General features: G+C 70.5%; 99 protein-coding genes, 1 tRNA gene and 3 pseudogenes (2 of these 103 cut by a window edge). 48 read left to right on the top strand and 55 right to left on the bottom strand.

The features are described 5' to 3' along the window. Both OHB13_RS19695 and OHB13_RS19690 read right to left on the bottom strand, forming a co-directional pair. Window positions 1-252, bottom strand: partial view of an exopolysaccharide biosynthesis polyprenyl glycosylphosphotransferase gene (locus OHB13_RS19695; RefSeq protein WP_328377973.1) — the beginning only. Its footprint begins 1242 nt before the window's first position; 252 of the gene's 1494 nt are visible here — the first part of the coding sequence; the start codon lies at window positions 250-252; its stop codon lies beyond the left edge, outside the window. Then, on the bottom strand, window positions 249-1421 hold the full coding sequence (locus OHB13_RS19690; RefSeq protein WP_328377972.1) for a glycosyltransferase family 4 protein: 1173 nt from the start codon (window positions 1419-1421) through the stop codon (window positions 249-251). The genes OHB13_RS19695 and OHB13_RS19690 overlap by 4 nt, the downstream gene beginning before the upstream one ends. Before the next feature lie 773 nt (window positions 1422-2194). On the opposite strand from OHB13_RS19690, the gene OHB13_RS19685 reads away from it, so the two are divergent. The 3 genes from OHB13_RS19685 (at window position 2195) to OHB13_RS19675 (ending at window position 3619) form a co-directional block, all read left to right on the top strand. Continuing rightward, window positions 2195-2608, top strand: a complete 414-nt coding sequence (locus tag OHB13_RS19685; protein ID WP_266855005.1) for a rodlin — start codon at window positions 2195-2197, stop codon at window positions 2606-2608. Between the two features lie 244 nt (window positions 2609-2852). Then, window positions 2853-3086: a chaplin gene (locus OHB13_RS19680; RefSeq protein ID WP_328377971.1), complete on the top strand. Its 234-nt coding sequence runs from the start codon at window positions 2853-2855 to the stop codon at window positions 3084-3086. Between the two features lie 239 nt (window positions 3087-3325). Then, entirely contained in the window at window positions 3326-3619 is a 294-nt protein-coding gene (locus tag OHB13_RS19675) for a hypothetical protein (protein WP_266855007.1), read from the top strand. 122 nt (window positions 3620-3741) lie between these two features. Here the strand turns inward: OHB13_RS19675 and OHB13_RS19670 are convergent, their stop codons facing one another. After that, window positions 3742-3981: a chaplin gene (locus OHB13_RS19670; protein ID WP_328377970.1), complete on the bottom strand. Its 240-nt coding sequence runs from the start codon at window positions 3979-3981 to the stop codon at window positions 3742-3744. A 270-nt stretch (window positions 3982-4251) separates the two neighbouring features. On the opposite strand from OHB13_RS19670, the gene OHB13_RS19665 reads away from it, so the two are divergent. Next, a complete protein-coding gene (locus OHB13_RS19665) occupies window positions 4252-4665 on the top strand; it encodes a rodlin (protein ID WP_328377969.1) in 414 nt (137 codons plus the stop codon). Between the two features lie 135 nt (window positions 4666-4800). On the opposite strand, the gene OHB13_RS19660 is transcribed toward OHB13_RS19665, so the two are convergent. Beyond that, a complete protein-coding gene (locus OHB13_RS19660; RefSeq protein ID WP_328377968.1) occupies window positions 4801-6018 on the bottom strand; it encodes a WecB/TagA/CpsF family glycosyltransferase in 1218 nt (405 codons plus the stop codon). Between the two features lie 282 nt (window positions 6019-6300). Between OHB13_RS19660 and OHB13_RS19655 the strand changes: the two genes are divergently transcribed. From OHB13_RS19655 to OHB13_RS19645, 3 genes are all read left to right on the top strand, one after another. Then, window positions 6301-8568, top strand: coding sequence for a (Fe-S)-binding protein (locus OHB13_RS19655; RefSeq protein ID WP_266855015.1), 2268 nt, complete (start codon window positions 6301-6303; stop codon window positions 8566-8568). A 280-nt stretch (window positions 8569-8848) separates the two neighbouring features. Then, window positions 8849-10297: an FG-GAP-like repeat-containing protein gene (locus OHB13_RS19650; RefSeq protein WP_266855017.1), complete on the top strand. Its 1449-nt coding sequence runs from the start codon at window positions 8849-8851 to the stop codon at window positions 10295-10297. 138 nt (window positions 10298-10435) lie between these two features. Then, window positions 10436-11386, top strand: coding sequence for a Yip1 family protein (locus OHB13_RS19645; RefSeq protein WP_328377967.1), 951 nt, complete (start codon window positions 10436-10438; stop codon window positions 11384-11386). Window positions 11387-11522: 136 nt separating this feature from the next. Here OHB13_RS19645 and OHB13_RS19640 read toward each other — a convergent pair whose 3' ends face one another. The 12 genes from OHB13_RS19640 to OHB13_RS19585 all read right to left on the bottom strand — a co-directional run bounded on the left by OHB13_RS19640 (window position 11523) and on the right by OHB13_RS19585 (window position 25662). After that, a complete protein-coding gene (locus OHB13_RS19640) occupies window positions 11523-12956 on the bottom strand; it encodes an NADase-type glycan-binding domain-containing protein (protein WP_328377966.1) in 1434 nt (477 codons plus the stop codon). Further along, window positions 12953-13528, bottom strand: a complete 576-nt coding sequence (locus OHB13_RS19635) for a phage tail protein (protein WP_266855023.1) — start codon at window positions 13526-13528, stop codon at window positions 12953-12955. Before OHB13_RS19635 ends, OHB13_RS19640 begins: the two co-directional genes overlap by 4 nt. Further along, the gene (locus OHB13_RS19630; protein ID WP_328377965.1) at window positions 13525-15483 is read right to left on the bottom strand and encodes a putative baseplate assembly protein; all 1959 of its coding nucleotides are present in this window, start codon (window positions 15481-15483) and stop codon (window positions 13525-13527) included. Before OHB13_RS19630 ends, OHB13_RS19635 begins: the two co-directional genes overlap by 4 nt. Then, window positions 15483-15920, bottom strand: coding sequence for a GPW/gp25 family protein (locus tag OHB13_RS19625; RefSeq protein WP_266855027.1), 438 nt, complete (start codon window positions 15918-15920; stop codon window positions 15483-15485). The genes OHB13_RS19630 and OHB13_RS19625 overlap by 1 nt, the downstream gene beginning before the upstream one ends. A gap of 1 nt (window position 15921) precedes the next feature. Then, window positions 15922-17805: a VgrG-related protein gene (locus OHB13_RS19620; protein ID WP_328377964.1), complete on the bottom strand. Its 1884-nt coding sequence runs from the start codon at window positions 17803-17805 to the stop codon at window positions 15922-15924. Beyond that, window positions 17805-18542, bottom strand: coding sequence for a CIS tube protein (locus tag OHB13_RS19615; RefSeq protein WP_266855030.1), 738 nt, complete (start codon window positions 18540-18542; stop codon window positions 17805-17807). Before OHB13_RS19615 ends, OHB13_RS19620 begins: the two co-directional genes overlap by 1 nt. A 12-nt stretch (window positions 18543-18554) precedes the next feature. Further along, window positions 18555-18980, bottom strand: a complete 426-nt coding sequence (locus tag OHB13_RS19610; RefSeq protein ID WP_266855031.1) for a phage tail protein — start codon at window positions 18978-18980, stop codon at window positions 18555-18557. A gap of 147 nt (window positions 18981-19127) precedes the next feature. After that, the gene (locus OHB13_RS19605) at window positions 19128-20096 is read right to left on the bottom strand and encodes a hypothetical protein (protein WP_328377963.1); all 969 of its coding nucleotides are present in this window, start codon (window positions 20094-20096) and stop codon (window positions 19128-19130) included. A 2733-nt stretch (window positions 20097-22829) separates the two neighbouring features. Then, a complete protein-coding gene (locus tag OHB13_RS19600; RefSeq protein ID WP_266855033.1) occupies window positions 22830-22988 on the bottom strand; it encodes a DUF6760 family protein in 159 nt (52 codons plus the stop codon). Next, window positions 22985-23464 (bottom strand): hypothetical protein, encoded by a 480-nt coding sequence (locus OHB13_RS19595; RefSeq protein WP_328377962.1) that lies wholly within the window; start codon window positions 23462-23464, stop codon window positions 22985-22987. Before OHB13_RS19595 ends, OHB13_RS19600 begins: the two co-directional genes overlap by 4 nt. Next, entirely contained in the window at window positions 23464-23907 is a 444-nt protein-coding gene (locus OHB13_RS19590) for a phage tail protein (RefSeq protein ID WP_266855035.1), read from the bottom strand. The genes OHB13_RS19595 and OHB13_RS19590 overlap by 1 nt, the downstream gene beginning before the upstream one ends. Before the next feature lie 162 nt (window positions 23908-24069). Next, entirely contained in the window at window positions 24070-25662 is a 1593-nt protein-coding gene (locus tag OHB13_RS19585; RefSeq protein ID WP_266855036.1) for a phage tail sheath family protein, read from the bottom strand. Between the two features lie 451 nt (window positions 25663-26113). Between OHB13_RS19585 and OHB13_RS19580 the strand changes: the two genes are divergently transcribed. Beyond that, window positions 26114-27553 (top strand): RICIN domain-containing protein, encoded by a 1440-nt coding sequence (locus OHB13_RS19580; RefSeq protein ID WP_328377961.1) that lies wholly within the window; start codon window positions 26114-26116, stop codon window positions 27551-27553. 110 nt (window positions 27554-27663) lie between these two features. Here OHB13_RS19580 and OHB13_RS19575 read toward each other — a convergent pair whose 3' ends face one another. From OHB13_RS19575 to dcd, 5 genes are all read right to left on the bottom strand, one after another. Continuing rightward, window positions 27664-29847: an ATP-binding protein gene (locus OHB13_RS19575; protein ID WP_328380340.1), complete on the bottom strand. Its 2184-nt coding sequence runs from the start codon at window positions 29845-29847 to the stop codon at window positions 27664-27666. Window positions 29848-29906: 59 nt separating this feature from the next. Next, window positions 29907-30641, bottom strand: coding sequence for a DUF4255 domain-containing protein (locus tag OHB13_RS19570; RefSeq protein ID WP_328380339.1), 735 nt, complete (start codon window positions 30639-30641; stop codon window positions 29907-29909). A gap of 231 nt (window positions 30642-30872) precedes the next feature. Further along, a complete protein-coding gene (locus OHB13_RS19565) occupies window positions 30873-31526 on the bottom strand; it encodes a helix-turn-helix transcriptional regulator (RefSeq protein WP_266855038.1) in 654 nt (217 codons plus the stop codon). Between the two features lie 496 nt (window positions 31527-32022). Beyond that, window positions 32023-32520: a phosphoribosyltransferase gene (locus OHB13_RS19560; RefSeq protein WP_266855039.1), complete on the bottom strand. Its 498-nt coding sequence runs from the start codon at window positions 32518-32520 to the stop codon at window positions 32023-32025. 9 nt (window positions 32521-32529) lie between these two features. Continuing rightward, complete coding sequence (gene dcd, locus OHB13_RS19555; RefSeq protein ID WP_164262529.1) at window positions 32530-33105, bottom strand: dCTP deaminase; 576 nt, start codon at window positions 33103-33105, stop codon at window positions 32530-32532. Window positions 33106-33829: 724 nt separating this feature from the next. On the opposite strand from dcd, the gene OHB13_RS19550 reads away from it, so the two are divergent. Next, window positions 33830-33903: transfer RNA gene (locus tag OHB13_RS19550), tRNA-Gly, on the top strand. A 228-nt stretch (window positions 33904-34131) separates the two neighbouring features. Here the strand turns inward: OHB13_RS19550 and OHB13_RS19545 are convergent. The 3 genes from OHB13_RS19545 to OHB13_RS19535 form a co-directional block, all read right to left on the bottom strand. Continuing rightward, window positions 34132-34677 carry a class IV adenylate cyclase gene (locus OHB13_RS19545; protein WP_328377960.1) on the bottom strand — a complete coding sequence of 182 codons (546 nt, stop codon included), beginning with the start codon at window positions 34675-34677 and terminating at the stop codon, window positions 34132-34134. Between the two features lie 29 nt (window positions 34678-34706). After that, window positions 34707-35801: a radical SAM protein gene (locus OHB13_RS19540; RefSeq protein WP_328377959.1), complete on the bottom strand. Its 1095-nt coding sequence runs from the start codon at window positions 35799-35801 to the stop codon at window positions 34707-34709. A gap of 93 nt (window positions 35802-35894) precedes the next feature. Continuing rightward, complete coding sequence (locus OHB13_RS19535) at window positions 35895-36119, bottom strand: hypothetical protein (protein ID WP_328377958.1); 225 nt, start codon at window positions 36117-36119, stop codon at window positions 35895-35897. A gap of 606 nt (window positions 36120-36725) precedes the next feature. Here OHB13_RS19535 and OHB13_RS19530 point away from each other — a divergent pair. Further along, entirely contained in the window at window positions 36726-38000 is a 1275-nt protein-coding gene (locus OHB13_RS19530; RefSeq protein ID WP_328377957.1) for a transcriptional regulator, read from the top strand. Here the strand turns inward: OHB13_RS19530 and OHB13_RS19525 are convergent. Next, window positions 37981-38640, bottom strand: coding sequence for an HAD family hydrolase (locus OHB13_RS19525; protein WP_328380338.1), 660 nt, complete (start codon window positions 38638-38640; stop codon window positions 37981-37983). The genes OHB13_RS19530 and OHB13_RS19525 overlap by 20 nt on opposite strands. 157 nt (window positions 38641-38797) lie before the next feature. On the opposite strand from OHB13_RS19525, the pseudogene OHB13_RS19520 reads away from it, so the two are divergent. The 6 genes and pseudogenes from OHB13_RS19520 to OHB13_RS19495 form a co-directional block, all read left to right on the top strand. Then, window positions 38798-38923, top strand: a pseudogene (locus tag OHB13_RS19520) (serine hydrolase domain-containing protein); the annotation flags it as partial. 64 nt (window positions 38924-38987) lie between these two features. Beyond that, window positions 38988-39143 (top strand): hypothetical protein, encoded by a 156-nt coding sequence (locus tag OHB13_RS19515; RefSeq protein ID WP_328377956.1) that lies wholly within the window; start codon window positions 38988-38990, stop codon window positions 39141-39143. A gap of 436 nt (window positions 39144-39579) precedes the next feature. Continuing rightward, complete coding sequence (locus tag OHB13_RS19510) at window positions 39580-40107, top strand: hypothetical protein (RefSeq protein ID WP_328377955.1); 528 nt, start codon at window positions 39580-39582, stop codon at window positions 40105-40107. 435 nt (window positions 40108-40542) lie between these two features. Further along, entirely contained in the window at window positions 40543-42699 is a 2157-nt protein-coding gene (locus OHB13_RS19505; protein ID WP_328377954.1) for a hypothetical protein, read from the top strand. Window positions 42700-42887: 188 nt separating this feature from the next. Further along, the gene (locus tag OHB13_RS19500) at window positions 42888-43475 is read left to right on the top strand and encodes a hypothetical protein (protein ID WP_328377953.1); all 588 of its coding nucleotides are present in this window, start codon (window positions 42888-42890) and stop codon (window positions 43473-43475) included. Between the two features lie 5 nt (window positions 43476-43480). Beyond that, window positions 43481-43672 carry a hypothetical protein gene (locus tag OHB13_RS19495; RefSeq protein WP_328377952.1) on the top strand — a complete coding sequence of 64 codons (192 nt, stop codon included), beginning with the start codon at window positions 43481-43483 and terminating at the stop codon, window positions 43670-43672. 1551 nt (window positions 43673-45223) lie between these two features. Here the strand turns inward: OHB13_RS19495 and OHB13_RS19490 are convergent. Next, window positions 45224-45841, bottom strand: a pseudogene (locus OHB13_RS19490) (tyrosine-type recombinase/integrase); the annotation flags it as partial. A gap of 145 nt (window positions 45842-45986) precedes the next feature. Next, the gene (locus OHB13_RS19485; protein WP_328377951.1) at window positions 45987-46484 is read right to left on the bottom strand and encodes a hypothetical protein; all 498 of its coding nucleotides are present in this window, start codon (window positions 46482-46484) and stop codon (window positions 45987-45989) included. 1154 nt (window positions 46485-47638) lie between these two features. Here OHB13_RS19485 and OHB13_RS19480 point away from each other — a divergent pair. Then, the gene (locus OHB13_RS19480) at window positions 47639-47815 is read left to right on the top strand and encodes a winged helix-turn-helix transcriptional regulator (RefSeq protein WP_328377950.1); all 177 of its coding nucleotides are present in this window, start codon (window positions 47639-47641) and stop codon (window positions 47813-47815) included. Window positions 47816-48089: 274 nt separating this feature from the next. Here OHB13_RS19480 and OHB13_RS19475 read toward each other — a convergent pair whose 3' ends face one another. Together OHB13_RS19475 and OHB13_RS19470 are read right to left on the bottom strand one after the other, a co-directional pair. Continuing rightward, window positions 48090-48590, bottom strand: a complete 501-nt coding sequence (locus OHB13_RS19475) for a hypothetical protein (RefSeq protein ID WP_328377949.1) — start codon at window positions 48588-48590, stop codon at window positions 48090-48092. Next, a complete protein-coding gene (locus tag OHB13_RS19470; protein WP_443063003.1) occupies window positions 48587-49153 on the bottom strand; it encodes a SigE family RNA polymerase sigma factor in 567 nt (188 codons plus the stop codon). Before OHB13_RS19470 ends, OHB13_RS19475 begins: the two co-directional genes overlap by 4 nt. Before the next feature lie 107 nt (window positions 49154-49260). Between OHB13_RS19470 and OHB13_RS38790 the strand changes: the two are divergent. Continuing rightward, a pseudogene (locus tag OHB13_RS38790) lies at window positions 49261-49484 on the top strand (transposase); the annotation flags it as partial. Between the two features lie 703 nt (window positions 49485-50187). Here the strand turns inward: OHB13_RS38790 and OHB13_RS19465 are convergent. Further along, entirely contained in the window at window positions 50188-50883 is a 696-nt protein-coding gene (locus OHB13_RS19465) for a DUF4232 domain-containing protein (protein ID WP_328377947.1), read from the bottom strand. Window positions 50884-51322: 439 nt separating this feature from the next. Here OHB13_RS19465 and dacB point away from each other — a divergent pair, with 439 nt between their 5' ends. After that, the gene (gene dacB / locus OHB13_RS19460; protein WP_443062957.1) at window positions 51323-52951 is read left to right on the top strand and encodes a D-alanyl-D-alanine carboxypeptidase/D-alanyl-D-alanine endopeptidase; all 1629 of its coding nucleotides are present in this window, start codon (window positions 51323-51325) and stop codon (window positions 52949-52951) included. Between the two features lie 114 nt (window positions 52952-53065). Here the strand turns inward: dacB and OHB13_RS19455 are convergent, their stop codons facing one another. Together OHB13_RS19455 and OHB13_RS19450 are read right to left on the bottom strand one after the other, a co-directional pair. Then, complete coding sequence (locus tag OHB13_RS19455) at window positions 53066-53722, bottom strand: sigma-70 family RNA polymerase sigma factor (RefSeq protein ID WP_328377946.1); 657 nt, start codon at window positions 53720-53722, stop codon at window positions 53066-53068. A 147-nt stretch (window positions 53723-53869) separates the two neighbouring features. Continuing rightward, window positions 53870-54667 carry a hypothetical protein gene (locus OHB13_RS19450; protein ID WP_328377945.1) on the bottom strand — a complete coding sequence of 266 codons (798 nt, stop codon included), beginning with the start codon at window positions 54665-54667 and terminating at the stop codon, window positions 53870-53872. 342 nt (window positions 54668-55009) lie between these two features. On the opposite strand from OHB13_RS19450, the gene OHB13_RS19445 reads away from it, so the two are divergent. Continuing rightward, entirely contained in the window at window positions 55010-55225 is a 216-nt protein-coding gene (locus tag OHB13_RS19445; RefSeq protein ID WP_266855088.1) for a hypothetical protein, read from the top strand. 282 nt (window positions 55226-55507) lie between these two features. Next, window positions 55508-56392 carry an amidohydrolase family protein gene (locus OHB13_RS19440; RefSeq protein WP_266860853.1) on the top strand — a complete coding sequence of 295 codons (885 nt, stop codon included), beginning with the start codon at window positions 55508-55510 and terminating at the stop codon, window positions 56390-56392. A gap of 90 nt (window positions 56393-56482) precedes the next feature. Here the strand turns inward: OHB13_RS19440 and OHB13_RS19435 are convergent, their stop codons facing one another. Further along, window positions 56483-57385, bottom strand: coding sequence for a phosphotransferase family protein (locus OHB13_RS19435; protein WP_328377944.1), 903 nt, complete (start codon window positions 57383-57385; stop codon window positions 56483-56485). 201 nt (window positions 57386-57586) lie between these two features. Here OHB13_RS19435 and OHB13_RS19430 point away from each other — a divergent pair, with 201 nt between their 5' ends. After that, a complete protein-coding gene (locus OHB13_RS19430) occupies window positions 57587-58285 on the top strand; it encodes a nucleotidyltransferase domain-containing protein (protein WP_328377943.1) in 699 nt (232 codons plus the stop codon). 57 nt (window positions 58286-58342) lie between these two features. On the opposite strand, the gene OHB13_RS19425 is transcribed toward OHB13_RS19430, so the two are convergent. Then, entirely contained in the window at window positions 58343-59644 is a 1302-nt protein-coding gene (locus tag OHB13_RS19425; RefSeq protein WP_328377942.1) for an aldehyde dehydrogenase family protein, read from the bottom strand. Further along, window positions 59641-62124, bottom strand: a complete 2484-nt coding sequence (locus OHB13_RS19420; protein WP_328377941.1) for an MMPL family transporter — start codon at window positions 62122-62124, stop codon at window positions 59641-59643. The genes OHB13_RS19425 and OHB13_RS19420 overlap by 4 nt, the downstream gene beginning before the upstream one ends. Before the next feature lie 538 nt (window positions 62125-62662). On the opposite strand from OHB13_RS19420, the gene OHB13_RS19415 reads away from it, so the two are divergent. Genes OHB13_RS19415 through OHB13_RS19400 form a run of 4 tightly spaced genes read left to right on the top strand, consistent with a single transcriptional unit; the run spans window position 62663 to window position 66723 of the window. After that, window positions 62663-63859 carry an SDR family oxidoreductase gene (locus OHB13_RS19415; RefSeq protein WP_328377940.1) on the top strand — a complete coding sequence of 399 codons (1197 nt, stop codon included), beginning with the start codon at window positions 62663-62665 and terminating at the stop codon, window positions 63857-63859. Between the two features lie 25 nt (window positions 63860-63884). Next, complete coding sequence (locus OHB13_RS19410) at window positions 63885-64145, top strand: acyl carrier protein (RefSeq protein ID WP_328377939.1); 261 nt, start codon at window positions 63885-63887, stop codon at window positions 64143-64145. Continuing rightward, window positions 64142-65368 carry a beta-ketoacyl-[acyl-carrier-protein] synthase family protein gene (locus OHB13_RS19405; RefSeq protein ID WP_328377938.1) on the top strand — a complete coding sequence of 409 codons (1227 nt, stop codon included), beginning with the start codon at window positions 64142-64144 and terminating at the stop codon, window positions 65366-65368. The genes OHB13_RS19410 and OHB13_RS19405 overlap by 4 nt, the downstream gene beginning before the upstream one ends. After that, a complete protein-coding gene (locus OHB13_RS19400) occupies window positions 65365-66723 on the top strand; it encodes a cytochrome P450 (protein ID WP_328377937.1) in 1359 nt (452 codons plus the stop codon). The genes OHB13_RS19405 and OHB13_RS19400 overlap by 4 nt, the downstream gene beginning before the upstream one ends. A gap of 112 nt (window positions 66724-66835) precedes the next feature. Here the strand turns inward: OHB13_RS19400 and OHB13_RS19395 are convergent, their stop codons facing one another. Together OHB13_RS19395 and OHB13_RS19390 are read right to left on the bottom strand one after the other, a co-directional pair. Next, window positions 66836-67288 (bottom strand): DUF7144 family membrane protein, encoded by a 453-nt coding sequence (locus tag OHB13_RS19395; protein WP_328377936.1) that lies wholly within the window; start codon window positions 67286-67288, stop codon window positions 66836-66838. A gap of 153 nt (window positions 67289-67441) precedes the next feature. Next, complete coding sequence (locus tag OHB13_RS19390) at window positions 67442-68125, bottom strand: TetR/AcrR family transcriptional regulator (RefSeq protein WP_328377935.1); 684 nt, start codon at window positions 68123-68125, stop codon at window positions 67442-67444. Between the two features lie 148 nt (window positions 68126-68273). On the opposite strand from OHB13_RS19390, the gene OHB13_RS19385 reads away from it, so the two are divergent. The 3 genes from OHB13_RS19385 (at window position 68274) to OHB13_RS19375 (ending at window position 71350) form a co-directional block, all read left to right on the top strand. Further along, a complete protein-coding gene (locus OHB13_RS19385; protein WP_328377934.1) occupies window positions 68274-69638 on the top strand; it encodes an FAD-dependent oxidoreductase in 1365 nt (454 codons plus the stop codon). A gap of 177 nt (window positions 69639-69815) precedes the next feature. Continuing rightward, window positions 69816-70280 carry a MerR family transcriptional regulator gene (locus OHB13_RS19380; protein WP_266855094.1) on the top strand — a complete coding sequence of 155 codons (465 nt, stop codon included), beginning with the start codon at window positions 69816-69818 and terminating at the stop codon, window positions 70278-70280. Window positions 70281-70288: 8 nt separating this feature from the next. After that, a complete protein-coding gene (locus OHB13_RS19375; protein ID WP_266855095.1) occupies window positions 70289-71350 on the top strand; it encodes an aldo/keto reductase in 1062 nt (353 codons plus the stop codon). Here the strand turns inward: OHB13_RS19375 and OHB13_RS19370 are convergent. Continuing rightward, window positions 71325-71900, bottom strand: coding sequence for a helix-turn-helix domain-containing protein (locus tag OHB13_RS19370; RefSeq protein WP_266855096.1), 576 nt, complete (start codon window positions 71898-71900; stop codon window positions 71325-71327). The two genes, OHB13_RS19375 and OHB13_RS19370, sit on opposite strands and share 26 nt — an antisense overlap. 151 nt (window positions 71901-72051) lie before the next feature. Between OHB13_RS19370 and OHB13_RS19365 the strand changes: the two genes are divergently transcribed. The 4 genes from OHB13_RS19365 (at window position 72052) to OHB13_RS19350 (ending at window position 77238) form a co-directional block, all read left to right on the top strand. Continuing rightward, window positions 72052-73203: an aryl-sulfate sulfotransferase gene (locus tag OHB13_RS19365; protein WP_328377933.1), complete on the top strand. Its 1152-nt coding sequence runs from the start codon at window positions 72052-72054 to the stop codon at window positions 73201-73203. Beyond that, window positions 73200-74591 (top strand): uracil-xanthine permease family protein, encoded by a 1392-nt coding sequence (locus OHB13_RS19360; RefSeq protein WP_266855098.1) that lies wholly within the window; start codon window positions 73200-73202, stop codon window positions 74589-74591. The genes OHB13_RS19365 and OHB13_RS19360 overlap by 4 nt, the downstream gene beginning before the upstream one ends. A gap of 91 nt (window positions 74592-74682) precedes the next feature. Then, window positions 74683-75852, top strand: a complete 1170-nt coding sequence (locus tag OHB13_RS19355; protein ID WP_266855099.1) for a lipid II:glycine glycyltransferase FemX — start codon at window positions 74683-74685, stop codon at window positions 75850-75852. A 117-nt stretch (window positions 75853-75969) separates the two neighbouring features. Continuing rightward, window positions 75970-77238 (top strand): ATP-binding protein, encoded by a 1269-nt coding sequence (locus tag OHB13_RS19350; RefSeq protein WP_266855100.1) that lies wholly within the window; start codon window positions 75970-75972, stop codon window positions 77236-77238. 35 nt (window positions 77239-77273) lie between these two features. Here OHB13_RS19350 and OHB13_RS19345 read toward each other — a convergent pair whose 3' ends face one another. Genes OHB13_RS19345 through OHB13_RS19335 form a run of 3 tightly spaced genes read right to left on the bottom strand, consistent with a single transcriptional unit; the run spans window position 77274 to window position 80135 of the window. Continuing rightward, window positions 77274-77858, bottom strand: a complete 585-nt coding sequence (locus OHB13_RS19345; RefSeq protein WP_266855101.1) for a flavoprotein — start codon at window positions 77856-77858, stop codon at window positions 77274-77276. Window positions 77859-77871: 13 nt separating this feature from the next. Continuing rightward, a complete protein-coding gene (locus tag OHB13_RS19340) occupies window positions 77872-79353 on the bottom strand; it encodes a sensor histidine kinase (protein WP_266855102.1) in 1482 nt (493 codons plus the stop codon). Then, window positions 79350-80135 carry a response regulator transcription factor gene (locus OHB13_RS19335; RefSeq protein ID WP_323183761.1) on the bottom strand — a complete coding sequence of 262 codons (786 nt, stop codon included), beginning with the start codon at window positions 80133-80135 and terminating at the stop codon, window positions 79350-79352. Before OHB13_RS19335 ends, OHB13_RS19340 begins: the two co-directional genes overlap by 4 nt. Window positions 80136-80345: 210 nt before the next feature. On the opposite strand from OHB13_RS19335, the gene OHB13_RS19330 reads away from it, so the two are divergent. The 3 genes from OHB13_RS19330 to OHB13_RS19320 all read left to right on the top strand — a co-directional run bounded on the left by OHB13_RS19330 (window position 80346) and on the right by OHB13_RS19320 (window position 83117). Further along, window positions 80346-81740 carry a ferredoxin reductase family protein gene (locus tag OHB13_RS19330; protein WP_266855103.1) on the top strand — a complete coding sequence of 465 codons (1395 nt, stop codon included), beginning with the start codon at window positions 80346-80348 and terminating at the stop codon, window positions 81738-81740. Between the two features lie 29 nt (window positions 81741-81769). Further along, the gene (locus OHB13_RS19325; protein ID WP_328377932.1) at window positions 81770-82282 is read left to right on the top strand and encodes an FMN-binding protein; all 513 of its coding nucleotides are present in this window, start codon (window positions 81770-81772) and stop codon (window positions 82280-82282) included. Window positions 82283-82382: 100 nt separating this feature from the next. Beyond that, window positions 82383-83117 carry an FAD:protein FMN transferase gene (locus OHB13_RS19320; protein WP_328380336.1) on the top strand — a complete coding sequence of 245 codons (735 nt, stop codon included), beginning with the start codon at window positions 82383-82385 and terminating at the stop codon, window positions 83115-83117. Here OHB13_RS19320 and OHB13_RS19315 read toward each other — a convergent pair. Continuing rightward, window positions 83114-83845, bottom strand: a complete 732-nt coding sequence (locus tag OHB13_RS19315; protein ID WP_266860858.1) for a spermidine synthase — start codon at window positions 83843-83845, stop codon at window positions 83114-83116. The genes OHB13_RS19320 and OHB13_RS19315 overlap by 4 nt on opposite strands. Window positions 83846-84087: 242 nt before the next feature. Between OHB13_RS19315 and OHB13_RS19310 the strand changes: the two genes are divergently transcribed. Next, entirely contained in the window at window positions 84088-85677 is a 1590-nt protein-coding gene (locus tag OHB13_RS19310) for a peptide chain release factor 3 (protein WP_266855105.1), read from the top strand. Window positions 85678-85726: 49 nt separating this feature from the next. Here the strand turns inward: OHB13_RS19310 and OHB13_RS19305 are convergent, their stop codons facing one another. Together OHB13_RS19305 and OHB13_RS19300 are read right to left on the bottom strand one after the other, a co-directional pair. After that, a complete protein-coding gene (locus OHB13_RS19305; protein WP_328377931.1) occupies window positions 85727-87250 on the bottom strand; it encodes an alpha/beta hydrolase in 1524 nt (507 codons plus the stop codon). A 190-nt stretch (window positions 87251-87440) separates the two neighbouring features. Further along, window positions 87441-88451, bottom strand: a complete 1011-nt coding sequence (locus tag OHB13_RS19300) for a LysR family transcriptional regulator (RefSeq protein WP_328377930.1) — start codon at window positions 88449-88451, stop codon at window positions 87441-87443. Window positions 88452-88517: 66 nt separating this feature from the next. Between OHB13_RS19300 and OHB13_RS19295 the strand changes: the two genes are divergently transcribed. Further along, window positions 88518-89849: an MFS transporter gene (locus tag OHB13_RS19295; protein WP_328377929.1), complete on the top strand. Its 1332-nt coding sequence runs from the start codon at window positions 88518-88520 to the stop codon at window positions 89847-89849. Here OHB13_RS19295 and OHB13_RS19290 read toward each other — a convergent pair. From OHB13_RS19290 to OHB13_RS19275, 4 genes are all read right to left on the bottom strand, one after another. Further along, window positions 89812-90297, bottom strand: a complete 486-nt coding sequence (locus OHB13_RS19290) for a hypothetical protein (RefSeq protein WP_328377928.1) — start codon at window positions 90295-90297, stop codon at window positions 89812-89814. The two genes, OHB13_RS19295 and OHB13_RS19290, sit on opposite strands and share 38 nt — an antisense overlap. Before the next feature lie 85 nt (window positions 90298-90382). Then, entirely contained in the window at window positions 90383-90787 is a 405-nt protein-coding gene (locus OHB13_RS19285) for a cupredoxin domain-containing protein (RefSeq protein ID WP_328377927.1), read from the bottom strand. Window positions 90788-90925: 138 nt separating this feature from the next. Further along, window positions 90926-91777 (bottom strand): ferritin-like domain-containing protein, encoded by an 852-nt coding sequence (locus tag OHB13_RS19280; protein WP_266855111.1) that lies wholly within the window; start codon window positions 91775-91777, stop codon window positions 90926-90928. After that, a complete protein-coding gene (locus OHB13_RS19275; RefSeq protein ID WP_266855112.1) occupies window positions 91774-92559 on the bottom strand; it encodes a ferritin-like domain-containing protein in 786 nt (261 codons plus the stop codon). Before OHB13_RS19275 ends, OHB13_RS19280 begins: the two co-directional genes overlap by 4 nt. A gap of 187 nt (window positions 92560-92746) precedes the next feature. Between OHB13_RS19275 and OHB13_RS19270 the strand changes: the two genes are divergently transcribed. Continuing rightward, window positions 92747-94105 carry an aldehyde dehydrogenase family protein gene (locus OHB13_RS19270; RefSeq protein WP_401607005.1) on the top strand — a complete coding sequence of 453 codons (1359 nt, stop codon included), beginning with the start codon at window positions 92747-92749 and terminating at the stop codon, window positions 94103-94105. Window positions 94106-94180: 75 nt separating this feature from the next. Here OHB13_RS19270 and OHB13_RS19265 read toward each other — a convergent pair whose 3' ends face one another. Then, complete coding sequence (locus OHB13_RS19265) at window positions 94181-96286, bottom strand: translation factor GTPase family protein (protein ID WP_328377925.1); 2106 nt, start codon at window positions 96284-96286, stop codon at window positions 94181-94183. A 229-nt stretch (window positions 96287-96515) separates the two neighbouring features. On the opposite strand from OHB13_RS19265, the gene OHB13_RS19260 reads away from it, so the two are divergent. Both OHB13_RS19260 and corA read left to right on the top strand, forming a co-directional pair. Next, complete coding sequence (locus tag OHB13_RS19260; RefSeq protein ID WP_328377924.1) at window positions 96516-97373, top strand: uracil-DNA glycosylase; 858 nt, start codon at window positions 96516-96518, stop codon at window positions 97371-97373. 184 nt (window positions 97374-97557) lie between these two features. Continuing rightward, window positions 97558-98649 (top strand): magnesium/cobalt transporter CorA, encoded by a 1092-nt coding sequence (gene corA / locus OHB13_RS19255; protein ID WP_266855116.1) that lies wholly within the window; start codon window positions 97558-97560, stop codon window positions 98647-98649. Window positions 98650-98698: 49 nt separating this feature from the next. On the opposite strand, the gene OHB13_RS19250 is transcribed toward corA, so the two are convergent. Then, the gene (locus OHB13_RS19250) at window positions 98699-99298 is read right to left on the bottom strand and encodes a GNAT family N-acetyltransferase (RefSeq protein WP_266855117.1); all 600 of its coding nucleotides are present in this window, start codon (window positions 99296-99298) and stop codon (window positions 98699-98701) included. A 190-nt stretch (window positions 99299-99488) separates the two neighbouring features. Between OHB13_RS19250 and OHB13_RS19245 the strand changes: the two genes are divergently transcribed. Continuing rightward, on the top strand, window positions 99489-100757 hold the full coding sequence (locus OHB13_RS19245; protein WP_266855118.1) for a hypothetical protein: 1269 nt from the start codon (window positions 99489-99491) through the stop codon (window positions 100755-100757). Window positions 100758-100797: 40 nt separating this feature from the next. Here OHB13_RS19245 and OHB13_RS19240 read toward each other — a convergent pair whose 3' ends face one another. Then, entirely contained in the window at window positions 100798-101217 is a 420-nt protein-coding gene (locus OHB13_RS19240) for a hypothetical protein (RefSeq protein ID WP_266855119.1), read from the bottom strand. Window positions 101218-101429: 212 nt separating this feature from the next. Between OHB13_RS19240 and OHB13_RS19235 the strand changes: the two genes are divergently transcribed. After that, window positions 101430-103457: an FUSC family protein gene (locus tag OHB13_RS19235; RefSeq protein ID WP_328377923.1), complete on the top strand. Its 2028-nt coding sequence runs from the start codon at window positions 101430-101432 to the stop codon at window positions 103455-103457. Between the two features lie 241 nt (window positions 103458-103698). Here OHB13_RS19235 and snpA read toward each other — a convergent pair whose 3' ends face one another. Then, window positions 103699-104376, bottom strand: coding sequence for a snapalysin (gene snpA / locus OHB13_RS19230; RefSeq protein ID WP_266855121.1), 678 nt, complete (start codon window positions 104374-104376; stop codon window positions 103699-103701). Between the two features lie 164 nt (window positions 104377-104540). On the opposite strand from snpA, the gene OHB13_RS19225 reads away from it, so the two are divergent. The 4 genes from OHB13_RS19225 (at window position 104541) to metG (ending at window position 109530) form a co-directional block, all read left to right on the top strand. Then, a complete protein-coding gene (locus tag OHB13_RS19225; RefSeq protein ID WP_328377922.1) occupies window positions 104541-105434 on the top strand; it encodes a LysR family transcriptional regulator in 894 nt (297 codons plus the stop codon). A 127-nt stretch (window positions 105435-105561) separates the two neighbouring features. Next, window positions 105562-105864 (top strand): barstar family protein, encoded by a 303-nt coding sequence (locus tag OHB13_RS19220; protein ID WP_266855123.1) that lies wholly within the window; start codon window positions 105562-105564, stop codon window positions 105862-105864. A gap of 163 nt (window positions 105865-106027) precedes the next feature. Further along, window positions 106028-107812 (top strand): VWA domain-containing protein, encoded by a 1785-nt coding sequence (locus OHB13_RS19215; RefSeq protein ID WP_328377921.1) that lies wholly within the window; start codon window positions 106028-106030, stop codon window positions 107810-107812. A 104-nt stretch (window positions 107813-107916) separates the two neighbouring features. Next, a complete protein-coding gene (gene metG, locus OHB13_RS19210; protein ID WP_266855125.1) occupies window positions 107917-109530 on the top strand; it encodes a methionine--tRNA ligase in 1614 nt (537 codons plus the stop codon). 69 nt (window positions 109531-109599) lie between these two features. Here the strand turns inward: metG and OHB13_RS19205 are convergent, their stop codons facing one another. The 3 genes from OHB13_RS19205 to aspS all read right to left on the bottom strand — a co-directional run bounded on the left by OHB13_RS19205 (window position 109600) and on the right by aspS (window position 113342). Next, the gene (locus OHB13_RS19205; protein WP_328377920.1) at window positions 109600-110187 is read right to left on the bottom strand and encodes a Uma2 family endonuclease; all 588 of its coding nucleotides are present in this window, start codon (window positions 110185-110187) and stop codon (window positions 109600-109602) included. Between the two features lie 64 nt (window positions 110188-110251). Beyond that, window positions 110252-111064 (bottom strand): L,D-transpeptidase family protein, encoded by an 813-nt coding sequence (locus OHB13_RS19200; RefSeq protein ID WP_328377919.1) that lies wholly within the window; start codon window positions 111062-111064, stop codon window positions 110252-110254. A gap of 484 nt (window positions 111065-111548) precedes the next feature. After that, window positions 111549-113342: an aspartate--tRNA ligase gene (gene aspS, locus OHB13_RS19195; RefSeq protein ID WP_266855128.1), complete on the bottom strand. Its 1794-nt coding sequence runs from the start codon at window positions 113340-113342 to the stop codon at window positions 111549-111551. 170 nt (window positions 113343-113512) lie between these two features. Here aspS and OHB13_RS19190 point away from each other — a divergent pair, with 170 nt between their 5' ends. Further along, window positions 113513-114998: the 5' portion of an ATP-binding SpoIIE family protein phosphatase gene (locus tag OHB13_RS19190; protein ID WP_328377918.1), read on the top strand. 1001 nt of this gene lie beyond the right edge of the window; only the first 1486 of its 2487 coding nucleotides appear in the window; its start codon is at window positions 113513-113515; its stop codon lies off the right edge, out of view.

Here is a 114998-nt window from a genome sequence, read left to right as displayed (position 1 = left end):
CAGCGGTACGAGGACCAGCGGCGCCAGCCGCAGCCCCGGCACCAGCGCGCCGGTGGCGACCAGGGCGAGGGTGTCACCCGCGATGAGCGGGGCCGCGGTGCGACCCCGCCGCAGCCCCGCAGGCCGTACCGGCTCCGGCCGCGTACCGTCCGCGCTCCGCGGCGGGTGGATCGCGGGCACGGGCCGCTGCACGGCCGTGGCGGGGCCACCGCCGTGGCCCGTCCGGGAAGCAGGTGCGCTGTCCATCGTCATCGGCTGATGCGCTCCCTCGTCGTGGATTGGGGCAGACCGAGGAGCCGGCGGTACAGCTCCGAGACCGCGGTGGCCGTGTGCCGCACATCGAAGTTCGCCCGTGCGTGGGCTCCGGCCTCGCGGCCGAGCGCCTCCCGCAGCGGGGCGTCGGCCAGCAGCTTCCCGACCGCGCGCGCCAGCGCGCGCGGGTCGTCCGGCGGGACGAGCCCGTGCCGGTCGTGGCCCGGCGGCAGGCTCTCCCGGGCGCCGTTCACATCGGTGAGGACGACGGGCCGCCCGCAGGCCATCGCTTCGAGCGGGGCCAGCGCCATGCCCTCCCAGCGGGACGGCAGGACGACGAGGTCGGCGGCCCGCAGCCAGTCGCGCGGCCCGTCGACCGCTCCGGCGAACAGCACTCCGGGCGGCGCGGTCCTGGCCAGCGCCTCCCGGTCGGGACCGTCCCCGACCAGTACGAGCCGGGCCCCGGGCACCGCACAGAGAATCTCGGGCCAGGCCCGCAGGAGTACGTCCTGCCCCTTCTGCCGGCAGAGCCGGCCGACACAGACGACGACAGGGCCGGTGCCGGCTGCCAACGGCCCTGCGGCGGAGCCCGGTTCGGCGCCGGAACCGGCGTCGGCGCTGAACTCGCCGAGGTCGACGCCGTTACGGATCACTGCCCAGCGGGCGGCGATCCCGGCCGCCTCACCGGCCCGCCGTTCGGCCTCGCTGACGCACAGGACGCGCTCGGCCCACCGGGCCGCGTACCGCTCCCAGGCCAGCGCGAGCCGTGCGGTGCCGCCGCCGACCGCCTCGAACGACCAGGCGTGCGGCTGGAAGACCGTCGGCACGCGCCCGCGCACGGCGAGCCGCGCGGCCAGCCCGGCCTTGGAGCTGTGCGCGTGCACCACGTCCGGGCGGCAGGCGCGGATCAGCCGGGCGGCGGCAGCGGTCTCTGCGGCCAGCCCCGGCCCCGGCGCCCGCCCGGCCGGCCAGGGACGGACATGGGCGCCGGACCCGGCGAGCGCCCATGTCAGACCGGCGCCGGGGGGACAGGCCACAACTGTTCTGATTCCTTCGGCGATTTGCGCCCGCACCAGGTCGGTGACCACGCGGGCGACTCCGCCTTCCACCGGCTGCACGAGATGAAATACCGTCAGCCGGCGTCCGAGGGAAATGTTTTCTGGCAGCACGTGTGCGGCTCTCTTAGTACCTGACCCGGAGATCGGTTTCCCCGGGGTGCGCGGAGCGGATGGCTCAGCGGCGCGAATCCGTCTGCACGAGGAGCACGCCGGGAAAAGACCCGCTGCTTTCGGCGGAGAAGTGGAAGTCCGGACGGCCGGCGCCGCAGGGGAGAACGGGCTGCGGACCGAATGCGCCGGATCCGTTGCCCGTCGGACGGGAGACGGCGGAACGCGCCTCGTCCGGCGGTGCGCCCAAGCCGCACGGCACAGCGAGACCCGTCGTTTTTCGCATTGACTGCTCTCCCGTCTCGACAATTGCAACCAAGCAGCCCAAGCGGCCCAAGCAGGAGTGCACTTTGTCAGAAAGCGGGGTGGAAAATCAGCCAGTACTTGCACATACCGCCGTACGGCGGATCAACCGAATGCACTGAATTCCCTTGTGGCAGTGGGCAATAGACCCCGCGTGGACCCGCGAAGCTCCCCAACGGGTGACGGCGCGTACCCCGCTGAAGAAGCATTCGTTAAACGCGTGCGGGAAACGACGGGGAAATACGGGACCACGCGAATACAGAAGACGAACTGATGGATGAGCGGCCCGTTCCCCGCTGCCACCGCCGGCGGAACCCGCGCAGCACGGCGCACCCCGCGCACAGGGGGCTCGCCCCGACGGACCGCCGCACTCGTGCGCTACGGCAAACGAGTGAACGGGCGGAACCAAACTCGGCCCCTGGAGTTGATCAGGGTGCTCCACTTCCGGGCAAAAATGCAGAAAAGGGACCACAGTGATCAAGAAGATTCTGGCCACCGCAGCCGTCACCGCCTCGATCGTCGGCGCCGGCGCGACCCTGGCCCCGCAGGCCCTGGCCGTCGGTAACGACAACGGCACCACCTCCGCCAGCGGCAACGGTGCCGAGCAGGCCTTCGGCAACTCGGCCACCAAGGGCAGCCAGAGCCCGCAGCTCAGCCTGGTCCAGGGCTCGCTGAACAAGCCCTGCCTCGGTGTGCCGGTCAAGGCCAACGTGGGCTCCCTCATCGGCCTCATCCCGATCGCCGTTCAGGACATCCCGGTCCTGTCCTCGCCGCAGAACCAGCAGTGCACCGAGAACTCCACCCAGGCGAAGGGCGACGAGGCCCTGTCGCACATCCTGGACAACATCCCGGTCCTCTCGGGCAACGGTGCGGCGAACCGGGGCTGATCTCCTCGCTGCTCCCACGTGGCCGCCGCAGACAGGACGTTGCGGCGGCCACGCGTGTGTCCGCACGCCGCCCCGACCGGATCCCGGAGAGCATTCGGGTTGAGTTGACGCCTGGCACCCTGCACAGAGTTTCCCCAGGGCGCACCGATCGTTAGCAGTCCTGCAGTGGTGTTCATGAAAAGGCAACTGGACACGCGTCGCGATGGTCGTGGCTGCGGGAGACACCGCTGCAGGAAGGATCGACATGAAGTTCAAGAAGGCTGCTGTTCTCGCCGCCGGCGTCATGATGGCCCTGGGCGCCGCTGCGCCCGCCATGGCGGACGCGGGCGCGGAGGGTGCGGCCATCGGCTCGCCCGGTGTCCTCTCCGGCAACGTCATCCAGGTTCCGATTCACGTTCCGGTGAACGTCTGCGGCAACAGCATCAACGTCATCGCGCTGCTGAACCCGGCGTTCGGCAACACCTGCATCAACAAGTGACGTACGGCTCTCCCGCGAGGGCGAGTCGCTGAAGTGGCCCCGCCGGGTCTCCCAGGACCCGGCGGGGCCACTTCGCCGTACGCGGCTGAACAGTGCAGAAACGTTCGCCGTCCCGGGGTTTCCCCTGCGGGCAGGGATCGTTAGCCACGGTGAAGGCGGCGCACCGGCACCCCTCCTGGGCGGTGTCGTGGCGCGAGAGTCGCAGCTGTGAACAGCGCTGCCGGAGAAGAGTATTCGACATGAAGTACGCAAAGGCCGCCGCAGTCGTCGCCGGTTCCATGATGGCGATCGGCGCGGGCGCGGCCACCCCCGCGTTCGCCGCGGCGCCCCCGGCCATGCCCCCGATGAGCCTCAACGGCGGACTCGACCAGGCCACGCAGTCACTTCAGACGGGGGCAGCGGTCCCGGTGGCCGCGCTCGCCGACACCGCGACCAGTGTGGTTTCGGGCAAGGCCGACGCCCCCGAGAAGGTCATGGGCCTCGCCCGCCAGGCCACCCCGATGCTGGGCGGCGTGCAGCTGGGCAGCCAGTAGCAGCCCCGGTCCCGGTATCTGCCGCGACACGAAAGTGGCGGTACCCGCGTCGTCCGCGGATACCGCCACTTCTGCTGTCCGGTCCGGGGACCGGGCTTCACCGGACGAACCGGATCAGGGTGTCAGCGGTTGACGCAGGTGTTGCCGAACGCCGGGTTCAGCAGACCGATGACGTTCACGGTGTTGCCGCAGACGTTGACCGGAATGTGGACGGGGACCTGGACCAGGTTGCCCGAGAGGACACCCGGCGAGCCCACGGCCGCACCCTCGGCGCCGGCGTCGGCGAACGCGGAGCCGGCGGCGCCGCCGGCGGCGAGGCCCGCGGTGGCAAGGACGAGAGCTGCCTTCTTGGCAGTGTTCATGGGAGTTGCACCTTCTCTTCGATGTTGTGCCCTGAATCAGGACTCACTCGATTCGCAACGAATAGTTGGGGGCAGCGACACGGCCGGGCGACCCACGGAACCTGTTCGGCCCAATGGGGAAGACCCCTGGCCACCGGCTGCGTCAACCCACTTGCCGCGCGCCTGCGACATGGAAGCCATATGAGTGAAGCGCCGGAACCAATCGCCGATCCGGCAGTTGATCAGAGCGCTCCGGAAGCGGGCACTCGTGCGACAACAGAAGGACGCGATATGATCAAGAAGGCTGTGGCCACTGCGGCGGCCACCCTCACGATGGCAGGCGCGGGCGCGATGATGGCGTCGCCGGCCATGGCAGTCGGCCACGACGGCGGCACCACGTCGCTGAGTGGCAACGGAGCCCAGCAGGCGTTCGGCAACTCCGCCACGTACGGCAACATGAGCCCGCAGATCGGCCTCATCCAGGGCTCGCTGAACAAGCCCTGCATCGCCCTGCCGGCCAAGGCCAACCTCGGTTCGCTCATCGGCGTTGTCCCGATCTCCGTCCAGGACATCCCGGTCCTGTCCTCGCCGCAGACCCAGCAGTGCACCGAGAACTCCACCCAGGCCAAGGGTGACGAGGCGCTGTCGCACCTCCTGGACAACATCCCGATCCTCTCGGGCAACGGCGCCGGGAACGGCCGCTGATCACCGCCGCTCCTCCGACCTCCGGACACTGACGTCCTGGTGGAGCACTGAAGTGGCCCCGGTAGCAGCGCGAGCTGCCACCGGGGCTTCTTCATGTCCGTCCCGCCGTCCGTCCTCGCCAGGGGCGCCGGCGCCTCACCCGCGCCGGAACAGCACCACGTCGCCGGGCACCGTCGGCGGCACCGCCGTGTACCCGGGCAGCGGGTCGCCCCGCTCCCCCCGTGTCTGGAGGCCGACGCACTCCGTTGCGTACAGCCCGGCGCCGTCGAGCAGCCGCTCCTCGTGGCCGGGTGCCCGCAGCCGTACGAACAGCCGCTCGCCCGGCGCGGTCACCGCGTCCCACAGCGCGTCGAGCCGGTGGCCCCCGTCGGGTCCGTTCCCGTCGCCCAGCGCGTACGGCAGAACGGACCACCCGGGGTCGCCCGCGGCACACCGCAGCAGTTGTTCGCGTGGCCCGGGCAGCACCTCGAACGAGACCACCCGCCCGCGGTACCCGGCGCGGCGCAGCCCCGTCACATACGCGCCGGCGTCCGCGCCCGCGTCCAGGACGAGATCGATCTCGGCGTCGGCCAGCAGCTGGGCGAGTTCGCGGTACGGGCCGCGGCCCCGGTGCCGCTCCCGCGCCGCGGCCCGCAGGAAGCGTGCGTAGCTCCGCACCCCCGCCGGCCACCGCTTCCACCGCCCGCTGTCGGCGCGTTCGTGGAGGAGGGCGAAGGCCGGGCCCGCCGCGACGTACACCGCGGGGTGCAGAGCGGCGAGGCGGGCGGCCGCGCTGTGCTGCCGGGCGGCGCCGGACCCGCCGATCCAGACCAGCCGGGCGCCGCTCTCCCGGATGCGGGCCGCCAGCGCCGCCCACTCCTCGGCGGTGGCCGCCCGGCCGGGCAGCGGCTCGGCGCCCGCGACCCGCGCGTCGGGATAGCGCACCAGCAGTTCAGCGGTCGGCAGTTCGGCCACTTCGCCGGTCGGCACTTCGGCTGTCAGCAGATAGTGACTGAGCCCCGCACGCTGTGCGGCCCGGACGGTGTCGAGCAGCAGGTCGGGTCCGTACACCTGCGCCGCCGGCCGTCCGCCGGACCGCGCAGCCCGGGCCGGGCCGCGCCCGGCAGGGAGGTTGAGCGCCGCCGAGCGCAGCAGCCGCTGGAGGCCCGGGGCGCGGCCGGCGTCCGCGAGGGTGTCCGTGCCGCAGAGGTGGACATCCGCCGCCGCGCCCCGCAGCGCGAGGCGTACGAGCTCCTCAGCGGCCGGCGCGGGGGCGAGCGGGGTGAGCGGGATACCGGCGCAGCGGACCGTGCGGGGCGGGCCGCCGGCGGGCGGTTCCTGGTGGCCTTCGGTACGGGGGATCGCGTGGCTCATGCGCCGCCCATCGGTTGCGGTATCGGGGTGATGCCACCGGGGCATCCAGCTCGAACGATCCACAAGCTAGTTCGTTATGCCCCACTATGCGCTGAGTAACACGATTGGACGGAAGACATCCGATGAGGAGACCCTGAGCGACGCAGATCACCACTTGATCTGGTACATCGCAGTGGGATAAGTGGGTACTCTCAGCACGGACTGCATTAAGTTACTGCTTAGTAATCACTTGAGAATCACTGTCACCACTGGATCCCCACCTCGCAGGCCCGAGGAGCCCCCATGCAACTCGCCGCGATCATTGTGTCGCTGGTACTCACCGTGGTCGGTGTCGCACTGTTCGCCCGAGCCATCGGCCAGATCTACCGCTATGTACGGCTCGGTCAGAACGTGCCCGCGGGCACCCGCACCGCCGAGCCCGCCCAGCGGACGATCACGGTGGTCAAGGAGTTCCTCGGCCACACCCGGATGAACCGATGGGGCATCGTCGGGTTCGCGCACTGGTTCGTCGCGGTCGGCTTCTTCTCGCTGATCCTGACCCTGATCAACGCCCTCGGCCAGCTCTTCAAGGCCGACTGGGTCCTGCCGGTCATCGGCCACTGGCTGCCGTACGAGATGTTCGTCGAGTTCATCGGTGTGATGACGACGCTCGGCATCCTCGTCCTGATCGTGATCCGCCAGCTGTCGAAGCCGGACCGGCCGGGCCGCAAGTCCCGCTTCGCGGGCTCCAACTTCGGCCAGGCGTACTTCGTCGAGGCCGTCATCCTCATCATCGGCCTGGCGATCTACTCGCTGCGCGGACTTGAGGGCGCACTGGCAGGCGTGCACAGCTACGACGCCGCGTACTTCCTCTCGTACCCGCTCGTCGCGGCGTTCCGCGGGGCCGGCACCGGCACGCTGCAGAACATGATCTACCTGACCGCGATGGTCAAGATCGGGACGTCCTTCATCTGGATGATCGTGGTCGGGCTCAAGACGGACATGGGCGTCGCCTGGCACCGCTTCCTCGCCTTCCCCAACATCTGGTTCAAGCGCGACGCGCAGGGCGGTACGGCGCTCGGCGCGCTGCTGCCGATGACATCGGGCGGCAAGGAGATCGACTTCGAGGACCCGGGCGAGGACGACGTGTTCGGCGTCTCGCAGGTCGAACACTTCTCCTGGAAGGGCCTGCTGGACTTCTCCACCTGCACCGAGTGCGGCCGCTGCCAGTCGCAGTGCCCCGCCTGGAACACCGGCAAGCCCCTCTCGCCGAAGCTCCTGATCATGTCGCTGCGCGACCACGCGCACGCCAAGGCCCCGTATCTGCTCGCCGGCGGCGGCAAGAACATGGAGGGCGAGGAGCAGGCCACCGAGGAGCAGCTCAAGGACGTGCCCGCCGCGGCTCTCGCCGAGGCCGAGCGCCCGCTGATCGGCACGCTCGAAGAGAACGGCGTGATCGACCCGGACGTGCTGTGGTCCTGCACCACCTGCGGTGCGTGCGTGGAGCAGTGCCCGGTCGACATCGAGCACATCGACCACATCGTCGACATGCGCCGCTACCAGGTGATGATCGAGTCCGCGTTCCCGTCCGAGGCGGGCACGATGCTCAAGAACCTGGAGAAGAAGGGCAACCCCTGGGGGCTGGCCAAGAAGCAGCGCGTCGAGTGGACCAAGGAGGTCGACTTCGAGGTCCCGATCGTCGGCAAGGACGTCGAGGACCTCACCGAGGTCGACTACCTCTACTGGGTCGGCTGCGCGGGCGCCCTGGAGGACCGGGCGAAGAAGACCACCAAGGCCTTCGCGGAACTGCTGCACATCGCGGGCGTCAACTTCGCCATCATGGGCGGCGACGAGAAGTGCACCGGTGACTCCGCCCGCCGCCTGGGCAACGAGCCGCTCTTCCAGCAGCTCGGCCAGGAGAACGTCGCGATGCTGAACATGGCGTACGGCGAGGACGACGAGGACGAGTCGACCAAGAAGCCGAAGGCGACGAAGAAGATCGTCGCCACCTGCCCGCACTGCTTCAACACCATCGCCAACGAGTACCCCCAGCTCGGCGGCGAGTACGAAGTCATCCACCACACCCAGCTGCTCCAGCACCTCATCGACGAGGGCAAGCTCATCCCCGTCACCCCGGTCGAGGGTCTGATCACCTATCACGACCCCTGCTACCTGGGCCGCCACAACAAGGTCTACACACCGCCGCGCGAGATCATCGCCAAGGTGCCCGGCCTGCGCAGCGAGGAGATGCACCGGCACAAGGAACGCGGCTTCTGCTGCGGCGCCGGCGGCGCACGGATGTGGATGGAAGAGCGCATCGGCAAGCGCATCAACAACGAACGCGTCGACGAAGCCCTCTCCCTCAACCCCGACATCGTCTCCACCGCCTGCCCGTTCTGTCTCGTGATGCTGACCGACTCGGTCAACGGCAAGAAGAACGACGGCAAGGCCAAGGAATCGCTCCAGGTCGTCGATGTCGCGCAGCTGCTGCTCGACTCGGTGAAGCTCCCCGCCGACCCGGCGGACGACCCGGCCGACGAGGACGCACCGGAGCCCGAGCCGGTGAAGTAGCGCGAGCAGGCAGTACGCAGAGCAGTACGCAGAAAGGGCCGGGACCGCCGTTGGGCGGTCCCGGCCCTTTGCCGTGCCCCGGCTCTTCTCCTGCCGCACCCGCTCGCCCGGCATTCACCATTGGGTCACCCCGGCATCACATTTCCCTCGCATCCCGTACAACCATGCGACCCCACCGGCGGTCTCCCCTCTGCCGAACACCCGTACTCACCGCGGCCATTGCCGCATTTCCGACTCGGTGCACACCGCACCCCGTATGGCGCAGGAGAAGACGATCCGCATGCACAGACAGCTCCGTACCGCCCTTGCCACCGCCGCGGCCGCCGCCCTCACCGGCGGGCTCCTCGTGGTCACGGCGAGCACCGCCACCGCTGCCACGCCCTCGGGCACCCGGGGCGACTTCAACGGCGACGGTTACCGGGACATCGCCGTGACCGCCCCGCTCGCCACCGTGAACGGCAAGTCGGGTGCGGGCTCCGTCTCCATCCTGTACGGCTCGAAGTCCGGCGCGGGCGCCGCCAAGATCCAGACGGTCAGCCAGAACAGTGCCGGTGTCCCCGGCACGGCCGAGAAGGACGACACCTTCGGCGGGATGGTCTCCGCCGGTGACTTCAACGGCGACGGGTACGCGGACCTCGCGGTCGGCGCGCACGGCGAGGACGTGGGCTCGGACGCCGACGGCGGCTCGGTCACCATCCTCTGGGGTACGAGCAGCGGTCTCTCCGGCGGCACCAACGTCAAGGACCCGTCGGCCGGCAGCCACGACCACTTCGGGCTGCTCGTCGCTGCGGGCGACTACAACGGAGACGGCCGGGCCGACCTCGCCATCGGGTCCGACCAGAACACCGTCGACATCTACCGCGGCGGCTTCACCAAGACGGGCGGCACCGGCGGCCACTACGCCGTCACCGCGCCGGTCCAGAAGGTCCCGGGCCCGGACTTCCAGAACCTCACCCCCGGCGACGTCAACCACGACGGCCGCACGGATCTCGTCGCCAACGGCTACGAGACGGACAGCCAGGAGGGGTGGAACGCCAACTTCTACCTTCCCGGCAGCACGTCCGGGCTGACGAGCACCGGCGCCCAGAAGCTTCCGGCGGGCGTCATCTCGGACATCGGTGACGTCAACGGTGACGGCTACGGCGACATCGTGATCGGTGCCCACTGGGACAAGGACATCGCCGGTGCGCACAAGGGCGGCGTCGTCAAGGTCGTCTACGGCACACAGGCCGGCCCCGACGGCGGCCAGGACTCGGTCAACCAGGACTCCCCGGGCGTTCCCGGCTCGGGTGAGACCGCCGACGACTTCGGCTACGAACTCTCGCTCGGCGACGTCAACGGCGACGGCAAGGACGACGTCGTGGTGGGCGCCCCCGGCGAGGACCTGAACGGCATCGCCGACGCCGGCATGGTGACCGTCCTCTACGGCTCCACGGGCGGCTTCGCCTCCACCGGCGCCCAGTCCTTCGCCCAGGACAGCCCCGGCGTCCCGGGCGACAACGAGAAGGGTGACGGCTTCGGCGCGGAGGTCTACCTCGCCGACACCAACAACGACGGCAAGGCGGACCTGACGGTCGGCATCCCGCACGAGAACAACGGGGACGGCTACCTCGTGACGTTCAACTCGGACGGCTCGAAGCTGGCCGCCACCGGCAAGGGCTACGGCCTGACCGCGACCAAGGTGTCGGCGGCGGGCACCCCGCTGCTGGGCTTCGGAATGGCGGGCTGACCCCACTCGCCCGCCGGAGGCGGCCCCGCCGGGATTCCCCTGGATTCCCCTTAGGGGATGTCACAGGTCGGCCGCAAAGACCGGCCTGTTCTCCCAGGTCCGGCACCCCGCCCTCCGGAAGCAGGTACGTTCGAAAGCGTGGCTGGATTCAGGATCGGACGCGGCCGGGACAACCGCACGTCGCAACAGAACCCGCAGCAGCAGCGGGGACCGCAGCAGCAGCCGTACGGCAGGCAGGCACCGCCTCCGCCGTACGGCGGCGCAGCGGCGCCCCAGCCGTCGCCTCAGCGTGCGCAGCAGCACCAGTGGCCCCCGCAGGCCCAGCAGCAGCCCTACGGGGAGCCGGAGTACTTCGGGGACCCGTACCAGGGGCAGGGGCCGGGCGACCCGTACCAGGGCCGGCAGGCCGGGTACGGCGGGCCGCCCGCGGATCCGTATGCGAACAGCGCGGACAACCCCGGTCACACGCAGGCCTTCAGCATCGGCGAGGACCCGTACGGCGACGGCAACACCTACCGGGCCGGGCAGACCGCTGCCCCGCCCGTGGGACCGCGCCTGCACTGGAAGGAGCTGCTGCGGGGCATCGTGATGCGCCCGGGGCCGACCTTCTGGCAGATGCGCGACCACAAGGTGTGGGGCCCCGCGCTGACGGTCACGTTCATCTACGGGCTGCTCGCGCTCTTCGGGTTCGACCAGGCCCGTGACGACGCCGTCCACGCGACGCTGTCCAACGCCGTCCCGTACGTCCTGACGGCCGCTGTCGCCTTTGTCATCGGCGGTCTGATCCTCGGCGCGGTGACCCATACGCTGGCCCGTCAGCTCGGTGGCGACGGCGCATGGCAGCCGACCGTCGGCCTCTCCATGCTGATCATGTCGATCACGGACGCGCCGCGGCTGCTCTTCGCGGTCTTCCTGGGCGGCGAGAACGGTTTCGTCCAGGTGCTCGGCTGGGCGACCTGGATCGCGGCGGGCGCCCTGTTCACGTCGATGGTGAGCAAGTCGCACGACCTGCCGTGGCCGAAGGCGCTGGCCGCCTCGTCGATCCAGCTGATCGCGCTGCTGTCACTGCTGAAGCTCGGCACTCTCTGAGGGCTTCCCCCTGAGGGCTCTCCGAGTGCTCTCCCCCGTGCCCGCCGCTCAGCACTGAGGCCACCCGGTTCACTCCGGGTGGCCTCAGTGCTGTGTTGGTGATGTGTTCGTGCTGTCTGGGCAGTTGCGGGACGTTTCAGGAAGCGGAGTCGGAGGAGTTGGAGCGTCCGAAGAACTCGACCTCGGCGATCGCCACCTGCTTCTTGTTCGAGATCCCGTAGCCGGTGCGCAGGACGAAGCGGACCGAGGAGACCGTCCCGACGCGGAAGTCGAGGTGCTGCGGGCCGCTGCCCTGGTCGAGGTTGAGGTGCCGCACGACCTGCTTGCCGTTCGCCTGGGTGATGACCGCGTCCATACGGTGCGGCCGGGCGGTCTTCGCGAGGTCGGTGGCCTGGATGGAGATGCCGGGGGTGACGATGATGTCGAGCAGCCGGACCGGGTCCTGGAAGCCGGCCTGGAGCCACTCGCCCCGGCCGTCCTCCGAGACACCCGGCTCCCAGTAGGTGTTGTTGAGCTCGTCGAAGGCCTTGCCCGCGCCGTGGTCGGGGAATGCCTTGGACGCGCTCCAGGTGTCGGGGGTGATGGGAGCGCGCTTCGCGAAGTGGTCGCCGATCGCCTGGATCGCCGTACCGGTGTTGAGCGCGCCCCAGATGATCAGCCCGAGGGCGGCGGCGCCCGCCACCCAGCGCACGATCCAGCCGAACCCGCTGCGCAGCCGGGGCCGGTCACCGGCCCACGGCACCTCGCCGTTCCGCGAGAACAGCCTGCGCCACCAGGGAAGCCTGGCCGGGCCCTCGGGGCGCTCCGCCATGCTCATGCCGCAGCGGCGGCAGAAGTGCCGGTCGGGCCGGTTGCCGGTGGCGCACCACGGGCAGGCGTAGCCGCCGTCGCCGTCGGGCGCGGCGGCCGGGCCCTGGACGAGCGGGCGCGCGGTCTCCGGGCGGCCCGGCAGCACGGGCGAGACGGAGGGTGCGGCCGGTGTACGCCGTTCCGGGTCGGCGACCGGGATCAGCAGGGCGCGGGCGCGTTCGTTCGCGGCCGCCTCCGCGGCGGCACGGGCCGCCTCGTCCTGCGCGGCGTGCGGGTCCCAGACGGGGGCCTGCGCGTCGGGTCCGGGCGCCGATCCACCCTGGCCCGCGTTGGCCGGACCCGAGTTGGCGGGACCCGCGTAGTCCGGGGTTCCCCGGGACGGGGTTCCCTGGGCCGGGGCGCCCTGGGACGGGATCCCGCCGGCCGGGGCCGCGTAGTCCGGGCCCGGGGCTGCCGGGCCGCTGCCGCCCTGTCCCGGGGCGCCGGCGTCGCCCGCGGACCCGGCCGCCGCGTCCTGCCGCGCACTGCCGCCGTCCCGTACGACCGGGGTCGGCAGGGTGCTCGGCTCGTCGTCATCGTCGGCCGGGGCCGGGGGCGGCTCCGCAGCGGCGGCGGCCCGTTCGCCCGGGGACCAGCTGAGGACGGCGCCACAGCCCTCGCAGAAGGAGTGGCCGGGCGTCGAAGGCGTACCGCACTCTGCGCAGGTACGGGTCCGCTCCCGCATCTGTCCAGGGTCGGCTCCTGGGGGCTGAGTGGTCATTTGCCGGGGGTCCTTTCGGCCGCGGTCACCTGGACCGTGAAGGGCATGTGGGCGGGGCGTGCGGCTTCTACGAGGCTCTCCAGCCGGTGCTGGTCGCCGGGGGCCGGGTCGGGGAGCACCAACGACACGTGCAGGCTCGGCCGCCGTCCGCCGGGGACGGGCCCGAGCGGGCGGGCGTCCCAGTCGGCCGCGCCGCTCTCGGCGATCACCGGCTCGACGCCGAACGTCAGCCGGACCGCCTCGGCGAGACCACGCCGGGTGCCGCGGATGCGGTGCAGATGGGCGGCGGCGGCCACGGCGGCCCGGAGTACGGCTTCGCCCTCCGGTCCGCCGACGCGGTCGGCGCCGTCCGTCTCGGCGCCGACCCACTCCGCGAGCCAGTGGGTGAAGTCGACGGGCGCCAGCGACGGGGTGAAGTAGGAGTCGAGGCAGTCGAGCACGTTGTGGATCGGGGCGAGCACCTCGTCGAGACCGGCGACGAAGCGCTGCGCGAGGTCGTCGTCGGCGAAGACCGCGGGGAGCATCAGGCCCAGCGGCGACGATGAGCCCAGGCCGTCGACGGAGCCCCTCATGATCCGTCCCCGATGACCCGGACCCGGTGGTCGAACGAGAAGACCAGCGCGGGGGCTTCGAGGTCGATCCGCTCGGTCGCGTCGCCGCGCTTGCCGGTCAGCGGGTCGGCCGGGTGCAGCAGCACCTGGTCCACCAGCTCCACGCCCGGCACCCGCTGGAGGACCGCGAAGATCTCGCCGGACTGCACCGGGCGCCCGAACGGCCACCCCGTGCCGTGGGCACCGCCGGTCAGCGGGTCGAGGTGCCGGTAGAGCGCCTCGTGCGCCTGCCGCCTGACCTTGTCGGTGTCGGCGCCGCGGAACGCGTGCACGGTCGCGACCACGGTGATGCCCTGGTAGTAGGGCGGACCCACGGCCAGCCGGGTGCCCAGCAGCCGGCGCTCGTCCAGGTAGCGGGTGATCCGCTCCAGCAGCGCGTCACCGGGCACGAGCTGCTCGAAGCGCAGCCAGCCGCCGGGGTCCGGCACCGCCTGCGGAACGACCAGGACGCGTACGGCATGGGCGCCGTGCTCGTCGGAGTCGCCTTCGAGGCAGGTGATACGGGCGGTCTCCGGGGCCGCGCGCCGGGCCAGCTCCTCGTAGTCCCGCAGGGTCACCGCGCGGTCCTGGGCGCGCAGCGTGATCGGGGCGCGGGCCTTGGCCTCCTCGACGGTCTCCCCGTCGACGCCACCCCTGGCGGCCTCGCGGTTGATGACCTCGGAGACGTACGGGACGGAGTTGCGCAGCACCTGCACGGCGCCGCGTGCGACGTTGCCGGCCCGTCCGCCGCCGGTGCGGTAGGCGCGGGCGCGGATCACGGCACCCTTCGGCGGCACCGCACCGTACTGGCGCAGGGTGCCGTCGGCCTCGCGTACGGAGGGGCCGAAGGCGATCTCGCCGGTGGCCGCGTCGAGGGTCAGGTGCCGGTCGTCCGCGCCGGACGCGGCGAAGTGCGGGACGACGTCCCAGTCGGTCCAGCCGTCGCGCTCGGCGATCTGCAGGTTCAGCGGCGGTATGTCACCGACGACCGGGGCTGCGGCGAGCCGCAGCCGCTGGCCGGGCAGTCCGGTGGACTCCCCCAGCGCCTCGTCACGCACGGTCTCCGCGTGCACGGTGCCGGTGGTGCCGCCCATGGTGAACGCCTCGGCCGACCGCACGGTGGGCGACGTCGTGTAGAAGGGCTGCCCGGTGGCGGGTTCGGTGACCCGGCAGCGCAGCCAGCCGGCCTCGCGGCGCCCGCTGCGGGACCTGGTGTGGCCGCCGGGGATGTGCAGGACGACCTCGCCGGGGCGGTTGAGACCGCCGGTGCCGTCCCGGTCCACCTCGCAGGCGGTCCAGCCGTCCTCGGTCCACGCCTCCCAGACCAGCGGGGGCTGCCGGGGGTCGACACCGACACCGTCGACGCGGCTGTCGAGGGTCAGCGCCACGGCGCAGTGCGGCACGGCCGCGGTGAGCCCGAACATCAGGCAGTCGCCGGGCTGCGGCGACTCGGAGAAGCAGAGCAGGTCCTTGCCCTCGGCCAGCTCGGCCGTACGGTCGGCGGCGGTCTCACCACTGCGCTGGATCACCAGGTACGCCAACTCGCACGAGAATATGGTGAGTTCGCGCTCGGTGGCGAAGACGACCGCCTCCTCGCTCTCCGTACGGGCGGTGGCGACCTCGGTGCCCACGGGCAGCCGCACCGCCTCGTCCAGCGGCGCCGACAGCCAGAAGGTGACGTCGGTGCGCGCCGCCGACGGCGGGAAGAGGGTGATCCCGATCAGGTCAAGGAAGGCGAGGTGGTTCTTCTCGGGGACGCGGTTGAGCCGGTACACGATCTGGTCGGCCATGTGGGCGACCGTCTCGACGAGCGTCACCCCCGGGTCGGACACGTTGTGGTCCGTCCACTCCGGGGCGCGCTGCTGGATGTAGCGCTTGGCGTCGTCGACGAACTGCTGGAAGCGGCGGTCGTCGAGGTGGGGAGAGGGCAGTGCCATCAGCGTTCGCTTTCGGTGGCCGGTCCCGCATCCGAGGACGGCTCGTCGTGGGAGGGAATCGTGTAGAACGGGAAGACCAGGCTGCGCGGGTTGTTGGTACCGCGGATCGAGTACCGGACGTCGATGAAGAGCACGCCCTGCTGGTCCCCGGCGCTGACCTCGACGTCCTCCACCTCGATGCGCGGCTCCCAGCGGTCGAGGCTCACATACACCTCGTGCTGGATCCGGCCGGCCGTCGCCTCGTTGACCGGGGCGAAGACCATGTCGTGGATGGCGCAGCCGAAGTCGGGGCGCATCGGCCGTTCGCCGGGTGCGGTGGCGAGGACGAGCCGGATGGCCTCCTCGACCTCGCGCTCCCCGCTGACCATGGCGATGCCACCGGTGGGGCCGATGCGGAGCGGGAACGCCCAGCCGGTGCCGACGAATTGCTCTGCCATGTCAGACCACCGGAATGTCGTTGGCGAAGACGAGGCCCAGCAGGTCCACCCTGACGGCCTTGATGCCGATGTCCGCGATCGCGTTGATCTGGACGGTGCCCTCGCCGGAGATGGTGGTCAGACCGACGGCGTTCAGGCCCAGTTCGCCACCGGCCTCGACGTTGTACGCACCGATGGCCTTGGTGTTGATGATCGACCCCTGCATGTCGAGGATCCCGCCGCTCCTGATCGAGATCTTGCCGCCCGCCTTCAACGAGAGGTCCTTGCCCGCCTCGATGGACACCGACCGGGTGCCCTTGATGGTGACGGAGCCCTTGCTGTCGACGGTGATCTCGGTCTTGGTGCGGTCCAGGTTGATGGTCAGCCGGTCGTCGCCGCTGCTGATGCGGACACCGCGCTTGCCGCCCACCCGTTCGTCGAGCAGGTCGACCCGGTTGCGGTTGCGGTCGCCCAGCGTGTGGCGGGTGGCCCGGCCGCTGGTGCGGTCGTACGGCTGGACGTCGTTGCTGCTGGGCTTGTCCTTGCCGTTGTAGAGGCCGCCGATCACGAACGGGTGGTCGAGGGCGCCGCGGTCGAAGCCCACCAGCACCTCGTCCCCGGCGTCGGGCGCGATGATGCCGCCGCCCTTGAACCCGCCGAACTGCACGGTACGGGTCCAGTCGCTGGTGTACATGTCGTCGAGCCACGGGAAGCGCAGCTTGACCCGGCCCTGCTTCAACGGGTCCTTGATGTCGGTGACCAGCGCGTTGGCGACGCTGGGCATCCGGGCCGACGGGCTCTGCCCGCCCGATGTGAGCCCGTACAGCGAACGCCACTGGCGGCCGCTGACCGTCAGGAACGTCTCGTAGTGCCGGCCGTCACCGAACGAGTGGCGGGCGGCGGTCACCGTGTACTTGCCCTCGAACGGGTCGCCCACATCGGCGAGCGCGACCGGGACGCCGGGCCGCAGCTTGGGGTTGCCGCGGACCGTCACCTCCAGCTCGGCGAAGGCCGCGGTGACGTCGTCGGCGAGGGCCGAAGCGGCGTTCTTCACCTCGCTCTGCTTGTCGTACGGGGTGTCCGTCTCGACGATCGTCGCGGGCCCGAACTTGCTGCTGGCTTTCGCGGGCGTGGTGCCGATGGATATCCCCGGGTTGGACGTGGCGGGCGACTTGCCGACGATGTCGCGCTTGGCCGTCACGTCCCAGCCGCGCGCCTCGGCGGTGGCCACCTGGTCGGCGGAGGTGACCGCGGCGCGGCAGCGAAGGATGTCGACCCCGGCCTCCAGGACGTACGGGCTCTTCTCGCTCGGCGTGCTGACCGGCGGGGCGCCGGACGCCTTGTCGGCCTTGGCGAACTGGAACTCGCCCTCGGAGTCGACGGACAGCACCCGCTCGTTCTCGTCGGCGAGCCGGCACAGGAAGTCCCAGTCGGTGACGTTGGCCTGGGTGATGTACTCGTAGATGCTCTTGGTGGCGTCGATCTTGCCGATCTTCAGCTTGTCCTGCCCCGCGAGCTTGCGGGCGATGTCGGACGCCGTCATGTTCCGGTACCCGACCACCCGCCGCTGCCGCAGCATCCGGTGGCCGCCGTCGTAGCCGCGGATGACCGTCATGGTGCCGGTGCCGTCGTAGTCGATCTCCAGGCCGGTGATCTCACCGGTGATCAGCGGGGACTGGGCCCCCTGGCCGTCGGCGACCGGCGCGATGACGATCTTCTTGCCAATGTCGGCGCCGGAGTCGGAGAGCACCTTCTTCTTGGGGTCGCGGAAGGTGAGCTGGAAGGAACCGGGCACACCCGCGCCGAAATCGATCCACCCGGCGACGAGCAGCGATGCGAGCTCCTTCGTCAACGGCGCCCCGCCGATGGTGACATGGAGGACATTGGAGTAGCCGATCTTGGTCATCAGTGGCCGACCTCTTCGGCGGCAGGGAGCATGAGTTCGGTGCCCGGGCTCAACTGCCCCGGGTTGTCGATGCCGTTGGCCTCGGCGATGGTGCGCCAGACCGTGGCATCACCGTACTCGCGCCAGGCGAGGAACTGGAGCGAGTCACCCGCGACGACCCGGTGCACCCGGCGTGCGGTGAGCGCGCCCGACGTGGGGTTCTGCCCGGCGGTCTTGCTCGGGATCTCGTGCAGATGCACCTGGCAGGTGGCGCGGATCGGGACGCCCGTGGTGCTGAAGAGGCTGTACGTGGCGTCGACCGAGCTGACGTACGCGGTGAAGCGCGCGGTGGAGAACGCACCCCACTGGAAGACCACCCACGGTGTCGACGGCTGCTTCGCCGCGATGCTGGCCGAGGTCACCTCACAGCAGGAGAAGAGCGCTTCGACGTTCTTCCGCACGTCGTTGCTGTCCGGCTCGTCGGAGGTGTCCAGGAACACCTCGACCGTCATCTCGCGGGGTTCGGGCCCCATGAACTCCGGCACCGCGCCGTCGCGTACCGCCGCCGTGGGCGTCGTCTTCCACTGGGCGCGGCGGCTCAGCGCCAGCTGGGACGGGTTGAAGTCGAAGTTGAACGTGCGGATCAGCCCGCCGGGCGTCGTGCTGTAGCCGACGGGCGGCTGGTGGATCGCGAGCGTCGCACGCACCAGGCTCTTGCCCGCGCCGCCCTTACCGCCCTTGCCTCCGGTGCTCGCCATCTGCGCTGCCCCCTAGTCCGTGAATCCGTGGTGGGTGATCTCCAGGGTCTCGACGGCCACGGAGGGGTTCGACGGGTTCAGCGAAGGACCCCGCCAGCTCACCGGCAGCACATCGATGAGCCCCCAGCGTGCGACCAGCGAACCGTCGGCGCGCAGCGCGGAGATCTGCGCCGTGGGCCGGGTGACCCCGGTGGTGATGGAGGAGATCCAGGCCGCGACCTTCGAGGTGTCCGGGGTGAGCGGGCGCGTCAGCGTGATGTTGGAGAACGTGACCCGGGACGGCAGCTGCCAGACGAAGCCGTTGTTGCCGCCCTCCTGCCGCTGCTCGATCTCCACCTGGGAGGAGAGCCCTTCGCAGCCGTTGAACGTGCCCAGGCTCTCTCCGTCGATGGACAGGCTGAAGAAGATGGTGGAGCCGGGATCCTGGTCCTGGGGCATCGGGTGCGGCTTTCCTTCCTGCGGGTCGGTGCGGGTGGTGCGGTACTGCGGTGGCCGGGTGGTGCGGGCCCGGCCGGTGGTGCGGTGCTGTGAGGTTGTTGTCCGGTGCTGTGCGGTTGTGGTGCGGTGCTGTGCGGTTGCTCGCCGTCAGCGCCGGGGGTCCCGGAGTCTGCCGATCCGTTCGCGGTCCATGCGCAGCTCCGTCCTCAGCAGCCGGGTGAGCGGGCCCATCAGCCGGTGGGTGAGCTCATCCACCTGGCCGTCGGACAGTTCCCTGGCATCGAACCTGTTCCCGGTCGCCTCGGTGGAACCGTCGCAGCGGGGACCATTGTTGAGGTTCGGCGCTACGGCACTGTACGGCGGGGGGCTGTCGGCGTGCTCGGTGTACGGGGGCGGGGGTGCGCCCCCACCGCCGTTGCCGCTGCTGCCGTTGCCGCTGCCACCGCCGCCCGGTGTGCTGTGGGACGTGACGTTGACGGTCGAGAGCTGCGGGGCCGCGGGGGTCGGCGGCTTGACCAGCAGGGGAGGCTTCGACCCCGGCGGGTTGGCCCGCTGCACCACCGGTAGCGCCGCGGACGCGGGCCCGGAAGCCGTGCGGCCGAGGGCGACGACGGGTGCGGTCGGGCGCCCTGCGGTGTCCGGCGCCGGTGCGGCCCCCGGGACCGGCAGCGTGGTCCGGGCCGTGAGCGGGGCCGGCGGTGCGGGCGTGACCGGGGCCGTGGGTGCGGACGGTGCGCCCTGTGGAGCGGCCGAGAGCTGCACCGGCAGGGCCGAGAAGGCCTGCGCGACACCGCTGGACGGGAGGCCGCTGGACGGGAGGCCGTCGCCACGCATCGAAGCACCTTCCTGGCGGAAGGAGGCCGGGGCCGGGCCCTGCGGCACGGGAGCCACGGAGCCCGGGACCGACGCACGCTGAATGTGCAGCGGCACCGGGGGCGCGGCAGCCTGCTGGGCGGCCGGACCACCGGGAAGAGCCGCCGAAGGCACCGGCCCCGACAGGTCGGCCGAGCGCTGAACGGGGCGCGCCACCGGGGTCGTAGCGGGCACATCGGCCGATCCGGCCGTACCGGCACCGCTCGCCGGCGGTGCGGCCCCACCGGGTCCAGGCAGGGACACGGCGCGACGCTGGACCACCGGCTCACCCGAACCGGCGGGCCGGACCACGGGACGCACTGCCGCGGAACTCCCAGGCACGGAGACGCGGTTCGGCCCCGGCGCCGGAGCGCTGCTCGCCTCCGGAATGGCGTGCGGTACGGGCATGCCGGGCGCGGCGGAACGCTGGATGACCGGCGCGCTGCCGGCCATGGGGCGCATTGGCCGGTCGTCCGACACCAGGAGAGCCGGGGCGGGAAGAGCCGGGGCAGGGAGATCCGGAACCGTGCTGCCCGGAGCTGTGCTGCCCGGAACCGTGCTGGCCGGGGCTGGGCGGTCCGTGGCTGTGCGGCCCGGAACCGGGAGGTCCGGGACTCGCGTTTCTGGCGCGACGGAGCGGAGCGGAGCGGCCGCACCCGGAGCACTCTTCCGCTGCACGGCACCCGACGCCTCGACCGGCGGCCGTACGGCGCGCGCGGGGGCCAGGGGCCGTGCGGCGGGAGCGGACGCGCGGGGGGCCCGCCGCTCGGGCGGCGCGGCGGGGGCGGGAGCCGGCCCGCCGGGGGCGCGCTGCACGGCCGGAGTAGCCGCTACGGGACCGACATCGTTGCCAGGCCCGGAAGTTGACGGTGCATCAGCACTGGTCGGCCCGACCGGCATCGCGATGGACGGGGGCGTGGAAGCGGGCGTCGGCGAAGACGTGGGCGTCGGTGCAGACGTGGGCGTCGGTGCAGATGCAGGTGCCTGTGCCGGTGCAGACATGGGTGCCGGTGCTGGTGCCGACGCTGCGGTGACGTCCGAGCGCCCCATACCGCTCCCGGCGGATCCGGCATCCTGACGACCCGGAGCCGGGGCAGCCGAGGACGTGGCCGACCGCTGTACGGGCGCCGGGGCAGCCTTGCCGCCCGGAGCGCCTTCCTTCTTACGCTGCAACGGAGTTGGTCCCTTCGCCTCTCCCGCGACCGGCCGCGCCCCGTCCGGCGGCCCGGCCATCGGCGCGCCGAGCAGCGGCCTGCGCCGGGGCGCGGAGGACGGCGAGGCGGGAGTGGACGCACTGCCGGTACCGGTCCCGCTGCCGGTCGCACGCTTCTGTACGGGGGCGGACGGGGACGGCGAGCCGGCCGGGGGCTGAGCCTTCGACCCGGACTGGGACTGGGACTGGGAAGCCTCGCCGGACGAGCCGGACGGCGTAGTGGAGCCCGACCCTGTACCACCAGACGGAGAAGTACCGCTCCCCGCACCCCGGTTGGCCGGGGTTTCGGACGGCGTCGGGCGCTGCGGCTGCGGAGCCGACGCGGGCGGTCCGAGCCTGCTGGAGCGGACCGGCTGCGGCGTCTCGGGCGCTGCGGAGCCTGCCCCCGCACTGCTCCGTACCGGCGCACCGAGCGCGGACGCCCGGCCGGTTCCCTGCGTCGCCGCGCGCTGAACGGAAGCGGGGCCCTGCTGCGCCCGTACCGCACGCTCAGGAGCCATGGACCGCTGAACACCCCGGTCCGGCACGGCACTTCCGGCTGCGGGGTTCCCGGTCACCGGCGTGTTCCCGGCAGGGGAACTCCCGCCTGCGGGAGGCTCCGTCACGGCACGTTCCACGGCTGCGCGCTCCGGCTCCGTACCACTGACCGATTCCGTACCACTGGCCCCGGACCCACCGGGCGTGGACACACTCCGCTGCACCGCGCCCCCGGCAACCGGCCCGACAGGACCAACGGGCGGCACAGACGGCACAGACGGCGCGGCCGACGACACAGGACCCGCCGGACCCGACGGCGCCGCAGCAGGAGCCGAACCAGCAGCCCGGGACGGCGACTTCGACGGCGACTTCGACAGCTGCACGGGAGTCTGCCGTACGGGAGCCTGCCGTACGGGAGCCTGCGCAGGCGCGGGCGGCGCGCCCGCCGACCGCCGTACCGGTGCTCCCGGCGCTGCCGCGCTTCCCGGAACGCTCCCGGACCGCCCGGGGGCGGCGGCACCCCGAGGAGTCACAGCAGACGCAGAGGACCCAGAGGGCACAGCAGCCCTGGAAGGCACAGCACGCGAAGACTCAGACACGGCCGGAGCCGGAGATTCCGCCTCCCTGGCGGGAGGCTCACCCGCCTGTACCGGACGGGCCGAAGCGGGCAGCACCCGTCGCTGCACCGCAGGCGGAGCCGCCTTGGTCAGCGGAGCCCGGCGGCTCGCCGCCTGCTGTACGGGTGCGACGCGGGGACCGGCCGGGCGTGCGGCGGCGACCGCCCGCTGGACCGGCGAGCCCGGCAGCAGACCGGAGCCCTCGTACGGGCCGGGGCCCGCGTCCGCGAGGTCGGCGGCGTCGTCGGCCGGGGCGACCGGCAGCGACAGCGCGGGCAGCCCGAAGCCGGCCCCGGAGGGAGCGGCTGCGGGCGTCAGGGCGTCACGGAGCAGCCCGCCGGGGGCGCCGTCGAGCACGGCGTGCGAGAGCGACCCGGAGAAGGACGGGTTCTGCCAAGTGGCCAGCCGGGAGGCGAAGTCGGCGGTCGCCACGGCGTGCCCCGCCGTGCGACCGGTCGCCCGCTGGATCTCGGGCAGTCCGTTCCAGTCCCGCCCGGAAGCCGCCACCACGGCCGGCGCGGCCGCCGCCGGGGCAGAAGAAGTGGGCGCAGAAGATGTGGGCGCAGAAGAAGCCTGCGCGGCAGGCGCCGGGCCCGAGGGCGCCGGAGCGTTACGCGCAGACGTGCCCGAGCCCGTGTCCGTACGGCCCCGGAACCTGTCGAGGAATCCCATGACGGTGCCCCCGCCCCCTTACCGCTCTGCCGACGCGCGGGTCACGAGCGCGGCGATCTGCTCCGCATACTGGCGCCGGTCGCGGTGTTCGAGGTCCAGGATGTCCTCCAGGCTCCAGTGGAAGTGGTAAGCGATGTACGCGATCTCCTCGTGGACACGTTCGGTCGCGTACGTCACGATTCCCCCAGGCGGCCCCCGCCGAGTTCGACCTCGAACGGCTGCTCACAGTGCGGACAGGTCACGCCGGCCCTGGTGTGGCCCTCGGCGTTGACCTGACGGTAGAAGTCCTGCAGGAAGGCGAGGTCGGAGGCGAACATGTTCTCCACCACGCCGTCGTGCATATGCGTCACACTGCCCAGCCGGGTGATGACCCGGCCGAGCAGGACGACCGACAGATATGCGGGGTTCTCCTGCACCCGTATGTCCCGCAACGGGATCAGCTCGTCCCGTGCGGTGGCCAGGCGCATGACACCTTCACGGTGCACGTTCCCCGCTTCGTCCACGTAGCCGCGCGGCAGCTCGAAGGCGAACTCGGTGCGCAACTCCCGTCGTGCGGGAGGTGGTTCGGCGGCCGGTACCGCGACCGGAGCCGCCGCCTCGGGGGTGACCGTGGCGGCGGCCGGTGCGGGCTGGGCAACTGCTCCCCTGCGCATTACTCCATGATCATTTCTTCGTAGGTGATCGTGACGGTCTCGGTGAGAGCCGAGGCTTCGCCGGCCTTCACCGTGCTGGCCGCGACCTTGCTGCACCAGGCGTTGCGGAGGTGGTAACGCTTCACGGGGCTGTTCTGGTAGTCCATCACGATGATGGAGGCGTTCTTACGGGCCGAGCCCATGTCGCCGCGTACGGAGGCGTTGATCCAGTCGTTGAAGGACTTGGACTGGGTCATGCCGCGGACGACCGTGGCTTCCCCCGCCTTCTTCACGCCGGGCAGCTTCTTGGTGATGGGCTGGCCGTTCGAAGAGACCTGCTGGAACTCGATGACGTCCTGCGTCATGTCCAGGCCGTTGACCTCCTGGAGGTACTCGACCATGACGCCGTCGATCTGGAGACCGAAATTATGTGAAGTGAGCGAATCGCCGGGCATGAGGCTCATGGACGCTGTTCCTTCTGTTCGCGCTGTCCGAGGTGTCGATAGTGCCGGTGGTGCCGGTACCGGGGCCGCCCGCACGGGCCGTGATGGCCGTGGCGGGCGGACGCCCGGTGGTGCGCGGGCCGGACCCGGCGGCCAGGTCCTGGCCGCCGGGTCCGGGCGCTGCTACTCCTCCAGCTCTCCGCCACCGCTGGAGAACTGGGCCAGCCTGAAGATCACGAACTCGGCCGGCTTGACCGGTGAAACACCGATCTCGCAGATCACACGGCCGAGGTCCACCGACTCCGGCGGGTTGGTCTCGGCGTCGCACTTCACGTAGTAGGCGTCCTCCGGCGTAGCACCGAAGAGTGCGCCGTTGCGCCACTCGGTCACCATGAAGGCCGAGATGTTCCGCCGGATCCTGGCCCAGAGAGCCTGGTCGTTCGGCTCGAAGACGACCCACTGGGTACCTGTGAGGATCGACTCCTCCAGGTAGTTGAAGTACCGGCGGACGTTCAGGTAGCGCCAGGCCGGGTCGGAGGAGAGGGTGCGCGCACCCCAGATCCGGATACCGCGGCCGGGGAACGCCCGGATGCAGTTGATGCCGAGCGGGTTGAGCAGGTCCTGCTCACCGCGGGTGATCTGCATCTCCAGGTCCACGGCGCCGCGTACGACCTCGTTGGCCGGCGCCTTGTGCACACCGCGCTCGAAGTCGTTACGGGCCCAGATGCCGGAGACGTGGCCGCTCGGCGGGATCAGCCTGGTCTGGCCGCCCGCCGGGTCGAAGACCTTGATCCACGGGTAGTACAGGGCTGCGTACTTGGAGTCGTAACCAGCGGTGTCCTGGCGCCAGACACGGATCTCGCGGGCGTTGAGGCCGGGCGGCGGGTCGATGACGGCCAGCCGGTCGCCCATCAGCTCGCAGTGCGCGATCAGACCGAGCTGGACGGCCTTGACGGCCTCCAGGTCGATGGCGCCGCGCTGGTAGGCGGCCATCAGGTCGGGGACCGCGACCATCGAGATCTCGTCGACCGCTTCCAGACCGCCGAAGCCGGTCCGGTCGGCGGAGTCGCCGAGGTAGTCACCGATGCGGACCTGCTCGGGCTGCTGCTGCTCCACCGGGGCCGGGGTGGCCGGGGCGGCGGGCGGCGCGGCGAGCGCGACCGTCTGGTTCTCCGGCCTCGCGACCTGCGCGGCAGCGGCGTCCTCCTGGAGGAGGATCAGCTTCGAGCGCTCCTTGACCTGCGTGACAACGTAGTTGCGGTTGCCCTTCTTGGCCGAGACGTCGAAGGTCTCCGCGACCTTCTCGCCGTCCTTGACGACCAGCTTGAAGCGGTCTGCGGGCCCCTCGGAGTCCGCGACCTCGACGCTGATGGAGCCACTCTCGCCGGGCGCGATCGCCGACACCGCGAAGGTGCCGAGCTGCTTCGGCTCGCCGGGCGGCAGCGCGGCCGGCGCACGGCGGCCGGTGACGGCCGCGGGGCTCTGCTCCTCCTCGCCGGGAACCCCACCGGGGACTCCACCGACGCGGACCACATAGGCGGCCGAGCCGCCGTTGTTGAAGAAACCGTAGACCGAGTGCGCCAGGAAATAGCCGTCGGTGAACTCACCGAACGACGCGACGTACTGCGTCCAGTTGGTCACCAGTGTCGGCTCATTCAGCGGCCCAACGGGCGCGAGACCGACAAAGGCGGCGACCGAGGTGCCCACCCCCTCGATCGGACGGGAGCCGCTGGCCACCTCCTCCACGTACACACCTGGTGACAGGTAAGACGGCATTCTCAGCTCTCCTCGGGGTACGAGACACGACCTGCTCTCCACCCTGCGACACCGGAAGCGGCGGCGAAACGTCCGCCGGTACCTATTCGAGGGCATGGCGAATGCCCCGATGGGCAGCCGGGTGCTCGCGGGGCCACCGCCGATCCGTGGCGCGGTCCCGCACGGTGACGGTGCGGCAACGGGTGAACGGCCAGATGATTACAGGCAGATGCCGTGTTGTCACCCGTTGCTGTCCCGGTGACCCGTCGGCCGGCCGTACGGACCGCGGACGTCCGCCCGGACACCGGCGCGTGCCCAGCACGGGTGCCCCCGGGAGCCTCGACCGGTGCCCGTGGAGCCCCGGCCGGTGCCCGTGACCGACACGAAGGGCAGCCGGAAAGGCCGCCCGGGGCAACCGCCCTGCCCCCCAGCCTGGTGACACGACGTCATGACGCTGACTAGTGTCCGGCGCGTGAGCATCTGGACATCTCTGGAGCCGGCGTCCACCACAGTGGACCCCGGCAGTACGGCCACCGTGCGGCTACGGCTGCGCAACACGGGCGACGTCGTCGACGAGTACCGGTGCGTACCCGTCGGTGACCTCGCCCCGTACGTGACCGTCGAACCACCGACCATCCGACTCTTCCCCGGCACCACCGGCACCGTGGACCTCACGTTCGCCCCGCCGCGCACCCCCGACGCCATCGCCGGACCCAACCCGTACGGCGTCCAGGTCATCCCCACCGAACACCCCGAGGCGACCACCGTCCCCGAGGGCAACGTCACCATCACCCCGTTCTCCGAAGTCCGCGCAGAACTCGTACCCCACACCGTCAAGGGACGCTTCCGCGGACGCCCCAAGCTCGCGATCGACAACCTCGGCAACACCAAGCTCACCGCATCGATCAACGGCAGCGAGAACGGCGACCAGCTCTCGTACGAGATCCTCCCGGCCAACGTCCAGATCGAACCCGGCCGCGCCGCCTTCGTACGCGCCACCCTCCGCCCCCGCCAGATCATCTGGTTCGGCCGCAAACAGGACCGCCCCTACAAACTCGCCATCCAGCGCTCCGGCACCAAACCCCTCGACGTCGACGGCACCTACGTCCAACGCGGAGTACTCCCCCGCTGGCTCGCCACCGTCTTCGCCATCTTCATGGCCATCGCCATCGTCTTCATCATGGCCTGGTTCACCCACAAACCCACCGTCGCCACCCGCGCCACCGCCAAGGTCGAACAAGCCGGCGACATCCCCGCCCCCACCCCCACACAGAGCCTCCCGACGCCCGCGGCCAGCGTGCCCCCGCCGCCCACGCCGTCAGCTCCGAACCCGGACACCGGCAACAGCGGCGGCGGCAGCGGAGGCGGCGGAGGCGGCGGCGGAGGCGCTCCCAAGAAGAAGCCCGACCCGGCGAACGCCAAGCACGTGCTGATCAAGAACGATGGGACCAAGCTCTGCGCCGAACTCCCCGGGCGGGACAAGGGCCAGATCAACGGCTGGGTCATCGAGAACGACTGCAACCCCACGGACGCGGACAACCAGATCTGGGACCTGGAGGTGCGCTACCCGCACGGCGGCCCGAACAACAACAGCCTGTTCCAGATGCGCAACATCAAGGACCGCCTCTGCATGGACCTGGGGGACATGGGCCCCAGGCCGGCCGGAACCGGGCTCGCCGAGTTCACCTGCGACGGCACCAAGGCCGACAACCAGCTGTGGTGGCTCGACAAGCAGCGCGACGATCACTACTTGATCCGCAACTACGCGAGCAACGACCTCTGCCTGAAGACGACTCAGAACGGCCCGGACAACCAGCAGGGCACCAACGACGACAACGAGCTCATGATCGGGCAGTGCGACATCCCGGATGCCCATGAATGGTCCTTCATCCAGATCCCCAAGGACTCGTGATCCCATCCGGTTCCGTCCGGTCCTGTCCGGAGCCGGGCGGCACCGTGAGCGGCGGGTGACGAATGAGCGGACGGCGGGTGAGAACCCGCCGCCCGCCACCGTTCACCGCTTCACCAGCCGCCGTCGTCCAGGACCAGCCGCCCGGCCTTGCGGTACTCGCGCTGCGCGCCCGCCAGCAGATCGTCCGAGGTGACCGGCGAGTTCCGGCCCGCGGCCGCATACGCGGCGGTGACCACGGCGCTGCGGATCGAACCGCCCGCCAGCTCGAACTCCTTGGCGCAGGGGTCCGGATCGATGTCGTCCGCGCACGGCACATGCGTCAGGCTGTGCTGCCACAGCGCCAGCCGCTGGGCGGCGTCCGGGAACGGGAAATCGACGATCAGGTCCAGGCGCCGGGTGAACGCCTCGTCGATGTTGCCCCGCAGATTGGTGGTGAGCAGCACGATCCCGTCGAAGGACTCCAGGCGCTGGAGCAGATAGGCGCTCTCCAGGTTCGCGTAGCGGTCGTTCGAACTGGTCACCTGCGAGCGCTTGCCGAAGACGGCGTCGGCCTCGTCGAAGAGCAGCACGGCGTCCGTACGGTCCGCCTCGGCGAAGATCCGTTCCAGGTTCTTCTCGGTCTCACCGATGTACTTGTCGACCACCGACGAGAGCTGCACGACGTAGAGATCGAGGCCGAGTTCGGCGGCGACCACCTCGGCGGACAGCGTCTTGCCGGTCCCCGACTCACCCGCGAACAGCGCCAGCGCGCCCCGCCCGCGCCCACCGCCGGCACTCAGCCGCCAGTCGCCGAGCACCCGGTCGCGGTGGCGTGCCCGCAGGGCCAGTTCATGCAGCTGCGCCAGCGGCCGGTCGGGCAGCACCAGATCGTCCCAGCCCACGTCGGGCCTGATCCGGCGGGCGTGCTGCTCAAGCCCCGAAGCGGACTGCTGCCGGGCGGCGAGCCGCAGATGCGCGGCGGACAACTCAGTGCCGTCGAAGGCGGCGAGGTCCAGCGCGGCGCGCGCGGTACGGCGGATACGGTCGCCGCCCAGCCGGTACGGGGCGACGACGGGCGCCAGATCGAAGCCGAGCGAGCCCGGCCCGTCCGCCAGCCCGAGCGCCGCCGACCAGACATCGAGATCGCCGGAGCGCTGCCGGGGGGCGTCGACGACCAGTGGGTCGCGGCCGCACCAGTCAGGATCGTACGGACGCCCGCCGGCCACCAGCACGGAGACCCCTTGTGAGGTGCCGGCTTGTGAAGTGCTGCCCTGTGAAATGCCTTGTGCCATCAGCGCCCGGAGCAGCGGCCCCGGTCTCTCCGGTACCGGTGCCACCACGATGGGGCACCCACGCAGCCGCGCCTCGCGCAGCAGATCGGAGAGGAACTCCGGTGTGCCGCGCTCGCCCGGGGCCGGGTACGGAGCAGCCGGATCCGCCGCAGCGGTGTCCCCGGAGGAGCCCTGGCCCGGGTTGAAGTGCAGGGCCTCCAGACCGGCGGCGGCCAGTGCGGCGGTGGCGCAGGAGAGGCCGTCGCCGTCCCGCTGCTCGCGGAGGTACACCGTCAGCCGCCCGGCGGTCAGCCGCTCGGCCAGCTGCTCGACGAGCGGGCCGCCCGGCGGGGCGGATTCCACGGGGCGGGGCGCCAGCAGCGTGACCTGTCCGGCGAGCGCGGCGTCCGGGGTGTCGTCGCCGAGCAGATGCGCGGTGACCCGGTCCGGTACCCGCAACGACCGGCTGAGGAAGGGGCGTTCGGCCTCCTCGACCTGTATGAGTCCCAGGGCGGGCAGCGGCGCGGAGGGGTGGAAGCGGGCACGGGCGCCGGCATCGTGCACGGGCAGGCCGCACAGTTCGATGGCCGTCCCGACGGTCGCCCGGCGACGGCTGACGTCGTCGTTGAGGTAGCCGAACAACGGCTCGAAGGTGCGGTCGAGGTCGGGGGCGAGGGCCAGCAGCAGGATCGCCTCGTCCAGCGGGCCGAGCCCGAGCCTGCGGGTGAGGCGGCGCAGCCGGTCGACGCCACCGGAGGCGCGGGGGCCGGGGGTGCTGCCCCCGTCTCCGCTCTCGTCACCGCTCGCATCAGTACCAACGCCGGTAGTACCCACGCGGGGAACGGCCCCGGCCCTGTCACGGGCCCCGAGGAGATGCTGGACGGCCTCGTCGGAGAGATACAGCCCGCGCAGCGGATCGGCGGCGGTCGGGTCGGTGGCGCTGCGCGACTCCACCAGCTCCGCGACCCGCTCACGCAGCAGCCCCAGCCGGGCGATCAGCGCGTCGGCCGTCCCATCGGTGCCGGTGCCGGTGCCGCGACGCAGCCCGGCTGCACGGCCGCCGGCTTCCGGTCCGGCTTCGCGGCCGAGTTCGGTGTCCGACGTCACTCCGCCTGCGCTCCCGTGCCCGTACTCGTATCGGTGGCCGTACCCGTGGCCCCGCCTGCGGCGCCTGCCCCGCCTGCGACGCCCGGTCGGCGGCGTGCGCTGGTCCGGGCGAAGTGGCGCGGCTGGTGATCCCGTTGCTGCGAGTCGTCGAGGGTGCCGTCCGTACCGCGGACCCGTACCCCGGCGCCCTCGGTGACCGGCGGCCCGACCTCGTACTCGGGGAACGCCGGGAAGGGCGCGGTCACGACCAGGTCCAGTGACGGCTTGAGCTCGCCGCCCAGCGCGGACCAGATCTCGGCGAACGACCGCGCGTCGGTCTGCAGCCCGGCGATCGTCATGGGCACGGTGAGCCCGAGCTCGGCCAGCGCCCCGGTCAGCTCCTCCGGCGGCAGCACCTCGCGGGGCAGCAGCGTGGCCAGTACGGCGGAGAGCATCCGGTGCTCGTCCTGGGGCTGCTTGGTCCAGGCCGTGACGAGATACGAGAGCCGGAACCAACGCGGCGGCTGGCGCCGCTTCAGCACCACGCCACGCTCGTCCTTGATCGCGATGGCGCCGCGTTCACGCCGCTTGACGTCCTCGCGGATGTCGTACAGATAGGCGTCGATCGTCGGTGAGTTGCGCCGGGCCGCCCAGTCGCGGGTCGGCGCCTCGAAGGCGATGTCGACTCCGGTCCCCGCCAGGGCGCCGCCGGACAGCAGCCCCTTCAGGACCTCGTCCACCTCGTGGATCACTGTCGCGCCCTTCACTGGTGCCGGTGTCACAGGCGTCACCCGCTCCGGGTCGCGGGTCCGCACCGCCATCCTGCACCTGGGGTGCATCAACACCCCAGGCGTGGGAGGGACGGTCCGGGTACAACGCCGCTGGCCCTCAGGGGCAGTACGGCGTGCCCTTGAGGACCGGCGGAATGACCGGCAGGGCACCCGGCCGGCTGAGTGCCGGAACCGGGACCCGTCCCGCCATGGTCAGATATAGCCCTCCCTGAAGGCATAAGCGACGGCATGGGCCCGATTGCGAAGGTGCAGCCGGGTCGTGAGGCCGTGCATCACGTTCTTGACAGTGCGTTCCGAGTACGAGAGCTTGCGCGCGACCTCAGCCGTGTCCATGCCTTCGGCCACCAGTTGCAGCACCTCCAGCTCACGCGAGGAGAGCCCCGAAGCGGGGGCCCCCGGTGAGCTGGTGGCTTTGCGCTGAAGGGCACCGACCTGGGATATCAACCGCCCGAGCAGATCGGACGGGAGGTCTCCCTCGCCCCTTGAGGCAGCGATGACTGCCTGCAGGAGCCGGTGCCCGGTGGCCTCGTGCCGCCAGACTATGGCCGCGACGCCGCTCTCAATGACCTGAAGCAGTTCAGCCTCGCGGATCAGACCGGCCACGAGGACCGCCCGGGTGCCGTCGATCCGTACCAGCCGCCGCAACTGCGACAGGGTCGGCTCGTCCAGCGCGTCCGCCAGCAGGACCGCCACCGTTCCCGGCCGTCCGCTCGCCTCGTCGACCAGCTCGATGGCCGGCTGCTGGCGTAGCTGAGTGGTAGCTCCTGCCAGCGAGAGCGGGTCGGACGCGTGAATGGCGACCGGGATCCTGGCTTCAGGTCCCGTCGAATCTAATGACGTCCGCATGGCCAACCCCTCACGTTCTCGCAGAACACCATGATGCGTCACACCGTGATCCGGCGGAATCAACGGAGTCCGCACTCCTGTGGCTGATGGTGTGTCCGCATTCGTGGGCCTACACGAGATCGGCACGAGACGGACAGCCCGGTATTAAGGCGACCACCGACCGGAAAGCCTCTCACACGTCTCTAACCGACCCGTTACACACCCGGGGCGATCGGAGACGACAGTCCGATGAACTCCCGGACCGATGGGGCGTATTCCCTCCGCGAACCGCACGGCATCCCGGCCGCATCAAGCCAGAAAGCCGGACAAACCCCGCGCAACTCGGAGCCCAGAGCGGCCCGCCGGTGGAATAGCGAGTCCATTGCGCAACGAGCAACAGGTACAGAACGGAGACAGAACAGAGACGGAGAGGGGCACGGAGAGCCCCACCGAGAGGATTCAAGTGCCGGTCAGCACCCGAATCCTTCACCGTTCCCCCGCATTTACGATTGCGGCATCAGGCGTCCAGCACCTGGCCCTCGCGCCGCACGACGGGCGGCTCGACGCTCCAGGGGAAGTTGATCCACTCGTCGGTGCGCTTCCACACGTACTCGCATTTCACCAGCGAGTGCGACTTCTCGTAGATCACGGCACTGCGCACCTCGGCGACGGCGCCGACACAGAAGTCGTGGACCAGTTTGAGGGTCTTCCCGGTGTCGGCGACATCATCGGTGATGAGCACCTTTTTGGCCGAGAAATCGATTGCGTTGGGCACGGGCGCCAGCATGACCGGCATCTCCAACGTGGTCCCTACACCGGTGTAGAACTCGACGTTCACCAGATGAATGTTCTTACAGTCCAGGGCATAGGCGAGCGCGCCGGCCACGAATACGCCGCCGCGCGCGATGCTGAGCACGATGTCCGGCTCATAGCCGTCGTCGGCGATGGTCTGCGCGAGCTCGCGCACCGCGTTCCCGAAGCCGTCGTATGTCAGGTTCTCGCGTACGTCACTCATGGCTGGATATCACACCTGGGTCCGATGGAAATTGAGGAAGGACCGCGAGGCGGTCGGCCCGCGCTGCCCCTGGTAGCGCGACCCGTACCGCTCACTGCCGTACGGGTGCTCGGCCGGCGAGGTGAGCCGGAACATGCAGAGCTGCCCGATCTTCATCCCGGGCCAGAGCTTCATGGGGAGCGTCGCGACGTTCGACAGTTCGAGCGTGACATGCCCCGAGAAACCCGGGTCGATGAACCCGGCGGTCGAGTGCGTGACGAGCCCGAGCCGCCCGAGGCTGGACTTGCCTTCGAGACGGGACGCGAGATCGTCGGGCAGCGTGACGACCTCGTAGGTGGAGGCGAGCACGAACTCACCGGGGTGCAGGATGAACGCCTCGTCCCCGTCCGGCTCGACCTTGCGCGTCAGATCCGCCTGCTCGACCGCGGGGTCGATGTGCGGATACCTGTGGTTCTCGAACACCCGGAAGTAGCGGTCGAGCCGCACGTCGATGCTGGAGGGCTGCACCATGTATTCGTCGTACGGATCGATGCGCACGCGCCCGGCGTCGATCTCGGCCCGGATGTCCTTGTCTGAGAGAAGCACGCCCCGAGGATACGGGGACCGTGCGGCCCCGCCCCAATCGGCCGACCCGCACACCCCGCACCACGGACGACGCACCCGCCCGAAACGGCGACCGGGGCCACTCCTCCCGCCCCAGCTGATCTTGTCGCTACTGCTCCCGCAGCGGGCCGGCTCCTGCCTCTGCCCCTGCTGCCGATCCTGCTGCTACTGCTGCTCCAGCCCCACCGGCACGGCATGCCGCAACCGCGCACAGCGCGGACACCGAATGAGCCGCCCGGGCCCGATCCGGTCGGTCCCGAGCTGCTGCAACGGGAACGAGGCAGTACTGAACACGTGCCCTTCGGCACAGCGGACGACGGTGCGCTCCATCGGATCCATCAAGTCCCTTCCCCATCAAGCGCGGACGAGAGAAAACACCACATTAGGGGATGTACAGGACACCGCTCCAACCGGCACTCCGATCGGCCACGGTACGCCCCAACTTCCGCACCGGGCAGCGGGATCCCCACCCGAAAGCAAGCCCGAAACCACCCAAACCGGACGACTGTACGGACGGTCCCCCACCCCCCAACACGGGGTAACCGGGAAGGGCGGGGCGGGGCGGGGGCAACACATGGGGCAAGCCGGAAACACCCGGGGAGACGGCGGGCGCCGACACGGCTCACAGCTCCGGGACGCGGCACCGGGTGCGGCTGGCCATGAGGTAGAGTAAACGCGATGCGATTCCCTCCGGGAAGATCGCTGCGCGAGTGTAGTTTAATGGTAGAACATGAGCTTCCCAAGCTCAGAGCGCGGGTTCGATTCCCGTCACTCGCTCCATGACGAAGGCCCTGGTCGGAGACCAGGGCCTTGTTTGTTGTCTGGGCCATTTTCGACACGGGCCGTGCGTGGAGGATCACAACCTTCTCCCTGCTCGCGTCGGGGGCACCGACTGCGACTGCGCGTCTCCCGATGATCAATGCGGGGCCTTAGCGTTGCGAGTTCCGGTGCTCGACTGGCGAGTCACAGGCGAGCACCGGATGCGACAGCTGGCCAGGGAGCAAGGTGTCAGCCGAAGAGCAGAGTGGGTTCAGCGAGAATGTCCCGGTCCCGCTCGCTCTTGTAGATCAGATCGATACTGCCGAAGCGGGCCTCGGTGTAGTCGAGTCCGAGCGAGGCCACCGCCTTGCGTACGGCCTCTTCGGAGGTGCTCTCGATCTCCAGGAAGGTGGGGAGGTCCGGCCAGGTGTCGAAGTCGTAGGTGACGCCGTCGAGCTGCCATTCCTCGCGGTAGTTCTGCTGGTACCGCACCTGGCGCAGGCCCAGGGCCGCGAGGAGTTCCGTGGTCCGCTCCAGGTCGTTCACCTCGATCTCGATCTCGGTGGTGCCGTTGATGTGGGTGGCGTCGGTGACCTGCTTGAGCGTGAGGGTGGTCTTGCCGCCCTCGTCCCGCAGGCGCAGCCACTGCTCGCCCTGGACGGCGTCGTTCTCGAAGATCAGACGGGTGAACATGGTCTTGCCGAAGGCCCGCTCGGCCCCGGCCGATCGCAGGTGGTCGCGTACCGCGTCCACGTCGATCTCCAGGAACTTGGCTTCGTATTCGTGCTGGGCCACAGCATCCTCGCTCTCGTTTGTTTCGTTATCTACGCGGTCAGGTCGTGCAGGTCCTGCTCGCGCATCTTCCTGATCTCGGCGCACGCGTCGCTGCCCACGAACTCTTCCACGGGCAGACACAGGTCCATGCGCTGAATACACACGCCGACGTGGAAGGTGCCGTCCGGGTCGCGATAGAGCCGAACCCCGTAGTAACCCTCCTGACAGTCAACGCTGTTGTTGAACCTGCAGTCGGCACACGTATCGGGCAGCCGCAAGGAACGGATGTGCTTCACCACGAGCTGCCGGCCTGACGGAAGCCGATAGGCGATGCGGAAGCCTGACGTACCTGCGATCAGCCGGATCTCCTGCGGAACAGCACCAAGCTCGGCCAGGAGAAGATCAACGGCGTCAAGAGACGCATCACCATCAGCCAGCGACGTCAGTATCCGCACGGATAGCCTCGGCGAGTACTTCTCCAGCAGCCGGTGGACCCTCTGCACGTGGGTGTGATCGGGGATGACGACGTTTGCCCGCACTCCGATGCCGAGGGCCACAGCGACGCGGATCGAGTCCTCCAGCGCTTCGATCTTGCGGGTTGCCAGCGCCCGGACGCTGAACCGTGTGTTCTGAACCTGCGTGAGCTCGTCGGGGGTGGTGCCGAAGATCGAGAAGTTGACGTGCCGAAGTCCGGCGTCCGCACAGCCGGGCAAGGACCTCACACCGTTCTCGCCGTTCGAGGTGACACTGGCCGAGTAGCCGGCCTGCCGTGCCAGAGCGACGATCTGCGGCAGCTTGGGGTGCAGGGTCGGTTCCCCGCCGGTGAGGTGGACCTCGTCGAAGTCCAGTGCGTCGCGGAGTTGAGTGAGGGCAGCGCGGAACGCCTCGTCCGGGATGACGGGGGCGCTGGTGAAGCGGGCGCCGTTGGTGGCAACGTAAAGGGAGGTCCTCCCCGAGGGGCCTGTCGGGGTGAAACGTTCGGGCCAGCGCGGGTGGTTGTCGGCGCTGACCGGAGTTCCCTCGTTATGGCAGAACGTGCACGTCATGCCGCATGCGTCGATGACTTTGACGCGCAGTGTCCGGTCCATCGAGACATGGATGGGAACGTCATCGCTGACGTTTTGTAAAGCGCGGTGCTGGAACATGTGACGTTGCTCCTTCGGCATGGCAAGCCGGTGGCCTGGAGGGAGAGATCTGGCTGAGGTGGGCCCGGTCGACTGGCCCCTGTACTGACCGGGTCAGGAACTGATAGCCGAGTCAGGGACGGACGCGGCTGCGCTGCCCGTCTGCACCGGCGCCGGGCTGTGCTGGGTCAGGTAGGCAAGCCCGCACACGGCGACGATCGAGCCGGGGGCCCATATGACGCCGAGAACCATGCCGAGGAGGTCACGGCCTGCAGGTGGGGCCGCGGCCGACGCGCCGAATCGCTGCCGTGAGGGGCCCGAGTGCAGGGAAGTGGTCATGTCGTCTCCGTAACTGGTGCTCGGAGAGGAGCTGTCACGCCTTCGACTGCCGCGTGAAGGACCTGGGCGTCCGTCAACATCTGGCCGTTCTCGGGACAGATCCGCCAGTGGGGACCAGGCCCGCGCATGCGATGCGGTGGAGGGACGACAAGGTGCTGGGACAGGCCGAGTGGTCGCGTGTCAGGCACGTCCCAGACGGCCGCGGTGCCCGTCCGTACGAACCAGTAGAGGGCCGGTTCACGCGGATCTTCGATCACAGCACCGCTACGAGAACCGAGAGCGACCAGCACACGCGCCCCGAGGCTTCGAGGCACGCGTACGGCGTCCCAGCGGAATCCGGCGCCCTGGATCTCGCAGCTTCCTACCGTGCGCATCGTGGGTGGTTCCGGGGTCTCTTGTGACACGAAGGGACAACTCCTCACTGAGCACTGAGGCTTGAATGTGCGGAGGTGTCATCCTCGCGAGACCTTACGTCCCCTTCGAGGACTTCAAAGGGTCACTCAGAGGACTCCAAGAGGGCTTCCATTCACCTGGTTGATGAGTTGGTGCCGCGAAGGGGACGTAGCGTGAGAGCCTCAGGTGAGGTTCCGATACCACGGAGGAGTCATGTCCCGTCCCATAGGCAACACTCGCCTCAAAGCCGCCCGGGTGGCGGCTGGCTACAACTCGCAGCAGGCCCTCGCGGACGCCATCACGAGCGACGCACCGCAGCTCGGCATCCGGGGACTGGCCGTTGGTGTCCGCCAGGTCCGGCGGTGGGAGTCCGACAATCCGCCGTGGCCCCAGCCGGACATCCGTCGCGTGCTCACCCATCTGCTGGGTCAGGAGGCCGAAGATCTCGGCTTCACCGCTCCCTGGGGCTCAGGACAACATTCGGGTGGTCAGACCCGCCCAACCTCGACGGCCCGTTCCATGCCCGGCACGCGCCTGGCCACGGTGCCCACCCAATCCGTCGCAATCACACAACCGATCAGCGTCGGAGCCAACTTCGAAGCCGTGACCCGTTCCCATCGGTACCTGTACTGGTCGGTCGCGCCGGCCACTCTCCACCCCGCGGTTCTGGAGCACGCGCGGCTGGGCTGCGCGCTTCTGCCCGAGACGGTCGAACCGGCCCGGCACCGGCTCGCAGCCGCACTCGCCGAGTCCTACCTGCTGGCAGGCCGCATTGAGTTCTTCGACCTCCGCCAACCCGACCAGGCCGGTGACACGTTGCTCCGCGCTCTCCAGGCCGCCGGCGAGGCGGATGATCCGCTTCTGGGATCCGCGATCCTCGCGCATACGGCCTTCATCCCGGGCTGGGCAGGCGAACGCGAGGCGGCAGTGGAGCGGATGGTGGCGGCCCGCACCTACGCCCGCCGCGGCCCCGCGTCTGCCGAGTTCCACGCCTGGCTGGACGCCGTCGAAGCCGAGTGCGAGACCCGCTGCGGCAACACCCGCACCGCCCTGAACCTCATCAGCCACGCCGAAGACATCCTCACCGCCGGTTCCGAGCACACCACTCCCGTGTGGATGGACTGGTTCGGCTCCGCCCGCCTGGCGGCCTTCAAGGGCAACACTCAGCTCAAAGCGGGTCGCATCCCTCAGGCCCGCGAGACCCTTCAGCAGGTCCTCGAAGACCTGCCGCCCGAGTCCGCCAAGCAACGCACCGTCGTCCTCGGAGACCTGGCCGCGGTGGCAGCAGCCGACGGCAATCCGCAGGAGGCATGCCACTACGCCGGCCAGGCCCTCGACCAGCTCGCCGCCACCTGGTACGCCACAGGCATGGACCGCGTACGCGAAGTGCGGCGCACGCTCGCTCCGTGGCAGAACGAGCAGTGTGTCCGGGACTTCGACGACCGGCTCTACGACTGGGGGACGACGGTCAGCGCTCTCCAGCGTTGAACCTGGCGATCCTCCCCGGCAGCTCCGCCAGCGAGTCGATCCGCATCGTGGTGATCGCGTCGGCCTCCGGATCACGCTGCTGGATCGTGCCCCAGGGGCCCCGACGGATCAGCGCTGTCAGCAGCCCGGCCTGCACGGCCGGGCGAATGTCGTTGTCGAGCCGGTCGCCGACGTACAGAATCTCGCCCGGCTCGGCAGGCGTCGCCTCGATGACATGCTCGAAGAACTTCACATCAGGCTTCGACGCACCCCAGTCGTCGCTGGTAGCGATGAGATCGGACGGCAGATCCAGCCCACGCAACAGACCGCCGGCCCGCACGGTCTGATTGCCGGCGATGCCGACCCAGAGACCGGCCTCGCGCAGCCCAGCCAGGGTCGGCCGCACATCGGGATAGAGGTCGTCCTCGCCGAACCACTCCGGCTTGCCGGCCTCGGCTCGCCTGTCCCGCTCCTCGGCCAGGTCGAACCCCGGCCGGAACTCCTGGAACGTCTCACGGTAATCCCGCCCCTGCGCGACGACCGCCCCGAACATCGCCGCGAAAGTATGCCGCGGCACTCCCAGCCAGTCCGCCCAGGTCCCATACTCACGGGTCTCGTCCACAAGGCACTCACCGACATCGAACACCACAGCGCGAATCATGCTCGGCAGGGTAATGCGCCGCGCAACGCCCTGTACGGATGGGTTACCCATGCAGCGCTGCCGCAGGGCCGACGAACACCTGCGCCCCGTAGCCCGAGGTGCCGGTGAAGCCGTAGTGGACTCAGACGTCATCGGCGGGGGCGATGCCGGGCGCGGCGGCATGTGGATCTCGCCGCGTCAACGGCGACGGGCGGTGCTCCTGACCAACAAGCTCTACTACACCCGCGACCGCCAACCTCTGACGGACATCCGCAATACCTTCCACGGACTGGCCTGCGACTGACGCGAAGGTGGCATGGCGGGCATGCGCACCTTGTGGGGTGAGCCTTGTCGACAGCCTTCGCCAGATGGGTCTCAACCAGGCCAGGAGCACCATAGACGACCACCAGGATGCTGCCGGCGCGGATCGCCGTCTGCTTGACGACGCTGCGCCACCCGCCTGCGGAGAAGGCGAGCAGTTGGCTCCACTGCCCGTCGCCGAGTTCGGCGCGGCCGACTCCTGAGTGCCCATGTCGATGACAGTGCTGCCCAATGTCACCTGGTAGGAGGGGCAGGAGAGCATCGCGTCGAAGACCTTCCCGATGCCCTTGGACAGCTTCGCGGCACTCGCTGTACAGCTCCTCTCTGATCTCTGAGCTGCTGCTGCCGATGTAGGTGAAGGACGCTCCTTTTCTGCGTTTCGGCCACGCCAAGCAGCTCGCGTGCGGGCCATTCCACATGATTCCGGCCGGAAGTGCGTCTGCCATATGCATATCGGCCGAGCACTATCGAACCACGCCCACGTCAAGGGCATCGCACACATGAACGCCAGGCGCATTCGGGACATCACCGTGAGCGACCGGAACAGCCCTTCTCTCTGAGTGACAGCAACCGTACCGTCAGTCAGGTTTTGCGCCCGCGTACACAGCGGGACGCGCAATCAACGGGGAGGGCACATCCGTGGATCCACTGACGTTTCCCATGCTTGCCGGCACCGCACTCACTGAGGCGGTCAAGTTCCTGTTCGACCGAGCCGGAGCGGTCCTCGATCGACGTGCGGGTCGGGTTCCCGTGGAGGAACCGGAGCACGTCGAAGGCCAGGTAGGTCCGTTGACCGTCCGACCGGCTGAACTTTCCTCTGCACGGATCGAGCGCATCACCGAGGCCCGCGGCGCACTCCAGGTGTATCTGACACGTCCGGCGCTGATGCAGGCAGACGGTCCGGGGCTCAGGGATCTACTGGGTGCACTCCGCCTGGACTTGGAGGAGATCTACGGGCGGCAACTGCCCTTCGGCGACGAGGAGGAGCGGCCCTCGCGCCCCGGCGTCTCCGTCACGCAGCGCGCGGAACAGCTCACCGGCAGCCAGGTCGGTGTACGCGCACAGGACATTTCCAGGACGGGCCGCGTGCGCGTGGACCAGTCCGCGAGGGTCATTGAGGCGGCGGCGGAACAAGTCGGCGTCGAGATCGACGGAACCATCGGCTGAGAGGCGGCGCAACCGATGACCCTAGACAACGAGCAGGACTTCGCCCGGCAGCAGTCCGTTCCGGCGACCGGGAACCCGTACAGCGCTGCCGAAGATTCGCGCGTGCCTCCACGGCTACTCGACCGGTACTGCAACGAAGACCAGACCGACCATACGGAGGGCCCCGCCGCCTCCGCCGACGCGCCCGCGGCAGTCTCAGAGACCAATACCGAGTCTGCAGCGCGCGCTCGCCCCGAAGTGACCGCGCCGGCGAGCTCAGAGTCAGGACCCGCGCTCCCGTCGTATCCCCCTGCCCCTGCCATCCCACCGAACAGCCCTGAACCCGCAGCACAGCGAGAAACTGAGCAGGGCAGGACGCCACCACCGTCCCCCGAGGCGATCGAAGCCGTCGGGCAGGCGGCCACGCTCCAGCGCGCGTTAATCAACCTGGGCGAGATGATCGGCACGAAATACGTGTTCGAGCAGACCCTGGACGCAGACGCGCCCATCGACGCCGAATACTTGGCAGTGATCCGGAGGGTTTATGCCAAGCCCCGCTCCGAGGACACAGACCGGACCAGTAGCCCCTTCACCCAGGCCCTTGAGAGCCTCCGGCCTTCGGGTTCCGTACTGGTTATCAACCGCCCGCCGAACAGCAGCAGAACCACGACTGCATACTCCCTTCTCGACCAGCTCGTGGAAGAAGGCTTGATCACAGAAGCACGCCCACTCTCCTTCGGCGGCTCCCAGCACTTCCCCGCGCGACGCCTGCCTCATGACCGCCGATGCGGCTTCCTGCTCGAACTCCCGCCAGACGAAGACGGCTTCCAGGTAGCCGACACATTCGGTTCCGGCCTGGGAAAGCTCGGTGAGCAGCTGGCCCGACGGGACAACCGACTCATCGTCCTGACCCGCCCGGAACAGTGGCGACGAATCAGCCACGGTGCACCGCCGAGTGCCGCGCCGGATCTGGGCGAGATCCACCCCCACGACATCGCCACACGCTGGCTGCTGGCACAGGAGCCAGCGTTCCCGGTCAGTGCCTGGCTCGGCAGCACCGGCATACGCCGCCTCATCGGCGGCATGACTCCCACGGACATCTTGAACGTCACTCCCCTCATGCTCGATGAGCACCGGAAGGCCGAGCGCCTCGCGGCCGATGACGTCTCTGACGTAGCCCGCGATTCGGCGCAGCAGGCTTCTGCCGAGCGGCGCCGCTCCCTCGACGAACAGATCGCCAATGTCGAGGCCGTCCTCAGCAACTGGGAGGACGCCCTCTACGAGTGGCACGAACCAGAAAACCGCGTCCGGACCAGCTTCGAACGGAACTTCCTCCTGACCGCAGCGGTCCTGCGCGGCGACCCGGTGGGCCATGTGTATGCCAAAGCCGCCGAATTGACCGACACCCTCGACAAACGCGACACCCCTGTCCCCGTCCACGGGCAACAGGCTCCGGGGGTGATCGCCATGACCAAGGCCATCGATGCGCGGCGCGAGGAAGACGGGACCCTCCATTTCAACCGCGCGCACTGGGACGACGCCGCGATCGAGTACTTCTGGAACGATCGCCCGCTGGCCCGCACCTCCTTCTTGAAGTGGCTCGCCCAGGTCCCCTTCGACGACACAGGAACGAACAAGGAGGCCCTGGAGACCATCACCAAGGACGCCCGCCGTGCCTTGGCAGGCCGCATCAGTGAGTTCGCGCTGCGCTGGGCCGTGCGCCATCGCAGACAAGAACCATTAGAGGAGATCGTCACGGCTTGGTACGCCCACGGCACGGACAAGGAGTTGTGGCCCTTGGCTGTCAAGTTGCTCGACAACGCAGCGATTCACGCAGCCAGCGCTCCGTACGTGCACTCCCTGTTGCTGTCATGGGCCAAGCGCAAAGAGCCCTCACTCCAACAGGCGGTCGTCGAGGTCTGCACCGGACAGTTCGGGCGGCGTCACACTGGGAAGGCGCTACGCCGTCTCAAGAACGTGGCCAACAGCGGGCTGACGGAGGTCGTGGACAGCCTGCGCGAAGCGATCCGGGTGCTGTGGGCGGACACCTCCATCCGGAAGACGCTCTTCGGGTACGTCGTCGATTGGTGCGGTGACGAGAAGATCCGGGACACTGTCGGCCACCGAACGTTCACGGCTCTCGCCGCGTCGTCTGCACCAGAAGCCGACCGAGTGCCGCTGGTGCTCCACAGTGACACCAGCCCGGACACCGACGAAGAGGAAGACTTCCGCCCTCCAATCGCCGGCCTTGTCACCGGGTGGCGCACTCTCCTGCGTCAGGCGACCGGAGCAGCGGGGGATCGCGAACTCGACCGGGCCATCTTCCTGTGGCTCGATGCGGCCCTTGAGCGACCCCCTCTACGGCAGATCGTCCTCGACACCCTTCGGCGGGCCGTGGACGTCCGCGGCCCTGAAGGCCCGACCCTGCGTGAGGCCCTGCGTACCTGCTCACAAGTGTGGGTCCAGGGTGAAAACCGCCCGTATTCGCCCGACCGGGCAAACCTGAAGCTCGAACTCTCCTCCCTCCTCGACGCCGATCTGGCCAAGGTCCAGAAGCTTCTGCTGCAGGAACACCCCGAGGCAGACAAGTCAGAGGAGCACGAGGCCGCATGAAGCGCCGCCCCACCCCCAAAGGCGCCTCCCAGCCGGGCGGCGCCACCTGGGTCTCCACTTTCTCAGACCGGCCACGTAGCGCGGACCCAACGCTCCACTTCTGCGCACATGTCCGAGCGACCTGGCGGCGCCAGGACGACACCCACATCCCTGGGTCCCCGTACGCAGTCGGGCAGCTCGTCAGAGCCGTGATCGATGAGGCGGCCGCCGCCTGCGATGTCCTCCGTCCTGACGCCGCCGAGCAGGACATTGGCACCGCACTCGCCGAAGCCCTGCCCCTCGGAGGCGTGGGCGTAATCGTCGTGGGCGCCACCGTGAGCATCGAAGTGGACGAATCAACCCGGAAGGCCGCGTTCGCCGCGGAACAGCTGCAGCAGAACCACCGTCGTCAGGAAGAGCTGCTGCGCCGCGAACTAGAGCTGGACGAGCTGGCCCGTCGCCAGGCCAAAGCACGCGAGGACTTCCTGCGAGATCACATCCTCGCCAGCCCCGCCGCCGCCCGGCTCTACACCGCTCTGGAAGGCTCAGCCGAGAACTGGCCCCGCCTCGGCGGACCGCCAGCCGGTACGGATCTCGAAGATCTGGTCCGCACAGTCAGACAGTGGCAGCCCGGACAGCGGTGGGTCGTTGTCGCTCAGGTGATACACGATTTCGTCAGCAAGTTGACCCCCGAAGGATGCAAGGAACTACTCGTCCTACTCGCAGGCACCGTAGAGGCATTCGGCGGTGAGGACGCCTCCCGCGCCCTCACCGCCATAGCCGGCGAGTTCCAGTGAAGGTGATGCTCCTGCGCTGGTTTCTCGACCCGGTCACCAGCCTGCTGGCGGTGCGGCTCCATACCCAGAACCACGGACGTATGTCGTACGAGGCAGCCTGGCGGCTGGCCCGCGTCACTCGGCACCCTGACGAGATGGGGTACCGCCTGTACGGCCATCTCCCGGAGGACTCCACAGAGGCAACCGAGCCACCATGACCGCACCGGTGTTCCCCGATCTCCCAACGTGAACCCGACAGAACCTGCAAACTCGCGCCAGCAATCGTTGCCAAGACGCACCCAGAATGCAGCAGCCCTCCACGCCTGGGAGAAATCTGGGAGATGTTCTCCCTTCGAAGTCCGATCGAGGCACCGCCGCACCAACTCAGACAATCCCCCTGGCCTGCAAATTTGCAAAATTGGCAGGCATCAATCTTACTCGAACCTCATTCGGGACGAAGAGGTTTAGGTTCAAATCCCGCGACTCTGACAGCTGTAAAATAGCAAACCAGAGGGCACGTACTGGAGACAGTACGTGCCCTCTGTCGCCCGCGGACGGGACCAAAGGGGGGGCACCGCAAGTTCATCAAGCATCGGCCCGCCACCCTCACCTATGCCCCGAAGGGCACCCGCAGGCCGATGAACTCATCTTTACTGGCGCCATGGACCAAGGCACAGCGGGCTTAGTAGGTGTACTTGTGGGCGGCCTCATCGGTGTCGTGGGCACCTTGGGGTCTACACGGCTCGCAGGTAGGGAACAACGGCAGAGTCAGCACGAGCACTGGCGTCGTCAGCAGCGCCGTGATGCCTACAGCCAACTTGTGAGCCAAACCTCTGAGGCGATCAGGGTAGGCAGCAGAGCCACGGACGCCTACGAAGACGATGAGCCGAATGCTAGCGATCTTATGGAACAGTTCTGCGAGCTAGCACCCAAGCTGGACGCTCCGATGAGTCTGGTTGCTTTGGAAGGGCCAGCAAGATCCGATTCCGCAGCACTGGAACTCGTAGGAGCCGTGCGAGTGTGGGCGAACAGCTTATCCCTCGCCATCGCTACAAATGAGGGCCAATATATGCGCACAGCCCACATGTCAGTGGGCATACCGGAGGTGTTGCGACACAAGGAAAGCAGCTATGAGGCACTGGACGCCTTCACGCAACTTTGCAGGCAGATACTGGACGACTGATATTCTGTCCCAGCGCTTGTCAGCGGCCCACCCTTCTGATCAGGCGCCGGGCCACTGACTCATCATGCGATGTACATATCATCAGTCACGGACGACTCTTCTCGTACACATCGCTGGCGAAGATCACATCCACCCCCCTGCTCCATGCGTGATCACAGCAGCCTTGTGGCTTCGCGCCTCGTGGCACGGAACACCTCGGTCAGTCAACGGTCAAGGCTGAGCGGAAGCTTCCGTACTCCGGTCAGCAGGGCCGCGGCGAGGAACTCCGGCGGTTCGCCGGTAATTCACTCGCCGGGAGCCGATGGCGGGTTGCCACGCCTCACCACATGACACGCACGCGATGCCGCGCCGCGTGCCATAACGTGCCAGGAGGGGCGGTAAACAGCGGTCACTAAGGTGCCCGGCGGGCCTTTAAAAAGCACCGCCCCGCGACTGTTTCCGCAGGTCAGCGGACACGACCCGGCTCAAGCCCCGGGTGATTCCCAAGCTCAGAGCGCGGGTTCGATTCCCGTCACTCGCTCCACCAGCCAAGGCCCAGGTCAGGGACGTGATCCCCAGCCCGGGCCTTTGTGTTGTCCAGACCAGTCTAAGACTCTCGTGCCCGTTGCGTGCCCGATCGATGATCCTCGGTACCGGTAGCGCCCTTCTGGCGTTCCCGCCTGACCATCGAGTCCAGGCCCGAGGCCACCTCTTTCTGCCGCTCCTGGTCGGAGTGCTGATAGATCAGCGCGGCCCGTTCCGAGGACTGACCGGCACGCGCCATCGTGTCCTTCAGCGTGGCACCCGATCGGGTCGTCAGAGTGTGCCCGGTATGACGCAGATCGTAGAACCGGAAATCGTCCGGGAGACCAACATGAGCACGCGCCTTGCGCCGCTTCCGCCCGAAGGTGGAGCGCCGGAACGGCTTGTCCTTCTCCCCGACGAACAGCAGCCCGTCCGGTCCTTTCTCGGCGTACCAGTCGAGATGCCGCCGCAGCACCACGAGGCGCTTACCCGCTTGCGACTTGGTGCCCCCAAGCGCACGGTGCCCTGTGGTCAGCTCAGGCGCAGCCAAACGAATACGGATGGCTACTCCATCCACGTCCACATCCTTGCGACGCAGTTCCGCTTGTTCCTCTGGCCGCATCGGTCCATAGGCACCGAGGAAGACCATCAGCCGCCAACGGGGCCCAGCTCGTTCGCCAAAGCCGTCTACCTGAGCAACGAGGGGAGCCGCGTCCGCGAGTGCCGGTATGTCGTGGCGAGCGTGGTGAAGGCTTCCATCCCGACCACCTCCGACCCAGGCAAAGCCGAGCAGCCGCGCCCAGGGCGTCAAGGTCGTTCGTACGGTGGTGGGCTCAGCGCCTGCTCTACCCATGCCACCACGCAGGTCCGCCTATGGGCTGCAAACTCATCTGTCCCAGCCTGCTTCGCATCATTCTGATGTCCGCATCTGTCAACACTGCGTCCCCCAGCTCAGCAAGCGCCCGAGCAGAGTCGCCGTCATGGATCTTGCCCACTTTCGTCTCCAGGGCCTGCTTGATCGCGGGCAAGTCTTCGGACCAGTTCCGCACATGCCACCCCAGCATGCTCGCGAACTCTTTGTCTGCCCCGAGGCCAAGCACACGGTCGCGGTTAATCACCTGGTAACCATGCCAAATTCGCTCGAAGCACCACAGCAAGACGAAGTAGTGATGTCGCAACTCCGCCGCGTCCACACCGCTCCGGATCAGCACCTGCTCAGGGTTCGCGTCATCCTCGGCTTCCCAGTCACTTCTGACTGCGAACGCGAGTTCACCAAGGGGCCTGCGCGCTTCCGCCACAACACCCGAGGTCAAGTCAACGTGGAGTGCACGAGCAATCTCCATGTTGGCCCTCCGCCTCTGAGCCAGCGTGGCGACCAACGACAGCCCGAATGCCACAATCGACACAGCTAGCGCTGCTTCGGATAGAACGTTGCCAGACATACATCCCCCAGAACGGTTGAGTGACTTGCCGAGTACAGGGTCTCGGCTCGCACGGGCACACGAAGGCCATTCCCCGAGACTGGGATAACTTCGGATCGCAGAAGTCCCTGTGCCACAACCGCGCCATATCGGGCGGGAACTCGCGGGAAACCGTAGCGATCAGCAACGGCCATAGCCAGTGGACGCCGAAGTAGGCATCCGCAGGTCAGCCCCCAACTCACCCCACCCCGCTGCTAAAGCGGTGGCTCTCTGGCAACCAGTGGCAGCGGCCAGCCGGCGCAGGCCACTAGTGCGCTGCCGTCCTCGGTGAGGAAGAACAGCGTGGTCCATGCCCGATCGGCAGAATCGATCAGCCCTGTGCGCACTGGCCGGCCATGCTCGCGGACGAGCTGAACTGCTCGTTCCAGCCAAAGAGGTTCGAGTCCGTGTTTCCGCATGCGCTGAAGTCGGCCCTTGAAGACTCCGGCATGCTGGCCTGCGTGTTGTGCTCGGTCTCCCACCCAGTAGGTGGCGCCGCTGCGGAGGGTGGCAAGAGCTATCGTTGACGCCTCGTCATCACCGACCAACAGCGATTCGAGCTCATGCCGTTCCATGGTCACACCCCCGTCTGGATCCTGCGGTACAGCAGCCAGATACCACAACCCCGGCAATCGCCCGCGTCCGGTAGTGCCCCTCCAGGGCTCGGTAGCAGCCGAAATAGCCATCCCCGACCGATCCGGCTAGATCTACGGATCAGAAATGTCCGTGCCCGACTGGGCGGGGACCCACGGGTGCCAGGGTGAGCCCTTAGGGTTCACCCTGGCATCTGTCTCCTCCTGGTCAGCTTGCCGGTGCAAGCAAAGGGCCGGTGATTCCCAAGCTCAGAGCGCGGGTTCGATTGCCGTCACTCACTCCCTTACTTAGCCCCAGGTCAGCGCCCTGGGGCTTCTCTGTCGTCCAGACCGCTCAAGGGGCCAGGTTGCTCGATGCCTGGCAGCGCTTAGTGCCGCAAGCCCCAACTCTGCTGGGGCCATGGACATCGCGGAGTACGAACAGGAGCCGCACGATCTGAGCCCGTGATCCTGCGAACGGTGTACCCGGAGGCGCCGATCCGCGTGGAGTACGCCCCGACGCCGCCGCTCGGCCAGACGCTGCGAGGCTCCCTGAAAGCGCTCACGGAGTGGTCCGTGCAGCACATCGAGGATGTCCGCACCACCCGCGAGGAGTACGACGGCCGGCCCGAAAAGCGTTAGTACACGCGTGCCGACAAAATCGGGGACGGCTCCAGGAGTTGGAGGCTCCGCATGAAGACTGGTGATCGCACGGAGGCCGGCCCCTCGCCTCGGGCGCGCTGGACCTGGCCCCCGAACGCGTCCGGTCCTTCCACCTCGATGCTGACGCACTCCGTCCCAGGGGCGACGCGTGGTGGAATGCAGGGGGGTGGTGGCCCCGGTTCCGACGGGGCCACCACCCTCTGTCCTGCCTCTGTCCGGTCGGCCCGGCTCGGTCAGGCCGGTTCCGCCGGGGTCAGCGGTAGCAGGTGGTTACGAGGACCGTGTCGCCCGCGTGCACGACCGTCGGGGCATGCGGCGAGAGCGAGACCACTGCGTCCTCCGGCTTCGTGCAGTCGGCCTTCTGGACCCGGGTGAACTTGGGTGTGAGGCCGAAGTGGACGAGCGACACCCTGGCCCTCGCCGAACTCACGCCGGCCAGCCGCTCCGTGGCGGTCCCGCCGTCGCTGGTGCGGACAAGCAAGGTGGTGCTGTCGGCGGCGGCAGCGGCGGCCGGCCGCGCGGTGTCCGAACCGCTGCCGACGGCGCCGACCGCCAGGGCGGTGCCCGCACCGGCCACGACGAGGGCGGTGGCGATGCCCGCGATGGCCGTGGCCCGCTTGCGACGAGCCCCGCGCGCGATGGTGGCCGTATCGAAGTGCGGCGTCGGGGTGGTGTTCACGAAGTCGTTCATGGCATTCACCAGTTCCATCTCGAAGGATGTGCAGCCGGACGGCGGCGAATCGTGTGAACTCATTGGACTCCCTCCGTCGGCTGCGGTGTTGAAGGGCTGGAGAGTGCGGGGAACTGGCCTCTGAGCTTGTCCATACCGCGAGCGAGCTGGGACCGCACGGTGCCTGGCGAGATCTTCAGGTCAGCCGCTATCTCGTCATCCGACAACTCATGGAAATACCGCAGCACCACGACCGTCCGCATGCGCATCGGCAGACCCTGGAGCGCCCGGACCAACTGGTCCCTCGTGTCCACTCGCCCGTACTGGTCCCCGGGGGCGGCACGGTCGCCGTCCTGATGCGGGACCATGCGGCGGAACCTCCGCCACCGGTCGTTGGCCAGGTTCACCATGATCCGCCGCACGTACGCCTCCGGAGAGTCCTTGGCGGCGATGGTGCGCCACTTGCGGCAGGCCCGCTCCAGGGTCTCCTGGACCAGGTCCTCCGCGGCCTCGTGATTCCCCGTCAGGACGAGGGCACCTCGGAACAGTACGGCCGACCGGGCGACGACAAAGCCGTGGAAGTCGTACTGCGACTCCGCCGGTCCGGACTTGCTGATTCCGATACGGACATCGTGCTCGGTTGCCAGGTCCACATCCCCATCCCTTCCTGTCACCCCTCCTCGACGGGAAAGCGGTCCCGTTTGCTGCACGCACATCATGAGACCTGCGTCACACTGCGGGCGCCCAGGCCGAGCTCTGGCAGCAGCCGGCCAAGCGGCTGCTGGACTCGTCCCTGGGGGGCGAGATCGCCGATCAGCTCGGATATGACCGGCACGATCCGGCGGGGAAGAACGGCGGCAACAGCCGCAACGGCACCCGCTGCAAGGAGTTCCTGGCCGAGGTCGGCGCGGGGCGAAACCCGTTCCCTGCGACGGCGCGGGGTCGTTCGAGCTGAAGACCGTGCGCACGCGACAGAGGTGCGCCCCTGTCAACTGCTCTACAGACAACGGCTCTACAGAACCGAAGCTCCAAAGCCCTCGCCTCTTGTGGCGCTCAGTTCATCTCGGCTGCGGGCGCGTCGGCGGCATACGGATGGACGTACCGGCGGTCGTCGGAGGGCGTGAACCACGGTCCGACCGGCATGGGCGCGATGCCGAGATCCGCCGCGCGATGCCGAGACCCTCCGCGACGGGATTTTCATCGATCCCGTCCATCGCATCGTCGTAGAGCCACTCCTGGTCCGCGTCCTCGCGCGCGTTCCCCGCCAAGGAATCGCGGCGTGAGAGGACAGGACCAGGTGGGGAAGGTAAATGGCCTGGCGCCCGAAGGGGTGGCGTGCGGCGGGTGTTCGCGACCCGGTGCAGAGACGTGTGTCCTGTGGCACTGCACAGGTAATCGGGTGCGCACTTCCGGCTGCGAAGGGCCTGTGTCCGGCGGGCTGCCGCCCCGTGACCCGGCCCGTAAGTGACTACGGGCGGTCATTTGATGCCCGGAACAACGAAGCGACAAGTACTCGTCGCAGTCTTGGATCGTGTCCTACGAGGGGACCGGCCCGGCGGGGCATTGTCCACGTGCTGCGTAGGGGCGTGAGCCGGCGGGACGTTGCCGCAGAGCTGGCTGCTTGCCGCTGGCCGCTGGCCGCTGGCCGCTGGCCGCTGGCCGCTGGCCGCTGGCACTACCTCTAGTTGGTCGTGTGCGTGGGGTAGACCTCGACGTCGGCGTAGCTGCCCTTGATCTGCCCAGCGCCCGCAGGCCACTTCAGGCTCACGGTGTGGGTCTCGTTCGGGGGCGTCACCTCGATGTTGGTCGGGTGCGTGAGGCTGTTGCCGCTGGGGTCGATGGTGTAGGAGAGGTTGAAGACAGCGGCATCGCCGGGCTTCAGGGTGGTGATACGCGGCACGGCGTGGCCGCGCGGTATGGGCTCCGAGGTGTGGTCGGAGTCCTTGATGTCGACGCCGGCGAAGCCCGACGCCGAGCAGGTGGTCGAACCCCGGTTCATCATGGTGATGTCGATCGTGCCGGTGGTCGCGTCGGGCGAGGAGTCCTGGGCGTCGATGGCCAGATCCTCCGTCTTGCAGAACGTGACCTTGCTGCCGGTCGTCGTCGCGCCGTTCGCGGCGCCGGCCTTGGTGTCCTCACCGGAGCCCGAGCCGCCCTCCGACTTCGAGCTGCCGCCCGAGGAGGAAGAAGACGAAGAGGTCGAAGAGGCCGAGCCCGTGCCGCTCTCCGACTTCGAGCCACCGTCCGAGGAGGAAGCCGAGGACGAGGAACCCTGGGACGACGCGTTCTTTCCGGAGGCGTCGTTGCCGCAGGCGGTGAGCGAGAGGGTGGCGGCGAGGCTGATGGCGGCGAGAGCAGTGATGCGGGTGTACTTCACGGTGTTCCCCCAGAAAGAGTGCGGTCGGTGCGTGCGGACTGAAGTATTTCTATCTCGCACCGGGTTACAGGCCGTCCTCCGCGACGTCTTCGTTCTGTCACAGGCGTATTGACCTCACGGATGACGGCGGCGGCCCTGGCGTCGGTCCTCGCCCCGCCCGGGCAGATGGCTCAGACAGGAGGCACCCTGACTCCGACACCCCGACTCTGTCGCCGGTGCGGTCGCGCACCTTGGGGCGCGCTGTCCGAGCCGCTGAGGGCAGGCCCCTTGAGACTGAAGCGCGGCCGCTGTCGCCGACCGGCCGTGTCGACCGGGCGTTCGCTGCGCCTTTCGACGAATGCGCCGTGCCGTTCGGGTGACAACCATTCGCGCCGCCCGTCTCCGGCGCCCATCGGGGTCCATACCTGACGCCATGGACAGGAAACCATCGGGACGAACAGTGCGTATCGCAGTGCGTGGAGAGAATTCCGGGTCCCTTCGGCATCGCTTTGGCGCCGGATGTTGTGCCCTGCTGCTCCTGGCCCTGACTTCGGGCGGGGCAGCCCAGGCGGCCTCGTCGCCCGACCACGGCGGTTCCGGCCGGCTCGATCCGCGGATCACGGAGATCATGCGGAAGCCGGACTACCCCAACGCCCAGTGGGGCCTGCTCCAGCAGGACCCGGACAACGGACGGGTCATCCACAGCCGGTTCGCCGAACAGTTCTTCATCCCCGGGTCGGTGGCCAAGCTGTTCGGCACCTCCGGAGAGTGGGACACCCTCGGCGGCGGCCACCGCTTCAAGACGCCGGTCTACGCGGTCGGCGAGCGCCGCGGAACCACGCTGAACGGCAACCTCGGCCTCGTCGCCCAGGGCGACCTGACCATGGGCGGCAGGACCCGCCCCGACGGCACGGTCGACTACACCGACCTCGACCACACGTACGCCAACGACTTCCCCGGCGCCACGCTCACTCCGGAGAACCCGCTCGCCGGGATCAACAAGCTCGCGCAGCAGGTACGGAAATCCGGCATCACCCGCGTCAATGGGAACGTGGTCGTCGACGACCGGCTCTTCCAGCCCGAGCCGACCTTCATCCCCGAACCGACGCCGCTGATGGTCAACGACAATCTCATCGACCTGCTGACCACCCCCGGGGCCCACCCCGGCGCGCCCGCACAACTGGACTGGCGGCCGAAAGTCGCCCCGTACCGCGTCACGTCGTCGGTGAAGACCGTGGCGGCGGGGCAGCCGACGGACATCCAGGTGACGACCTCCGACAACGGCACCCGGATCCGGCTTTCCGGCACCGTCGCGGCCGGCTCCGAACCGGCTCTGAAGGTGTCGCCCATCGCCGATCCGGCGGCCTTCGGACGCACCGCGCTGATCGAGGCGCTGGGGCGGGCCGGGGTGAAGGTGACGGCGAAGCCGACCGGTGCCAACCCGGTCGGGCAACTCCCCGGCTCGTACAAGGGCCGCCCGCGCGTGGCTCTTTACACCTCGCCGCCGTTCTCCCAGTACGCCAAGCTCATCTTCAAGGTCAGCCACAACCTGGGCGGCAACCTCGCCATCTGTCTGATGGCCGTCGCGACCGGCAGCAAGCACTGCATGGACGGCTTCCCGGTGCTGGCCGGCTTCCTGGATCGCGCGGGCGTCGACCGCAAACAGGTCCAGCTCCTGGACGGCCGGGGCGGGAACCCCGCCGACCGCACCACGCCCAAGGCCGTGGTGCAGTTGCTGACGTACTGGCAGCACACCCCCGAGGCCAAGGTCTTCCGGAATGCGCTGCCCATCCTCGGCGTCGACGGCCTGCTGGCCGACAACTGCACCCACTGCGCCGCCCGCGGGAAGGTGTTCGCCAAGACCGGCGCCGCCGTCGGGCTGGATGCGCTCAACAACCGCCTGGCCGTCGGCGCCATCACGATCGCCGGCTACCTGGACAAGGGCAACGGCCGCTTCGACGTCTTCTTCGCGGGCGTGAACGGCGCCTCCACCCCGACAACCGACGTCAACGGTGTGCTGGATATCGGCAATGACCTCGCCATGATCTCCGCGTACTTGCAGGAGGCGGCGGCGCGAGGAGAAGGCTGAGAGCGCTGAGAGCGCTGAGAGCACTGCATCCCGGCCGAGAGGCCCGGGCCGTCGGCCCGGGCCTCTCGGCCGTCCAGATCTGTCAGGGCGGCCCATCCCCTCCGTACGCCGTTGTCAGGCGACAGCCGGCATCCGTATGACCTGAACCGGATCGCGGGGAGGCGGTCCGGCGGGATCGTCGGACTCGGTGATCAGCTGAAGCAGGGTGCTGCGGGCGCGAGCCACCCGGGAGCGCACCGTTCCGATCGGGCAGCCGATGACGAGGGCGGCTTCGGCATAGGGCAGTCCGACCAGTTGGGTGAGCACGAACGCTCTGCGGCCGTCCTCCGGGACTGTCGCCAGCAGTTCCGCCAGCGCGATGCCGTCGTCGAATCCCGGCAGTCCACCCGGCTGGGACTGCTCAGCCGCGGACTGCCAGTCCTCGCGGCGGGAGACCGCCGGCCGGGCGGCGGCGCGGCGGAAGCTGTCCACGACGGTGCGCCGGGCGATGGACAGAAGCCAGGTACGCGCGGACGAGCGGCCCTCAAAACCGGGCAGGCTGCGCAGGGCGCGCAGGAAGGTCTCCTGGGTCAGATCGTCGGCCGACTGGGGCTCCGCGCTGAGGTAGGCCACGTAGCGCCAGACGTCGAGGCGCAGTGCGCGGATGAACTCCTCCACGGACTCGGGGTCTCCGTCGCGGGCCGCGAGAGCGAGCCGGGTCGTGGTCTCGTCGGTCGCGACGGAGTGCAGCGCCCGGCGCGGACGGATGGGTGGGGGCAGGGCAGGGGTCATCGCCTCATGTCCTTCACGGGATAAGGGATACGGGATACGGGATCGTCCGGCGCGGCACACTGCGGCACGCCGGTGAGCTGGTACGGCCCTGTCGAGGGCCGATGCCCGGGAGGCGGCATGTCCGCGCCGCCGTCGGGAAGCCGGCTGTCAGATGACAGCGATCCCGCGAGGCGGTCCTCTGGACGTGATGACGTGGGAGAGCAGCAGCTGTCGCGGGGTGCGGACTTCGCTGCCGCAGCAGATCCGCGGGCGGTCCGGTACCGGTACCGGGGTGGCCAGGACGAGGGGCCGGAGAGGTGCTGCGAGCCAGCCGGCCACAGCTCGTCCGGTACGGAAGGCCGCACGTTCTCCGTGGGCGAGCCACAGGCCGCTCAGCAGAGCGGCCAGCAGGTGGGCTGCCAGCATTCCGGACGGCGACATGTTCCCCATGTGGTGCCCGGCGGGCATGCCGGCGCCGTGGGTCATGGTCTGCATGACGTGGTGTACGTGGCTCCGGGCGCCGGGCACGACCACGCCAGGCATGTCCATGTGGCCCATCCCGGGAGGCGGTTGACGCAGGTGCCCGCCCAGCCCCGCGGCCCTCACCATGCGGGTGGCCGCGGACTCGGAGAGATCCCCGGTGTTCCCGCACAGCAGGAACGCGCTCCATTCGCGGGCGAAGGAGGATCCGCCCGCCATGGCGGGGTGAGTGGCGGCCTGGGCCAGGGAGAAACCGGCATGGAGTGCGGCCTGCATACCGACCGCCGCCGAGGTGACTGCCGTGATGCCACGCTCTTTGCGGGCAAGGGCCCAGGAACCGACGGCCGTTCCGGCGAACCCGCCGGCAACCGTCCACCAGGCCAACGGGACGCCGGACATGAGGACGTGACCGGTGACCGCACACAGCAGGCAGACAGCAGCGAACATCGCGGCCCGCACCGCGCGTCCCAGTACGTCCCCAGTCATGGTGGGCTCATCCTCGCATCCAGCCGTGGCACTCGCTCCGGTCAAGTCCGACATGTTCGCCGTCTTCTCGTGCCCGACGGATGCTGTCGGATGGCATCCCCAACAAGGCGCGGAGCACCTGGTGGCAGATGCCTCCAGAGGTAGTCGGCCGGCTGCGCCGTTCGGTTCCGGCGGGTTCCGCCCGGGCGGGAGCATCGGGCGCACGGGGTGGCCGGCCCGTGCCTCCGAGCGGGGTGCCACGACCGCTTCCAGGTGTCCGGCCCCGGGTATTCCACCTGCGTGGGAACGGGAGACCGTCCCGGTAGCCCCTACAGCGATCCACCGAGAGGAGAGTGAGGACCGATGACCGGAAACAGTTCTCCGGAGCCCGTGGCGACGTTCTGCGGCAACTGCAACTGCGGCTGTCCCCAGTTGTTCGTCGACGAGACGGCAGCCGTGGAGCGCAGGGTCGTGATCACGGACGACTTCGGACAGCGGGTGGAAATGAGCGCGGATCAGTTCGGCTCCCTGCTGGAGGAGGCAAAGGCGGGAAAACTGGATGCCGTCGCAACGGCGTAGGACTCGCGCCGATTCTCCGGTCCGGTCCGCATAGGAACCCTCTCGCCGGTCCAGTCCGGTCCGGTCTGCTCCGCGTAAGACCTGCGCCGGCCCGGTCTGGTCCGCGCAGGGCCTGCGCCGGTACGGTGTGGTCCGCCCCGTCGGCCGCCTCAGGTGCCGGGGCGGACCAGGGCCCGCCTGCGCGTCCGGGGCAGCTTCGACCGGCAGACACTGATCCGCGTGAACGCGCCCGCCGGTGACGTGTCTGTTCGAGAAGGGTGATACCAGGTGAGTTCCACTCCCATGGACGTCGCCGATGAAGCCGGTGAGATCCGTCGTTTCTGGGGCGGGCTCGGCCTCCCCGGGTTGATCGACGTCCATACCCACTTCATGCCTGAGCGCGTCCTGCACAAGGTCTGGGACTACTTCGACACCAGCGGGCCGATGATCGGCGGATTGGCATGGCCCATCGCCTACCGCAAGCAGGAGGCGGAACGTGTGGCCGTCCTGCGGGACTTCGGGGTGCGGGCCTTCACCGCGATGGTCTATCCCCACAAGCCCGCCATGGCCCAGTGGCTGAACGAGTGGGCGGCCGGCTTCGCCCACCGCACCCCTGACTGCCTGCACACGGCCACTTTGTATCCCGAGCCGGGCGTCGAGGCATACGTCCGCGAGGCCGTCGAAGCGGGGGCCCGCGTGTTCAAGGCTCACATACAGGTGGGCGCCTATGACCCGGCCGATGAACGTCTCGGGCCGGTCTGGGGGCTGCTGGCCGAGGCAGGCATCCCGGTGGTCATGCACTGCGGTTCCGGACCCGCGCCCGGCAAGTACACCGGTCCTGAACCGGTCGCGCGCGTCCTGGAACGCCATCCGGGACTCCGGCTGATCGTCGCGCACATGGGCATGCCCGAGTACGCGGAGTTCCTCGATCTCGCCGAGCGGTACGACCAGGTACGGCTGGACACGACGATGACGTTCACCGACTTCACCGAAGGATTCATGCCGTTTCCGCCGCGGGACCTGGCGCGTCTCGCCGACCTGGGCGACCGCATCCTGCTCGGCACCGACTTCCCCAACGTGCCCTACCCCTACCTGCACCAGCTCCACGCCCTGGAGCGTCTGGACCTGGGGCGCGACTGGCTGCGAGCGGTCTGCCACGACAACGCGGCCGGACTCTTCGAGCTGTAAGGGACTCCGGGGACGATGACGAGCTCGCTCCCCGGCGTGGCCGCCGGTATCGGCACTCGCGACCGCGCCAGCGCCCCGAGCTGCTTCGGCTCAGTCCCGTGCATCCATCAGGGCGGTGACATAGGCGTTCAGCCGCTCCTCGACGAGCCGCGTCGTCAGCTCCGTCCTCCCTGACTCACGCCATGACTGCGACACCTGCCGCACTTCTTCCGAGGACGCCAGCCCGTCCCGTACCAGCCAGTACAGCCGCTCGCCCGCAGCCGCTGCCAGCACCCCACCGGCCTCCTCGTACGCCTCGGCGAACCGCAGACCCCACGCCGGGCCGTGCAGCAGCGCGAGAGTGGTGGAACAGTGCGCCACATCGAGATCGGCCGGGCCCCAGGAAGCCCCTGCCCAGTCGACGACCCCCGTGATCCGGGCAGCCGCCGGCCTTGAGGGCAAGGCGTCGAACAGCACGTTGCCGGGCTGGAAGTCCCGGTGCAGGAAGCGCCCTTGATAGGCGGGCACAGGTCTGCGGATCACGTCGATCGCCGCGGCCCATGCCGCCGCGTCGGCGCCCTTCGGAGTCACGACGGTGTCCGCGGTCGTCAACGCCACATACGTGGGAGGCCGTTCGGCGGGGCGCAGCGCATGGATCGACGCGAGTTGACGGGCCAGCAGCGGAACGCGCGTCTCCACTCCCTCATCGTCGAGGACTGTCCGTCCCAGCAGATGGGTCCTCAGGAGCGACGGAAACTCGCAATGCGCGGCGGTCGGGTCAACCGCGACCAGTCCAGGAGCCGGCACGCTGCTCCCCGCGAGCAGGGCCAGGGCTCCGGCCTCCCTGTTCAGCCAGTCCTCCGCGTGCTCCACGTTGACGAAGGTCCGCAGCACCAGATCGCGGGTGCCTCCGTCCCGCGTACCGATGGTCAGCTTCCGTACGTCGGCAGTGATGCCCCCGTGCAGCGCTTCGGCTCTGACGATCCGTTCGCCGGCCTCCAGGTGCCGTCTCACCCAAGCGAGGGTCGACGGTCGGACAGCCTCCGCTTCATGGTGATTGGTCACTGTCCCAGCTCATCATCCGGACGACGGCACGCGCAAAAGGATTCCTCGGAGGCGATGGGCGACGCCGCTTCGCTCCTCCCGCCCGCTGTGCCACCGCGTCGTGTGAACAATTCGCTGTGCCGGGGGAAAGGGTGTCCGTAGGGTCCCCCCATGGACGACCCCGTACTCACCGCCCGTGAACTCGTGCGGGAACGGTTCCCCGGCGCCCGGGCAGCCTTCCTCGCCGGCAGTGTGCTGACCGACCGCCGGACACCCACCTCCGACCTGGACATCGTCGTCCTCCTGGACGGACCGCCCGCACCCCTCCGCGAGAACCTGCTGTACCGCGGCTGGCCGGTGGAGCTGTTCGTACAGACCCGGGCCGACTGGCAGCGCTTCGCCGATCGGGAGACCGCGAAGCGGAGTTCACCGCTGCTCGCCATGTGTTCCGACGGGATGCTTCTCGTCGACAGGGACGGGCTGGGCGCTTCGCTCCAGGCCGAGGCGCGAAAGCGCTGGGCTGCGGGACCGCCACCGCTCTCGGACCGTGAACGGGACTACCAGCGGTACATCCTGACCGACCTGCTCGACGACCTGCGCGGCTGCGCGGACCCTGCCGAGCAGGTGCACCTGGTCGCGCACATGTTGCAGCGCGCGTCCGAGCTGGTCCTGCTGGCCGGCGGGCACTGGCTCGGCGGGGGCAAGTGGCTGTCGCGGCGGCTGGCCGCGGCCGACCCCGGACTGCACCGAGCGCTGACCGAGGCCGCCGCGCAGGCGGTCGCCGGGGACACGAACGCCTTCGCCGCGACCGTGACAGAGGTGCTCGACCGGGCCGGCGGCCCGCTCTGGGACGGGTACGCGGTCCGATGAGGCGGTGGGGGCGCGGCAACCCCACCTCGTAATTTCCGCCTTCACATGGATCGCTACTCACCGACCAAGCCGGCGGTCGGTCGTCCGGCAGTGGCGGGGGTGGCGGTTGAGGTGGATGTCGTTGGCGGCGAGGCAGGCGAACTGGCCTGCCAGGTACGTGGAACGGGCATGGGTGATCACAGTGGCGTGGCGGCCCGTGTGGCGGGCGAGTGCCAGGACGTCGGACCAGTGTGTGTAGCGCATCACGACCGCAAGCGGGCCCGGCGGGACGGCTCCCGGCAGGTCCGGGTCGAGGGCAGCGGTGGCGACGACCGCCTCGTGCAGGTAGGGGGAGATGTCCGGTCGGGGGGTGCCGGTGAGGACCGGGCGGAATGGTCCGTCGGCGGAGATGCGCCGCACGAAGCGAGTGAAGTTCTCGCTGTCGCGGCTCCCCGGGAGAGAGGACATCGCACCCGCCGGCAGCTGAGCGGCTGTTGCGGTGAGCCCGCGCAGGAGTGCGTCGTGATGCTTGTCGTGAGCGACTACGAGCGGGGCGGCCGTGCAGCCTCGGCCGGCTCGGTCGAAGCAGGCGTGGCGAGCTTGCGTGACGGCCGTTCGCAGGTTGGCGTCGTGACGGACGATGAACATGCCGGGCCGGTGCGTGCCCGCGATGGTGGTCGCCGGGCAGCACCGTGGGACAACGGCGTCCACATGCTCGTCGAGCACCGCGGCGGTGAGGGATCCGGTGGGGGCGACGACCAGTTGCCAGACTCCCCGGGGCAGGCCGGAAGCCGTTGCCGCTGCGCACAGTCGGGCGGCGAACACCGCGGTGCGTGGGGAGACATGGCTGATGACGGCGTTGCCGTTCAGGAGGGCGGGCACCGCGGCTTCGAGCAGCGATACGAGGGGCCTGCAGTCCTCGGCGTGTGTGGCGACGGTTTCGGGTGGTTGCTGGGGCTGCCGACGGACGAAGGGGGCGAGGGGATGGAGGCGCGCGCGGTTGTCCCGCATCGTGCGCCGGGCGTCGCGCAACTCGGCCGTGGCGTCGGCGCCGTACAAGCCCGAACCGTGGGCCAGGAGATCACTGAGGTACGTACGGTTCCGGGTGATCCAGGTGTGCAGGCCGGTCAGGGCGGTGCGGCGGCAGGCGGCCGGGGACCGTGACCAGGCCTGCCGGGCCTCCGCGGCCGTGGTGATCGCCGTAAGGACGTCTGCGGGCGTGGAGTGGGGGATCGTGGCGGCCGGCCGGCCGGTCATCAGACTGCGTACGTCGCTGACGGGTCCGGTGCCGCTGACGGCCATGGCCTGCTGAGCCGCGGCGGGCAGCGGACCGCCGAGGAGTCCGGTGGCGGTGAAGGGGGGCGGGGTCTGCCGGTTCATCGCCGCCCTTCTCCCTGCTGAGCGCGGGAGCCCTGCTGAGCGCCCGAGCCTTGTTGATGACCCTGGCCTTGTTGATGACCCGAGCCTTGTTCATCACCCGAGCCTTGCTGAGCGCCCGCCCCTCCTTGACCGCCCGCGAGGGGTTCGGAAGGTGCGGGTGGTGGAGGCGCGGCCGGGTGCGGTACGGGGGAGACGGCAGCCGGCGGGGCGGGGTAGCGACGCCGGAAGCCGCTCGGTGACCACCAGTTGACGGTTCCGGCCAGGGCCATGACCGCGGGGACCAGCAGGGGCCGGATCAGCAAGGTGTCGATGAGCAGGGAGAGCGCGACGGTGACACCGATGAGCTTGATCACGGTGATGTCGGCGGAGGCGAGCGCGAGCAGTACGGCGATGACGACGGCGGCGGAGGCCGTGAACAGGGGTGCGGCCGCCTGTAGTCCGGCCGCTGTCGCGCGGACCGTGTCGCGGGTGCGGGCGTGGGCCTCCCCGATACGGGACAGCAGGAGGACCTCGTAGTCCATGGAGAGCCCGAACGCCAGGCAGATCGCCACCATCGGGGTCAGCAGGTCGGTGGTCCCGGTGACGGTGAACTCCCCCACCCAGGACCGCAGATGGCCTTCCTGGAAGATCCAGACCATGCCCCCCGCCGTCGCCGTGAGGCTGAACACGTTCATCAGCAGTGCCTTGACGGGCAGGAAGACGCTGCGCGTGAACAGCCCGAGGAGGGCCAGGGTGCAGAGGATGACCAGCGCGGCTGCGTAGGGGAGCCGTTGGGAGATGGCCGCTTTGATGTCGGACAGGTCCGCCGCCGGCCCGGCGAGCCGGATGGCGGCCGGGGCCCGGGTGACGCGTACGGAGCTCGCCAGCCGTGTACCGGCGGGGCTGTAGGCCGCCGGTGGGCCGCTCAGCGCCACCCAGGTCCCGGCCGCCGCGCGGTGGCGGCCGGCGAGGTCGGCGCACGTGGCCCGTCGTACGAGCGGATGGGTGAGGGCCGGATCGGTTGCGGCCGGCGCGGTGAGGGCGGCCGGGGCGGTGAGGGCCCGATCGGTGAGGGCCGCTGGGCAGCTCACGACAGAACGACCGGACACGTAGATGCCCGTGACGGTCCGTACGTCGGCGGCCCCGTGCAAGGCGGACAGGTGGCGTGCGTAGGCGTCCAGTTCACGTCGGCGATGTGCGGAGTCGGCCTGCCAGTGCGGCAGCAGTACGTCGATGGGGGACCCCGACACCGCAGGAAAGCCGGCGTGCAGGGCGCGTGCCGTGCTCGCCACGGGCGCGGTCCTGGGAAGGACGCGCTCGTCGCTGAGACCGAAAACGGCGCCGCGGAACGGCAACGCGAGCGCGGTCAGGACCAGCAGACCGCCGACGCTCACCACCACGGGGCGCCGCATCACCGAAGTGGCCAGCCGATACCATCGCCCGCCCTCCACAGGCCCCCGCAGGCGTCGGCGCGCGAACCAGTCCGCGCCGGCCCGTTTTTCGCCCAGACAGGACAGCGCAGCCGGGACCACCAGGAGCGCGACGACAGCAGCCAGCGCCACGACCGCGAGACCCGCCCACGCAAGGGAACGCAGGAAGTACAGCGGAAAGAGCAGCAGCCCTGTCAGGGCGGACCCGACGACCGCCGCTGACACCACGACGATGCGGCCGCCGGTGGCCATCATCCGCTGGATCGCGGCGTCGTGAGGGACGCCGGCAGCGCGTTCCTCCCGGTAGCGGGCGACCAGGAACAGGCTGTAGTCGACAGCCATGGCCAGGCCCACCGCGGTAGTGAGGTTCAGCGCGAATACCGACACCTCCGTCACTGTGGTCAGCGCGCGCAGCACTGCCATGGCACCTGCGACGGCCACCGCGCCGACGGCCAGGGGCAGCAGCGCGGCCCACAGACTCCCGAAGGCCCACAGCAGGAGGAGCAATACGGCGGGTGTGGCGATGAGTTCGGCGGTGCGCAGGTCTCGTTCGCTCTGGTCTTCGAGATCTCGGAGTGCTGCGGCCTGCCCCGTCGCCCGGACGTCCAACGGCCCCTGGCGACCGGTGACTTCGGGGAGCAGCCGGTCCACCGCGGTACGCACTTCGGTGGCGCTGCCCTGCAGGCGTACCAGGGTTGCGGCGGTATGGCCGTCCCGCGTACGCAGCCGCTGTGTCAGCGCGCTCGCTGTGACTGCCGCTGCGGGCGTTTCCGGTGCGCCGTGCCGAACGGCGCCGGTCCAGTAGGAGTCCACATCCGTGACATGGCGGTCGGCGAGCAAGCGGGAGACGAGCCGCAGGCCGTCGCGACGGGCGTGCGGCGCGTCGACCGCGCCCGGGGTGTGAGCCAGCAGAACGAAGTCGGGCGCACCGCCGCCGAAGCCTTCCATGGTCTTGTGGGTCACGGCGGAGGGGGCGGAGTCGGGGACGAAGCCACCGTTCACCAGCCGCCCGCCGACGTCGTATCCGGCCAGGGCGAAGAGCAGCGTCAGCGCCGCAGCGAGCAGTAGCACGGCGCGCCGCCGTCGGACGGCGACGCGCCCTGTCGCAGCGAGCAGTCGACCGGGGCCGTGGGGCGCCGGCCCCGGTGAATGCGGTGCCCCTGTGTCTCGCGCGCCCATGCGTCTCTCATTCAGTTCGAGCGGCCCCGGCTGCACCGTTGCGTACCGGTGCCGACCGCTCGACCGCCTGGCCGCTCGCCCGCTGCGGGCGGGTAATTCCACGGAGGGAACGATGCACAGCCGGTCCAGGGCACGGCCGCTTTCTGCTCACCGCTCGCGTCTACCGCGATCCGGAGTGAAGCAAATATGCAAAGCAGCGGATTGCTTCCCTCGATGGAGTGGAACTGGGCCCCGGATCAGCCCCTTTGGCCATATCGGGTGCTTCGGCGTCTTCCTGCCGGTATAGGTTCGGGCATCTCGTGAGACAGAAGACAGAAGACAGCGGGCAGCGAGCAGCAGGCAGCATTTCGAGATTCCGCGATCCGTGATTCCGTGACTTCTCAATATTCCGCGTACGTAAGCCACTCCACAGAGAATGCGAAGACGGGCCATGCCGGACACGGTGCAATCGACCGACCAGGCCGCCGGACTCCCGTACGAGAGGCCTGCCGGCTCCACGATCGCCCTGACCGGCGCCACCGGATTCCTCGCCTCGCACCTGCTGTTGCGGCTGCTGCCGTATGACACCCGGGTGGTTGCCCTGGTGCGCAAGCCCCCGCACCGGGCCCTGGCCTCCCTCGCCTGCGCCCTGCGATCGGCGGGGGCACCCGCCGGGACCGTGGAACGGATCCCCCGCCAGGTACGTGCGGTCCAGGTCAGCCTCGACGGTCCACAACTGGGCCTGCCCGAAAGCGAATTCCGTACCATCGCCGACAGTGTCGACGCCGTATGGCACTGTGCCGCGCTCACCAAACTCCATGGCGCCGCCGAGGAACTGCACCGCACTAATGTGGAAGGCACCCGGCAGATTCTCACCCTGGCGACAGCCGGCAGCCGCAGACCGCCGGTGTTTCACATCAGCACGGCATTCGTGGCCGGTGCACAGCTGGAAGGCGTCGTCCCGGAACGGCAGTTGGAATGCGCCCATGGATTCCTCACCCCCTACGAGGAGTCCAAATACCGGGGCGAGAAACTGGTCCACGACTGGGCGCGCGACAACAGCCGGTGTGCCACGGTCTTCCGGCCCAGTGTGCTGCTGAGCGAGCGCCGGGCACTGCCCCGCGCCCCGCAGCACACCTACGCCGTCCTGGCCGCCAAGCTCGCCCTGTTCCTCCGGCATTCGCTGCACGGTCCGCGGGGGCCGGGGCCTTCCCCCGCGACCGACCGTACGGGGGAGCTGGTGGTCCGTCTGCTGGGTGCACCCGACGCCGGTATCAACCTGCTGCAGGTCGAGGACGCGGCTCTGGCCATGCTGCAGCTGGCAGGGCGCCCGCCGGCCGGGCCCGGGGCACACGTCCACCACGTCGTGCACCCCGTCGAGACGCCCGTGGAACGAGTCAATGACGCACTGCAGAGGTCCGTTCCCCGGCTCCGTCTGGAGCTGGTCACCGAGCGGCCGGACCCCACGGATCTGGAGCGCGCCGTCGACCAGTACGGGGCCGAGGCCACCGCCTACCTCGGGCTGCGCCGCCGTTACGAACGCAGCAGCCTGGCGGACCTGGAGCGCCGTCGGCTGGTCAACCCCCCGGCGTCCATCGACAGTTCCTATCTCGACGCCGTCCTCAGCCCGCCGACCTCGGCCGGCTGACCGGTCTGCCACCACAGGAGTAAGCATGAGCGTTCCGATGCAGGACCAGATCGCCGACATCATCTGCGGCCACTTCGGCATCGACCCGGCCGAGATCACACCGTCCACCACGTTCGAGGACCTGGACATGGACTCGCTGGCTCTGGCGGAGACCGTGGTGATCCTCGAAGACCGGTACGGACTCCAATTCCCCGAGATCGAGGGCTCCTTCAGCCCCGGTGTGACCCTGGCCCAGGCAGCCGAGGCGCTCTCGCGGCTGCTGGCGACCATGCCCGCCACGTCATGACCGCCCGCTCCGTATCCGTCACCGGTCTCGGTATGACCACCCCCGCCGGTGTGGGGGCCACCGCGACCTGGGCCCGCTTGTGCGAAGGCACGTCCACTGCGGCACCGGATCCGAGGCTGGACGGGATGCCGGTCGCCTTCTCCTGCCAGATCCCCGAGTTCGACGCCGTCGGAGCCATCGGCCGCCGGATCGTCTGGCGCACCGACAGGTTCGTACACCTCGCGCTCCTCACCGCACGGGAGGCCCTCGCGGACTCCGGGCTCGACCCCGCCACCTGGGACGGCAGCCGGGTCGGGGTCGTGATCGGCGTCGGCGGGAGCAGTCAGGACACCGCCTTGCGGGAGTACGAGCAGCTGGCCCGTGGCGCCTACCGGGCGTTGTCGCCGACCGACGTGCCCCGCTCCATGCCCAACATGGCACCCGCCGAGATCGCCATCGACTGCCAGGCGACCGGGCCCAACTTCGCCGTCAGCACCGCCTGCGCATCCGGGGCCACGGCCATCGGTCTCGCCCGCGACCTGATCGTCTCCGGAACGTGCGACATCGTCATCGCCGGAGGCAGCGAATCCGCCGGCTCCTCACGTCTGGCCGCCGGAGCGTTCTGGCGGATGGGCGCCCTCTCCACCCGTAGCCACGACCCCGCCGGAGCCTCCCGCCCCTTCGACGCGGACCGGGACGGCTTCGTCCTCGGCGAAGGCGCCGGCATCCTGATCCTGGAGGAGACCCGCCACGCCAGAGCTCGGCGCGCCCCCGTCCGCGCCCATCTGGCCGGATACGGCACCACCTGCGACGCCCACCACTGGACCACCCCGCACCCCGGGGGGCGCGGCACCGTACAGGCCCTGCGCACCGCTCTCAGCAACGCAGCTCTCACGCCTGCCGACATCGGTCACGTCAACGCCCACGCCACATCGACCCCCGCCAACGACATCAGCGAAGCCGAGGCCCTGCGCGCCGTCTTCCACACGCCGCCGCCCGTCACCGCCACCAAGAGCATCATCGGCCACGCCATCGCAGGCGCCGGTGCGATCGAGGCGGCGGTCAGCGTCCTGAGTCTCACCACTCAGACCATCCATCCCACCGCAAACCTGGACCGGCACGACCCCGCCATCGACCTCGACATCGTCACCAAGGAGCCCCGGCACCAGCGGATGGCCGCTGTGGCGAGTACCTCCATCGGCTTCGGCGGGCAGAACACCGCCCTGATCTTCACCACCGCGTGACCCGCACCACGCCCACGACAGACCCGTCGGGCCTGTCGGCCGGCTCAACACCCGTGGACGGCCCGGGCCCCTCGGACGGCCCGGCCGCCTCGGCCTGCCCCACGCCCTCGGACCGCCCGGCCCCCTCCGGTGCCCCGGCCCTCCTGGCGTGCCCAACTCTCAACGAGGGCGGGTTCGTTACGGCGGTGGGCCGGCTCACCGGACCGGGCGGCCCCGCCCTGCGCCCCGTCACTCTCGCCGGGGGTCTGCGCGCCTGGGCCGCGACGGACGCGGCCGTGTCCCGCGCCGTACTCACCGATCCGCGGCTGACCAATGACGTCAGCGAGGTGGGCCGGCCCGTGCAGGGCTTCCCCGTCCGCCGCTACCCGGAGGACTTCTTCGCCCACGCACCACAGTTGCTCTCCGCCTCCGGGGACCGCCACCGCAGGATGCGCCGGATCGTGGCCCCCTTCTTCACCGCCGCAGCGGCAGCGGAGACGGCCACCGGGCTGCGGTGCGAGGCCGCACAGATCCTCCGGTCCCTGGCCGGCCGCGACCGCGTCGACATCGTCGCCGATTTCGCCCTGCCGCTGGCAGGCGCCGCCGTCGGCGAGGTGCTCGGCATTCCGCCCGGGCTACGCCCGGCAGCCGTGACGGCCGCTCTTGCCGCAAGTGCGACAGCTCCGGGGACGGAGACGGCCCGGTCGGCGCACCGTGCCTTTTCCCGCACCGTGCTGCAGGTCATCAGCGCCGCCCGCCACTCCCCCACCCCCACCGCGGCTACCGCCGTGCTGCACGCCAACCGGGCGGGAGAACTCACCAACGCCGAAATGGCCGGAATGCTCGGCATGTTGCTCATCGGCACCATCGACTCGCTCACCACCGTCATCCCGGCCGGCACGCTCCTGGCCATGCGCCGCCCGGACGTCAGGCACGGTCTCAGCCACAGCGCCGAACAACATACGAGGGCGCTGACCGAGGAGATCCTGCGGCTGAACCCGCCCTTTCAGCACACCGGTTGGCGATTCACCCGGGAACCCTGCCGCGTCGCGGGCATCTCCTTGCCCCAAGGCGCCGTGGTCGTCACCTCCCTGCTCTCCGCCAACCTCGACCCCACGGTCTGGCCCGACCCCCTGCGGGCCGATCCGCACCGCCGGTCGCCGGGCAGCCATCTGTCCTTCGGACACGGGCCGCACTACTGCCTCGGCGCGGCGCTCGGACGCCACCTCGTCCACGACGCCCTCGTCGGGCTCTTCGGCCGGTTCCCCCATCTGAGCCTTGCCGCCCCTGAGGACGAACTCACCTGGCACGGAGCTTGCTTGCGCAGGGTGAACCGGCTGCCCGTGGACACCCGCCCCTCAGCCCCCACCGGCTGATGCCGGCGCTGCCGCTGCCGGTCGTTCAGGTTCCACCGGAAAGCCCGGGTCCCACCGGAAAGCCCCGGGCCACAGACCCGGGGCTTTCCGTGGAACCTGGGCTTTCCGGAATTCACCGACCAGGCGCCCTGACGTGGTGGTCCGTCAGGAGGGACCAGATCACGAAGACGCCGATCGCGATGGCGATGAACGCCCAGATCGGCTGGTACGGCAGCCACATGAAGTTCGCGATGACGCTGATCCCGGCCATGAAGACGCCGAGCCAGCGGGCCCAGGGGGCACCCCGGAGAATGCCCAGGCCGGTGAGGATGAGGAGCACGCCGATGGCCAGATGGATCCAGCCCCAGGCGGTCAGGTTGAACTCGTACGCGTAGTGGCCGACCCGTGTGTAGACGCTGTCCTTCGCGATGCCGACCACGCCGTTGAGCACACCCAGCACGCCGTCCACGAACAGCAGCACACCGGCGAACAGGGTTCCACCACTCGCCCAGGCACTGCCGCTGCCCCTGCCGGGCTGCGTGTGGTGAGGTGTGGGCCCCCCGGAGGGGGCTGCGGACTGAGCCATGAGAGCCTCCTTCGCCGGGTAGTCGGGCGTTCCGGCGTGGCCCCGACACTCCGCCTCCACGGCTTCCGCCACCAGCCGGGCGGGGCCATTCGGGTGAATCGATCCGTAATCACGTCGTCCCGTAGTCGCGTGGTTACGTACGGCCAACCGCCGTCACACCCCGGCCAGCCCCCGGTCCACCGGTGACCCCGCCCACGGCCCTCCGGCCGCTGAGCTGAGGTTGTCGAGGCACAGGTCGATCAGGTGCAGCAGGGTGTCGAGGTCGCGGCTGCCGCTCGCCTGCCAGGTGCGGACGGCGACCGTCATGGCGCAGGCGTGCATCGACACCAGGAGCTGGGGCCGCGGGTCGGCCGGGTCCGCGAGGTGCTCCCGCGCGGCGAGGATCCCGGCGAGTGCGTCCTGCTCGCTCAGCAGGACGCGGTGGAGGGAGACGAGCAGGCCGGGTGTGACGGCCACGAGGTGCAGTACGGCGAGGCAGGCCGGCGTGGAGCGGTACTCGGGACCGGCCCGCGTCACCTCGGTCAGGGCGCGGCGCGTGGCTTCGCGCAGCGCGGCCAGCGGCGGCTCCTCCGGGGGCCTGCGGTCCAGCTCGCGCAGGGTGAGTACGGCCAGCTCCCGGAACACCGCGAGCAGCACGTCCTCCTTGCCCGTGAAGTACCGCAGCAACGTGCGTTTGGACACATCGGCCGCGGCCGCGATGTCGTCCAGCGTGGTGCCGTCGAAGCCGCGGGAGCCGAACAGGTCGAGGGCCGCGTGGCAGAGCGCGTCGCGGGTCCGGAGCTTCTTGCGGGCGCGCAGGCCGGCGGACGCGGTGCGTTCGGCCGGGCTGGGTTGCATACGGGTTCCTCCTGGGCGGGACGGCTTACCGGCGGACCGTACCGTGGGCAGCCAGGGGATTCTGTCACCTGGTGCCATATGCTTTCGGACGACACGCCTGGCGGGCCTGTCGACCCGTCTGTCCGCGTTGCCTGGAGGAACGTCCCGTATGTCTCGTCCCATCCGAGTCGCGATCGTCGGTGCCGGCCCGGCCGGTATCTACGCCGCCGACGCCCTGCTGAAGTCCGACGCCGCCCAGACCCCGGGCGTCTCCATCGACCTGTTCGAGCGGATGCCCGCACCGTTCGGGCTGATCCGCTACGGGGTCGCCCCGGACCACCCGCGGATCAAGGGCATCATCACCGCGCTGCACAAGGTGCTGGACAAGCCTCAGATACGGCTCTTCGGCAATGTGGACTACCCCAACGACCTCACGCTGGACGACCTGCACCGCTTCTACGACGCCGTGGTCTTCTCCACCGGCGCGATGGCGGACCGGGCCCTGGACATTCCCGGGATAGCCCTGGACGGCTCGTTCGGCGCCGCGGACTTCGTCTCCTGGTACGACGGCCACCCCGACGTCCCGCGCACCTGGCCGCTGGAGGCCGGGAAGGTCGCCGTGCTCGGGGTGGGCAACGTCGCCCTGGACGTGGCCCGGATCCTGGCCAAGACCGCCGACGAGCTGCTGCCCACCGAGATCCCGCCGAACGTCCACAGCGGGCTGCAGCAGAACAAGGCCGTCGAGGTCCATGTCTTCGGCCGCCGCGGACCCGCGCAGGCCAAGTTCAGCCCGATGGAACTGCGCGAGCTCGACCACTCGCCGAACATCGAGGTCGTGGTCAACCCCGAGGACATCGACTACGACGAGGGCTCGATCGCCACCCGCCGCGGTGACAAGCAGGCCAACATGGTCGCCTCCACCCTGGAGAACTGGGCCATCCGCGACGCCGGGGACCGCCCGCACAAGCTTTTCCTGCACTTCTTCGAGTCCCCGGAGGAGATCATCGGCGAGGACGGGCGCGTGGTCGGGCTGCGTACGGAGCGCACCGAGCTGGACGGCACCGGCAACGTCCGCGGCACCGGCCGCTTCACCGACTGGGACGTCCAGGCCGTCTACCGCGCGGTGGGTTACCGCTCGGACGAGCTGCCCAAGCTGCCCTTCGACGTGGCCTCCGGCACCGTTCCCCACGAGGCCGGGCGCGTGCTGGCCGCCGACGGCAGCCACCAGACCGCCGTCTATGTCACCGGCTGGATCAAGCGCGGCCCGATCGGGCTCATCGGCCACACCAAGGGCGACGCCAACGAGACCGTGGCCTGCCTCCTCGACGACCACGCCGCCGGGCGCCTCCCCGGCGCCGGCCTGCCGGACCCGGATGCCGTCACCGTCTTCCTGGCGGAGCGCGGCGTCCGCTACACCACGTGGGACGGCTGGCACCAGCTCGACAGCCACGAGCGGAGCCTGGGCGACGCGGAGGGCCGCGAGCGCGTGAAGGTCGTCGAGCGCGAGGACATGCTCCGCCACAGCGGCGCCTGACAGACAGCGCCCTGACAGCACCCGCGGGCGGCCGGGTGCCACGTGTCGTGAAGGAATACCGACGCGGTGGCACCCGGCCGCCCGCTGCTGTCCGGTCCGCCGGACCGGCAGGCTCCAAGAGGCCCTGCGCACAACGCGCTTGCTTCAAGTGCACTGGAACGTTCTAGCGTGGCCGTCATGACGGTGACCGAGAGCACCCCCGTGAAGGCCCCACCCGTGGACCACTGCCTGTCCGTCGGACCGGCCCACCCGCTCCCCGACGGCCAGGACCGCTACACGATCAGCGAAGTCGTCGCGTACACCGGGCTCAGCGCGCCCACCCTGCGCTGGTACGAGCAGATCGGTCTGATGCCGCGCGTGGAGCGGTCGCACACCGGCCAGCGCCGCTTCGACAACAGGGACCTGGACTGGCTCGCCTTCGTGAGCAAACTGCGGCTGACCGGCATGCCGGTCGCCGACATGGTCCGCTTCGCGGAGCTGGTCCTCCGGGGCGAGGTCACCTACCAGGAACGGCAGCGGATTCTGGAGCAGACCCGGCAGGAAGTCGTCGCGCGCATCGCGGACTTGCAAGGCGCCCTCGCCGTACTGGACTCCAAGATCCGATTTTATGCGGGCGCCGGCACGGCGTCGGAAAGGGCCTGAGCATCATCATGAGCAACGCCATCGGGACAAACACCACCGCCACCGCCACCGAACCGGTCCGCGAGATACGCAAGGTCGAGCTGGGCACCGGCGGCCCCCTCGTCGGCGTCCAGGGTTTCGGCGCCATGGGCATCAGCGCCGTCTACGGGGAGACGGACGCCGCGGCGGCCCGCGACGCCCTGGAGGCCACCGTCGAGGCGGGCGTCACCCTCATCGACACCGCCGACATGTACGGCACCGGCACCAACGAGGAGTTCCTCGCGCCGTTCGTCGCCGCGCACCGTGACGAGATCACCCTGGCCACCAAGTTCGCCTTCGAGTACCGCGCCGACGACCCGGCCTACCGGGCCATCCGGAACGATCCGGTGTACATCAGGAAGGCCGTCGAGGCGAGCCTGCGCCGCCTGGACGTCGATGTCATCGACCTCTACTACATGCACCGCCGCGACCCCGCCGTCCCGTTCGCCGATTCCGTCGGCGCCATGGCCGAACTGGTACAGGAGGGCAAGGTCAGGCACCTCGGCCTGAGCGAGGTCACCGGCGCCGAGCTGCGCGAGGCGCACGCCGTGCACCCGATCGCCGCCCTCCAGTCGGAGTGGTCGGTCTTCAGCCGGGACGTCGAGCGCAGCGCGGTGGGCGCGGCCGCCGAGCTGGGGGTGGCCTTCGTGCCGTACTCGCCGCTCGGCAGGGGGCTGCTGACCGGTGCCATCACCGGTTCGGACAAGGACCTCTCCGGCAGCGACTTCCGGCAGCTGCTGCCGCGTTTCACGGGCGACAACGCCAAGGCGAACGCCGCTCTCCTGGCACCGCTGCACGAGATCGCGGCCGCCCGCGGCGCCACCACGGCGCAGATCGCGCTGGCCTGGGTGCAGCAGCGGGCCCGGGCGCACGGCCTGACCGTCGTGCCGATCCCCGGGACCCGCAAGCGCAGCCGCCTCCTGGAGAACGCCGCGGCCACCCGGATCACGCTGACGGACGACGAGTTGGCGCGCCTTGAGCCGATCGCCGGCCAGGTGGCGGGCGACCGCTACGCGGACATGTCCATCACGTCCGTGGGCCGGGAGGCGTAGGCCCGGTCCCGACGTGGTCGGCCACGGCCACGAGCAGCACCCGCGTGCCCTCCTCCCGTGCCCGCCAGCGGTGCCGCACTCCGCCGGTGAGGAAGAGCGTGTCGCCCCGGCCCAGTTGGTACGTACGGCCTTCGGCCTCGACTTCGGCCGTGCCGTCGGCGACGTACATCAACTCGTCGTTGCGGTGCTCGAATTCGCGGCTCTCGTCGTGGTCACCGGTGAACTCCAGTGCGTGCATCTGCTGGTGGCCGCGCACCAGCGGGCGGACGCGCGCCGTCGCGTCGAGGCCGGGGTCTGCGTCGGCCCGTACGACGTCCACCCGGCGCGGGGAGTCGGCGGCCGACAGGAGCTGTACGGCAGTCGTCTCCAGCGCGTCCGCGATGAGTTGCAGCGAACGCATGCTGGGGCGGGCCCGGTTGTTCTCGATCTGGCTGAGGAAAGGCGACGACAGACCGCTGAGAGCGGCGACCTCGGCGAGCGTGAGGTCCAGAGCCCTGCGCCGCCTGCGGATGCCCGGTCCGATCCGGAGGGCGGGCGATTCGGCTGTCACGTCGTGCTCCCTCGTCTCCGGTCCGCTGTGCCGCTTCTCATCATCTCGCAGCCTGCCGATGACTTCGTACGCCCTTCACAGCGCCGCAACACTCCGGCTCTAGCTTCTAAGGAGATTGACCACATCAAAGAAAGTTTCATGGAGGGGTCCTATGTCAACGGCTCGTACGCGTACGTCACCGGTCGACCAGAACACCCGCCGCCGCCGCGGCACCGGCCTGATCGCTCTCGACCCCGACGCCTCCGCGGGCGGCTACACCCTCTTCGCCCCGCTCACCGGCACCGGCGAGGTGTACCTGATCGACCTGCACGGCACGGTCGTCCACGAGTGGAAGCTGCCCTACCGGCCCGGCCGGCACGCGCGCGTCCTGGCCAACGGGAACCTCGCCTACAACGGCGTGCTCCCCGGCGAGCCGGCGCTCTTCCCCATGTGGCACAAGTACCGGGGCGGCGTGATGCTCGAAGCCGCCCCGGACGGCACCGTGCTGCGCGAGTACCGGGACCCGCTCCAGCACCACGACGCCCACCACATCGGCGACGGCCGCATCCTCTACACCGCGCTCGAACCCCTGCGGGGCGCGGACGCGGACGCCGTACGGGGCGGAGTGCCCGGTTCGGAGGCGGCCGACGGCACGGTCTGGGCGGACACGATCCGGGAAGTCGGCGCGGACGGCTCCGTACGCTGGTCGTGGCGGGCCTCCGAGCACCTCGACCGCGAGGAGTACCCGCTGCACCCCGACTACGCGCGCGAGCACTGGCCCCTGATCAACAGCGTCGCCCCGCTCGCCGACGGCACCATCCTGGCCAGTCTGCGCAGCGTCTCGGCCGTCGTCGTCATCAGCCGCGAGACCGGCGAGATCCTGTGGCGGACCGCCCCCGGCACCGTCTCGCAGCAGCACGCGCCCACCGAGCTGGCCGGCGGCGGTCTGCTGGTGTTCGACAACGGAGTCTTCCGGCCCGGATCGGACGTGCCGTACTCCCGTGTCATCGAGATCGAGCGGTCGTCGGGAAAGATCGTGTGGGAGTACCACGACCCGGCCCGGGAGTCGTTCTTCGCGCCGTTCATGGGCAGTGCGCAGCGCCTCGCGGGCGGCAACACCCTGGTCACGGACTCCCCTTCGGGCCGGCTCTTCGAGGTGACGCCCGACGGATACCTGTGCTGGGAGTACGTCGTCCCGTACTTCGGCGGATACCGGGAGTCCGAGGTGCGCGGCCTGTTCCCGTCCGAGCCCAACGCCGTCTTCCGCGCGTACCGTTACTCCGCCGACGAGCTGCCCTGGCTGGACGCGGGGGCCACCCCGTGACGACCGCCGGTCTCCCGCCCGGCCGCCTCGACGCCGTCGACGAACGGCTGCCGCTGCGCCGGCTGGCCCCGCTGTCCGCGCAGCACGTCCTGGCCATGGTGGCCTCGCCCGTGTCGACGGTGTTCCTGACCGGCCAGGCCCTCGGCCTCGGCCCCGGGCGCACCGCGTCCCTGCTCAGCGCCACTCTCGTGCTGTGCGGCGCGGGGACCCTTCTGCAGTCGCTCGGGGTGTGGAAGGCCGGGGCGCGGCTGCCGTTCGTGATGCTGCCCGGCGGGGCGGCGACGGCGCTGTTCCTCCAGACCGCCAAGGACCACGGCCCGGCCACCGCGACCGGGGCGGTCCTCCTCGCGGCTGCGCTGCTGGGTGCCGTGCTGCCGTTCTACGCCAGGATCGTGCGCCTCTTCCCGCCGCTGGTCATGGGCGTCACCGTGCTACTGATCGGCATCGGCATGATCAGGGTCGGCGCCCAGCTGATCACCGGCCTGCCCGGGACCGCCGGGTACGCCGCACCGTCGGCGGTCGTACTGGCCGCCGCGACGATCGGCTGCACACTGCTGCTCCTGCTGCTGCTCCGCGGGGTCTGGCGGCAGACCGCGGTGCTGCTCGGGATGGGGGCCGGCACCGTCATCGCCGTCACGACCGGCCTGGGCCACTTCGCACCCCCCGGCGGAGGCGGCGGCGGTCTGTCCCTCCCGCGCCTCCTTCCGTACGGAGCACCGCACTTCGACGTGGTGGCCGCGCTGCCGCTGCTCGTCTTCAGCCTCACGACCCTCGCGGAGATCACCGGCCAGACCGTCCTGAACAGCGAGACGGTGGGCCGGGTCTCCGACCCAGGACGCGATGTACCGCGCGTCGCATCGACCGATGCGCTGGTCTCGCTCCTCGGCGGGCTGTTCGGTACGTCGCTGCTGGTGACCAGCTCGGAGAACATCGGAATCGTCCGGCTGACCGGAGTCCGCAGCCGCTTCGTCACGGCGGGGGCGGGTGCCCTGCTCGTCGTGGTCGGCCTGTTCGCGCCTCTGTCGCGGCTGCCGGCCGGGATACCGGCGCCGGTCGTCGGGGGATCATCGCTGGTGATCTACGGGATCATCGCGGCGATGGGCATCGCCATGCTGGGACGCACGGCCCCCGGCGCGACGGCCGACTCCACGGTGATCGCCCTGTCCCTCACCGCTGGCCTGCTGCCGGTGGTCGCACCGGACATCTACCAGGGCTTCCCCGGCTGGGCCCGGACGATCCTGGGCAGCGGCGTGGTGGCGGGCACACTCACCGCCGTACTGCTCCACCCGCTCTTCCGGCGCTTCGCCGCACGGGAGGGCGGTACGGGGGAACGGGTACGGGGGCCGGACGCTGATCCGGGCCCGGCCCTGCGGCGTGGCGCCCGCTGACACAGGGTCCGTGGCCTTGACATGGTGCGTACGGAGAGACAGACGGGCCGTACGCCTCGGGAGAGGCGTCCCGGGCAGAGGAGCGTTGCGCATGAGCCTTCGGCTGAAGAGCATCACCCGCGAAGAACACCTGGCTTTCATCAGGGCCCGGCCTTCTGCGAGCCATATGCAGGTGCCGTCGTGGGGGGACGTGAAGCCGGACTGGCGGGCGGAGAGCCTGGGTTGGTTCGAGACGGACGGCTGGACGGACGAGCGGGCGGACGACGGGACGGACGAGCGGGCGGACAGCCGGCTCGTCGGAGTGGGGCTGGTGCTGTTCAGACCGCTGCCCAGACTCAGGCGCTACCTCGCCTATCTGCCCGAGGGCCCGGTCATCGACTGGCACGCGGCCGATCTGGAGCGGTGGCTGAAGCCGATGCTGTCGCATCTGAAGCGGCAGGGGGCGTTCTCGGTGAAGATGGGGCCGCCCGTGGTCGCCCGGCTCTGGGACACCGATGCGGTCAAGGCCGCCATCGCCGATCCGGCGGCCGGGCGGCTGCGGGACGCCGCCCCGACCTGGCACGATCCCCGGGCCCTCGACGTCGCCGACCGGCTGCGCGGGATGGGGTGGCAGCAGACCGAGCCGGGCGGCGAGGACGGTTTCGCGGCGGGCCAGCCGCGCTACGTGTTCCAGGTGCCTTTCGCGGGGCGCTCGCTGGACGAGGTGCACAAGGGCCTCAACCAGCAGTGGCGGCGCAACATCAAGAAGGCCGAGAAGGCCGGAGTCACGGTCGTACGGGGTGAGTACGCAGACCTGTCCGCCTTCTACGACCTCTACGTCGAGACGGCCGCCCGGGACCGGTTCATCCCCCGTCCGCTCGCGTACTTCCAGCGGATGTGGACCGTACTGACCGCCGAGGACCCCGACCGGATGCGGCTCTACCTGGCCCACCACGAGGGTGAAGTCCTCGCGGCCGCCACGATGCTGACGGTCGGCGAGCACGTCTGGTACTCCTACGGCGCGTCCACCGGCAGAAAGCGCGAAGTCCAGCCGAACAACGCCATCCAGTGGCGCATGATGTCCGACGCACACGCACTCGGTGCCGGCGTCTACGACCTGCGGGGCATCACCGACACCCTGGAGGAGAGCAACCACCTGCTCGGCCTGCTCCGCTTCAAGGTCGGCACCGGCGGTCACGCTGCCGAGTACCTGGGCGAGTGGGACTTCCCCCTCAACCGCTTCCTGCACAAGGCCCTCGACCTGTACATGTCCCGGCGCTGAGGCCGGGTGCGCCCGGTTCCGGAACAGCCCGGAACCGCCCAGAACGGGCGATCGGGCGGCGCGCGGACGATGATGGAAGCACGCGGGAAAGCAAACGCGACCTCCGAGGGCTTGATCATGGGCGGCTGGCACGTACGGGACTTCACTCCGGACGATCTGGAAGCCGTGGTGCGCCTCGACGGGGACAGCACGACCAGCGATCAGCAGCCCGTCTTCCGTCTGTCGGAGACCGTCGCCGCGCTGCAGGCGCAGAATCCCAGCGTCGTCGCGGTGGCCGACGGGCATCTCGTGGGGGCCGCCGTGGGCCGCGTGGACGGGGACCGGGCGTGGGTGCTGCGCATCGCACTGCATCCGGGCTGGCGCAATCTGGGGCTCGGCACCGCGCTGCTCACCGCCCTGGAGCAGCGGTTGCAGGCTGCCGGATCCAGGATCATCGCAGCGGTGCTGCCCGATGAGGAGACCGGTGCCACGGCGCTCGGCAACTCGGGGTTCCGCCCGCACCGCGGGCTGACGTACTTCGAGAAGGTGCGCTCGGCGACGGCGCAGGGCTCCGCTGCCCTGTCCTCGCTCGGCGCGACGACTCCCGCGACCGGGCTGTGGGAACAGCTCACGGGCATGGTGGACGAGAAACGGCTCATCGAGCGCCGGCTGGTGCTCCCGCTGGCCAACCCCGACGTGGCCGAGCAGCACGGCGTCGAACCCCCGCAGGCCGTTGTGCTGTTCGGGCCGCCGGGCACCGGAAAGAGCACCTTCGCCAAGGCCGTGGCGGGCCGGCTCGGCTGGCCGTTCGTGGAGCTCTTTCCCTCCCGGCTCGCGCTGGAGGACGGGCTGGCGAACGGGCTGGGCCGCCGCTTCGACGAGATCGGCCGGCTCGACCATGCGCTGGTCTTCATCGACGAGGTGGAGGAGGTCGCCAGTGCGCGCAATCGCGCCGACCCCGCAGCGATCGGCGTCGTCAACGAACTCCTCAAGGCGATCGTGCGCTTCCGCCGGCGCGAGGGCAGGCTGCTCATCTGCGCCACCAACGCCGTCGCCGCTCTCGATCCGGCGTTCCTGCGCCATGGGCGGTTCGATTACGTCCTGCCCGTCGGACCGCCCGACCATGAGGCCCGCAAGGCGCTGTGGGCCGGGTACACCGCCAAGGCCGGGGGCGAGACCGACATGTCCGTGCTGGCCGACGCCAGCGACGGATTCACTCCGGCCGACATCAAGCAGGCCGCCCGTACGGTCGCCCAGGCCGTCTTCGAGCGCACCCTCGACACCGGAGAGAGGGCCCGGCCCACCACCGACGACTACCTCCGCACCATCAGCCGCACCCGGCCCACCGTCACTGCGGACATGGCCCTGGAGTTCGCCGACCACACCGTCCGTTACGGCCGCACCTGACCCGCCACCGCATGGCGCGCTCCGGCGGCAGCGCTTCAGGGACCGCCGAGCAGCTCCAGGGCCTCGGTCCAGCGGAACCCGGAGGTGGCTTTCGTGGCCCCGGGCGGACCCGGATCGTACGCACTGAACAGGACGCCCATGTCACGCAGTGCGTCGACGCTCCGGCGGTACGCGGGGTGGGCGGCCTGGGCCGCGTTCAGGCAGGGCAGTACGACGGTGGGGATGCCCGCGCCGTAGGCCTCGCAGAGGATGCCGAGCGCCAGGGTGTCCGAGATACCGGCCGCCCATTTGTTGATCGTGTTGAACGTGGCGGGCGCCACCGCGACGGCGTCCGCCGGCGGCAGCGGGCGCGGGTCGCCGGGAGCGCGCCAGGCGGACCTGATCGGGTAGCCGGTCTGTGCCACCACCGCGTCCGCGTCGATGAAGCCGAGCCCCTGCGGGGTGGCGACGACGCCGACGTCCCAACCCCGCTCCTGCGCGGCCGTGATCAGTCGGCCCACCCCGCCCGCGATGCCGGACGCGCAGACCACCACGTACAGGAAGGGCCTCTTCGGCCGGTCGGGCTGTTGCGTCCCGTCGGGCGGGGGCGTCCCGCCGGGCTGTGCGGGCTGTTCTCTCATGTGGTCCCCCTCGTCAATGCGCTGCGGGACCAGTCTGCGTGACTCCGGTGGTGTCGGGCCGGGTGGGCAGGACCACCCGGAACGTGGTGTCACCGGGGCTGCTGCTGACGTCGACCGTGCCGCCGTGTGCGGTGACCACCGCATGGACGATGGCCAGGCCGAGGCCGGTGCTGCCGGTCGTGCTTCCCGTCGTGCGGGAGCGGCTGTGGTCGGCGCGGACGAAGCGGCCGAACACCTCGGGCCTGAGCTCTTCGGGAATGCCCGGGCCGGTGTCGTGCACGCTCAGCTCGATGCCCGCCTCCACCGTGCTGAGCCGTACGGTCACCTCGGTGCCCGGCGGGGTGTGCGTGCGCGCGTTGGCCAGGAGGTTGCCGAACGCCTGCTGGAGCCGGTGGGTGTCGCCGGTGAGCGTGACGGGCTCCTCCGGCAGGTCGAGCAGCCAGCGGTGGCCGGGGCCCGCGGCCCGTGCGTCGTCCGTCGCGTCGAGTACCAGCCGGGTGAGATCGACCTGTTCGCGCTCCAGCGGGCGGCCCGCGTCCAGCCGGGCGAGGAGCAGCAGGTCGTCGACGAGGCGGGTCATCCGGTGGGACTCGGAGTGGATGCGCTCCAGTGCGTGCCGCACCTCGGGGGGTACGGGGCCCCGGTGCCGGAGGGCGAGTTCGGAGTGGCCGCGTACGTTGGCGACCGGGGTGCGCAGTTCGTGGCTCGCGTCCGCCGCGAAGTGCCGCAGCCGTTCCTCGCCCGCCTGGCGCTGGGCGAGCGCGTTCCCGATGTGCCCGAGCATCTGGTTGAGCGCGGTCTTGACCTGGCCGACCTCGGTACGCGGATCGGTGACGGCCAGCGGCTCGGGCATGGCCACCTCGCCGCTGGCGAGCGGCAGCCGGGCGACCGCGGCGGCGCGGGTGGTCACCCGGCGCAGGGGGCGCAGCGAGACCCGCACCCACAGGGCGCCCGCCACGCCCGTCGCCAGCAGGGCGGCCACGAACACGGCGGCCTCCACGGCTTCGAGCCGGTGGACCGTCTCCTCGACGGGGTGCAGCGGCAGCCCGGTGACCAGGACGTCCCCGTCGTCGCCGCGGGTGGCGGCGGCCCGGTAGCGGTGGAGGGTGTGCAGACGGATGCTGTGGCCGGTGCCGTCGGCGGGCAGGGCCGCGAGCGTACGGCGGTCGGCGGCGGTCAGCGGGACCGGGCGGTCGGCCTCGTCGTGCACCACGGCCGCGCTGGTGGCCGTCCCCTTCAGCAGCCGCGCGCCGAACGTGCCCTCGGCCTGGCCCCGGGTGTCGGGGCGGTTGTCCGCGTCGGGGTGCTTCTCGTGTTCGAGGCTGGCCGCGAACCGGCCCCCGGACGCGGTGAGCTGCTGGTCGAGCCGGCCCACGAGGAAACCCTGCAGTGCGAGGGCGGTGGTGATGCCGACGGCCGCGCAGGCCACCGCGAGCAGGACGACGAGCCCGGCGGTGAGCTGGCCGCGCAGGGTGTGCGGGGGCAGCCGTCTCACGACTGGTCCGGCTTGAGTACGTAGCCGACTCCCCGCACCGTGTGGATCATCGGGGCCCGGCCCGCGTCGATCTTCTTGCGCAGATAGCTGATGTACAGCTCGACGATGTGCGCACGGCCGCCGAAGTCGTACGCCCAGACGCGGTCGAGGATCTGCTCCTTGGACAGCACCCTGCGCGGATTGCGCAGCAGGAACCGCAGCAGCTCGAACTCGGTGCGTGAGAGGTCGATGCTGTCGTGGCCGCGCCTGACCTCCCTGGCGTCCTCGTCCATCCTGAGGTCTCCGACCGTCAGCCAGTTCCCCTCGGGCTCCGCGGCCATTCCCGCGCGGCGCAGCAGCCCGCGCAGCCTGGCCAGCACCTCTTCCAGGCTGAACGGTTTGGTGACGTAGTCGTCGCCGCCCGCCGTGAGGCCCGCGATCCGGTCCTCGACCGCGTCGCGTGCGGTCAGGAAGAGCACACAGACCCCGGTGAGACGGGCGCGCAGCTCATGCAGGACGTGCAGTCCGTCCATGTCGGGGAGCATCCAGTCGAGGACCACCGCGTCGGGGCGGAAGTCATCGGCCGCGGCGAGCGCGGACGCGCCGTCGGCGGCGCTGCGCACGTCCCACCCCTCCGAGCCCAGGGCCCCGGTCAGCACGTCGGTCAGGTCCGGCTCGTCGTCCACGACCAGGACGCGGACCGCCGCTCCGTCCGGGCGCCGCAGTACCGGCTGGTCGGGGCCGTGCGGTGCGGACCCGGCGGGGGTGGCCGGGCCGGTCCGCGGGACGTCGTCGCTGTTCATGGTCCTCCCAGGATGCCCCGCAGCCGGGCCGCGCGCGGGGCGGGTTCCCTCTGTGTTCCCTATGAATCCGGCTCCGTGTCCCCAGGGATTCCGGCTCCGCCGCCCGCCTCGGGGGCCGCTTCAGAAGGTACGCAGAGAATCCGCTGCCAGTCTGGCCCGTCCGACCGGCCTACGCGTCCGGCGACCGGAGCGAACCGACCGAGGAGGGACATGGCCACCACCTTCGACGACACCCATACCGGCACCGGCACCGCCACCGCCGACGGCGGCGTGCGCCACGGTCTGCGCCACCGGCGCGCACGGCGCAGCGTCCTCCCCGTCCTGGCGCCCCTGCTGATCTGGGCCGGAGCCGCCGGCGTGCTCGCCATGTGGTGGAGCGACACGAACGCCGTCGTCGGGCTGTCGGGGTGGCTGACCAACGCGGGCCGGATCACCGGCCTGCTCGCCGGGTACGCCCTGGCTGTCCTGCTGGCCCTGATGGCCCGGATACCCGCCCTGGACCGCAGCATCGGCACGGACAGGCTGGCCCGCTGGCACGCCACGGGCGGGCGGTTCACGGTGTCGCTCGCACTCACCCACACCCTGATGATCATCTGGGGTTACTCGCTGGCCTCCCACACGGACGTCGTGAGCCAGACGTCCACCCTGGTCCTGCACTACCCCGATCTCCTCAAGGGCACCGCCGGATTCCTGCTCTTCGTGGTGACCGGCATCCTCTCCGCCCGCGCCGCCCGGCGCAGGATGAGCTACGAGACCTGGCACTACCTCCACTTCGCCACCTATCTGGCCGTCTTCCTCACCTTCGGCCACCAGCTCTCCAACGGCGCCGACTTCGTCGCCAACCGCCCGGCACAGATCGCCTGGTACGCCCTGTACCTCGGTGTCGCCGCGCTGCTCGTCTGGTTCCGGTTCGCCGTGCCCGTACGCCGTGGGCTCCGGCACCGGCTGCGCGTCACCGCCGTGCGGCCCGAGGCGCCGGGCGTCGTCTCCGTCTACCTGACCGGTGCCCGGCTGGACGAACTCGCCGCTCAGCCAGGCCAGTTCCTCCGCTGGCGGTTCCTCACGCCGGGCCTGTGGTGGACGGCCAACCCGTACTCCCTCTCCGCACCCGCCCACTCCGGCTCGCTGCGCATCACCGTGAAGGCCGCGGGCGGACACAGCGCCGCCCTCGCGCGGCTGGCACCCGGCACCCGGGTCTGGGCGGAGGGCCCGTACGGCGCTTTCACCGCGGACCGCCGCACCAGCGCGAAGGTGCTGCTCCTGGGGGCGGGCGTGGGCATCACCCCGCTGCGGACCCTGTTCGAGACGCTGCCGGGCCGGGTGACCCTCGTCTATCTCGCCCGGCGGGCCGAGGATCTGGCCCTGCGCTCCGAGCTCGACGCGATAGCCGCGCACCGGCACGCCGTCGTCCACTACGTCGTCGACGAGCCCGCCCACCTTTCCGTCCCGCTCACCGCGGAGGCGCTGGCCCGGCTGGTCCCCGGTCTGGCCGAGCACGACGTGTATCTGTGCGGGCCGCCCGGAATGACGGAGACCGCGGTCCGGTCGCTGCGGGAAGCGGGGGTCCCGGGGCGCCGCATCCACCACGAATCGTTCGCCTTCTGAGGGGATCAGGATCAATGAGGAGAACTGCCATGCGCCGGACCCTCCTGGTCAGCGCCGGGTCCTGCGCCCTGGTCGTCGCGCTGCTGTCACTCAAGCCGCACCAGTCACCCGCCCTGGCGGGCGTCGCACCACGCACCTCCAAGAGCGCGGCCCCACAGGCCAGTTCGCCGAGTGCGGCAGGTACGACGGGCGGGACGGCCAAGACCGGTGGGACGGCCAAGACGGGCGGGACGGCCAAGACGGGTGGGACGGCCAAGACGGGCGCCACCGGTACGTACACCGGTGACCCGGTCGACACGCAGTACGGCACCGTCCAGGTGGCTGCCACCGTCACCGGGGGCCGCCTGACCGGGGTACGGATCCTCCGGGCGCCCGACCAGAACGGCAGGGACCAGCAGATCGCCTCGTACGCCCTGCCCCGCCTCACGCAGGAGGCCGTGGGCGCCAACAGCGCGCACATCGACGCCGTATCGGGGGCCAGTTACACCAGCCAGGGCTATATGCAGTCCCTGCAGAGCGCACTGGACAAGTCCGGTGCCTGACAACGACATGGCTGACAACGACATGACTGACAGCGACATACCCGGCAACAACATGCCCGGCAGCAGCCGCCGCCCGGTACTGCGCCATATCGTCCACGTCATGGGCACGGTGTTCTCCTTCGACATCCGCGACCCGGCCACCACCGCGATCCACCGGGCGCTGGCGCGGGCGGTCCGCGGACTGCACGAGGTCGACGAGGTCTTCTCCACCTACCGCCCGGACAGTGCCATCAGCCGGCTGGGCCGCGGTGAGACCACGGTCGCGGACTGCCCGCCCGACGTCCTTGAGGTCTTCCAACTGTGCTCGAAGGCCTTCCGGTTGAGCGAAGGCTGGTTCAGCACCGTCGCGGACGGCACGCTCGACCCCTCCGGCCTGGTCAAGGGCTGGGCTGCCGAGGCCGCCTCACGGACCCTGTGGGAGGCGGGCGCGTACAACACCTGCGTCAACGGCGGCGGCGACATCCGGCTGCGCGGCGAGTCCTCTCCCGGCACCCCGTGGCGCATCGGCATCGCCGACCCGCTGCGCCCCGGCCGGCCGGCGGCCACGGTCACCGGCCGCGACCTGGCCGTCGCCACCTCCGGCACGGCCGAGCGCGGCGGCCACATCCTCGACCCGTACACCGGCGCACCGGTGACCGGCCCCTACGCGTCGGTCACCGTGACCGGACCGGGTCTGGCCCTGACCGACGCGTACGCGACGGCCGCCTTCGCCATGGGCGAGGCGGCGCCCGCCTGGCTGGCGGGCCTCGACGGATACGAGGCGCTCACCATCACCACCGACGGCCGCACGCACACCACACCGGGCTTCCCCGGCAGAGCGGACCCCCGTTGCTAAGCCTCCGTATCGCTGTCCCTGCGCCCCACATAGACCGTGTTGGTCGACGTTCCCCCCTGGAGGGGGTTGCCGAAGGTGACCACGTGCGCCTCCGTATGCGCGAAGACCTCAGCGAGTACGGCGCCGAACTCCGCGTCCGGCGGGTCGTTCGACCACAGGGCGAAGGCCCCGCCGGGGTGCAGCAGGCCGGCGAGGGCGCGCAGCCCGGACGGGCCGTAGAGCGCCGCGTGGCTGGGGTGCAGGACATGGCGCGGTGAGTGGTCGACGTCCAGCAGGATGGCGTGGAAGCGGCGGCCCGGTGCCTCGGGGTCCAGGCCGTCCGGGCCGGCGGCCAGCGCGAAGAAGTCGCCCCTGACCAGTCGGCAGCGGTCGTCCGACGCCAGCCCGGCGCCCAGCGGGACCAGACCGCGCCGGTGCCAGTCGATGACCTCGCCCAGGGTGTCGACCACCAGCAGCGAAGCCACCCGCGGGTCGTCCAGCGCGGCCCGCGCCGTGTATCCGAGGCCGAGACCGCCCACGGCGACATCCAGCGGTGTGCCGGGCAGGTCCGCCAGGCCGAGCCGGGTGAGCTCGGTCTCACCCAGGGTGAAGAGGCTCGACATCAGGAACTCGTCCCCGAGCTTCACCTCGTACACGTCGTCGCCCGACGCCGGGTCCCGCCTGCGCCGCAGACTGATGTCGCCCATGGGAGTGGGCTGCCAGTCGATTTCCTCGAAACGTGCGCTCATCCCGCTGTCCTTGCTCATATCGCGCATGACGTTCATGTCCACGGCCAGGGGGGCCACGGCCCTTCCAGGCGCCCCTGGAGGGTCCCACAGCGGGCGGCCCCGGCCGTCCCGCACCGGACTCCGGTCCCGGCCGGGTGGCGGCTTGCCGCACACTGGTGGTTCGGACGGACGAGGGACTGGTGGCGAGGGTGCAGACGTACGGGACTTCCGCGGGCAATGGGGACTCCCCCGGCGGAGCCGGTGTGAGCGGGGTGGCGGGCGAGGCCGCCAGGCGGCGGACCTTCGCGGTCATCAGCCACCCCGACGCGGGCAAGTCGACGATCACCGAGGCCCTGGCCCTGCACGCGCACGCCATCACCGAGGCGGGCGCCGTGCACGGAAAGTCGGGACGGCGCGCGGTCGCGTCCGACTGGATGGAGATGGAGAAGGCGCGCGGTATCTCCGTGACGTCGGCGGTGCTCCAGTTCGACCACCGCGGCCATGTCCTCAACCTCCTCGACACCCCCGGCCACGCGGACTTCTCCGAGGACACCTACCGGGTGCTCGCGGCGGTCGACTGCGCGGTGATGCTCATCGACGCGGCCAAGGGGCTCGAAGAGCAGACCCGCAAGCTCTTCGACGTCTGCCGGCACCGCCGTATCCCGGTGATCACCTTCGTCAACAAGTGGGACCGGCCGGGCCGGGAGGCCCTGGAGCTGCTGGACGAGATCGAGCGCGAGCTGCGCGTCCGGCCCACCCCGGTGACCTGGCCGGTCGGCGAGGCCGGTGAGATGCGCGGCCTGATCGACGCGCGCTCGCCCGAGCAGATGCTGCGCTACACCCGCACGCCCGGCGGAGCCCACCAGGCCGAGGAGGAGCTCATCACGGCCGAGCAGGCGGCCACCGAGGAGGGCGACCGCTGGGAGCAGGCCACCGAGGAGCTCCAGCTGCTCCAGGCCGAGGGCGCCGAGTTCGACGCGGAGTCGTTCCTGGGCGCCACGTCGACGCCGGTCTTCTTCGGTGCTGCGGTCTCCAACATCGGTGTACGGCTGCTCCTCGACGCCATCGTCGATCTCGCCCCGGCACCGCACGCCCGCGAGACGGAGGGCGGCGGCGCCCGCCCGGTCGACGCGCCCTTCTCCGGGCTCGTCTTCAAGGTCCAGGCGAACATGGACCCCTCGCACCGGGACCGCATCGCGTTCCTGCGGGTGTGCTCGGGGGTCTTCGAGCGGGGGGAGACCGTCACCCGGGCCGCGACCGGGAAGCCCTTCGCGACCAAGTACGCGCACAGCATCTTCGGCCAGGACCGCTCCATGGTCGACACCGCCTACCCGGGCGACGTCGTCGGCCTGGGCAACGCGGCGGCGCTCCGGGTGGGCGACACCCTGTACGACGGGCCGCCCGCCATGTTCCCGCCGATGCCGACCTTCGCGCCGGAGCACTTCGCCGCCGTACGCCCGGTCGACATCAGCCGCTCCAAGCAGTTCCGGCGCGGGATCGCCCAGCTCGACGAGGAGGGCGTGGTCCAGGTGCTGGTGTCGGACCGGCGCGGGGACCAGTCGCCGGTGCTCGCGGCGGTGGGGCCCATGCAGTTCGACGTGGTGACACACCGGATGGCGGGCGAGTTCTCCTCTCCCGTACGGCTGGAGTTCCTGCCGTACCACCTGGCCAGGTCCACGGACGCGGCCGGCGGCGAGGCCCTGAACAGCGCACGGCTGGTCCAGGGCGAGGCGCTGACCCGGGTCCGCGACAAGGAGGTGCTGGCGCTCTTCCCGGACAAGTGGCAGGCCAACTCCTTCCAGCGGGCCTTCCCGGACGCCCGCCTCGACCACCTGCTGGCCGCGCACGACTGACGCACACAGCTGCCAGGCACGACCGGGGCAGGCGACAGGGCGGCGATCCTCAGTCCGCGCACTCCGTGTCGTGCTCCGGCCGCTGCCCGGTGGTGAGGAACCGCGTCACGGTGCGGTCCCCGCAGGCGTTCCCGGTGCCCAGATAGGAGCCGTGCCCGCCGCTGTCGACCGTCACCAGCCGGGCCCGGCCGCCGAGCGCGGCGCGCATCTTCAGGGCGCCGGAGTACGGGGTGTCGGGGTCCCGGCGGTTCTGGATCATCAGGATGTCCGACGGACCCCGGTCGGTGATCCGGGCGGGCGGCGCGGCCGGTGCGTCCTTCCAGAAGGTGCAGGGCGTGATGTTCACCGGCATCCCCGCCGTGAGCGGGTGCGCGGCGCGGTCGGCGGCCACCGCGGGCCCGTACGAGGAGACCGGGTCCGGCCAGCGCACGTCGTTGCAGATCACCCCGATCGCCACCGCCGCGTCCTCGTCGGGCAGGGCCTGGGAGAGACCGGGCGTCAGGACGGGCGTCGCGGCCGGGTCCTGCGCGGCCTTGATCAGCTGGGCCAGCTGCGGAAACGCGTCGTCGCTTTCGACCGCGGTCTGCAACGCCTGCCGCAGCAGGGTGCCGGTGAGCGGGACACCCGGGGTGGTCGTCTCCTTCGGCTCCCGGTCCAGCTTCGCGGCCAGCGCGAGGAACAACGGCCTTACCTCATCGGGCTGTTGGGCCAGCCGCAGCCCGTCGCCATCCCTGGCGGGATCGGCGGCCCAGGCCGCGAAGTCGGGCATCCGGTCCTCCACGCCGACCGCCATGTTGGCCAGCCAGCCACGGGCGACGCGCGACGGGTCGGGGTCGTCGTTGCTGTCCAGGACCCAGCGGTCGGTGTGCTGCGGGTACTTCTGCGCGTACTCGGCGCCCACGTACGTCCCGTACGACTCCCCCCACGCCGACAACTTCTCCTCGCCCAGCGCCTGCCGGAAACGGTCGATGTCGCGCACCTCGTTGGCCGTGGTCAGGCTGCGCAGGACAGCGCCGCCGTTGCGGGCACACGCCTCGGCGGTCCGCCGGGCTCTCGCGGTGTTCTCGGCGATCCCGCCGTCCGCCGCGGGCCACGACCGGACCGTCACCAGATGCCGGTCGGCCGCGTCGAGCCCGCAGCTCGCCCGCGTACTGCCGCCCACCCCGCGCGGATCGAGGCTGACGAGGTCGTACGCGCCGCCCAACTGGCCGCGCAGCGCCGTCCCCTTCTCCGTCAGCCGCTGCACCCCGGACCCGCCGGGCCCCCCGGGGATCACGATGAGCGTCCCGCGTCGCTCGGACGGCCGGTCGCTGCGCAGCCGGGACACCGCGAGGGTGAGCTGCGGCCCGTCCGGACGGTGGTAGTCGAGCGGTACGGGCAGCTCGGCGCACTCCTGGCCGGCGGGGCCACCGGGCTGGGCGCAGGCCCGCCAGGTGAGTGCGGGGACCGGAGCGGACTTGGCGGTGGACGCCGTCCCGGCGTGCGCGGCGGGGACGGCGGTGGCGGTGAGAGCGGCGGCCACGGCGGTCGCGGACAGTGTGCGGACGAGGCCCTGATGGGCGTAACTGGTCATGGGACAAGGGTTGTTGAACCTGATCACTGTGCCCATACGACTGGCACGACGCCGCGAGTGGGGGTAACCCCCGGCTGGCAACCCCCGGCTGGCAACCCCCGGCTCCGAAGCCGTACGGGACGCGCCCAGGCCGTACGGGGACGGGCTCCGAAGCCGTACGGGACGCGCCCAGGCGCCGTACGGGACGGGCTCAGGCCGGCGCCGGGCCGCCGAAGCACTCCTCGGCCCGGCTCAGCACCAGGTCGATGAAGTCGCTGACGACCGGGGTGGGGTTGCGGGCCGTCACCCGGGTCAGGCCGACCGTGCGGGAGGCCCCCGGGTCGTCGAGCGGCAGGTCCACGAGGCCGGAGACCCGGACCGGTGACGGAGGCAGCACCGCGACCCCGAGGCCCGCCGCGACGAAGCCGCGGATGGTGGCGATCTCGGCGCCCTCGAACGCGACGCGCGGCGGGAAACCGGCGGCGGCACAGAGGCTGTTGACCAGGCGGCGCAGACCGTAGCCGGATGCGGCCATCACGAAGTCCTCGTGCTCCGCCTCGGCCAGCCGGACCCTGCCCCGCCCGGCCAGCCGGTGGCCGGCCGGGACGACGAGACTCAGCGGCTCGGCGGCGGCAGGCAGGGTGGTGATGCCCGGTTCGTCGGGCAGCGGTGAGGTCAGGCAGAGATCGACCTCGCCCGCCCGCAGCCGGTCGAGCAGCCCCTGCGCGTTGTCCTGGACCAGCTGGAAGCGGACCTGCGGGTGCCGGTCCCGGAACCAGCTGACCAGCAGCGGCACCGGGGCCGAACCGAGCGCGGGCAGGAAGCCCAGGGCGACGGTGCCCGGCATGTCGGTGGCCAGCCGCAGTTCCTCACAGCCCGTCGCGATCTCCTCCAGGCCCCGCTGCACCCGGGCCAGGAAGGCGCGGCCCTGCCGGGTCAGCCGCAGCCCCCGGCCCTCCCGGTCGAAGAGCGGGGTGCCGACGGCCGCCTCCAGCCGGGCGACGCTGCGGCTGACGGTCGACTGCGGGGTGCCCAGCTCGCTCGCCGCGGCGGAGAGATGCTCAAGCCCGGCCACCGTCACGAACCGTACGAGATCGGGGCACATCCCCAGCAGCGGAGCCGGCAGGTGCTGCGCAGCGGCCCGTTCCATGCGGTCAATGCGTTCCGTCCGGTCCATGCGGTCCGTGCGATCCATGCGGTCCCCGGATACCTTGCGTTCCATATACGGAACATATATCGGGCATCCATGCATTGGACGCATGAACGGCGCCCGGCCTACCGTCGTCCGGTGACTGACCCGCTCATATCGCCTGCCGCGCACACGCGGGGGACACCCGGTTTCCGCCGGGCCACCGGAGCGCTCTTCGCCGCCGGGATGACCACGTTCATGACGCTGTACTGCGTCCAGGCCCTGCTGCCCGCCCTGTCCTCCCACTTCAGCCTGTCCCCCGCGGCCTCGTCGCTGACCATCTCGGTCTCCACCGCGGCCATGGCCGTCGCCGTGGTGCCGCTGACCGCCCTCTCCGACGCGTGGAGCAGGACGGGGATGATGAGCCTGTCGCTGGGCGCGGCCGCGCTGCTCGGTATCGCGGCGGCCTTCGCGCCCAACTACCCGACGCTGCTGGTCTTCCGGGTGCTCCAGGGCCTCGCGCTCGCCGGGCTCCAGGCGACGGCGATGTCGTATCTGTCCGAGGAGGTGCACCGTGAGTCGCTCGGCCAGGCCATGGGGCTCTATGTGGCGGGCAACGGGATCGGCGGAATGGCGGGCCGGCTCGTCGCGGACGGGGTGCTGGATCTGACCGGCAGCTGGCGCTGGGCGATCGGCGCGGTCGGCGCGGTGGCCGCGGTCTCCGCCGTGGTCTTCCATCTGACGGTGCCCGCGTCCGTACGCTTCGTACGCCGGGAGGCCCGGCCGCGCGCGCTCGCGTCCGCAATCGGCCGCGCGCTGCCGGACAGCGCCCTGCTCAGGCTGTATCTGATCGGCTTCGTGGCGATGGCCGCGTTCGTCACCGTCTACAACTACCTGGGATTCCGGCTGATCGACGCGCCGTTCAACCTGTCCCAGACGACGGCGGGGCTGCTCTTCATCGCGTACACCGCGGGCTCGTTCTCGTCGGCCGCCGCGGGCCGGCTGGTCGACCGGTTCGGCCGGCCCCGTGTGCTGCTGCCCGCACTGCTCGTGACGCTCGTGGGGCTCGCGGTGATGCTCGTACCGCAGCTCGGCGCCGTCATCCCCGGCCTGGTGATCTTCACCGTGGGCTTCTTCGCGGCCCACGCGGTGGCCAGCGGCTGGGTCGGCGGGCGGTCCACCGTGCTGGGGGTGCAGGGCGCCGCGGTCTATCTGTTCTTCTACTACATCGGCAGCGCGGTCGGCGGTTCCGTGGGCGGTATCGCGTACTCCGCGGGGGCGTGGAACGGCCTCACGCTCTACTGCGGCTGCCTGGTCGCGGTGGCGCTGCTCAGCGCGGTGACACTGCGCTGGGTACGGACCGCGGCCCGGCCGGGACCGTCGGCCGCGCAGCCCCCGCGGCCCGCCGAAGCATCCGCGCGATCCGCAGAACCGGCGGCCGAGCCGTCCGCTGTCACTCGACCCGGCGACGGGTCCGGCGGCGTGCGGTGAAGCGGCGCCGGTAGGAGCCGGTGAGCAGCAGCAGGCTGGTCGCCACGATGGTCACGGTCTGCGCGATCACCACGAGCTTCTTGTCCCAGAACCAGACCGGCTCGTACATGTTCGGCACCGGTCCGAGCTTGCCGACGTTGATGTACCGGTAGACGAGCAGCAGCGCCAGACCGCCCGCGGCGACCAGCCAGGCGAACGCGTCGGACACGGCGCGGCGCCAGACCAGCACGAGCAGCGCCGCAAGACCGGCCACCCCGGCCTCGATACGGAACAGCGTGCCCTGGCTGATGCTCGCCGAAATGGGGTCGTAGCGGTCGGCGAGCTTCGCGTGCACATAGGCGTCGACGGCCAGCCCGGCGGCGGCCAGCACACAGAGCAGCACCCGCAGGGGCCGGCGGGCCGGACTGCCGGTGTCCGGCGGCGCGGCGAGTGAGGGATCGGACGGCATGGGGGGTCCCTTCCCGGCACGGTGAGCGGGTACGTGAGGGCGAGGCGGATGTGTGACGGCGTACGGGGCAGATATCGCTGTCGGGTCAGCTGACCGTCAGCGTGCCCTTCATGTACTGGTGGATCGTGCAGATGTAGGGGAAATTGCCCTTGGCGGACGGTGCCTTGAAGGTGACCGTCTTCCCTGCGGCGATGTCACCCGTGTCGAACGCCTTCTTGCCGGTGGCCGTCAGGGTGTGGGTCGTCGAGTCCTTGTTCGTCACCGTGATCTTCGTCCCCGGGGCGACGGTCAGGGCGGCGGGCGTGAACTTGAAGTTCTTGATCGTGATCTGGGTGCCACTGCCGCTCGCCGTGGACGCCGCGGTCGTGGGCTTGGTGGACGTCGACGACGAGGACTTCGATCCGCTGTCCGAGCAACTGGTGACAGCGGTCAGCATGCAGAGCGCGGCTACGGCGACCGCCACACGCGGCCTGCGGTTACGGGTGAGCATGGTGCCTCCGGTGTTCGTCGGGGCGGCCGCCCCGGCCCCGGCCAGGCGCGTGGGGGGAGTTTACGCACCTGGCCGGGGAGCCGGAAGGGGACGGGCGGACCGTGGTCGGACGGGCTGCGGGCCGTCGGGCGGACGGCGTCAGACGGTCAGCAGGCTGGGGCTGGCGGCCTTCTTCGTACCGATGAAGGCGTCCGGCACCGGGTACTGGCCCAGCACGTAGTGCAGGATCGCCGCGTGCATGGCCTCGACCGGAGCGATGGTCGCCGCCGTGTTGACCCCGCCCAGGCTCTTGACGTTGTACGTCGCGAACACATAGGTCTCCGTGGCCTGGTCCTCCAGCTGGAGCGCCAGTTTGGCCACCCCCGTGACGTCCTTGACCTGGCCGAGCGCCTTGGTGACAGCGGGCTGGTCGGAGAGCGGCACATCGGTGATCTTGGGCTTGCCCGCGCTGGAGAGCACGCCGTTCCACGCGTCGGCGTGGTCCTTGTGCTGCGCCATCGCGGTCTGGATGAACGTCGCGATCGCCGGCGGCACCTTCCCGAGCTTGCCCGCGTTGGCCGCCTTGAGAGCCGCCTGGTAGGCGGCGACGGCCTGGTTCTCCAGGGCCACCGACAGCGCGACGACCTTCAGGTCGCCGGTGTACTTGGAGGCCCCGCCCGACGAGGACGCCGAAGCACTGGCCGACGTGGACGCGGAAGCGCCCGCCCCGGTCGGCGTGGTGGACGTCTTCCCGCCGCACGCGGCGAGCGCCAGCATGGCCGCCGACGCACCTGCGCCGGTCAGGAAGCGGCGGCGCGCCAGGTGCGAACGCTCTTCCTGGACCGGATCGGGACCGGAGGTCCCCAGGTCCTTGAGCTCCGCCGACAGGTCACGGGCGGACGCGGCCATGACGGGCAGGGTCGCCCGGTGGGCCTCGTCCATCTCGCTCGTCAGACGGGACAACTCGCCCTCGCTGATCGGCAGCTCCCAGCTGCCCTTGGTGCTGCTCATTTCACGGCCCCTTCACTGACCGGAGAAGCCATCTTGGTGGGGTAGAAGGCGTCCGGGAAGCCGACACTGCCGATGCTGGCGGGAAGCTTCGCGACGTCCGTGGGGATCGCGATGAGGTTCGTGTCCCCGTCGGCCAGCAGGGCCTGCACGGCGAGCAGCGTGGCGCGGTGCTGGGCCTCCACCGGCGCGACCGAGGCGAAGAGCTGCCGCAGGCTGGTGTCGTGGACCTGCCCGATGTTCTTGGTGTACGTCTGCGCCGCGACGTCCTCCAGCGTGATGGCCAGCTTGACCACGTCCGCCGAGTTCTTGATCGTCGGCAGGGTCTTCTTGACGACCGCCGCGTACTTCGGGTCCGTACCCGTCTGCTCCTTGCCGCCCGCCTTCTGGGCGGCGGCGTTGAACGCCTGGGCGTGCGCCGTGTGCTGCTGCGCCGTCTTCGTGATGAAGGCCAGCACGGTCTTGTTGCCGGTCTTGATGAACGGCAGCCCGGCGGCGGTGTGATAGACGCTCACCGCCAGGTTCTCGATCGAAGCGGCCGTCTGGAGTGCCATGACGTCGGTGCTCGACGCTGCCGCCGCGCGTCCGGCGCCCAGCAGGGTCGCCGCACCCGCGGCCCCCAGCAGAGTGCCCCGGCGCTGCCACCAGCGGCGGCTCGAAGATTCGGCCGTTTCGGCGAAATCCGCCAGAGCGGAGTTCGTCACCCGGAGCGCGTCGCTGTTCAAATCCTGCGACTGCTCGGTCAGCTCCTTCAGCAACCCGGTGTCGATGTGATCGGTACCCATCGCGTCCCATCTCCTTCCCCGCGCCGGACAGCACGGGTGTCCCCCTGAGCCTTGGGCAAGAGGTGTGCGCAGGCCCCGTCCGCTGCGACCGAATGCCACAACGCGTACCCGAACGAATGAGGAACCGTTGCCCGAGGCGTGCATTCCGGTCCGAACGGGAACCGGGAGGCCGCCCTCCTTTGGGGACATGCAAATACTTGAACGGCCTTCCGAACCCAACCGAGGAGCATCCGTGCAGCCCACCGAGAAGCCCGCCGAAGCCGTCGCCAGGCTGCGTGCCACCTTCCGTACCGGCCGGACCAAGACCCTGTCCTGGCGCACCGAACAGCTGCACGGCCTGCGGGCGATGCTGACCGGACACCGCCAGGAGCTGGCCGCCGCGCTCCACGCCGACCTGGGCAAGAGCGAGCGCGAAGCGTTCCGTACGGAGATCGACTTCACCGTGCGCGAGATCGACCACACCCTGGAGCGGCTGGAGGGCTGGCTGCGGCCCGAGCCCGTCGACGTACCGGAGCACCTCGGTACGGCAAGCGCCTGGACCGTGCTGGATCCGCTGGGCGTCGTCCTGGTGATCGCCCCGTGGAACTACCCGCTTCAGCTGCTCCTCGCCCCGGTCGCCGGGGCGCTCGCCGCGGGCAACTGCGTCGTCGCCAAGCCCAGTGAGGTGGCCCCCGCCACCTCGCGGGCGGTCGCCGAGTTGCTGCCGCGCTATCTCGACCGCGACGCGGTGACCGTGGTCGAGGGCGCCGTGCCGGAGACCACCGCCCTGCTCGCCGAGCACTTCGACCACATCTTCTACACCGGCAACGGCGCCGTGGGCCGCATCGTGATGCGGGCCGCCGCCGAGCATCTGACGCCGGTCTCCCTGGAACTGGGCGGCAAGTCACCGGCGTTCGTCGACCGGGGCACGGACCTCGCGGCGGTGGCCGCCCGGCTCGCGTCGACCAAGTTCCTCAACGCGGGCCAGACCTGCGTCGCCCCGGACTACGTCCTCACCGACCCCGCGACCGCCCGCGAGCTGGAGCCCGCGCTGACCTCGGCCGTACGGGAGCTGTTCGGCGCCGACCCGGCCACATCCGACGACTACGGCAGGATCATCAACGAACGCCACTTCGACCGGCTGACCGGTCTGCTCGGCTCGGGCCGGGTCGTGGTCGGCGGCGACAGCGACCGTGCGCAGCGCTACCTCGCGCCCACCGTGCTCGCCGAAGTCCGGCCGGAGTCACCGGTCATGGGCGAGGAGATCTTCGGCCCGATCCTGCCCATCGTGGAGGTCGACGGGCTCGACGAGGCCATCACGTTCATCAACGACCGGGACAAGCCGCTGGCGCTGTACGCGTTCACGGACTCGGTGCTGACCCGCGACCGGCTCACCACGGAGACCTCGTCGGGCGGCCTCGGCTTCGGCCTGCCGGTGGCCCATCTCACCGTGCCCGAGCTGCCGTTCGGCGGGGTGGGGGAGAGCGGGATGGGCCGCTACCACGGCCGGTACTCGCTGGAGACGTTCAGCCACCGCAAGGCGGTCCTGGACAAGCCGCTCGGCTGAGGCGGGGGGGCGCGGGGGAGGAAGGCGGGGGCGTACGGTGCCGTCCCTGTACGCCCCCCGCCCCCGGCCCGTACCTCAGTCGGCGAGGCCGCGGTCGGCGAGGCTGCGGTCGGCGAGGAACCTCATGTACTCCTCCCGGTTCAGGGGATTTCCGTCGGTGCGCGGCCGGTTCGGCACCGGGCCGCGTACCGGTCGGTCCTGCCCCGGGCGGGACCATACCGCTCCCTCCCCGCGGGTCAGTCCCGGCAGCGCCCTCTGGAACTCCTGCACCCGCCTGACCGGCAGTTCCGCCGTGACCAGCCAGGACGGGCCGGCCTCGGTGGAGCCCGTGACCTCGGCCCCGAGCGGGACGAGACAGCCGACGACAGCGTTGAGCGCGTCCACCGGAATCTCCGCCTCCAGCGTCTGGCACGGCTCGAAGACCCGGCTGCCCGCGCGTTTCAGCGCCCGCATCAGGACCAGCGGCGTGAGCTGCCGGAAGTGCGCGGCGACGGTGAGCGGCGCCACATAACCGGTCCGGGTGAGCGTGACCGTGCAGTCGGTCACCTCCCAGCCGTACAGGCCCTGTTGCAGGGTCCGCAGCGCGGACTCCTCGATGGCGCGGTGGAAGGCGCGGGGCAGCACACCCCACTCGGTCTCGCGCGCGAAGATGACACCGGCGCCGCGCGGGGCCGGTTCGACGCGCAGGCCCACCGTCGCCAGGAAGTCGTTGGCGCCGTGCGGGTCGATCTCGGTGACCGCCTCACCCCGGCCGGCCGGCCGCTCGAAGTACACCGGGCGGACCGGCTCGAACACCACCTTCAGGCCGAAGTCCCGCTCCAGCCGCGCCGCGAGCACCTCCTGCTGCACCGCCCCGTAGAGCAGCACGGAGGTCGCGCCGCCGCCCGCAGCCCGGGTACGGATCAGCGGGTCCTCGTCCGCCAGCGCCAGCAGGGCCGCGTGCAGCCGCGCCTCCTGCCCGGGGCCACCCGCCCGTACGACCGTCTCCAGGCTCGGCGGCGAGAAGTGGTACTGCTCCGGCCGGTCACCGGGCGCGCCCACCCGGTCCCCGACCCGGATGCCGGGCAGACCGCGCACCCGGCCGATGCTGCCCGCCGTCAGCCGCCGGCCGGGCTTCCCGCCCGCGGCGCCGTGCGCACGAGGGGCACCGGGGACGCCAGGGACGCCGGGGACGCCCGGGACGGACACGACGGGGGCGGTTACGACGTCGAGTCCGGTGATCCGGCCGCTGAACTCGGTCTGTTTCCCGCCGGGTTCACGCTGCCAGTAGGTGATGCGCTGCCGTTCGCGTACCTCTCCCGAGAACAGCCTGAGGTAGGCGACCTTCTCGCCTGCGCCCGTGCGCTCGACGGCGAAGACCGTGCCGCGCGGGGCGGCTGCGGGGGCCTCCGGGGTGGTCCGCTGCGGGCGCAGCAGCGTGGTGATGCCGTCCGTGAGTGCGGCGATGCCCTCGCCGGTCAGGGCCGAGCCGAAGAAGACCGGGTGCAGCAGCCCGGCCCCGCACTGCCGGGTCAGCCGGGCCCGTACGTCGTCGGCCGGCGGCAGCTCGCCCGCCACCAGCCGGGCCAGCAGGGCCTCGTCGTGTTCGGCCAGCGCCTCGGCGGCCGCCCTGCGGAACCCGGGCTGCTCCAGGGGCCGTACGGCCGTACGGGCGGCTGCCGTTCCCGCGTCCCGTACCGCACTCATGGCGAGGATGTCCGGGGTGAGCCGGGCGCGGATGTCGGCCAGCAGGCTGTCGGAGCGCGCACCCGTGCGGTCGATCTTGTTGACGAAGAGCAGCGTCGGCAGCCGCAGCCGGCGCAGCGACCTCAGCAGGACACAGGTCTGCGCCTGTACGCCTTCGACGGCGGACAGCACGAGAACCGCGCCGTCGAGCACGGACAGCGCCCGCTCGACCTCGGCGATGAAGTCGGGATGGCCCGGGGTGTCCACCAGGTTGATCTGCATCCCACCGGCGCCTCTGACGGCGAAGGGCGCCACCGCCGAACGGATGGTGATGCCACGCTCGCGCTCGATCTCGCCGGTGTCCGTCTGCGTACTGCCGGCGTCGACGCTGCCGAGTTCGGAGATGGCGCCGTTGTCGAGCAGCAGCCGTTCGGTGAGGCTGGTCTTACCGGCGTCGATGTGGGCGAGCACGCCCAGGTTCAGGGTCGTTCCGGGATTCAGGATGGCGTCGTGCACAGAGGTCCTCAGTGGGGGTGGAAGAGAGGGACGGCCTGATGAATCCGTGGAACTGCCGCATCGTCTTCCTCTTTCGCTGATTTCTCTGAGCTGCTCTGAACTCTTCCGGGCCCGTTGCTTCCGGGCCCGTTGATTGGGGCCTCGCGAGGTTATCGGCGCGCGTCCCGGCCGGGCGACAGGTTTTCCGCGCCGCCGGGAGCCTTGTGCGTCCGCCCCGTACCGTGGCCGGATGGCCGAGTCACCGGAGTCCAGTGCGTCGTCGCAGTCCAGGACGTCGTCCGAGTCCAGGAAGCCGTCGCAGCCCACGAAGCCGTCGCAGTCCAGAGCTTCAGAGCCGCAGCCGGGGGCCGACGACCGGTCCTTCCCTGCCCGCCGGGCGCCCGGCTGCGCCACACTCGGCGCGCTGGACGCCCAGGTGGTCGACTGCCGTGCCTGTCCCCGGCTGGTGACCTGGCGGGAGCAGGTGGCCGTGGAGAAGCGGGCGGCGTACCGGGACCAGGAGTACTGGGGGCGGCCCGTTCCCGGCTTCGGCCCCGCCGAAGCCGCGCTGGCCGTGGTGGGGCTGGCACCCGCGGCGCACGGCGGGAACCGGACCGGGCGGATGTTCACCGGCGACCCGGCGGGCGACTTCCTGGTCGCGGGGCTGCACGCCGTCGGCCTCGCATCGCAGCCGACCGCCACCGCCGCCGACGACGGGCTCACCCTGCGCGGAGTACGGATGGCCGCCCCGGTGCACTGTGCGCCGCCGCAGAACAAGCCCACCACCGAGGAGCGCGACACCTGCCGGCCCTGGCTCGCCGCGGAGCTGGCGCTGCTGCGCCCCGGGCTGCGCGCGGTGGTGGTGCTCGGCGGCTTCGGCTGGCAGGCCCTGCTGCCCGTACTCGCCGATGCGGGCTGGCGGCTGCCCCGGCCGCGGCCGGTGTTCGGCCACGGCGCGCAGGTGGTGCTCGCCGGTACGGACGGCCGCGACGAGCTGCGGCTCTTCGGCTGCTACCACCCGAGCCGGCGCAATGTGAACACCGGGCTGCTGACGCGGCCGATGCTGGAGGCGGTGTTCCGCGAGGCAGCCGCCGCAGCGGGGCTGTAGCTCGTCAGCTCGTCAGCTCGTCCCGGGGCTGTAGTTCTCCCGGGGCTGTACGTCGTCGCTGGGCTGTAGCCGCCACTGCGGGCTGGTCGGAGCGGCGCCCCCGGATCCTTGAGCGGTACCGGCCCTCAGCTGCGCGGACCGGCGGTGGCACACTGGCCCGCGGTCCGCCGAAGGAGCAGCCCCCATGCCGATGTTCCGCACCCTGAGCCGTGCCGTGCGGCGTCCCCACCACCCCACGGTCGATCTCAGCCACCCCGCCCGCTCCCCGCTCGGCAGCGCGGTCGTGAACTGCGTGGTCTACCGCGACGGTGTCCGGCAGCCGGGCGACTGCCCGGCGGACGAGGCACTGCGCCGGGTCAGAGCGGAGGGCAGCGGCTTCGTCTGGATCGGGCTGCACGAGCCGGAGCAGACGGAACTCGCCACGCTCGGGGAACTGTTCGGGCTGCACCGGCTCGCCATCGAGGACGCGCTGCGCCCGCATCCGCGCCCGAAGATCGACACCTATGGCGACACACTCTTCACCGTGCTCAAGACCGTCGGTTACGTCGAGCACCAGGAGCTGACCACCACCAGCGAGATCGTCGACACCGGAGAGCTGGTCGTCTTCACGGGCGCCGACTTCGTCCTCACCGTCAGGCGCGGCCGGCACGGCTCGCTCGGCCCGCTGCGCGAGGCCCTGGAGGCGGACCCCGGTCAGCTCGCCAAGGGCCCGGCCGCCGTGCTGCACGCCATCGCCGACCGCGTCGTCGAGCAGTACGCCTGTGTCGCCGACGCCGTGCAGGACGACATCGACGCCGTCGAGTCCACGGTCTTCTCGCAGCAGGCCGCGAGCGGTGACGCCGGGCGGATCTACGTGCTCAAGCGGGAGCTGATGGAGTTCAGGCGGGCGGTGGTCCCGCTCTGCCGCCCGCTGGAGAAGCTGCTCACCCGGCAGCCGCTGCCGCTGATGACCCAGGACATCAGGACGTACTTCCGCGACGTGGCGGGCCGGCTCACCCGGATCGCGGAGCAGACCACCGCGTACGACGCACTGCTCGACTCCATACTCCAGGCGCATCTGGCGCAGGTGGGCATCGAGCAGAACGAGGACATGCGGAAGATCACCGCGTGGGCGTCCATAGTCGCCGTGCCGACCATGGTGTGCGGGGTGTACGGCATGAACTTCGACCACATGCCGGAGAAGCACTGGGAGTACGGCTATCCCCTGGCCATGGCGGTGATCGCGGCCGCCTGCCTGATCATGTACCGGGGGTTCCGCCGCAACGGCTGGCTCTAGGGTCTCTCACCTGCTCGAATCCCCTTCCCCACTCTCCTTCGCCCGCCCCCTACCCCGCGCTGCCCGCGTGCACGATGGCGCGGCTCCATGCCTCGTACGTGTGCTCCGGCTGCAACTGCGACGGCTCCGGCAGCTCCAGTGGGTCCTGCTGCTCACGCGGCCGCACGTCGCCGAAGCGGGTCCAGCCCCATCCCCGCATCGCGCCCCTGGCCGGTTCGTTCGAAGGTTCCACCAGGGCCGCGATCAGCGCCGCCCGCGAACGCACCAGCAACTGGTCGACGAGGCGGGTGGCGATCCGCTGCCGCCGGTAGGACGGCTGCACCATCAGCTCGGCCAGCACGAACACCTGCCCCGACGCGGTCAGTTCCTCGATGTCCACCGGGAGTCCGCCGCGGAAGCCCTGCCAGAGGCCGCCGTCGCGCTCCAGGACGTATCCGTACGCACATCCGGCCAGCGACGGGCCGTCGGCGACCATCATGTCGAAGCCCGGGCGCTGCATGTCCTCGGCGAAGCGCTCCAGGAAGTGCTGACGGTCGTGGAACTCCTCCCCACGCGGACCCCGGTATGCCTCGACATAGGTGTCCGCGACGGCCTCCCGCTGCTGTTCGGCCTGCCATCTGGTCAGGCGGCGCATGAAGACCTCTGCCATGTGTTCCTCCCGTTTTCCGGCCATCGTCTCAGCGCTCGGCGACCAAGGAAACGGCTAGTGCAGGATCCGGCCTGATCCGGACGAGAGGGCTCCAGGCCTGGTAGCGCGGGGCGTACCGGACGTGCGGCGGAAATGGCCGAATGGCGCCGTCCGGAGTGCGGGCTCCCGGCCGGTGGCATCCCCTGGATACGTGACGGACGACGGCGCGGGCGGACTCGGCGGGCTACGGCCCGGGCCCGCCGCGCCGGAGGGACCACGGCCGGAGGGGCGTCCGCCGGAGAGGTACCCGCCCGGCCGCCGGGTGCGGTCGTTCTTCGCCGTCCTGCTGATCGTGGTCGCCGGGATCCTCACCCCGGTCTCCGCCGTCGCCGTCTGGACGCGCGACGTGGTGGGTGACACCGACCGGTATGTCGCGCTGATGCGGCCGCTGGCCTCCGACCCGGCCGTGCAGTCCGCCGTGACCGACCGGGCGACGGAGGCCATCGTGAAGTACGTCAGTGTCGACGCGCTGCTCAAGTCGGTCGGGCCCGCCGAGCGGGCCGAGATCGAGCTGGCCATCGGCGCGCTGAACAAGCCGATCGCCTCCGGACTCAAGGAGCTCGTGCACAGCGCGGTCGCGGGGTTCGTCGACAGCGACGCGTTCACGGATGTCTGGGCCCAGCTCAACAGGACCGCGCACACGGCCGCCGAGAAGGCCCTGACCAGCGACCGGGGCAGCGCGCTCACGATCGATCTGGCGCCCGTGACGGACGCCGCGAAGAAGCAGCTCACGGACAGCGGGCTGACCATCGCGTCGAAGATCCCGACGGTGCACACCCGGTACACGGTGCTGGACTCGCAGGCCGTCGGCCGGGCGCGCACCGCCTTCCGGCTGCTGCGGATCGGCGGGCTCTGGCTGCCGATGGTGACCGTGCTGCTGGCGGCGGGCGGCGTTCTCCTCGCGGTGCGCAGACGACGCGCCCTGGTCACCGCGGGCCTGGCGGTGGCTGCCGGTGCCCTGCTGCTCGGCCTGGCGCTCGCCGTCTTCCGCAGCCTGTATCTGGACCGGCTGCCGGCCGACATCCCGGAACCCGCGGCGGCCGCTGTCATCAACGCGCTGACGGCCTTCCTGCGAACGGCGGTGCGCATGATCGCCGTCGTCGGCGCCGTGCTGGCGCTCGCCGCCTGGCTGGGCGGCTCCGGACGGGTCGCGGTGCGGGTGCGGACGGTGTGGCGGGGCACCATCGGCGCCGTACGCGACGCCATGGGCCTGCGCACCGGGCGCGCCGGGCTCTGGGTGCTGCGCGCCAGGACCTGGCTGAACGCGACGGTGGTGACCGTCGCGCTCGCCGTCTACCTGGTCTGGGACCGGCCCACCGCGGGCGTCGCGGTGGGGATCGCCCTGTCCGTGCTCGTCGCGCTGGCGCTGGTGGAGCTGGCAGCGGACGACGGGACCCCGCGCCGGCCCGCCGAGGTGTAGGACGTACGGACCGGGGACGCCCAGGACGTACGGGCCGGGCTCAGTCCTCGTGCGTGTAGAAGAGGTAGAACGTCGTGACCAGGGCGCCGATGCCGAACCCCGCGCCGATGAACGACGACGACAGCACGCTCGACCCGGTCATCGAGTACAGGAACCCCATCGCTCCGCCGATGAGTACGCCGTACCCGGCGGCCCTCGCCTCGCGCGGCAGCGCGTGCTGGATGCGGCCGAACCCGAAGGCCAGCACGGCGAGCACCAGGCCCGAGACGATGCTGAGCACGATCTTGGCGGTGCTGAAGGGGTGGCCGGGCGAGGTGGAGCTGAGGATGAACGCCGTGTAGAGGGCGTAGACGATGCCGAGGACGACCGGCACCGCCACGGCCGCTGCCGGGAGGCGCCGGTGCGCCGCCGGGCGCCGGTGGGCCGGCCGGTGTCCGCGGAGTGTCGTGGGTGTGGCCATGGCAGATTCCTTCCGCTCGCCTCCTCCCAGCGCACACCCGAAGCCGCGTCCCGGCAACTCGTACGGCGTAACAGGACGCCGCACCGGGCACCGGCATCAGCACGGACACACGCACGGGCATGAGCAGAGGCAGGGGCGCGGGCACGGGCGCCGGCATGGGCGCAGGCGTACGCGGCGGAGGAAATCCGCACACCAGGCCGTATTTTGTTGGCATGGGTGACACGGTCAGCGGCAGCGCAGACGCACAGAGGAAGCAGCCGCTGATCTCGCCACCGGAGTGGCTGATCCGGGGGCTGCGCCCGCAGTCGGCGCCGATCCCCTGGGCCGCCGTGGTCCGCGCGAGCATCGCCCTGGCCGCGCCGCTGGCCGTCGGCCTCGCCGTCGGACAGCCCGGGTACGGGGCGCTGGTCGCCATGGGGGCGCTCTCGGGCGTCATCGGCGACACCGCCGACGCGTACCGGATGCGGATCCTCAACATCGCCGTGCCGCAGTGCTTCGGCGCGATCGGCGTCATGCTCGGCACCCTCGTGTACGGCGACGGCTGGATCGCGGTGGCCGTCCTCACGCTGGTCGCGCTGGTCTCCGGGATGATCTCCACGATCGGCGCGGTGGCGTCCGTCTCGGGGCTGCTGCTCCTGCTCAACTCCGTGGTCGGCGCGGGCCTCCCGATGCCGGGGCCCTGGTGGAAGGCTCCGCTGCTGCTCTCGCTCGGCGGGCTCTTCGTGCTGATGCTCGCCCTGCTCGGCTGGCCGCTGCGGGCGCGGACCCCGGAACGGACCGCGGTCGCCGCGACCTACCGTGCAGCCGCCGAGCTGCTCGCGGCCGCGGGCACGACCGCGTACGACGTCAGACGCCAGGCCGTGACCGCCTCGCTCAACGCCTCGTACGACCTGATCCTCGCCCGGCGCGCCCACTACCACGGCCGCAGCGCATCGATGGTGCGGCTGCTCGCCCAGCTCAATGTGCTCGTCCCGCTGATCGAGGCGGCCGCAGCGGCCCATCTGCACGGCCGCGCCTCGCGCCGCCCGGAAATCGCTGCCGCTGTCCGGGACTTGGCCGATGTGGTCGCCACGGGCCGGTCGGGTGCGGTGCCCGACCTGGAGCTCCCCGGGCCCGAGGGGCCCGCCGACCGCGCCATGAACGCCGCGCTGCGGCACGCGGCCGCCGTCGTCAACCACGCGGACTCCGACCATCCGGACCACTACGGCGCGGACGACCGGCTCGGCCGCCCCGCCGCACTCGGTGTCCGGGCCCGCCGGGCCGCCGTCACCGTCCTGCTCTCGCCCACCTCCTGGCGCTACGGCCTGCGGCTCGCGCTCTGCATCGGCCTCGCGCAGGTGCTGGTGTCGGTGGTGAGCGTCCCCCGTTCGTACTGGGTCGCGCTCACCGTCACCTTCGTACTGAAGCCGGACTTCGGCTCGGTCTTCTCCCGCGCGGTCCTGCGCGCGCTCGGCACCGCGGTGGGGGTGCTCACCGCCGCGCTGGTCCTGGGGGTCGTACCGCGCGGCTGGTGGGACGTCCCGGTGATGGTGGTCCTCGCGGCGCTGATCCCGGCGGTCTCCGCCAAGGGGTACGCCTTCCAGACCGCGGCCATCACCCCGGTGATCCTGCTGATCTCCGACCAGCTCAACCACCTGGGGTTCCATCTGGTGCTGCCCCGGCTGCTCGACAGCCTGATCGGCTGCGGGATCACCCTGGTCGCGGGCTATCTGCTCTGGCCGGAGAGCTGGCACAGCCGGATCGGCGACCGGCTGGCCATCGCCGTCGAGGAGAGCGCGCGCTATGTCGAGTGCGCCTTCGGCGGGGGAAGCAGGCCGGGGCCTGCGGGCGAAGCCACCGGGACACCGGCCGCACCGGGCGATCACGGCGACCGGGCGCGGCTGCGGCGGCGGATCTACCGCGATCTGTCGGTCGTGCGGACGGAGTTCCAGCGGGCCCTGACCGAACCGCCGCCGACCGGCACGCGGGCCGCCGCCTGGTGGCCGCTGGTCGTCGCGGCGGAACGGATCGTGGACGCGACGACAGCCGCGCGGGTACGCGTCGACCACGGCGCCCGGCCGCCCGCTCCGGAGGAAGTCGGCGAGGTGACCAAGCAGTTGCGGGAGCTGGCGCAGGGGCTGCGGTCCAGCGCGACCCTGGTGGAGGTACCGACCCGGATCGAGGGCGACGACGAAGGCGTCCTCGCCCCACTGCGCCAGGAGGTCGCCGCGGCACGGGAGATCGCCTCACCGCAGCGCTGAACCGGGGGGACACGGGCAGCATCGCTTCAGGCCGGCCCGGACATGGCGGAGCCGGACCGGGCGTGGCCCGGCCCGGCTTGTTCCACCCCGGCAGGTCACCCGCACCCGACATCGTCAACGACGCCGGGTGCGGGGGTGGGGGGCCGACGCCGGGGAGGTGGCGTCAGGGCCTAGGTGTCGGATCAGATCCTGGCTGCTGTCAGTCGGACAGTGACCGCTGTCAGCCGGATCCTGGCTGCTGTCAGGACTTGCGCGCCGCGTTCACCTTGGCCAGGGCCTTGGCGAAGCCGTTCGCCCACAGCGAGTCGACCTGGGCGCGCTCCTGCGCGTCCGGCTGCCGGTTGGTGCAGGACGGGCCGGGGCCGCCGCCCGACATCAGCTCGCTGCACGGGCCGCTGTAGTCGTCGGGAAGGCCGAGCACATGGCCGGTCTCGTGGGCGGTGACGCGGATCGAGTCGTACTCCTGGGTCTGCGCGTGGTCCAGGAAGATGAAGCCGCTGCCGTGTCCGTCCGTCGAGGCGTACGAACCCTGCGGGTCGTCGCCCTCGCGGTAGGAGAAGTCGGCGCCGGACGATCCCGACTGGAGCTGGACGTTGGTCTCCGCGGCGTTCCATATCTGGGCGCTGGCCGCTATCTGGCTCTGGTAACTGGGCGCGGCCGAGGCGTCGTAGGTGATGGTGACGGACTTCAGCCCGGGGTGGGCCGCCTGCTTCTTCGCGACCGACTTCATGACGGCGTCGAAGAAGGCTTTGTTGCCCGCCTCCTGCTTCGCACTCGCGTAGTGCTGGGCGCCGAGCTGGGCCGTGTGCGGTACGGGGGCCTGCGTGGAGGTGGCCGCCTGGACGGGGGACACGGTACCGAGGGCGGCGGCGATGCCGAGGCCGAGGATCGCGGACAACGCGGTATTACGGTGCTTCATGTGGGGGGCTCCTACTCGTCCGGTGTGGGGGTGAACGGGTGGTACCGGAGAGTGTGCTGTGCGGGCGCCCCGCCGGGATGATGGCAACTGGCGATAACTTGGGGCTATCGGTGGGGGTTTGATGGTCTGGTGCCGCCCCGGGCGCACCCCTACTCTCGGGTTCCATGGACCTTGAAGTGCGGCATCTCCGCGCACTGTGCGCCATAGCGGACACCGGCAGCCTGCACCGGGCGGCGCGTGAGCTGGGCATGAGCCAGCCCTCGCTCACCACGCAGCTCCGCCGGATCGAGAACTCACTGGGCGGGCAGCTCTTCTCCCGTGCGCGCACGGGCTGTCGGCCCACCCCGCTGGGGCGCACCGTGCTCAGCCGGGCGCGGCCGCTGATCGACGAGATGCGCTCGCTGGTCACCGAGGCGAAGGCCGCCGCCGCGCGTGCGGCCGGGCCCCGGCTGCGGATCGGTGCGACGGCGAGCCGCGCCATCCCCGGCTGGCTGCGCCGGCTGCGCACCCGGCTGCCGGACACCGAGACCTCGCTCCACATGGACGTGTCGGCCAACGCGCTGCTGCGTCTGGTGGCCGCGGGCCAGCTGGACGTGGCGTTCGTGCACGAGGTCGAGGGGTGCCCGCTGCGCGTACCGGACGGCCTGGAGATCCGCGTCCTGGTCGAGCGCGAACCGCAGTCCGTGACGCTGGCGGTGGACCATCCGGCGGCCGCCGACCCGGTGGTGAAGCTGGCCGACCTGGCGACGGACCAGTGGATGGTCGACCCGACCGTGGACGGCGAATGGGACGGGATGCGCCGGATGCTGCGCGAGGCGGGCCTCAATCCCCGGGTGCTGCACGGCGATTACCTCACGGCGTTCGCCCTGGTCGCGTCCGGCGAGGTGGTCACGGTCTGCCAGCCGACCACCAGACCCAGACCCGACCTGGTGATAAGACCCCTGCACGGGGATCCCCTGGGCGTACGGCTGCTGCTCGCGGCGCGGCCCGGGACGGACGGGGCGGAGCTGGACGTCGTGTACGAGGAGCTGGCGGCGGCCTACGGGGAGTTGCTCTGAGCCGCGCCGTCACTTCTGAGCCGCGCCGTCACTGAGGGTGAAGTCGTGTTCCCCGTGGAGCCACCGGGGAGTCCGGGTGGCGTCGGCCCGGCACACCTGTCGTACCTTCCGCGTACCATCCGCTGCCATGGGCTCCGAACTGGTCGTGGATCTGCGCACGCTGCCGCTCGTCTCACTCGACGACTTCTGGGACGCGGTGTCCCGGCCGTGCGGACTGCCCGACTGGTTCGGCCGCAACTTGGATGCCTGGTGGGACGTGGTGGAGACGCGGGGCGTCTCGGAAACGGTGGACGCGCACGGCCTGCTGGTCGTACGGGCCAGGGCGGCCGGTCTTTTCGCTCCGGGACAGCCGGACGGCGCACGGCTGTCGGCACTGTTCGCCGACACGACCCGCGCACGGCTCGACCTGGAGCCCGGCACGGCGGCGTGAGTCCTACCCTCTCCTGAGACCGGCCCTTCAGGGGCCAGTCGGTCCAAGATCGCCGAAGGCGGTCGCTAACCTTACGTGTCCGCCCTGGCCAGGGATCGACTCCCGTCGGCGCGGACTTGTCTCGTACTCGACTCATTGCGAATCATTGCGAAAGGTCTCGCCCATGGGCATTCGGAGCTTGCTGCGCAAGGTGTTTGGACGCGACCGCGTGGAGTCCGGTGAGCCGTCGGCGGCCACTACCGTTCCGGCGCAGGCCGAGCGTACGACGACGCCCGCGAAGGCGGCCCACACCGGGACGGCGGCAACGACCTCTGCGGGGTCCTCGCCGGAGGTGACATCGTCGGACTCGGCACCGGAGAAGGCGTCGTCGGAAGCGGTGTCATCGGAAACGGCGTCGTCGGAACGGGTGTCATCCGCGGGCACGTCGTCGGAGAAGCCCCGCACGGTGTCGCTGCCCGCCCAGGCCGACAAGGCGTCGACCGCCGTCCCCGCTGCCGAGAAGCCGGCCCCGAAGCCGGCCCGCAGGTCCGGGATCGCGTCCGACCTGGTGGCGGAGGCCTTCGACAACCCGAAGCGGAGGCGGGCGGAGCCGACTGTCCCGGCCCAGGGGAAGGCGTCGGACGAGGCCGCACCGGAACGGAAGCCCAAGCCGGAGCCTGAGCTTGAGCCGAAGGCCGAGCAGGAGCCCGCTCCGGCCGCCTCCGAGGACGCACCGGTCGCCGCCGAGGCGGAGGCTGTTGAGGTACCGGCGGTCGAGGCGGAGGCGGTCGAGGTACCGGCGGTCGCGGGCGAGGCTGAGCCCGTCGCGACGGAGCCGGAAGCCGCTGCCGAATCGGAGCCGGTTGCCGCCGAGGCGAAGGCTGTTGAGGCGGATGCCCCTGAGCCTGAGGCTGTTGAGCCGGAGAAGGTCGAGGCTGAGAAGGCTGAGGCTGTTGAGTCCGAGGCTGACACGGCTGACACGGCTGACACGGCCGGCACGGCCGGCACAGAGGCGAAGCCCGGAACCGAGCCCAAGGCGGAGGCCGCAGAGCCGACGGCGGAGCCGGTCACCATCGCCGAGCCCGAACCGGCCGTGACGGAACCCGCGACCGCGGAGGCCGAGCCGGTCACCGCCGACGCGACGCCCGAACCGGCCGGGACCGAGCCCGCTACCGACGAGGCCGAGCCGGAAGCAGCCGCAGAGGCAGCAGCGACCGAAGCACCGACCGAAACAGACCCCGAGGCGGCCGAGGCGGACCAGGCAACCGAGCCGGCCGCACCCGTGTCCCCGGCGGCGACCGCCGCCCCCGCCGACCTCACGACCCGCGCGCCCCAGCTCGCCAGCGCCTACCAGGCCGCCGGCGCCGAGATCGGCAAGGCCGGACTGACCGGCGCCAGGGCGGCCGTCTATCTCGTGCTCGACCGGTCGGGTTCCATGCGGCCGTACTACAAGGACGGCAGCGCGCAGGCCCTCGGCGAGCAGACCCTCGCCCTCGCCGCGCACCTCGACGAGCAGGCCACCGTCCGCGTCGTCTTCTTCTCGACGGACATCGACGGCACCGGAGAGCTGACGCTCGACGCGTACGAAGGCCGCGTCGACGAGCTGCACGCCGGACTCGGACGGCTGGGCCGCACCAGCTACCACCGGGCCGTCGAGGAGGTCGCGGCTCTGCACGAGAAGTCCGCCGACCCCACCGCCCCGGCCCTGGTGATCTTCCAGACGGACGGCGCCCCGGACGCCAAGGTCGTGGCCAAGCAGGCCATCGCCGAGGTCGCGGACAAGCCGCTGTTCTGGCAGTTCGTGGCCTTCGGCGACCACGAGTCGAAGGCGTTCGACTTCCTGCGGAAGCTGGACGTCCCGCACGCCGCGTTCTTCCACGCGGGACCCACACCGCGCGAGCTGGCCGACTCCGAGGTGTACGAGCAGCTGCTCGCGGCCTTCCCGGCCTGGCTGGCGGCGCGCAGCTGACACCGGACAGCACCGTCCTGCCGACCGGGCCCCCGTCCACGTGGACGGGGGCCCGGCGCATAATCCGGTCGGAGGCCCGCCGTGAGGAAGTTAGGATTTCGACCATGGCGGCCACTGGATCTGAGAAGCAGGGGACGAACGCGTACTACGTATCGACCCCCATTTACTACGTCAACGACGCTCCTCACCTGGGCCACGCCTACACGACCGTTGCAGGGGACGTGCTCACGCGCTGGCACCGTCAGCGCGGCGAGAAGGTGTGGTACCTCACCGGCACGGACGAGCACGGTCAGAAGATCATGCGCACGGCCGAGGCGAACAACGTCACACCGCAGGAGTGGTGCGACAAGCTCGTCGAGGAGTCCTGGAAGCCCCTCTGGGAGCATCTGAACATCGCGAATGACGACTTCATCCGGACGACGGAGAAGCGGCACACGGACCGTGTGCAGGAGTTCGTGCAGGACCTGTTCGACAAGGACGAGATCTACAAGGGCGGGTACGAAGGCCCGTACTGCGTGGGCTGCGAGGAGTACAAGCTCCCCGGCGACCTGATCGAGGGCGAGCCCGACTTCCCCGGTCAGAAGCTGTGCCCGATCCACAAGAAGCCGGTGGAGATCCTCAAGGAGGAGAACTACTTCTTCAAGCTGAGCGAGTACGGCCCGAAGCTGCTGGAGTTCTACGAGGCCAACCCGGGCTTCATCCAGCCCGAGTCGGCGCGCAACGAGGTCGTGAACTTCGTACGGCAGGGGCTTCAGGACCTGTCCATCTCACGCTCGACCTTCGACTGGGGCGTCCCGGTGCCGTGGGACGAGAAGCACGTCATCTACGTCTGGGTGGACGCGCTCCTCAACTACGCCACGGCCGTCGGCTACGGCGCGAACCAGCAGAAGTTCGACGAGACGTTCCCGGCCGACGTGCACCTGGTCGGCAAGGACATCCTGCGCTTCCACGCGGTGATCTGGCCCGCGATGCTGATGGCCCAGGGCCTGCCGGTGCCCGGCAGGGTCGCGGCGAACGGCTGGCTGATGGTCGGCGGCGAGAAGATGTCGAAGTCGAACCTGACCGGCATCAAGCCGCAGGATCTGACCTCGCACTTCGGCGTGGACGCCTACCGCTGGTACTTCCTGCGGGCCATCGCCTTCGGCAGCGACGGATCGTTCTCCTGGGAGGACTTCTCCGCCCGCTACACCTCCGAGCTGGCGAACGACTACGGCAACCTCGCCTCGCGCGTGGCCGCCATGGTCGGCAAGTACTACGGCGGAACCCTGCCGGCCGCTGAGGCCCCGGGCGCTGCCGAGCAGGCCGTCCAGGAGGGTCTGGCCAAGGCGGTCACCGAGTCCGACCGGCTGATCGGCGAGGAGCTGGACTTCCAGGGCGGCATCCTGGCGGTCTTCGACTTCGTGAAGCAGGTCAACGGCTACATCACGGAGCAGGAGCCGTGGAAGGTCGCCAAGGACGAGTCGCCGGAGGGCCGGGCCCGCCTCGCGACCATCCTCTACACGGCGGCCGAGTCGCTGCGCGGTGTCGCGGTCCTGCTCAACGCGGTGATGCCGGAGACCTCGCAGAGCCTGTGGGATTCGCTGGGCGCCGAGGCGGGCCTCGGCGCGCTGGCCGACCAGAAGCTCCAGGAGTCGGGCGTCTGGGGGCAGCTCCCGGCCGGCGCGACGGTGACGAAGGGCGCGGTGCTGTTCCCCCGCCTGGAGGAGAAGCCGGCGTAGCCGGACCGAGCGACAGAAGGAGGGCCCGGAACCGCGATCGGTTCCGGGCCCTCCTTCTGCGCCCGTGGGTCAGCGCACCCAGGCCGTCAACGGCGCCGTGTCCAGCTCGATCCCGACCGGAGCGGGCAGCTCGACGCTCTTCCCGAACGGGACCGTGGTCACCTGCTCGTACCGCACACCGTCCGGCAGCGAGTGGACCTTGACCTCGCCCGCGTCGCGGTCGATCAGCAGATAGACGGGGATCCCGGTCTCGGCGTAGGCACGCGGCTTCTCCACCCGGTCCCGGCGGACGGTGTCGGCGTCGTTCGAGGTGACCTCGACCACCATCAGCACACCGTCCGCGCCGGCCCACTCACCCTGGCCGACGAACGTGCCGCTGGGGGCGAGAGCTCCATCGGGGCGGGCGTTGCCCTTGCGATAGGTCTCTACCCGCAGACCCTGCTCCGGGTAGAGCCACAGCCCCGGGTCGGCCTGCATGCACAGGCGTGTCAGCCATTCGATGATCCGCCCGTGGTCCCCGTCCGGCACAGCTTTGACCCCCAACTTCCCGTTCACGAACTCCAGACGCACCGCTTCGTCGGTTCGTATGGCATGCCGGGCCAGTTCCTCGAACACTTCCTGGGTCAGGACGGTGTACCGCTCTTCCACGACGCTCACCACGGTCTTCTCAGGGGCAGGTGACTGTCCAGCCTACGGGGCGCCACACCGCCCCCGCGTGGCTTCACTCCCCCAGCATCGAGGCGTCCCCCATGGCGACCACGGGGTCCTTCTTCGGGTCCAGCCAGCGCAGCAGTTCCTTCATCCGGTCCTCCGGCAGGGAGACGCAGCCGTGCGTGGGGCCGCCGTGGTCGACGTGGAACCAGACGCCGCCGCCCCGGTCCGCGCCCATCGGGCGGGTCCAGTCGAGCGGGGTGGTGCCCGGCTTGTGGTTGTAGTTGATCGCCACCACGTAGTCGAAGGCGCCCGCCAGGGACTCCCCGTCGAAGCCGGTGCCCGCGGCGACGAAGGAGGGCCCGTGGTCGTACGGCAGGCGGGTGCCGGGGTCCGCCTTGCGGCCGCCCGCGTCGGTCAGGCCGAAGACCCCGGCGGGTGAGTGGAGATCGCCCTGGTAGTGCTCCTCGGTCCAGCCGTGCAGGGCGTTGTGAGCGGGCCACGGGTCGGAGACCGGCTCCCAGCCCTTGGCCGGGTCGCGCACGTAGAGGAGGACGGTGGAACTGCTGGAGTCCGCTGCGTCGCCGGTGACGACGACGGCCTGCCGGGCGGACTGCGGGATCTTGGCCAGGGTCTTGGGGCCGAGCGCGGGGATCTCCTTGACCTCCTGAAGCTCCGCGGCCCGGCGGAGCTGCGGGTGGGCCGCGGGCGTCGCGGGCGCTGCGGCCGCCCCGGGCGGCCCGCCGTGACCGCTGTTGTCCTCGACCGCCCGGGCCGGGACTGCCGTGTGTCCCGGGAACCCCGAACACCCGGAGAGCACCAACCCACCGGTGACCAGGGCGGTCGCGACGAGCGCACCTCTGGGAAGTCGGCGAAGAGACATGTACGAGCCTTTCATTTCACGTCGGGTACGTCGGGTCACGTCGGATCACATCGGGTGCACGCCGTTAACGACTGGTGGGTGCCGTAGGCGTCGTTCATTTCAAGGAACCGTGCGAGGTTCCCCCCGGGGTTGGCCCCTTTGTGGAAGTTGGTGTGACGTTCGATGGCGGTTTCGACACCGTTGTCGCGCATTGCGTCCCGTCCAGGGCAAGCCGTACGACCGGAGCAAGCCGTGGCGCGTCGCCGCGCACCCACAGACTTGCCAGAATCAGATTGCCCCCGTCATTGGCCCCGGTCCCGACCGGCACGCCGATCAGTACGTCGTACTGGTCCGTCCCGTGCAGCCCATTCCGGCCGCCCACGCCTGTGAGACGAGAGAGGACACCGACGGGTTGCCGTGTCGGAGAAGGAAACTGACGGCACAGAACAGCCCCCGGTCGGTCGACCGGGGGCTGTTGCGCTGTTTCACGTGAAACCGGCAGGCGCTACTTCTCCTGCTTGTCCTGCTTGTCCTTGACCGGGGCCACGGGCTTGCGCAGCTGGATGTTCAGCTCGCGCAGCCGGGTCTCGTCGAGCACCGTGGGCGCGCCCATCATCAGGTCCTGCGCGTTGCCGTTGAGCGGGAACGCGATCGTCTCGCGAATGTTCGGCTCGTCGGCGAGCAGCATCACGATGCGGTCCACACCCGGGGCGATGCCGCCGTGCGGCGGGGCGCCGAGGCGGAAGGCGCGCAGCATTCCGGCGAACTCGTGCTCCACGGTCTCCCGGTCGTAGCCGGCGATCTCGAACGCCTTGAGCATCAGCTCGGGCTCGTGGTTACGGATGGCGCCCGAGGAGAGCTCGATGCCGTTGCAGACGATGTCGTACTGGTACGCCAGGATGGCGAGCGGGTCCTTCTCCTCCAGGTCTGCGTAGCCGCCCTGGGGCATCGAGAAGGGGTTGTGCGAGAAGTCGATCTTGCCGGTCTCCTCGTCCCTCTCGTACATCGGGAAGTCGACGATCCAGCAGAACCGGAACACGTCCTCCTCGAAGTGGCCGGCGCGCTTGGCCGCCTCCACTCGGACCCCGGACATGATCTTGGAGACCTCGTCGAACTCGCCCGCGCCGAAGAAGACCGCGTGGCCGGGCTTGAGCTCCAGGCGCTCGGTGAGCGCCGTGATGTCGCCCTCGGAGAGGAACTTGGCGATCGGTCCGGCGATCGCGCCGTCGTCGCCGACGCGCACCCAGGCCAGACCCTTGGCGCCCTGCTCGACGGCGTACGCACCGAGTCCGTCGAAGAACTTGCGGGACTGGCCCGCGGTGTCCGGGACGGGCAGCGCGCGGACGTGCTTGCCCGCGAACGCCTTGAAGCCGGAGTCGGCGAAGACGTCGGAGACATCGACGAGTTCGAGCCGGGCGCGCAGGTCGGGCTTGTCGTTTCCGTACTTCAGCATCGACTCACGGAACGGGATGCGCGGGAACGGCGAGGTGACGTGGCGGCCGTTGCCGAACTCCTCGAAGAGTTCGGTCATCAGCTTCTCGATCGGGCGGAAGACGTCCTCCTGCTCGACGAAGCTCATCTCGACGTCGAGCTGGTAGAACTCGCCCGGTGAGCGGTCCGCGCGGGCGTCCTCGTCGCGGAAGCAGGGCGCGATCTGGAAGTAGCGGTCGAAGCCCGAGATCATCAGCAGCTGCTTGAACTGCTGCGGGGCCTGCGGGAGCGCGTAGAACTTACCCGGGTTGAGCCGGGACGGCACCACGAAGTCACGGGCGCCCTCGGGGGAGGTCGCGGTGAGGATCGGGGTCGCCATCTCGTTGAAGCCGAGCGCGACCATCTTCGAGCGGATCGAGGCGATCACCGAGGAGCGCAGCATGATGTTGCGGTGCATCCGCTCGCGGCGCAGGTCGAGGAAGCGGTACTCCAGTCGCCGCTCCTCGTTGACGCCGTCCTCGGCGTTGATGGTGAAGGGGAGCGGGGCGGCGGCGCCGAGCACCTCGACCGCGCCGACCTCGATCTCGACCTCGCCGGTCGGCAGTTCCTCGTTGACGTTCTCGGTGCCGCGTGCGGAGACCTTGCCGTCGATACGGACGACCGTCTCCTTGGTGACCTTGGAGAGCGCCTCGTTGGCGGGGGTGCCGGGGCGGGCGACGAGCTGCGTGATGCCGTAGTGGTCGCGCAGATCGATGAAGAGGATGCCGCCCAGGTCTCGGCGATTGTGCAGCCAGCCGCTCAGCCGGACATCGGAGCCGACGTCAGAGGCGCGCAGTTCACCGCACGTGTGGGACCTGTACCGATGCATCGTTCATCCAGTTCTTCGCGAGACAGGCGGGAAGGGTGTACTTCGCACCAGGGTACCGCCGGGCACACCGTGCCTTTACGCCTTTATCGGCCCGGGCCCGCGGCCCGGGAACGGCCGCATGGACGCACCCTGTGTGGCGGCTGCCGGTCCCACCTTCTTAAAGTGGGTCAATGCGCACCGAGGACGTCCTGGCCGCCATCGCGACCGGCCTGTGGCGATGGGACAACACCGCCGGGATCGTCACACTCGACGCTGAAGCCGCCCGGCTCCTCGGTCTGCCCGCCGAAGCGACCGCCCTGTCCGAGGCCGCTGCCCGCTCCCGCTTCCACCCCGTCGACTGGAACGAGGTCAACGGGACGGTGAATCTGGCGGTCGCCGAGGACACCCTCGCCGAGGCCCGGCTGCGCATCGTCGATGAGACGGGCCGGGTGCTGCGTACCGTACGCAGCCGCTCCAAGCCGGTGATCAGCCCGCACGGCTATATCCTCGTCGGCACTCTGCAGGAGGTGGCGGAGCCGCAGCCCGGCGACGCGGTGCACACCCCGATCACCGGTGACTGGCGCCGCTCCCGCGAGGCGTTCCTGCTGGACGCGGGGCGCGCGCTCGCCGAGGCCAGGTCCACCGAGGAGGTGCTGCGGGTCGCCGCCTCGCTCTCCATGCCGGGGTTCGAGCCGGACGGCCTCGCGGTCTTCGGGATCACCGGCGACTGGCTGACGGTCATCGGTCACCACGGTCACAACCCCGGCCAGGACAGCCTGATGGCCGAATTCCCGATGAGTACGGAGACGGAATATCCCGCCGCCGAGGTCGCCAGGACGGGGCGGGCCATCTATCTGCCGACGCCCGCCACCTACCGGGAGCGCTACCCCCGGTTCTGGCCCGCCGTGGCGCCCCTCAACCGGCAGTCCTGGGCGTTCGTCCCGCTGGTCGACGCGGGGGTGACGATCGGCGCCTGGATGGCGGCCTTCGCCTACCCGGTCAGCTTCTCGCCCGACGAACGCTCGGTGCTGACGACGGTCGCCCGGATGCTGGCGCAGGCCCTCGCCCGCGCCGGGGTCGCCGACAACGAGCGTGAGCTGTCGCTCGGGCTCCAGCGTTCGATGCTGCCGATGCTGGGCCCGCGTATCCCGGGGATGACGGTCGCCGCACGCTATGTACCGACCGGCGGCGGGCTCCAGGTCGGCGGCGACTGGTACGACGTGATCGCGCTGCCGGGGAGCACCGCACAGGAGAACGGCAAGGGCGGCGGCCGGGTGGCACTGGTGATCGGCGACGTCCAGGGCCATGACGTACGGGCCGCCGGGATGATGGGTCAGCTGCGGATCGCCCTGCGCGCGTACGCGGCCGAGGGCCATCCGCCCGATGCCGTGCTCTCCCGGGCCTCCCGGTTCCTGTACGGCCTCACGGACACCTACGACCAGCGCGACTCCGACGAGCCGCCCACCCCGCGCTTCGCGACCTGTCTGTACATCGAGGTCGACCCGGCCACCGGCACGCTCGACGTGGCCCGCGCGGGCCACCCCGACCCGACGGTGCGCACGACCGACGGCACGGTGCTGATGCGGCCCGCGGAGGGCGGGCTGCCACTGGGTATCCATCCGGACACCGACTACCCGACGACCCGGCTGGTGCTCCAGCCCGGCGAGACGCTGATGA

It is taken from the genome of Streptomyces sp. NBC_00440 (assembly GCF_036014215.1).
GTDB lineage: Bacteria > Actinomycetota > Actinomycetes > Streptomycetales > Streptomycetaceae > Streptomyces.
The sequence above is the reverse complement of the archived record's forward strand: the minus strand, read 5'-3'. Positions and strand labels throughout refer to the sequence as shown.

Bases quoted from the DNA above. Each gene is read 5' to 3' on its own strand.
- OHB13_RS19440 (WP_266860853.1), top strand. From the start codon at position 55,508: ATGGACGTCGCCGATGAAGCCGGTGAGATCCGTCGTTTCTGGGGCGGG.
- OHB13_RS19635 (WP_266855023.1), bottom strand. From the start codon at position 13,528: ATGAGGGGCTCCGTCGACGGCCTGGGCTCATCGTCGCCGCTGGGCCTG.
- OHB13_RS19380 (WP_266855094.1), top strand. From the start codon at position 69,816: ATGACGGTGACCGAGAGCACCCCCGTGAAGGCCCCACCCGTGGACCAC.
- OHB13_RS19220 (WP_266855123.1), top strand. From the start codon at position 105,562: ATGGGCTCCGAACTGGTCGTGGATCTGCGCACGCTGCCGCTCGTCTCA.
- OHB13_RS19475 (WP_328377949.1), bottom strand. From the start codon at position 48,590: ATGAGTTCACACGATTCGCCGCCGTCCGGCTGCACATCCTTCGAGATG.
- OHB13_RS19250 (WP_266855117.1), bottom strand. From the start codon at position 99,298: ATGGCAGAGGTCTTCATGCGCCGCCTGACCAGATGGCAGGCCGAACAG.
- OHB13_RS19430 (WP_328377943.1), top strand. From the start codon at position 57,587: ATGGACGACCCCGTACTCACCGCCCGTGAACTCGTGCGGGAACGGTTC.
- OHB13_RS19215 (WP_328377921.1), top strand. From the start codon at position 106,028: ATGGGCATTCGGAGCTTGCTGCGCAAGGTGTTTGGACGCGACCGCGTG.
- OHB13_RS19665 (WP_328377969.1), top strand. From the start codon at position 4,252: ATGATCAAGAAGGCTGTGGCCACTGCGGCGGCCACCCTCACGATGGCA.
- OHB13_RS19540 (WP_328377959.1), bottom strand. From the start codon at position 35,801: ATGTTCCAGCACCGCGCTTTACAAAACGTCAGCGATGACGTTCCCATC.
- OHB13_RS19285 (WP_328377927.1), bottom strand. From the start codon at position 90,787: ATGCTCACCCGTAACCGCAGGCCGCGTGTGGCGGTCGCCGTAGCCGCG.
- aspS (WP_266855128.1), bottom strand. From the start codon at position 113,342: ATGCATCGGTACAGGTCCCACACGTGCGGTGAACTGCGCGCCTCTGAC.
- OHB13_RS19485 (WP_328377951.1), bottom strand. From the start codon at position 46,484: ATGGAGATTGCTCGTGCACTCCACGTTGACTTGACCTCGGGTGTTGTG.
- OHB13_RS19565 (WP_266855038.1), bottom strand. From the start codon at position 31,526: ATGCGGACGTCATTAGATTCGACGGGACCTGAAGCCAGGATCCCGGTC.
- OHB13_RS19335 (WP_323183761.1), bottom strand. From the start codon at position 80,135: ATGAACAGCGACGACGTCCCGCGGACCGGCCCGGCCACCCCCGCCGGG.
- OHB13_RS19445 (WP_266855088.1), top strand. From the start codon at position 55,010: ATGACCGGAAACAGTTCTCCGGAGCCCGTGGCGACGTTCTGCGGCAAC.
- OHB13_RS19275 (WP_266855112.1), bottom strand. From the start codon at position 92,559: ATGGGTACCGATCACATCGACACCGGGTTGCTGAAGGAGCTGACCGAG.
- OHB13_RS19655 (WP_266855015.1), top strand. From the start codon at position 6,301: ATGCAACTCGCCGCGATCATTGTGTCGCTGGTACTCACCGTGGTCGGT.
- snpA (WP_266855121.1), bottom strand. From the start codon at position 104,376: ATGAAGCACCGTAATACCGCGTTGTCCGCGATCCTCGGCCTCGGCATC.
- OHB13_RS19415 (WP_328377940.1), top strand. From the start codon at position 62,663: ATGCCGGACACGGTGCAATCGACCGACCAGGCCGCCGGACTCCCGTAC.
- OHB13_RS19675 (WP_266855007.1), top strand. From the start codon at position 3,326: ATGAAGTACGCAAAGGCCGCCGCAGTCGTCGCCGGTTCCATGATGGCG.
- OHB13_RS19640 (WP_328377966.1), bottom strand. From the start codon at position 12,956: ATGACCACTCAGCCCCCAGGAGCCGACCCTGGACAGATGCGGGAGCGG.
- OHB13_RS19525 (WP_328380338.1), bottom strand. From the start codon at position 38,640: ATGATTCGCGCTGTGGTGTTCGATGTCGGTGAGTGCCTTGTGGACGAG.
- OHB13_RS19530 (WP_328377957.1), top strand. From the start codon at position 36,726: ATGTCCCGTCCCATAGGCAACACTCGCCTCAAAGCCGCCCGGGTGGCG.
- OHB13_RS19630 (WP_328377965.1), bottom strand. From the start codon at position 15,483: ATGGCACTGCCCTCTCCCCACCTCGACGACCGCCGCTTCCAGCAGTTC.
- OHB13_RS19330 (WP_266855103.1), top strand. From the start codon at position 80,346: ATGGCCACCACCTTCGACGACACCCATACCGGCACCGGCACCGCCACC.
- metG (WP_266855125.1), top strand. From the start codon at position 107,917: ATGGCGGCCACTGGATCTGAGAAGCAGGGGACGAACGCGTACTACGTA.
- OHB13_RS19620 (WP_328377964.1), bottom strand. From the start codon at position 17,805: ATGACCAAGATCGGCTACTCCAATGTCCTCCATGTCACCATCGGCGGG.
- OHB13_RS19320 (WP_328380336.1), top strand. From the start codon at position 82,383: ATGGGCACGGTGTTCTCCTTCGACATCCGCGACCCGGCCACCACCGCG.
- OHB13_RS19345 (WP_266855101.1), bottom strand. From the start codon at position 77,858: ATGAGAGAACAGCCCGCACAGCCCGGCGGGACGCCCCCGCCCGACGGG.
- OHB13_RS19535 (WP_328377958.1), bottom strand. From the start codon at position 36,119: ATGACCACTTCCCTGCACTCGGGCCCCTCACGGCAGCGATTCGGCGCG.
- OHB13_RS19660 (WP_328377968.1), bottom strand. From the start codon at position 6,018: ATGAGCCACGCGATCCCCCGTACCGAAGGCCACCAGGAACCGCCCGCC.
- OHB13_RS19355 (WP_266855099.1), top strand. From the start codon at position 74,683: ATGAGCCTTCGGCTGAAGAGCATCACCCGCGAAGAACACCTGGCTTTC.
- OHB13_RS19280 (WP_266855111.1), bottom strand. From the start codon at position 91,777: ATGAGCAGCACCAAGGGCAGCTGGGAGCTGCCGATCAGCGAGGGCGAG.
- OHB13_RS19235 (WP_328377923.1), top strand. From the start codon at position 101,430: ATGGGTGACACGGTCAGCGGCAGCGCAGACGCACAGAGGAAGCAGCCG.
- OHB13_RS19305 (WP_328377931.1), bottom strand. From the start codon at position 87,250: ATGACCAGTTACGCCCATCAGGGCCTCGTCCGCACACTGTCCGCGACC.
- OHB13_RS19560 (WP_266855039.1), bottom strand. From the start codon at position 32,520: ATGAGTGACGTACGCGAGAACCTGACATACGACGGCTTCGGGAACGCG.
- OHB13_RS19300 (WP_328377930.1), bottom strand. From the start codon at position 88,451: ATGGAACGCAAGGTATCCGGGGACCGCATGGATCGCACGGACCGCATG.
- OHB13_RS19240 (WP_266855119.1), bottom strand. From the start codon at position 101,217: ATGGCCACACCCACGACACTCCGCGGACACCGGCCGGCCCACCGGCGC.
- OHB13_RS19410 (WP_328377939.1), top strand. From the start codon at position 63,885: ATGAGCGTTCCGATGCAGGACCAGATCGCCGACATCATCTGCGGCCAC.
- corA (WP_266855116.1), top strand. From the start codon at position 97,558: ATGCCGATGTTCCGCACCCTGAGCCGTGCCGTGCGGCGTCCCCACCAC.
- OHB13_RS19315 (WP_266860858.1), bottom strand. From the start codon at position 83,845: ATGAGCGCACGTTTCGAGGAAATCGACTGGCAGCCCACTCCCATGGGC.
- OHB13_RS19650 (WP_266855017.1), top strand. From the start codon at position 8,849: ATGCACAGACAGCTCCGTACCGCCCTTGCCACCGCCGCGGCCGCCGCC.
- OHB13_RS19450 (WP_328377945.1), bottom strand. From the start codon at position 54,667: ATGACTGGGGACGTACTGGGACGCGCGGTGCGGGCCGCGATGTTCGCT.
- OHB13_RS19350 (WP_266855100.1), top strand. From the start codon at position 75,970: ATGGGCGGCTGGCACGTACGGGACTTCACTCCGGACGATCTGGAAGCC.
- OHB13_RS19325 (WP_328377932.1), top strand. From the start codon at position 81,770: ATGCGCCGGACCCTCCTGGTCAGCGCCGGGTCCTGCGCCCTGGTCGTC.
- OHB13_RS19375 (WP_266855095.1), top strand. From the start codon at position 70,289: ATGAGCAACGCCATCGGGACAAACACCACCGCCACCGCCACCGAACCG.
- OHB13_RS19515 (WP_328377956.1), top strand. From the start codon at position 38,988: ATGGGTCTCAACCAGGCCAGGAGCACCATAGACGACCACCAGGATGCT.
- OHB13_RS19365 (WP_328377933.1), top strand. From the start codon at position 72,052: ATGTCAACGGCTCGTACGCGTACGTCACCGGTCGACCAGAACACCCGC.
- OHB13_RS19425 (WP_328377942.1), bottom strand. From the start codon at position 59,644: ATGAACCGGCAGACCCCGCCCCCCTTCACCGCCACCGGACTCCTCGGC.
- OHB13_RS19495 (WP_328377952.1), top strand. From the start codon at position 43,481: ATGCTCCTGCGCTGGTTTCTCGACCCGGTCACCAGCCTGCTGGCGGTG.
- OHB13_RS19260 (WP_328377924.1), top strand. From the start codon at position 96,516: ATGGCCGAGTCACCGGAGTCCAGTGCGTCGTCGCAGTCCAGGACGTCG.
- OHB13_RS19385 (WP_328377934.1), top strand. From the start codon at position 68,274: ATGTCTCGTCCCATCCGAGTCGCGATCGTCGGTGCCGGCCCGGCCGGT.
- OHB13_RS19670 (WP_328377970.1), bottom strand. From the start codon at position 3,981: ATGAACACTGCCAAGAAGGCAGCTCTCGTCCTTGCCACCGCGGGCCTC.
- OHB13_RS19270 (WP_401607005.1), top strand. From the start codon at position 92,747: ATGCAAATACTTGAACGGCCTTCCGAACCCAACCGAGGAGCATCCGTG.
- OHB13_RS19405 (WP_328377938.1), top strand. From the start codon at position 64,142: ATGACCGCCCGCTCCGTATCCGTCACCGGTCTCGGTATGACCACCCCC.
- OHB13_RS19395 (WP_328377936.1), bottom strand. From the start codon at position 67,288: ATGGCTCAGTCCGCAGCCCCCTCCGGGGGGCCCACACCTCACCACACG.
- OHB13_RS19505 (WP_328377954.1), top strand. From the start codon at position 40,543: ATGATCGGCACGAAATACGTGTTCGAGCAGACCCTGGACGCAGACGCG.
- OHB13_RS19680 (WP_328377971.1), top strand. From the start codon at position 2,853: ATGAAGTTCAAGAAGGCTGCTGTTCTCGCCGCCGGCGTCATGATGGCC.
- OHB13_RS19390 (WP_328377935.1), bottom strand. From the start codon at position 68,125: ATGCAACCCAGCCCGGCCGAACGCACCGCGTCCGCCGGCCTGCGCGCC.
- OHB13_RS19625 (WP_266855027.1), bottom strand. From the start codon at position 15,920: ATGGCAGAGCAATTCGTCGGCACCGGCTGGGCGTTCCCGCTCCGCATC.
- OHB13_RS19610 (WP_266855031.1), bottom strand. From the start codon at position 18,980: ATGCCCCAGGACCAGGATCCCGGCTCCACCATCTTCTTCAGCCTGTCC.
- OHB13_RS19615 (WP_266855030.1), bottom strand. From the start codon at position 18,542: ATGGCGAGCACCGGAGGCAAGGGCGGTAAGGGCGGCGCGGGCAAGAGC.
- OHB13_RS19225 (WP_328377922.1), top strand. From the start codon at position 104,541: ATGGACCTTGAAGTGCGGCATCTCCGCGCACTGTGCGCCATAGCGGAC.
- OHB13_RS19585 (WP_266855036.1), bottom strand. From the start codon at position 25,662: ATGCCGTCTTACCTGTCACCAGGTGTGTACGTGGAGGAGGTGGCCAGC.
- OHB13_RS19455 (WP_328377946.1), bottom strand. From the start codon at position 53,722: ATGACCCCTGCCCTGCCCCCACCCATCCGTCCGCGCCGGGCGCTGCAC.
- OHB13_RS19200 (WP_328377919.1), bottom strand. From the start codon at position 111,064: ATGTCTCTTCGCCGACTTCCCAGAGGTGCGCTCGTCGCGACCGCCCTG.
- OHB13_RS19595 (WP_328377962.1), bottom strand. From the start codon at position 23,464: ATGCGCAGGGGAGCAGTTGCCCAGCCCGCACCGGCCGCCGCCACGGTC.
- OHB13_RS19290 (WP_328377928.1), bottom strand. From the start codon at position 90,297: ATGCCGTCCGATCCCTCACTCGCCGCGCCGCCGGACACCGGCAGTCCG.
- OHB13_RS19590 (WP_266855035.1), bottom strand. From the start codon at position 23,907: ATGAGCCTCATGCCCGGCGATTCGCTCACTTCACATAATTTCGGTCTC.